Annotated in this window: 105 protein-coding genes and 1 pseudogene (1 of these 106 running past the window's edge); 54 read left to right on the plus strand and 52 right to left on the minus strand. The window is 70.1% G+C overall.

From position 1 onward, the window contains the following. Positions 1–158 precede the first annotated feature (158 nt). The gene (locus V5E28_RS31050) at positions 159–395 is read right to left on the minus strand and encodes a DUF1049 domain-containing protein (protein ID WP_336212177.1); all 237 of its coding nucleotides are present in this window, start codon (positions 393–395) and stop codon (positions 159–161) included. A gap of 807 nt (positions 396–1,202) precedes the next feature. Continuing rightward, positions 1,203–1,688, minus strand: a complete 486-nt coding sequence (locus V5E28_RS31055; protein WP_336212178.1) for a hypothetical protein — start codon at positions 1,686–1,688, stop codon at positions 1,203–1,205. A 540-nt stretch (positions 1,689–2,228) separates the two neighbouring features. Here V5E28_RS31055 and V5E28_RS31060 point away from each other — a divergent pair. After that, positions 2,229–5,105, plus strand: coding sequence for a serine/threonine-protein kinase (locus V5E28_RS31060; RefSeq protein WP_336212179.1), 2,877 nt, complete (start codon positions 2,229–2,231; stop codon positions 5,103–5,105). 170 nt (positions 5,106–5,275) lie between these two features. Here V5E28_RS31060 and V5E28_RS31065 read toward each other — a convergent pair whose 3' ends face one another. Further along, positions 5,276–5,659, minus strand: coding sequence for a GNAT family N-acetyltransferase (locus tag V5E28_RS31065; protein WP_336212181.1), 384 nt, complete (start codon positions 5,657–5,659; stop codon positions 5,276–5,278). Positions 5,660–5,904: 245 nt separating this feature from the next. On the opposite strand from V5E28_RS31065, the gene V5E28_RS31070 reads away from it, so the two are divergent. Both V5E28_RS31070 and V5E28_RS31075 read left to right on the plus strand, forming a co-directional pair. Then, on the plus strand, positions 5,905–6,240 hold the full coding sequence (locus tag V5E28_RS31070; protein ID WP_336212182.1) for an ArsR/SmtB family transcription factor: 336 nt from the start codon (positions 5,905–5,907) through the stop codon (positions 6,238–6,240). A gap of 10 nt (positions 6,241–6,250) precedes the next feature. After that, positions 6,251–7,480: a GNAT family N-acetyltransferase gene (locus tag V5E28_RS31075; RefSeq protein ID WP_336212183.1), complete on the plus strand. Its 1,230-nt coding sequence runs from the start codon at positions 6,251–6,253 to the stop codon at positions 7,478–7,480. 195 nt (positions 7,481–7,675) lie between these two features. Here V5E28_RS31075 and V5E28_RS31080 read toward each other — a convergent pair whose 3' ends face one another. Beyond that, positions 7,676–9,082: an FAD-dependent oxidoreductase gene (locus V5E28_RS31080; RefSeq protein WP_336212185.1), complete on the minus strand. Its 1,407-nt coding sequence runs from the start codon at positions 9,080–9,082 to the stop codon at positions 7,676–7,678. Positions 9,083–9,520: 438 nt separating this feature from the next. On the opposite strand from V5E28_RS31080, the gene V5E28_RS31085 reads away from it, so the two are divergent. The 4 genes from V5E28_RS31085 to V5E28_RS31100 all read left to right on the plus strand — a co-directional run bounded on the left by V5E28_RS31085 (position 9,521) and on the right by V5E28_RS31100 (position 12,798). Further along, entirely contained in the window at positions 9,521–10,408 is an 888-nt protein-coding gene (locus tag V5E28_RS31085) for a LysR family transcriptional regulator (protein WP_336212187.1), read from the plus strand. Positions 10,409–10,607: 199 nt separating this feature from the next. Next, positions 10,608–10,994, plus strand: a complete 387-nt coding sequence (locus V5E28_RS31090; RefSeq protein WP_336212189.1) for a VOC family protein — start codon at positions 10,608–10,610, stop codon at positions 10,992–10,994. 124 nt (positions 10,995–11,118) lie between these two features. Further along, complete coding sequence (locus V5E28_RS31095) at positions 11,119–11,520, plus strand: hypothetical protein (protein WP_336212190.1); 402 nt, start codon at positions 11,119–11,121, stop codon at positions 11,518–11,520. Positions 11,521–11,661: 141 nt separating this feature from the next. After that, on the plus strand, positions 11,662–12,798 hold the full coding sequence (locus tag V5E28_RS31100) for a serine hydrolase domain-containing protein (RefSeq protein ID WP_336212192.1): 1,137 nt from the start codon (positions 11,662–11,664) through the stop codon (positions 12,796–12,798). A 109-nt stretch (positions 12,799–12,907) separates the two neighbouring features. Here V5E28_RS31100 and V5E28_RS31105 read toward each other — a convergent pair whose 3' ends face one another. Next, positions 12,908–13,837: a zinc-binding dehydrogenase gene (locus V5E28_RS31105; RefSeq protein ID WP_336212193.1), complete on the minus strand. Its 930-nt coding sequence runs from the start codon at positions 13,835–13,837 to the stop codon at positions 12,908–12,910. 84 nt (positions 13,838–13,921) lie between these two features. Between V5E28_RS31105 and V5E28_RS31110 the strand changes: the two genes are divergently transcribed. Beyond that, entirely contained in the window at positions 13,922–14,572 is a 651-nt protein-coding gene (locus V5E28_RS31110) for a TetR family transcriptional regulator (protein WP_336212194.1), read from the plus strand. A 168-nt stretch (positions 14,573–14,740) separates the two neighbouring features. Beyond that, positions 14,741–16,000: a hypothetical protein gene (locus V5E28_RS31115; RefSeq protein ID WP_336212195.1), complete on the plus strand. Its 1,260-nt coding sequence runs from the start codon at positions 14,741–14,743 to the stop codon at positions 15,998–16,000. 42 nt (positions 16,001–16,042) lie between these two features. On the opposite strand, the gene V5E28_RS31120 is transcribed toward V5E28_RS31115, so the two are convergent. Then, positions 16,043–16,891, minus strand: a complete 849-nt coding sequence (locus tag V5E28_RS31120) for a carotenoid biosynthesis protein (RefSeq protein ID WP_336212197.1) — start codon at positions 16,889–16,891, stop codon at positions 16,043–16,045. A gap of 433 nt (positions 16,892–17,324) precedes the next feature. Between V5E28_RS31120 and V5E28_RS31125 the strand changes: the two genes are divergently transcribed. Further along, positions 17,325–18,452, plus strand: a complete 1,128-nt coding sequence (locus tag V5E28_RS31125; RefSeq protein WP_336212199.1) for a sensor histidine kinase — start codon at positions 17,325–17,327, stop codon at positions 18,450–18,452. After that, entirely contained in the window at positions 18,449–19,111 is a 663-nt protein-coding gene (locus V5E28_RS31130) for a response regulator transcription factor (protein WP_336212201.1), read from the plus strand. The genes V5E28_RS31125 and V5E28_RS31130 overlap by 4 nt, the downstream gene beginning before the upstream one ends. A gap of 59 nt (positions 19,112–19,170) precedes the next feature. Here the strand turns inward: V5E28_RS31130 and chrA are convergent, their stop codons facing one another. After that, positions 19,171–20,388 carry a chromate efflux transporter gene (gene chrA, locus V5E28_RS31135; protein WP_336212202.1) on the minus strand — a complete coding sequence of 406 codons (1,218 nt, stop codon included), beginning with the start codon at positions 20,386–20,388 and terminating at the stop codon, positions 19,171–19,173. An 85-nt stretch (positions 20,389–20,473) separates the two neighbouring features. Here chrA and V5E28_RS31140 point away from each other — a divergent pair, with 85 nt between their 5' ends. The 3 genes from V5E28_RS31140 (at position 20,474) to V5E28_RS31150 (ending at position 22,883) form a co-directional block, all read left to right on the plus strand. Next, positions 20,474–21,250 carry an arsenate reductase/protein-tyrosine-phosphatase family protein gene (locus tag V5E28_RS31140; protein ID WP_336212203.1) on the plus strand — a complete coding sequence of 259 codons (777 nt, stop codon included), beginning with the start codon at positions 20,474–20,476 and terminating at the stop codon, positions 21,248–21,250. Further along, positions 21,247–21,627, plus strand: a complete 381-nt coding sequence (locus V5E28_RS31145) for a VOC family protein (protein WP_336212206.1) — start codon at positions 21,247–21,249, stop codon at positions 21,625–21,627. Before V5E28_RS31140 ends, V5E28_RS31145 begins: the two co-directional genes overlap by 4 nt. 134 nt (positions 21,628–21,761) lie before the next feature. Next, positions 21,762–22,883 carry an epoxide hydrolase family protein gene (locus V5E28_RS31150; protein ID WP_336212208.1) on the plus strand — a complete coding sequence of 374 codons (1,122 nt, stop codon included), beginning with the start codon at positions 21,762–21,764 and terminating at the stop codon, positions 22,881–22,883. Between the two features lie 59 nt (positions 22,884–22,942). On the opposite strand, the gene V5E28_RS31155 is transcribed toward V5E28_RS31150, so the two are convergent. Further along, complete coding sequence (locus tag V5E28_RS31155; protein ID WP_336212210.1) at positions 22,943–23,875, minus strand: AraC family transcriptional regulator; 933 nt, start codon at positions 23,873–23,875, stop codon at positions 22,943–22,945. Between the two features lie 113 nt (positions 23,876–23,988). On the opposite strand from V5E28_RS31155, the gene V5E28_RS31160 reads away from it, so the two are divergent. Both V5E28_RS31160 and V5E28_RS31165 read left to right on the plus strand, forming a co-directional pair. After that, positions 23,989–24,855, plus strand: a complete 867-nt coding sequence (locus V5E28_RS31160; RefSeq protein WP_336212212.1) for an NAD(P)H-binding protein — start codon at positions 23,989–23,991, stop codon at positions 24,853–24,855. A 100-nt stretch (positions 24,856–24,955) separates the two neighbouring features. Further along, positions 24,956–25,846 (plus strand): SDR family NAD(P)-dependent oxidoreductase, encoded by an 891-nt coding sequence (locus V5E28_RS31165; protein WP_336212406.1) that lies wholly within the window; start codon positions 24,956–24,958, stop codon positions 25,844–25,846. A 61-nt stretch (positions 25,847–25,907) separates the two neighbouring features. Here the strand turns inward: V5E28_RS31165 and V5E28_RS31170 are convergent, their stop codons facing one another. Continuing rightward, positions 25,908–26,576, minus strand: a complete 669-nt coding sequence (locus tag V5E28_RS31170; RefSeq protein WP_336212213.1) for a TetR/AcrR family transcriptional regulator — start codon at positions 26,574–26,576, stop codon at positions 25,908–25,910. Positions 26,577–26,658: 82 nt separating this feature from the next. On the opposite strand from V5E28_RS31170, the gene V5E28_RS31175 reads away from it, so the two are divergent. Both V5E28_RS31175 and V5E28_RS31180 read left to right on the plus strand, forming a co-directional pair. Next, positions 26,659–27,339, plus strand: coding sequence for a GAP family protein (locus V5E28_RS31175; protein ID WP_336212214.1), 681 nt, complete (start codon positions 26,659–26,661; stop codon positions 27,337–27,339). A 62-nt stretch (positions 27,340–27,401) separates the two neighbouring features. Next, positions 27,402–28,064: an alpha/beta fold hydrolase gene (locus tag V5E28_RS31180; RefSeq protein WP_336212216.1), complete on the plus strand. Its 663-nt coding sequence runs from the start codon at positions 27,402–27,404 to the stop codon at positions 28,062–28,064. Between the two features lie 50 nt (positions 28,065–28,114). Here V5E28_RS31180 and V5E28_RS31185 read toward each other — a convergent pair whose 3' ends face one another. Beyond that, positions 28,115–28,828 carry a MerR family transcriptional regulator gene (locus tag V5E28_RS31185; RefSeq protein WP_336212218.1) on the minus strand — a complete coding sequence of 238 codons (714 nt, stop codon included), beginning with the start codon at positions 28,826–28,828 and terminating at the stop codon, positions 28,115–28,117. Positions 28,829–28,891: 63 nt separating this feature from the next. Between V5E28_RS31185 and V5E28_RS31190 the strand changes: the two genes are divergently transcribed. The 3 genes from V5E28_RS31190 (at position 28,892) to V5E28_RS31200 (ending at position 31,497) form a co-directional block, all read left to right on the plus strand. Continuing rightward, positions 28,892–29,554, plus strand: coding sequence for a hypothetical protein (locus tag V5E28_RS31190; RefSeq protein ID WP_336212219.1), 663 nt, complete (start codon positions 28,892–28,894; stop codon positions 29,552–29,554). 130 nt (positions 29,555–29,684) lie between these two features. Then, positions 29,685–30,434: a carbonic anhydrase gene (locus V5E28_RS31195; protein WP_336212221.1), complete on the plus strand. Its 750-nt coding sequence runs from the start codon at positions 29,685–29,687 to the stop codon at positions 30,432–30,434. A 364-nt stretch (positions 30,435–30,798) separates the two neighbouring features. After that, positions 30,799–31,497, plus strand: coding sequence for an aminoglycoside phosphotransferase family protein (locus tag V5E28_RS31200; RefSeq protein ID WP_336212222.1), 699 nt, complete (start codon positions 30,799–30,801; stop codon positions 31,495–31,497). Between the two features lie 88 nt (positions 31,498–31,585). Here the strand turns inward: V5E28_RS31200 and V5E28_RS31205 are convergent, their stop codons facing one another. Further along, entirely contained in the window at positions 31,586–32,383 is a 798-nt protein-coding gene (locus tag V5E28_RS31205) for a class I SAM-dependent methyltransferase (protein ID WP_336212224.1), read from the minus strand. A gap of 323 nt (positions 32,384–32,706) precedes the next feature. Between V5E28_RS31205 and V5E28_RS31210 the strand changes: the two genes are divergently transcribed. Continuing rightward, positions 32,707–32,955, plus strand: coding sequence for a hypothetical protein (locus tag V5E28_RS31210; protein WP_336212225.1), 249 nt, complete (start codon positions 32,707–32,709; stop codon positions 32,953–32,955). 183 nt (positions 32,956–33,138) lie between these two features. On the opposite strand, the gene V5E28_RS31215 is transcribed toward V5E28_RS31210, so the two are convergent. Continuing rightward, positions 33,139–34,029 (minus strand): haloalkane dehalogenase, encoded by an 891-nt coding sequence (locus V5E28_RS31215; RefSeq protein ID WP_336212227.1) that lies wholly within the window; start codon positions 34,027–34,029, stop codon positions 33,139–33,141. A gap of 276 nt (positions 34,030–34,305) precedes the next feature. Here V5E28_RS31215 and V5E28_RS31220 point away from each other — a divergent pair, with 276 nt between their 5' ends. The 5 genes from V5E28_RS31220 (at position 34,306) to V5E28_RS31240 (ending at position 38,772) form a co-directional block, all read left to right on the plus strand. Then, on the plus strand, positions 34,306–35,565 hold the full coding sequence (locus tag V5E28_RS31220; RefSeq protein WP_336212228.1) for a carotenoid oxygenase family protein: 1,260 nt from the start codon (positions 34,306–34,308) through the stop codon (positions 35,563–35,565). 19 nt (positions 35,566–35,584) lie between these two features. Next, positions 35,585–36,466, plus strand: coding sequence for a GntR family transcriptional regulator (locus V5E28_RS31225; protein ID WP_336212229.1), 882 nt, complete (start codon positions 35,585–35,587; stop codon positions 36,464–36,466). Between the two features lie 255 nt (positions 36,467–36,721). Further along, complete coding sequence (locus tag V5E28_RS31230; protein ID WP_336212231.1) at positions 36,722–36,865, plus strand: hypothetical protein; 144 nt, start codon at positions 36,722–36,724, stop codon at positions 36,863–36,865. Between the two features lie 336 nt (positions 36,866–37,201). After that, positions 37,202–38,107: an NmrA family NAD(P)-binding protein gene (locus V5E28_RS31235; RefSeq protein WP_336212232.1), complete on the plus strand. Its 906-nt coding sequence runs from the start codon at positions 37,202–37,204 to the stop codon at positions 38,105–38,107. Positions 38,108–38,325: 218 nt separating this feature from the next. After that, entirely contained in the window at positions 38,326–38,772 is a 447-nt protein-coding gene (locus V5E28_RS31240; protein WP_336212234.1) for a VOC family protein, read from the plus strand. Positions 38,773–38,781: 9 nt separating this feature from the next. Here V5E28_RS31240 and V5E28_RS31245 read toward each other — a convergent pair whose 3' ends face one another. The 4 genes from V5E28_RS31245 to V5E28_RS31260 are packed head-to-tail and all read right to left on the minus strand — an operon-like array spanning position 38,782 to position 41,166. Further along, positions 38,782–39,750: an NAD(P)-dependent alcohol dehydrogenase gene (locus V5E28_RS31245; RefSeq protein ID WP_336212236.1), complete on the minus strand. Its 969-nt coding sequence runs from the start codon at positions 39,748–39,750 to the stop codon at positions 38,782–38,784. Between the two features lie 30 nt (positions 39,751–39,780). Then, the gene (locus tag V5E28_RS31250) at positions 39,781–40,065 is read right to left on the minus strand and encodes a hypothetical protein (protein WP_336212238.1); all 285 of its coding nucleotides are present in this window, start codon (positions 40,063–40,065) and stop codon (positions 39,781–39,783) included. After that, positions 40,065–40,415 (minus strand): ArsR/SmtB family transcription factor, encoded by a 351-nt coding sequence (locus V5E28_RS31255; protein ID WP_336212239.1) that lies wholly within the window; start codon positions 40,413–40,415, stop codon positions 40,065–40,067. The genes V5E28_RS31250 and V5E28_RS31255 overlap by 1 nt, the downstream gene beginning before the upstream one ends. After that, positions 40,387–41,166 (minus strand): alpha/beta fold hydrolase, encoded by a 780-nt coding sequence (locus V5E28_RS31260; protein ID WP_336212240.1) that lies wholly within the window; start codon positions 41,164–41,166, stop codon positions 40,387–40,389. The genes V5E28_RS31255 and V5E28_RS31260 overlap by 29 nt, the downstream gene beginning before the upstream one ends. A gap of 57 nt (positions 41,167–41,223) precedes the next feature. On the opposite strand from V5E28_RS31260, the gene V5E28_RS31265 reads away from it, so the two are divergent. Then, positions 41,224–41,958, plus strand: coding sequence for a LysR family transcriptional regulator (locus tag V5E28_RS31265; protein ID WP_336212241.1), 735 nt, complete (start codon positions 41,224–41,226; stop codon positions 41,956–41,958). Here the strand turns inward: V5E28_RS31265 and V5E28_RS49690 are convergent. Next, positions 41,902–42,072 carry a transposase gene (locus V5E28_RS49690; protein ID WP_442945895.1) on the minus strand — a complete coding sequence of 57 codons (171 nt, stop codon included), beginning with the start codon at positions 42,070–42,072 and terminating at the stop codon, positions 41,902–41,904. The genes V5E28_RS31265 and V5E28_RS49690 overlap by 57 nt on opposite strands. Here V5E28_RS49690 and V5E28_RS31270 point away from each other — a divergent pair. Beyond that, positions 42,059–42,247 (plus strand): hypothetical protein, encoded by a 189-nt coding sequence (locus V5E28_RS31270; RefSeq protein ID WP_336212243.1) that lies wholly within the window; start codon positions 42,059–42,061, stop codon positions 42,245–42,247. The two genes, V5E28_RS49690 and V5E28_RS31270, sit on opposite strands and share 14 nt — an antisense overlap. A gap of 29 nt (positions 42,248–42,276) precedes the next feature. Here V5E28_RS31270 and V5E28_RS31275 read toward each other — a convergent pair whose 3' ends face one another. Beyond that, positions 42,277–42,738: a VOC family protein gene (locus V5E28_RS31275; RefSeq protein WP_336212245.1), complete on the minus strand. Its 462-nt coding sequence runs from the start codon at positions 42,736–42,738 to the stop codon at positions 42,277–42,279. After that, positions 42,735–43,322, minus strand: coding sequence for a DinB family protein (locus V5E28_RS31280; RefSeq protein WP_336212247.1), 588 nt, complete (start codon positions 43,320–43,322; stop codon positions 42,735–42,737). Before V5E28_RS31280 ends, V5E28_RS31275 begins: the two co-directional genes overlap by 4 nt. A 62-nt stretch (positions 43,323–43,384) precedes the next feature. Between V5E28_RS31280 and V5E28_RS31285 the strand changes: the two genes are divergently transcribed. Further along, on the plus strand, positions 43,385–44,380 hold the full coding sequence (locus tag V5E28_RS31285; RefSeq protein WP_336212248.1) for a helix-turn-helix transcriptional regulator: 996 nt from the start codon (positions 43,385–43,387) through the stop codon (positions 44,378–44,380). A 48-nt stretch (positions 44,381–44,428) separates the two neighbouring features. Here V5E28_RS31285 and V5E28_RS31290 read toward each other — a convergent pair whose 3' ends face one another. From V5E28_RS31290 to V5E28_RS31305, 4 genes are all read right to left on the minus strand, one after another. Further along, on the minus strand, positions 44,429–45,226 hold the full coding sequence (locus tag V5E28_RS31290) for an ABC transporter permease (RefSeq protein ID WP_336212249.1): 798 nt from the start codon (positions 45,224–45,226) through the stop codon (positions 44,429–44,431). After that, positions 45,219–45,974, minus strand: a complete 756-nt coding sequence (locus tag V5E28_RS31295) for an ABC transporter permease (RefSeq protein ID WP_336212250.1) — start codon at positions 45,972–45,974, stop codon at positions 45,219–45,221. Before V5E28_RS31295 ends, V5E28_RS31290 begins: the two co-directional genes overlap by 8 nt. Continuing rightward, positions 45,971–46,909, minus strand: a complete 939-nt coding sequence (locus tag V5E28_RS31300; RefSeq protein ID WP_336212251.1) for an ABC transporter ATP-binding protein — start codon at positions 46,907–46,909, stop codon at positions 45,971–45,973. Before V5E28_RS31300 ends, V5E28_RS31295 begins: the two co-directional genes overlap by 4 nt. Before the next feature lie 149 nt (positions 46,910–47,058). Further along, positions 47,059–47,667, minus strand: coding sequence for a dihydrofolate reductase family protein (locus tag V5E28_RS31305; protein ID WP_336212253.1), 609 nt, complete (start codon positions 47,665–47,667; stop codon positions 47,059–47,061). Between the two features lie 222 nt (positions 47,668–47,889). Between V5E28_RS31305 and V5E28_RS31310 the strand changes: the two genes are divergently transcribed. After that, the gene (locus V5E28_RS31310) at positions 47,890–50,601 is read left to right on the plus strand and encodes a hypothetical protein (RefSeq protein ID WP_336212255.1); all 2,712 of its coding nucleotides are present in this window, start codon (positions 47,890–47,892) and stop codon (positions 50,599–50,601) included. 13 nt (positions 50,602–50,614) lie between these two features. After that, on the plus strand, positions 50,615–51,844 hold the full coding sequence (locus tag V5E28_RS31315) for a hypothetical protein (RefSeq protein WP_336212257.1): 1,230 nt from the start codon (positions 50,615–50,617) through the stop codon (positions 51,842–51,844). Positions 51,845–51,852: 8 nt separating this feature from the next. Here V5E28_RS31315 and V5E28_RS31320 read toward each other — a convergent pair whose 3' ends face one another. Together V5E28_RS31320 and V5E28_RS31325 are read right to left on the minus strand one after the other, a co-directional pair. Beyond that, on the minus strand, positions 51,853–52,503 hold the full coding sequence (locus V5E28_RS31320; RefSeq protein ID WP_336212258.1) for a TetR/AcrR family transcriptional regulator: 651 nt from the start codon (positions 52,501–52,503) through the stop codon (positions 51,853–51,855). A gap of 139 nt (positions 52,504–52,642) precedes the next feature. After that, positions 52,643–53,728, minus strand: a complete 1,086-nt coding sequence (locus V5E28_RS31325; RefSeq protein WP_336212259.1) for a helix-turn-helix domain-containing protein — start codon at positions 53,726–53,728, stop codon at positions 52,643–52,645. Positions 53,729–53,827: 99 nt separating this feature from the next. Between V5E28_RS31325 and V5E28_RS31330 the strand changes: the two genes are divergently transcribed. Beyond that, on the plus strand, positions 53,828–55,069 hold the full coding sequence (locus V5E28_RS31330; RefSeq protein ID WP_336212260.1) for an MFS transporter: 1,242 nt from the start codon (positions 53,828–53,830) through the stop codon (positions 55,067–55,069). 504 nt (positions 55,070–55,573) lie between these two features. Beyond that, positions 55,574–55,792 (plus strand): annotated as a pseudogene (locus V5E28_RS49695) (hypothetical protein); the annotation flags it as partial. 117 nt (positions 55,793–55,909) lie between these two features. Here the strand turns inward: V5E28_RS49695 and V5E28_RS31340 are convergent. The 3 genes from V5E28_RS31340 to V5E28_RS31350 form a co-directional block, all read right to left on the minus strand. Then, on the minus strand, positions 55,910–56,275 hold the full coding sequence (locus tag V5E28_RS31340; RefSeq protein WP_336212264.1) for a hypothetical protein: 366 nt from the start codon (positions 56,273–56,275) through the stop codon (positions 55,910–55,912). A 358-nt stretch (positions 56,276–56,633) separates the two neighbouring features. Further along, a complete protein-coding gene (locus V5E28_RS31345; RefSeq protein ID WP_336212265.1) occupies positions 56,634–57,005 on the minus strand; it encodes a hypothetical protein in 372 nt (123 codons plus the stop codon). A 145-nt stretch (positions 57,006–57,150) separates the two neighbouring features. Then, positions 57,151–57,813, minus strand: a complete 663-nt coding sequence (locus V5E28_RS31350; protein WP_336212266.1) for a class I SAM-dependent methyltransferase — start codon at positions 57,811–57,813, stop codon at positions 57,151–57,153. A gap of 245 nt (positions 57,814–58,058) precedes the next feature. Here V5E28_RS31350 and V5E28_RS31355 point away from each other — a divergent pair, with 245 nt between their 5' ends. Next, positions 58,059–59,324, plus strand: coding sequence for a serine hydrolase domain-containing protein (locus tag V5E28_RS31355; protein WP_336212268.1), 1,266 nt, complete (start codon positions 58,059–58,061; stop codon positions 59,322–59,324). Here the strand turns inward: V5E28_RS31355 and V5E28_RS31360 are convergent. After that, positions 59,314–60,027 (minus strand): SIR2 family NAD-dependent protein deacylase, encoded by a 714-nt coding sequence (locus V5E28_RS31360; protein ID WP_336212269.1) that lies wholly within the window; start codon positions 60,025–60,027, stop codon positions 59,314–59,316. The two genes, V5E28_RS31355 and V5E28_RS31360, sit on opposite strands and share 11 nt — an antisense overlap. A gap of 164 nt (positions 60,028–60,191) precedes the next feature. Here V5E28_RS31360 and V5E28_RS31365 point away from each other — a divergent pair, with 164 nt between their 5' ends. Genes V5E28_RS31365 through V5E28_RS31375 form a run of 3 tightly spaced genes read left to right on the plus strand, consistent with a single transcriptional unit; the run spans position 60,192 to position 62,356 of the window. Continuing rightward, positions 60,192–60,956 (plus strand): class I SAM-dependent methyltransferase, encoded by a 765-nt coding sequence (locus tag V5E28_RS31365; RefSeq protein ID WP_336212270.1) that lies wholly within the window; start codon positions 60,192–60,194, stop codon positions 60,954–60,956. Positions 60,957–60,989: 33 nt separating this feature from the next. Beyond that, the gene (locus V5E28_RS31370) at positions 60,990–61,739 is read left to right on the plus strand and encodes a MerR family transcriptional regulator (RefSeq protein ID WP_336212272.1); all 750 of its coding nucleotides are present in this window, start codon (positions 60,990–60,992) and stop codon (positions 61,737–61,739) included. Further along, positions 61,739–62,356, plus strand: coding sequence for a hypothetical protein (locus V5E28_RS31375; protein WP_336212274.1), 618 nt, complete (start codon positions 61,739–61,741; stop codon positions 62,354–62,356). The genes V5E28_RS31370 and V5E28_RS31375 overlap by 1 nt, the downstream gene beginning before the upstream one ends. On the opposite strand, the gene V5E28_RS31380 is transcribed toward V5E28_RS31375, so the two are convergent. From V5E28_RS31380 to V5E28_RS31390, 3 genes are all read right to left on the minus strand, one after another. Further along, positions 62,353–64,572 (minus strand): glycoside hydrolase family 9 protein, encoded by a 2,220-nt coding sequence (locus V5E28_RS31380; protein ID WP_336212276.1) that lies wholly within the window; start codon positions 64,570–64,572, stop codon positions 62,353–62,355. The genes V5E28_RS31375 and V5E28_RS31380 overlap by 4 nt on opposite strands. 131 nt (positions 64,573–64,703) lie before the next feature. Further along, the gene (locus V5E28_RS31385; protein ID WP_336212408.1) at positions 64,704–65,849 is read right to left on the minus strand and encodes a macrolide family glycosyltransferase; all 1,146 of its coding nucleotides are present in this window, start codon (positions 65,847–65,849) and stop codon (positions 64,704–64,706) included. A gap of 53 nt (positions 65,850–65,902) precedes the next feature. After that, positions 65,903–66,502 carry a hypothetical protein gene (locus tag V5E28_RS31390; RefSeq protein ID WP_336212277.1) on the minus strand — a complete coding sequence of 200 codons (600 nt, stop codon included), beginning with the start codon at positions 66,500–66,502 and terminating at the stop codon, positions 65,903–65,905. 110 nt (positions 66,503–66,612) lie between these two features. Between V5E28_RS31390 and V5E28_RS31395 the strand changes: the two genes are divergently transcribed. After that, entirely contained in the window at positions 66,613–68,337 is a 1,725-nt protein-coding gene (locus V5E28_RS31395) for a hypothetical protein (RefSeq protein WP_336212279.1), read from the plus strand. Between the two features lie 82 nt (positions 68,338–68,419). Here V5E28_RS31395 and V5E28_RS31400 read toward each other — a convergent pair whose 3' ends face one another. Genes V5E28_RS31400 through V5E28_RS31420 form a run of 5 tightly spaced genes read right to left on the minus strand, consistent with a single transcriptional unit; the run spans position 68,420 to position 75,089 of the window. Beyond that, positions 68,420–69,643 carry an acyl-CoA dehydrogenase family protein gene (locus V5E28_RS31400; protein WP_336212280.1) on the minus strand — a complete coding sequence of 408 codons (1,224 nt, stop codon included), beginning with the start codon at positions 69,641–69,643 and terminating at the stop codon, positions 68,420–68,422. 9 nt (positions 69,644–69,652) lie between these two features. Continuing rightward, positions 69,653–70,636 (minus strand): ABC transporter ATP-binding protein, encoded by a 984-nt coding sequence (locus tag V5E28_RS31405; protein WP_336212281.1) that lies wholly within the window; start codon positions 70,634–70,636, stop codon positions 69,653–69,655. Beyond that, positions 70,626–72,533: a dipeptide/oligopeptide/nickel ABC transporter permease/ATP-binding protein gene (locus tag V5E28_RS31410; RefSeq protein WP_336212283.1), complete on the minus strand. Its 1,908-nt coding sequence runs from the start codon at positions 72,531–72,533 to the stop codon at positions 70,626–70,628. The genes V5E28_RS31405 and V5E28_RS31410 overlap by 11 nt, the downstream gene beginning before the upstream one ends. Then, a complete protein-coding gene (locus V5E28_RS31415) occupies positions 72,526–73,464 on the minus strand; it encodes an ABC transporter permease (protein WP_336212285.1) in 939 nt (312 codons plus the stop codon). Before V5E28_RS31415 ends, V5E28_RS31410 begins: the two co-directional genes overlap by 8 nt. Next, a complete protein-coding gene (locus V5E28_RS31420; RefSeq protein ID WP_336212286.1) occupies positions 73,461–75,089 on the minus strand; it encodes an ABC transporter substrate-binding protein in 1,629 nt (542 codons plus the stop codon). The genes V5E28_RS31415 and V5E28_RS31420 overlap by 4 nt, the downstream gene beginning before the upstream one ends. A 138-nt stretch (positions 75,090–75,227) precedes the next feature. Between V5E28_RS31420 and V5E28_RS31425 the strand changes: the two genes are divergently transcribed. Further along, entirely contained in the window at positions 75,228–75,878 is a 651-nt protein-coding gene (locus tag V5E28_RS31425; protein ID WP_336212287.1) for a TetR family transcriptional regulator, read from the plus strand. On the opposite strand, the gene V5E28_RS31430 is transcribed toward V5E28_RS31425, so the two are convergent. Genes V5E28_RS31430 through V5E28_RS31440 form a run of 3 tightly spaced genes read right to left on the minus strand, consistent with a single transcriptional unit; the run spans position 75,879 to position 79,677 of the window. Continuing rightward, complete coding sequence (locus V5E28_RS31430) at positions 75,879–76,787, minus strand: rhamnogalacturonan acetylesterase (RefSeq protein ID WP_336212289.1); 909 nt, start codon at positions 76,785–76,787, stop codon at positions 75,879–75,881. Positions 76,788–76,804: 17 nt separating this feature from the next. Next, a complete protein-coding gene (locus V5E28_RS31435; protein ID WP_336212291.1) occupies positions 76,805–78,325 on the minus strand; it encodes a long-chain-fatty-acid--CoA ligase in 1,521 nt (506 codons plus the stop codon). After that, positions 78,322–79,677 (minus strand): PucR family transcriptional regulator, encoded by a 1,356-nt coding sequence (locus V5E28_RS31440; protein WP_336212293.1) that lies wholly within the window; start codon positions 79,675–79,677, stop codon positions 78,322–78,324. The genes V5E28_RS31435 and V5E28_RS31440 overlap by 4 nt, the downstream gene beginning before the upstream one ends. A gap of 209 nt (positions 79,678–79,886) precedes the next feature. Here V5E28_RS31440 and V5E28_RS31445 point away from each other — a divergent pair, with 209 nt between their 5' ends. Genes V5E28_RS31445 through V5E28_RS31465 form a run of 5 tightly spaced genes read left to right on the plus strand, consistent with a single transcriptional unit; the run spans position 79,887 to position 84,544 of the window. Then, positions 79,887–80,645: an ABC transporter ATP-binding protein gene (locus V5E28_RS31445; RefSeq protein WP_336212295.1), complete on the plus strand. Its 759-nt coding sequence runs from the start codon at positions 79,887–79,889 to the stop codon at positions 80,643–80,645. After that, complete coding sequence (locus tag V5E28_RS31450) at positions 80,642–81,352, plus strand: ABC transporter ATP-binding protein (protein ID WP_336212296.1); 711 nt, start codon at positions 80,642–80,644, stop codon at positions 81,350–81,352. Before V5E28_RS31445 ends, V5E28_RS31450 begins: the two co-directional genes overlap by 4 nt. A 2-nt stretch (positions 81,353–81,354) precedes the next feature. After that, complete coding sequence (locus V5E28_RS31455) at positions 81,355–82,236, plus strand: branched-chain amino acid ABC transporter permease (RefSeq protein WP_336212298.1); 882 nt, start codon at positions 81,355–81,357, stop codon at positions 82,234–82,236. Continuing rightward, positions 82,233–83,258: a branched-chain amino acid ABC transporter permease gene (locus V5E28_RS31460; RefSeq protein ID WP_336212300.1), complete on the plus strand. Its 1,026-nt coding sequence runs from the start codon at positions 82,233–82,235 to the stop codon at positions 83,256–83,258. Before V5E28_RS31455 ends, V5E28_RS31460 begins: the two co-directional genes overlap by 4 nt. Before the next feature lie 5 nt (positions 83,259–83,263). Next, positions 83,264–84,544: an ABC transporter substrate-binding protein gene (locus tag V5E28_RS31465; protein ID WP_336212302.1), complete on the plus strand. Its 1,281-nt coding sequence runs from the start codon at positions 83,264–83,266 to the stop codon at positions 84,542–84,544. Between the two features lie 6 nt (positions 84,545–84,550). On the opposite strand, the gene V5E28_RS31470 is transcribed toward V5E28_RS31465, so the two are convergent. Continuing rightward, positions 84,551–85,351: a class I SAM-dependent methyltransferase gene (locus V5E28_RS31470; protein WP_336212304.1), complete on the minus strand. Its 801-nt coding sequence runs from the start codon at positions 85,349–85,351 to the stop codon at positions 84,551–84,553. A gap of 105 nt (positions 85,352–85,456) precedes the next feature. On the opposite strand from V5E28_RS31470, the gene V5E28_RS31475 reads away from it, so the two are divergent. Next, the gene (locus tag V5E28_RS31475; protein ID WP_336212305.1) at positions 85,457–86,113 is read left to right on the plus strand and encodes a helix-turn-helix domain-containing protein; all 657 of its coding nucleotides are present in this window, start codon (positions 85,457–85,459) and stop codon (positions 86,111–86,113) included. Here the strand turns inward: V5E28_RS31475 and V5E28_RS31480 are convergent. From V5E28_RS31480 to V5E28_RS31490, 3 genes are read right to left on the minus strand one after another with little or no spacing between them, the layout of a single operon-like run. Beyond that, the gene (locus tag V5E28_RS31480) at positions 86,106–86,672 is read right to left on the minus strand and encodes a dihydrofolate reductase family protein (RefSeq protein ID WP_336212307.1); all 567 of its coding nucleotides are present in this window, start codon (positions 86,670–86,672) and stop codon (positions 86,106–86,108) included. The two genes, V5E28_RS31475 and V5E28_RS31480, sit on opposite strands and share 8 nt — an antisense overlap. A gap of 58 nt (positions 86,673–86,730) precedes the next feature. After that, positions 86,731–87,663, minus strand: coding sequence for an NAD-dependent epimerase/dehydratase family protein (locus V5E28_RS31485; RefSeq protein ID WP_336212309.1), 933 nt, complete (start codon positions 87,661–87,663; stop codon positions 86,731–86,733). Positions 87,664–87,668: 5 nt separating this feature from the next. Next, complete coding sequence (locus V5E28_RS31490) at positions 87,669–88,238, minus strand: ArsR/SmtB family transcription factor (RefSeq protein WP_336212311.1); 570 nt, start codon at positions 88,236–88,238, stop codon at positions 87,669–87,671. A 123-nt stretch (positions 88,239–88,361) separates the two neighbouring features. Between V5E28_RS31490 and V5E28_RS31495 the strand changes: the two genes are divergently transcribed. Continuing rightward, positions 88,362–90,749 (plus strand): M28 family peptidase, encoded by a 2,388-nt coding sequence (locus tag V5E28_RS31495; protein ID WP_336212313.1) that lies wholly within the window; start codon positions 88,362–88,364, stop codon positions 90,747–90,749. A 55-nt stretch (positions 90,750–90,804) separates the two neighbouring features. Here the strand turns inward: V5E28_RS31495 and V5E28_RS31500 are convergent, their stop codons facing one another. Together V5E28_RS31500 and V5E28_RS31505 are read right to left on the minus strand one after the other, a co-directional pair. After that, positions 90,805–92,325, minus strand: coding sequence for a M20/M25/M40 family metallo-hydrolase (locus tag V5E28_RS31500; RefSeq protein WP_336212315.1), 1,521 nt, complete (start codon positions 92,323–92,325; stop codon positions 90,805–90,807). Positions 92,326–92,545: 220 nt separating this feature from the next. Then, the gene (locus tag V5E28_RS31505; RefSeq protein WP_336212317.1) at positions 92,546–94,021 is read right to left on the minus strand and encodes an alkaline phosphatase PhoX; all 1,476 of its coding nucleotides are present in this window, start codon (positions 94,019–94,021) and stop codon (positions 92,546–92,548) included. Positions 94,022–94,152: 131 nt separating this feature from the next. Here V5E28_RS31505 and V5E28_RS31510 point away from each other — a divergent pair, with 131 nt between their 5' ends. The 4 genes from V5E28_RS31510 to V5E28_RS31525 all read left to right on the plus strand — a co-directional run bounded on the left by V5E28_RS31510 (position 94,153) and on the right by V5E28_RS31525 (position 103,153). Further along, positions 94,153–95,829 (plus strand): hypothetical protein, encoded by a 1,677-nt coding sequence (locus V5E28_RS31510; protein ID WP_336212319.1) that lies wholly within the window; start codon positions 94,153–94,155, stop codon positions 95,827–95,829. Positions 95,830–95,980: 151 nt separating this feature from the next. Further along, positions 95,981–98,893 carry a helix-turn-helix transcriptional regulator gene (locus V5E28_RS31515; RefSeq protein WP_336212321.1) on the plus strand — a complete coding sequence of 971 codons (2,913 nt, stop codon included), beginning with the start codon at positions 95,981–95,983 and terminating at the stop codon, positions 98,891–98,893. 63 nt (positions 98,894–98,956) lie between these two features. Further along, a complete protein-coding gene (locus V5E28_RS31520) occupies positions 98,957–99,085 on the plus strand; it encodes a hypothetical protein (protein ID WP_336212323.1) in 129 nt (42 codons plus the stop codon). Between the two features lie 75 nt (positions 99,086–99,160). Then, positions 99,161–103,153: a S8 family peptidase gene (locus tag V5E28_RS31525; RefSeq protein ID WP_336212326.1), complete on the plus strand. Its 3,993-nt coding sequence runs from the start codon at positions 99,161–99,163 to the stop codon at positions 103,151–103,153. A gap of 282 nt (positions 103,154–103,435) precedes the next feature. Here V5E28_RS31525 and V5E28_RS31530 read toward each other — a convergent pair whose 3' ends face one another. Next, a complete protein-coding gene (locus V5E28_RS31530; protein WP_336212327.1) occupies positions 103,436–104,230 on the minus strand; it encodes an SDR family NAD(P)-dependent oxidoreductase in 795 nt (264 codons plus the stop codon). A 72-nt stretch (positions 104,231–104,302) separates the two neighbouring features. Continuing rightward, positions 104,303–104,797 (minus strand): GNAT family N-acetyltransferase, encoded by a 495-nt coding sequence (locus V5E28_RS31535; RefSeq protein ID WP_336212329.1) that lies wholly within the window; start codon positions 104,795–104,797, stop codon positions 104,303–104,305. A 166-nt stretch (positions 104,798–104,963) separates the two neighbouring features. On the opposite strand from V5E28_RS31535, the gene V5E28_RS31540 reads away from it, so the two are divergent. The 3 genes from V5E28_RS31540 (at position 104,964) to V5E28_RS31550 (ending at position 109,075) form a co-directional block, all read left to right on the plus strand. Beyond that, positions 104,964–106,286, plus strand: coding sequence for a trypsin-like serine peptidase (locus V5E28_RS31540; RefSeq protein WP_336212331.1), 1,323 nt, complete (start codon positions 104,964–104,966; stop codon positions 106,284–106,286). Positions 106,287–106,403: 117 nt separating this feature from the next. Further along, positions 106,404–108,029, plus strand: coding sequence for a hypothetical protein (locus tag V5E28_RS31545; RefSeq protein ID WP_336212332.1), 1,626 nt, complete (start codon positions 106,404–106,406; stop codon positions 108,027–108,029). After that, the gene (locus tag V5E28_RS31550) at positions 108,026–109,075 is read left to right on the plus strand and encodes a hypothetical protein (protein ID WP_336212334.1); all 1,050 of its coding nucleotides are present in this window, start codon (positions 108,026–108,028) and stop codon (positions 109,073–109,075) included. Before V5E28_RS31545 ends, V5E28_RS31550 begins: the two co-directional genes overlap by 4 nt. Here V5E28_RS31550 and V5E28_RS31555 read toward each other — a convergent pair. The 4 genes from V5E28_RS31555 to V5E28_RS31570 all read right to left on the minus strand — a co-directional run. Continuing rightward, entirely contained in the window at positions 109,055–110,443 is a 1,389-nt protein-coding gene (locus V5E28_RS31555) for a glycoside hydrolase family 5 protein (protein ID WP_336212410.1), read from the minus strand. The genes V5E28_RS31550 and V5E28_RS31555 overlap by 21 nt on opposite strands. Positions 110,444–110,445: 2 nt before the next feature. Further along, positions 110,446–111,264: a carbohydrate ABC transporter permease gene (locus V5E28_RS31560; protein ID WP_336212335.1), complete on the minus strand. Its 819-nt coding sequence runs from the start codon at positions 111,262–111,264 to the stop codon at positions 110,446–110,448. Next, the gene (locus V5E28_RS31565) at positions 111,261–112,142 is read right to left on the minus strand and encodes a carbohydrate ABC transporter permease (protein WP_336212337.1); all 882 of its coding nucleotides are present in this window, start codon (positions 112,140–112,142) and stop codon (positions 111,261–111,263) included. The genes V5E28_RS31560 and V5E28_RS31565 overlap by 4 nt, the downstream gene beginning before the upstream one ends. Positions 112,143–112,219: 77 nt before the next feature. Then, positions 112,220–112,523: the 3' portion of an extracellular solute-binding protein gene (locus V5E28_RS31570; protein WP_336212339.1), read on the minus strand. 977 nt of this gene lie beyond the right edge of the window; only the last 304 of its 1,281 coding nucleotides appear in the window; its start codon lies off the right edge, out of view; the stop codon is at positions 112,220–112,222.

Below are 112,523 nucleotides of genomic sequence, written 5' to 3' on the forward strand. Positions count from 1 at the left end.
GGCCCCGAGGAGAGACCCGGACTCTCGACCGGGTCCTCCAGCGGGCGGCGCTGTGTTTCGGGCAGTATGCGCTTGAAGTTCGCTCAGCCTGCCAGGCGAGTATCCGAGCAGGTCACACCGGGCGAAAGCTACGACACAGACGCTCTGTGCATCCGGCGTCATCGTCCACGCCTGCCCCTGCGGCTCATCAGCGCGCCGATCAGCATCCCGATGGCGACACACACCACCAGCGTGATCCACAACGGGGCGGTCACCACGATCATGAACAACTGGATCGCCGCATACTGCCGATTCTGCAAGATGAACACGAGCGCCAGCACCAGAAGAACGAGCGCCAGCCACACACGCGGCGGCAGCGCCCCAAGCGGGCTCGTCGGCTTCTGTTCTGTCACCATGCCCCCCGGATGCGTGCAGCGCCTTCAATCCAGCCATACCCGCAAAGCCGCTGGTGATGTGGGACAACGCCGCCGCCCAGTCCCGCGCGGCGGGTGACACCGTCGCAGCATTGAGGTCATCGCCACGGTCCCGGCGGGTACCGGCTGGACCTGCCGCCGGAGAGCGTGGACGCGCACCGGTTCTTCCAGCTGGTCCGGCGGGAGCTGTGTCACATGGGATGGCAACCGGACGAATATGGTGCGCCCGTGGTGACAGGCGTCGACCCGACTACTCGCCGCCCTCGACGCAGAACTCGTTGCCCTCAAGGTCGGCCATCACGACCCATCCAGAAAAGCGCCATGGATTCGGCGTCCGAGCAGTCGAACGTCACATTCAAGATCGAGGACCTGCCCACTCGCGCCTCCTACGCTGGGCTCAACCCACAGCGGAGCCTTGCACGGGCGGCGGAACGCAGCAAGCAGTTTCGGTCGGCGGGTACGACGCGTCAAATCCGTGTACGGGGTCGAGGCGCGGGGACAGTCATGAGCGGTGAGACGGATCACGGGACAGACGGTCGCCGCGGCCTGCGGCACGACAAAGATTAAAAAGCCCCATTGCACACTCCCATGGCGGCGGCCACCGCCGGCGTCAGGCTTTGTCGTCGTCCCACAAGTCCAGTCGTAGGGCTCGCCGCGGGCCGGCCGCTCGCCCAGGGCCCTTCTCCTGCGCGCGCCGCTGCTGGTTCACGGCATGAACGACACGACAACTGCGATAGCAAGAGAACAGGACCTGGGCGGAAGCCCATGCTGCTGGCCACTCAACGATGCTTACTCTCCCGCGGCCGGGGTGGGGCCCATCCTGTCGTCCAGCACGATGTCCGGAACGGGCTCTCCGTCCTTGGCCGCTGGATCGACACCGTCGACGATCTCGGCGACAGCCCTGTAGATCCTGGTGGCGATCGCCCGGTCCGTGTCGACAAGCGAGTCAGTCGAGATCGCCTCCATGCGTGTCAGGATCGCCACCAAGTTGGGACCGGAGAGGGTCACCGTGTTCACGCCGGGCGGCAGCGTGTCGTACCTGTTGAAACCTCCTAGGCTGCCCGTCCTGTCGAGGATGAATGACCAGGTGTCGCGGTGGCAGACCAGCGTGGCGCTGGAGATCTCCGCCGCGGTAGCCAGCCGATCTTGGTGAAGGCGCTCGGCAGCCCATTCGGCTTCCTGTTGGTGTTGCCGAGTCTCCTGCTGCGACTGTTTCTCTGCCCCGCGTGCGGTCCTGGCTGCTTTCCGCTCAGGGTTGCGCCTGAACAGCGCCATGGTCTGGTCCCTTCCGTCGGGAGCCGGTTGCACTCTCTGGGTCGGCCACTTGAGATGGTCTCCCGCCCGATCGCGACAGGAAAGGAATAGTTCGTTGTCGTCCTGGTCCAGGTCGCCTGATGGAGGCGAGGCGCTCATGTCGAGCGACGAGTTCGACGACCGCGGCGATCCCCTTGGAGTCGCGGGTACGCGCCGCGCGCTTGGCACCGTTCTCCACCGTGCCGGCCGCCTGGATGGTTCTGCGCGCGAGTTTTGGTCCCAGTGCCGGTGTTGTGGTGAGACGCTCGTTGCGCTCTGGGGCGGGAGGGGGCGCAGGCGGTGCGGATGACCAAGGTGGAGTGCTCAACGCTCAGACCCTCGTCACCCTCGCCGAGGTCAATCTCGCGGACGGCACCACGGACCGCAGTGCCCGCCTTCTCTCGGCGCTTGCTCTCCGCTGGTACCGGCGCGCAGTGCCTACTGAAAGATGAACCCTGGCCCCATTGGGGCGATGTGCGGAAAGATGCCTCCGATGGCGCTGGTTCAGTGCAGGAGCGCCGGGTGACTGCCGAGGACGCTGATCGTGGCCAGGCGATGAAGCCGAGCATACGCAGTCAGCAGGGGAGAGTCAGCGTGGCCAGTGAGGGCACGATTCGGGCGGAGCCGTTGCGGCCGGGGGATCCGTCGCGGGTGGGCTCGTACCGATTGCTCGGGCGGCTCGGCGAAGGTGGCATGGGTAGCGTCTATCTCGCTTACGCGTCAGACAATCGTCCGGTCGCTGTCAAAATGATTCACGCGTCCCTCGCGAGCAACGCCGAGTTTCGGCGGAGGTTTCGCCGTGAGGTGGAGAGTGTCCGGCGGGTGCCGCCGTTCTGCACGGCCGAGGTGCTCGATGCCGACCCCGATCACGATCCGCCCTACCTGGTTGTGGAATATGTCGATGGCCCGAGTCTTGCTGACGTGGTGCGGAGCCGGGGACCGTTCACTCCGGCGAATCTGCACGGTCTGGCGATCGGGGTGGCCGCCGCGCTGACTGCCATTCATAACGCCGGCGTGATTCATCGGGATCTCAAGCCGAGCAATGTGATGTTGGCGCTGGGTGGTCCCAAGGTCATCGACTTCGGCATCGCCCGAGAGGTCGACTCGGCCACGGTGCTGAGTTCCTCGCAGCCCGGCCAGTTGATCGGCACGGTGCTGTACATGGCACCTGAACGGTTCAGCTCGGGCGACGGCTACGTGCTGACCCCTGCCGTGGACGTCTTCGCCTGGGGCGTCGTGATGGCCTACGCGGGGACCGGCAGGACGCCGTTCGCCGCTGACTCGTTGCCTGGCGTCGCGGCCCGCATCATGGCCGGCCCACCCGTTCTGGACGGCCTGGACCCTTCGCTGCGTCCCCTGGTCGAGCAGGCACTGGCCAAGGACCCCGCCGAGCGGCCCACCGCCCACCAGTTGCTCCAGCGGCTCCTCGGCCAGAACATCGGCGCCCGGGGAACCGAGCTGAGGAAGAACCCCCATAAGACGGTCACCGACCAGCTGAACGAGTATTACACCCCTCCCGGCTCCGACCCCGACAGCATGCCGACGGACACCGTCGCCGGGATCACCCTGTCCGTCGAGGGCACGCGAGCCGAGGTGGCGCGTACGGCGCACATCACGGTGACGGCTCGCAACAACACAGGTCACCCCGTCGACCTGGACCTTGAAGCCATGGTCGGGGCGGACGTCACCGCCGCCGTCACGCCGTCGCGGCTCTCTCTCCGGGAGGGCGAGACGGGGTATGCCACCGTGACCGCGACCAGTCGGCGGTTCCCCCCGTTACGGGCCCACACCCATCGGCTCACCATGCGCGCCGCCGACGGCAACGGGAGGCAGTGGCCCGTCGACATCGAATTCCGCCAGCGCATTCACCCGATCGCGGTCATCGGCCCGGCCGCTGCCCTGGTTTTCCTGGTCCTCTTCCTGGTCAACGCGCTGACGGTCGCTCGCTTAATCGACGGCAAGCCGTCAACGAGCCCTTCCCGACCCACGCAGAATCCCTCGGGGCCGTTTCGCGTGGCGATCGGGGACATCATCGAGCCTGGAAAACCAGGCGCGGGTGCCGGTGTCATCGAGAGTGTCGGCGCTCGTGACGTCTACATCTTCTCGGGGGGTAAGGGGCAGCGAGTCTTTTTCGATGTGTTGGAGGCCGCTGAGCATGTGAATTGGAGGTTGAGCGGCCCGGACGGCAAGGCTGTTTTCGATGGGGTCGGGATGTATGACTCGACCTTCGATCGGCCTGTCGATCAGGGGACGCTTGTCTTGTCGCAGGCGGGTGAGTATCAGCTGGTTGTTCATGGTGACGGTGATGCGACCGGTGCTTATCGGGTGAGGGTGTGGTCTGCGCGGGATTCCGGGGCGGTTGCGTTGCGGTTGGGGGACGAGGTTTCCGATGGCCGGCCGGTCGGGGGTGCGGGGAATATCGAGTCGCCGGGTGTGCGGGACGTTTACGAGTTCTCGGCCAAGAGGGATCAGCGGGTCTATTTCGATGCTGTGGAGGCTTCCGAGGGTTTGCGGTGGGCGCTTCGGGGGCCGGACGGCAAGGTTGTGTTCGATGGGGTCGAGATGTATGACTCGACCTTCGATCGACCTGTCGATCAGGGGACGCTTGTCTTGTCGCAGGCGGGTGAGTATCAGCTGATCGTTTATGGTAATGGTGATGCGACCGGTGCTTATCGGGTGAGGGTGTGGTCTGCGCGGGATTCCGGGGCGGTTGCGTTGCGGTTGGGTGATGAGGTTTCCGATGGCCGGCCGGTCGGGGGTGCGGGGAATATCGAGTCGCCGGGTGTGCGGGACGTTTACGAGTTCTCGGCCAAGAGGGATCAGCGGGTCTATTTCGATGCTGTGGAGGCTTCCGAGGGTTTGCGGTGGGCGCTTCGGGGGCCGGACGGCAAGGTTCTGTTCGATGGGGTCGAGATGTATGACTCGACCTTCGATCGACCTGTCGATCAGGGGACGCTTGTCTTGTCGCAGGCGGGTGAGTATCAGCTGATTGTTTATGGTAATGGTGATGCGACCGGTACTTATCGGGTGAGGGTGTGGTCTGCGCAGGATTCCGGGGCGGTTGCGTTGCGGTTGGGTGATGAGGTTTCCGATGGCCGGCCGGTCGGGGGTGCGGGGAATATCGAGTCGCCGGGTGTGCGGGACGTTTACGAGTTCTCGGCCAAGAAAGATCAGCGGATTTATCTTGATGTCAAGGAGGCTTCCGAGGGTTTGCGGTGGGCGCTTCGGGGACCGGACAGCAAGGTTGTGTTCGACGGGGTCGAGATGTATGACTCGACCTTCGATCGACCTGTCGATCAGGGGACGCTTACCTTGTCGCAGGCGGGTGGATATCAGCTGATCGTTTATGGGAATGCCGATGCGACCGGCACCTACCGGATGAAGATCGAACGTCGCTGAGTCTCAAGTTGCGGCAGCCGCAGATCGGCTTCGCCAGGAAGGTCTCGGGCGGTGCTCCAGTGTGGCAGGACCGGTACGAGATCCGCGTAGCCGGCAAGGTCATGGCAACTGCTGCCCCGGCTTTCCTCGCCCCGGAACTCACAACCCCTGCGGGCGGGTGCCAGGCGGGTTCACGTGGGCTTGGGGAGGGCGAGCCACTCCTCCCAGGACAGGTCGCGTCCGATGAAGCGCGGGCGCTCGAACGGCCAGGACTCCGCGATCCACTGCGGGACCAGCGCGTCCATCGTGCGCTCCAGGTCGGTGCCGGCGCGGTCGTCCACCACCCACCAGGAGACCTCGGCGTCGGCGCCCTGGCGCTCTGGCGGGTCGATGTAGACGCAGCCGAGGAGTGCGGTCTCCGCGTCGTCGAACAGCGCGTAGTTGAAGGACTCGTGCGCCTCGATCTCTCTCGCGTGCCGCTCCAGGTCCTTCAGGTCGTGCTCGTAGGTCATGTCCGCCGTGGGCCAGCCATACGCCTCGCCGTAGATGGACCAAAGCCGTTCCTGAGAACCCATCACCGCCGGGTAGTCCAGGTCAGTATCCGCCCCCGCCCTCAGTGCTTGAACAGCGAGAGGTCACCGTGCCGGTCGGTATTGCCGGCTTGATGTGCGAAGCAGGCTGCTGATCCGTCATGGCGATGTGGACAGCAACCGGCGGGGGAGTGGTGCGGCTCTGCCGTGCGGTTCTTCGTCTGACCGGGTCGACGAGCACAAGGGGAGGGGTTTCATTTCCCCCTTTCATCGTTTATCGTCGATGGACGATGAAAGATGACAAGGGACCCCTGCCGCGCGCCGAGGCCGAGGAGTACGCGAGCTGGTTCAGGGCACTGGCGGACGCGACGCGGATCCAGATCGTGTCGCTGCTGGCCCGGCGGCGCGAGCCGATGACCGTGGGGGAGATCGTGGCCGCCTCCGGTGTGGGTCAGTCCACGGTCTCGCACCACCTGAAGATCCTGGCCGAGGTGCGCTTCGTGCTGATGGACAAGCAAGGGACCGCCAGCCTCTACCGGATCAACGACAACTGCGTGAGCTGCTTCCCCACCGCCGCCGACGTGGTGATGGGCAACCCTGTGCCGGCCGCGCCGGCCTGCGACTGAGGAGGCCGTCATGGCGCACGACGAGATCGTCGGCCGTTACTCCGCCCTGGCCCGCGCCGCGCTGGCCGGGCAGGGTGTCACCGACTGCGAGCCGGACGCTTTCGCCGAGGGCGGTTTCGGCAGGGCCGGTTACGACGACACCTCGGCGCTGCCCGAAGGGGCGTTGCTGGCCAGCCTGGGCTGCGGCAACCCGGTCGCCGTCGCGGAGCTTCGCGCCGGGGAGACGGTGCTGGACCTCGGGTCGGGCGGCGGGATCGACGTACTGCTGTCGGCCCGCCGCGTCGGCCCGCACGGCAAGGTGTACGGGCTGGACGCCAGCACCGACATGCTGGCCCTGGCCCGGCGCAACGCCGAGCAGGCGGAGGCGGCCAACGTCACGTTCCTGCACGGCGGCATCGAGGCGATCCCGCTGCCCGGCCAGGCGGTGGACGTGGTGATCTCCAACTGCGTGATCAACCTGTCGGACGACAAGGCCGCAGTGCTGGCGGAGGCGTTTCGGGTGTTGCGGCCGGGTGGTCGGTTCGGTGTCAGCGACGTCGTGACCGACGGCGTTCTGGACGAGGGGCGGCGGGCGGCGGCCGAGCAGCGCGTCGGCTGCGCCGCCGGGGCGCTGCCGGTGGACCGCTACCGCGAGCTGCTGCTGGCGGCCGGGTTCACCGGTGTCCAGATCACGCTGACCGCCGATCACGGCGACGGCGTGCACTCGGCGATCGTCCGGGCCGGCAAGCCCGCGATCGGCCCCGGCCTGGAGATCCGCCCGATGCGCGAGGACGACGCCGCCGAGGTGCTGGCCATCTACCAGGCCGGTCTGGACACCGGCCAGGCCAGCTTCGAAACCGTCGCGCCGAGCTGGGAGGGTTTCACCGCGTACCGGCCGGCGTCCCTGCGTTACGTCGCCGTCGACACCGAGACGGGCCAGGTCGTCGGCTGGGTCGCCGCGTCCCCGGTCTCCTCCCGGCCCGTCTACGCCGGTGTCGTGGAGCACAGCGTGTACGTTCACCCCGGCTGTCAGGCGCACGGCATCGGCCGCTCGCTGCTGTCGGCGTTCATCGCCGCCGCCGAGGATCGCGGCGTCTGGACGATCCAGTCCGGCATCTTCCCGGAGAACGCCACCAGCCTGTCGCTGCACCAGGCACTCGGCTTCCGCGTTGTCGGCACCCGCGAACGCATCGGCCGCCACCAAGGCGTCTGGCGTGACGTCCTGCTGGTCGAACGACGCAGCGAACTCGACCCAGCGTGAGCGGCCAGGCGCGTGGCCGGCTCTGTCTCTACGGCTGCAGTGCAGTCAACCGATCAGCTCGCCGATGAGTTCGTCGATGCGGGTACCTCGATCCGACCTCGGGACAGGTGGGCCGGCCAGGCTCACGTACACCGGCGTGACCAGGACCTGGAGGCCTTCCCGTGGGGTATCCGTTGCACACGTCGATCCCGTCTTTCAGCCGCAGCAGCTGCCGCCACCATCGGAGGCGCCGACGGTGACCAGGGACAGGGAAGTCGACAGCAGGCCGCCGCTGATGCCGGTGGCCAGGCCGACGCGCTGTTCCTGGGCCTCGGCGAGGCTGGAGGAGCAGACGCCGGTTTCGGGCAGTTCGAGTTGTACGTCCCGGGCCGCGTCCCAGTCGCCGGCCAGGGCGGCGACGACGGAGCGGACCTGCTCGTAGCCGGTGGCCATCAGGAACGTCGGGGCACGGCCGTAGCTCTTGACGCCGACGGCGTAGTAGCCAGGTTCGGGGTGGGACAGCTCGTCGACGCCGTGCGCGGGCACGGTGCCGCAGGAGTGCTGGTTGGGGTCGATCAAGGGGGCCAGTCGCCGGGTGGAGCCGAGGATCGGGTCCAGGTCCAGGCGCAGCTCGGAGGCGATGGAGTGGTTGGGGCGGTAGCCGGTCGCGGCCACGATGCGGTCCACCGCGACGGACTGCTCGGCACCGGCCGGGTCACGGCTGACCACGCTCACCTGGTCGCCGTCCGTGGTGACGGAGTGGGCGAAGAAGCCGGTGAGCAGGTGGATGCGGCCGGAGTCGACGTGCGCGCGCAGGCGGGTGCCGAGTGCGCCGCGGGCGGGGAGGACGTCGGCTGCCCCGCCTCCGTAGGTGCGGGTGGCGTTGCCGGCGCGGATCGCCCAGGTGATCGGGGTGCCGGGCAGCTCGGCCAAGGCCAGGAGGGTGGTGGCGGCCGAGTGGCCCGCGCCGATGACGAGGGTGTGCTTGCCCTCGTAGGTCTCGCGGTCGGCGCCGAGGACGTCGGGCAGGGCGTGGTCGATCAGCTCTCCTGCCTCGGCCTCGCCGTAGGCCGGCAGGCCGCTGGCGCCCAGAACGTTCGGGGTGGCATAGGTGCCGGAGGCGTCGATGATCGCGCGAGCCTGCAGCTCCTCGCCTCCGTCGAGGCGGATCAGGAACGGGACGTCTTCGCGGCCGTCGGTGCGGACCCGGTCGTAGCCGAGGCGGCTGATCGCATTCACGCGGGCGGCGAGTCGTACCTTGTCGCCGAACAGCTTGGCGAGCGGAGCCAGGTAGTCACTGATCAGCTCTGCGCCGGTGGGCAGCCACTCGGCGTCGGGCTCGGTCCAGCCGTCGGCGGTCAGCAGGCGGCGGGCGGCGGCGTCGATGTTGTACTTCCACGGGCTGAACACCCGGACGTGACCCCACTGGCCGATCGAGGAGGCCACCTGTTCGCCGGCCTCCAGAACCAGGAAATCCTGCCCGCGCTCCGTCAGGTGCGCGGCGGCGGCCAGACCGATCGGACCTGCGCCGATCACGACGACGGGCAGCGCGCCGGCGTCGTCTGCGGTCCGGATCTGCTCGATCTCAAGGGAGGCGGTGGTGCCGCAGCAGCTGTCACTCATGGTTGTTTCTCCTGGGCTTCGGGTCTTGGCGGAACATCGGGCCGGTGGCGTGGACACGGGCGCGGTCAAGAACAGCGTCCGATCGGCGAGCGACGTCGCACACCTCGCTGGTGACCTCGTTGAACGAGACGTGCTGGAGCCGGCGGGATCAGAGCGCACCGCGAACCTTCCTGCTTAGAAGTTGGTCGAAGTAGCTGTCGGCAGCATGCCCCTTTGATTAGAGGAGTGTCAAATTAGGCAACGGTCGAATCGGTGACCATCTCCTGTGGCTGCAGGTCGGTCAGCGCCTTGCTGATCCGTGTTGGTCCGTTCGGCCGGCCCGTTGACGGTCTGCGCAGATCAGGGGCGACCCCAAGCGAGGTCCGGGTACTCGCCTGTCTCTTGGCCTGATATGCCAAACTTCCCCCATATACGGCACAGATAGGCGAAACGGGGCTTGTGGAGCTACGGGACATCGAGATCTTCCTGACCTTGGCCGAGGAGCTGCACTTCGGCCGGGCCGCCGAGCGGCTGCACGTCTCTGTGGCCCGGGTCAGCCAGGCGATCAAGAAGCAGGAACGAGCCATCGGTGCCGAGCTTTTCGCGAGGAACAGCCACAGCGTCCGGCTCACGCCGCTCGGCGAGCAGTTGCGGGACGATCTGCGCCAGCTGCACGAGGGCCTGGCGCAGACCTTGGAGCGGGCACGACTGGCCGCACGCGGCAAGACCGGCACGCTCCGGGTGAGCCTGTTCCCGGCCAACATCCAGGAGCTGCGCCGCTACTGGGAGACCTTCCGCGCCCGGCACCCGCAGTGGGAGCTGCGCCTGCGGATGGCGGCCTATCCGGATCCGTTCGCCCACCTGCGCAACGGGGAGATCGACGTCCTGGTCACCTGGCTGCCCGTCGAGGAGCCCGACCTCACCGTGGGCCCGCTGCTTTTCGCCGAGCCGAGGGTGCTGGCCGTGGCCGGCGACCATGCGCTCACCAGATGGTCCTCGGTCTCCCTGGAGGCGGTCAGCGATTTCCAGCACGTGGCCATCGAGTCCGTGCCCGGCTACTGGTTCGACAGGTACGTCCCGGAGCTCACCCCCAGGGGCCGGTCGATCGACCGCACCGCCAACGTGGACAACCTCGAGGACATCTTCATGACCACGGTCCTGGGCGAGGCCGTCACCCTCTTCCCGGTCCACGTGAGCCGGTACTATCCCCGACCCGACATCGCCTACCTGCCCGTCAAGGACATGGATGCGCTGCCGTTCGGCGTGGTGTGGCGCAGCGACGCGGAGAACGACATGATCCGCGGCTTCGCCCGTGTCGTCCGCGACCTGGGACCACTGCCCGGCTGAGACCGTCAACCGTGGCTGCTCGCCGACCGGCGTCAGGAAGATCTCCACGTCGCGTGTCCTCCCTGACGTTAAGTCTGTGGTTAACGCAGCGTTGCAAGATCCGGCGTTGCCCCGGCCAGGCCGCACTGGCAACCTTGATCTAGGACGAAACACCACATAGGAGGGAAACGGTGGTGAACAACCACATACGAGCAGAATCGTGAACATTGTCGCCTCAACGGTCGTCTTCGCCGTCGACGATCTGGCAGGCTCCCGCCGCTTCTTCACCACCTGCCTGGGTTTCCGCGAGGTGCTCGACACACCGGATTTCACCTGGCTGAGCCGCGACGATGCGGCCGCCGACATCCTGCTGCGCCAGCGCGACCTCGAACGGCCGCGAGAGCGGATCGCGCAGCCGGTGGTGGCGTTCGCGGTCACCGATCTGGCCAAGGAATACGCCCGCCTGAGCGCCGAGGGCGCGCCCATCACCAGGCAGTTGCGGCGCAACCCGTGGGGTGAGTGGCTGATGCGTCTCACCGACCCCAACGGCATCGTCGTCGAGCTGACCGAATGGATCGCGCCCGGGGGCCATCCCGGCATTGGCTGATCTTGGGTGTGCCATGCCTGCGCACGCTGGTGCTGATGATCGACAACTCCGGGCACCACCAGGACCGGATTCCGCCATCCGTCCGTTCACTTGAATTTCGTAACCGATTCGAAGGAGCACAACCATGTCCATCACCCTTGCCGACCAGGACGCGCTCACCCTCCGGACCGCCGCGTGGGGCGCCGTCTCGCTGATGTCCGCCGCTGGTGCCGCAGGCTCGCCCCACAAGGCCGCAACCGAAGGCTCCATCGCCCTGACCTCCGCGACCGGTCTGGTCGGGCACGTGCTCACCAAGGCGCCCAAGGGCCTGAACGGCAAGTCCGTAGCCGAACTCGCCGACCAGGTGCTGCCTGCCCTGACGGCGGCCGTGAGCCTGCTCAAGAAGCAGGCTCCGCCAGAGGCTGACAACTTCCGCCGCACCGTCATCGTCGCCATCGAAGCGGCCGCCCGCACCCACCAGGGCGAGCCCAGCCCCACCATGGCCGAGATGATCCGCAAGATCACCGGAGCCCTCGACGCCGCTTGATGACATGCCGACCTGCGCAGCCACCGCTTGTCACGGAGTCCTCTCCGGAGCTCGTGACACGGCGGCGTGCCCCCAGGACCCCATTCCACCAGCGGTCCGTTCACATTGAATTTCGTGACAGATATGAAGGAGCACACCACCATGTCCACCACCTTTACCGACCAGGACGAGCTCACCCCGCAGAGCGGGCAGGATCGCCCGGAGTTGCAGAAGGCGATCGAGGAGATCGTCGAGTCCGGTTTCGTCGGGGTGTCGCTGCGCGTACACGATGAGCGGGGCGAGTGGGTCGGCAGCGCCGGGGTGGCCGAGCTGGGCGGGAGCGCCAAGCCGCCGACGAACGGGCACGTCCGGATCGGTAGCGTCACCAAGACCTTCACCGCGACCGTGGTACTGCAACTGGTGGCCGAGGGCAAGATCGAGCTGGACACCCCGGCGGACGACTACCTGCCCGAGTTCGGGCTGGACCGGCGGATCACGGTGCGGATGCTGCTGCAGCACACCAGCGGGGTGTTCAACTTCACCGGCGAGTTGTACGAGGACGGGACGTTCGCGCCGGGGATCGCCTGGTCGGGCCAGGAGTGGGTGGACAACCGCTTCCACGCCTACCGGCCGCAGGAACTGGTGGAGCTGGCGTTGTCCAAGCCGGCGCGGTTCGAGCCGGGGACGGACTGGAGCTATTCCAACACCAACTACGTGCTGGCCAGGCTGCTGATCGAGAAGGTCACCGGCCGCACCTACGCCGAGGAGATGCAGCGGCTGATCCTGGGGCCGCTCGGGCTGTCGGGCACCGTGGCGCCGACCACCCAGACGGAGATCCCCGAGCCGCACGCCCACGCCTACTACCGCTACGAGGAGGACGGCCAGCAGAAGAAGGCCGACGTCACCCGCCAGAACCCCTCCTGGATCTCCAGCGGCGGCGACATGATCTCGACCACCCAGGACCTGCACACGTTCATCTCCGCGCTGGTGGGCGGCAAGCTGCTGCCGGCCCGGCTGCTGGCCGAGATGTGCACGCCGGAGCCGAAGGTCGGCTACGGCCTGGGGGTGTTCGTGCAGGACACCGACTGCGGCGGCACCGTCATCACCCACAACGGCGGCCACGGGGGCCACGCGGGGCTGATGTACAGCACGCCCGACGGCAGCAAGACCCTGACCGCCGCGGTGAACTACGTGGACGACGCCGCACTGTCCATGGGTGAGGTGTTCCAGAAGGCGACGCAGAGGCTCGTCAAGGAGGTGTTCTGCGGCGGGGCCGACGCGGCCGAACCGGCTCATTAGACAGGGCGGACCGAGCCCGCGGGCTCCGGCGGTGTGGTGTCGGAGGCCGCGGTGGTGACGGTCATCGCGCGCTCGACCCGAGTACGGGCCTCGCCTGATGGCGGGGCCGTCAGGCGAGGTCGAGCACCGCCTTGCCGTGCAGACGGCGTTCGACGAGGGCGCTCACCGCCTCGGACACGTCGTTCCAGCCGCCGCGCCAAGTGATCTCAGGGCTCAGCACGCCGTCCGCGACCTGCCGGGCCAGCCAGGCCAGGTCCCGGTCCAGCCCGTCGCAGAACAGCAGCATGAACGTGACGATCGAGCGATCGTCACGTCCTGGTCCGCTGAACAGGGCGCCGAACGGGAAGCTCTCGCCATCACCCGTGGAGTGCCCGACGGCCACCAGCGTGCCGCCCTCGCCGAGCTGATCGAATGCCTCCACGAGGTGCGGGCCGCCCACCATGTCGAGCACGCCGTCGAGCCCGCCGCCGGCCTGCGCAGGACCGGTCACCACCTCATGGGCGCCCAGAGCGCGCAACGCCTCGCCGTGCTTGGCGGGGTCGCCGGTAGAGGCGATCACATGTGCGCCGCCGAGCCGGGCGAGCTGGACGGCGTAGCGGCCGACGCCTCCGGTGGCGCCGGTCACGAGGATCCTGCGCCCCAGGATGGGCCCGATCCGGTGGAGCGTGCGCAGCGCGGTGCCGGCCGCGACCGGGATGGTGCTGATCGCGCCCGGCTCCGCGCGCTCGGGCGCGACGCCGATCCAGTCGGTACGCACGGCGCGGACCTCGGCCCAGCCGCCGCTCTCCTCGAGGGTCACGACAGGAGTGCCCACGGCCGGCCCGGACCCGTCCGCCGCCGCCTGGATGACGACTCCGGCGGCGTCCCAGCCGAGCACGGCCCCGTCCGCGGCTGTCTCGATGCCGTGCTTGACCTCGCCGTAGTTGAGCGAGGTGGCCGTGACCCGTACCAGCGCCTGGTTGGCGGCGGGGGCGGGCTCGGGCACTTCTCCGACCCGCAGGCCACCGGGGACGGAACGATCAACGATCAGGGCGCGCATGCGCGATCCTCTCTTCAGAGTCAAAGTGCCACTCAGGAGCATAAGCCTATTAAAGGCATCTGCGTTCCGGTTACACTGGCGTCGATGACTGCTGACATCTCCTCCACCTCCGCGCCGGGAGCGCTCTCGCTGCGGGAGCGCAAGAAGCTCAAAACCAGGGCCGCGCTGGTCGATACGGCCCTCGCGCTCTTCACCGAGCGCGGCTTCGACGGGGTGACCCTCGACGAGTTGTGCGAAGCCGTCGAGGTCTCCAAGCGCACCTTCTTCCGGAATTTCGCCAGCAAGGAGCAGGTCGCCTCCGCTCCGCTGGAGGCGCTGTGGAACGGCCTGCGGGACGACGTCGAGCATCTGCCATTCGGCCGCGTGCCCGTCCTGGAGGTGCTGCAGGAGGCGTTGCTCGTGGCGCTCGCGCGCATGGACGACGGCGGAGCCTGGGTGACCCGCGTACGGCGGAGCCGGGAACTGGCCGAGCGCACGCCGTCGATCGCCGCGTACGGGCTTCAGTACTGCGACGGCACCAGCGCGGCCATCGAGGCGACCTTGCAGCGCAGGCTGGGCCTGGATCCTGCTGACCCGCGGCCGAGGCTGGCGCTGGACCTGGTGGTCGCGTCGTTCCATGCCGCGCTGCGGGCCTGGACGGCCAGACCCGGCGCGCTTACCCACGCGGGCCTCGCGGCCGAGCTGCGGTCGGTCTTCGCGGCCCTCCCCGGTGCGCTCGCCTTCAGCGTCGCCTGACGAGCGGGTGGGCCGGCCCCCCTCGTTCACGTGGTGGTGGCGCAGCTGCGGGGCTGGATCCTGCTCGTTCAGCCTGGTGTCTCGGTCGCGAAGTGTCCCGGTTTGTCGGTTCCGTAGGACATACTCCGCGCCAGCGGTCAAGATCCAGGAACCTATCGGAGGCGTGAGATGGCACAACTGCTCCGGAAGATCGACGACGAGGTCTACGTCGAGTACGGGAGGTTCGGGCTGGCGGACACGGATCTCGACCCGTGGCAGACCCCCGATCCCGAGAACTACCACTTCACGGCGGCCGTTCGCCTAGAAGCCTGGGACGGAGAGCCCGCGCCGGCGGACACGTCGTGGACGCCGGTCCAGACGGCGTCTTTCGTGGCCACGAGCGGTGTCGTCCACATCCAGACGATGATGGAGAGCCGGGGCCACGACTTCCTGATCGGCCCGCCTCTTTTCGAGTACGGCGTGGCCATGTACTTCCGGGTGCTCGAATTCGACGACGAGGACGCGAACCACTGCGCGGAGGCGTGGCTGCTGCGCCTGTGGCCGATCCGCGACGCCTTCGACCCGCTCAAGCACGCGGTGCCGTTCCAGTACATCGTTCGCGACGTCCTGGGGCACCCGATCGGGCTCACGCGCGAGCAGCTCACGCCGCTGCCGGCGGCTCGTGAGGTTCCGGTGCCGGTCTCCGCCGTCGAGGACTGGGTGTCGACCCGGATCGACCCGGACGGCGACACCTTCGAGAGCTGGCTGCTCAGCTTGCAGAGGCGGCTGAGCAAGAAGAACATCACCGTCCACGCATGGCTGCGGGCACGCGGGGTCGACATCGAGGACGGCGCGGAGCTCACCCCCGAGTCCTGCGCCTCGCAGTCCCGCCCGGGGGTGTTCCGCGATGCGCTGATCGACCGCTACTACGCCGAGCAGATGGGGCGGGCGGCGGTGCCACGGCGCATTCTCGACGAGGAGCAGCCCGTGCGGGGTGAATGGCTACGCGAACGGGCCGACGGCGAGCGCATCGCGAAAGAGCTGAGCCGGGCCGGATCGCGGCCGTTCTCCATACCCGTCGAGGGCCGCGGCGCGGAACACGTGCCGCCCGGCATCAGCCTCCGCCTGTGGCGGTGGGAGGACGACTACCTCGGCGGCGAACCGCTGGACGGAGGTCTGACGGTTGACCGGCGCATTCTCGCGAAGAACCCGGTGACCAGGCAGGTCTTCGTCTCCGGCATCGTGACGACCCTCCGCCGCAACTTCGAGCGCAGCGGCGGCGGACTGGCCTGGTACGTCGTGCGGGACGCCGAGCCCCACGAGGCGGCCCGCGTCCTGTGCGCGGAGGCCACCTGGGAGGAGGACCCGGAGCGGCGCCGGGCTCTCGACGAGGTGGCCCGGGAGAAGCTGGAGGAGATGTACGCCGTGCATGGACGCCCCGGAAACTGAAGAACCCTCACCGCAAGCGCACGGTGGAGGTGCCTCATCGCCTCAGGTCGCGGAGCCGGCTGGGGCGACGGCGCTTCGCCGAGCGAGGCTGAGCGCGGCGAGAACGGTGATGAAGATCATGCCGTAGATCGTGGTCAGCACCGACGTCTCATAGATGTCACCGGTTCGCCACGTCTGTCCCAGGGCGTCGGTCACGGTGGTGCGCTCGCCGGTGAGGAAGTCGATGACGAACGTCCCCGCGATCGCGGCGTACAGCAACAGGGGCTGCACGTGGGAGGCGATGGTGGGCGCGGGCGGTGCCGCCGGCTCTGGACCGCAGCGGCGCAGGTACAGCGCGAAGACCTGCAGGAACAAGTAGGTCGTCAACGACCACCCGAGGAAGTTGACCAGGGGCACGCCGAAGAATCCACCGCTGTTCTCCCAGATCCAGAACTTCTGAATGGTGGCACGCGTGGGATCCATCGCCAGATCCCAGGCGACCATGGCGAACGACGCGACCACGGGTGTCCCGATGGCGGTCAGCCGGCCGGAACCACGGCGGACCTCTCCGACCAGCAGCGTGGCGATCGTCCACGCCAGGTAACCGATGGCCGCGTAGAAGGGCCCGATCGCCAGCGGGACAAGGAAGAGCTTGGGGCCCGTGGTGTAGTGGTAGTTCCCGAACGGGAAGCCGGTGAGGATGCTGAGGTTCTCCAGGATGTTGCTGACCAGCAGCGTGACCGCGTAATACACGAGAATCGCCCGCCAGCCGTACCGGCGGGAGCCGTGCAGCAGCGTGAACACCGTTACGCACACCGTCTGGGCGAACAGGACTACAGAGCCGCCGATGCCGGCGGAAAGGAGATTTCTCGTCAGCAGCAGGATCAGAACGAGGCTGGTGGCGATCCACAAGATGGCTGACGCTGATCGGCGATGGGCGACCATGATTGCCTCCGTGTTCATGTCTGACTGCGAGCGCAGGTCGTGAATTGCCGCATCGGGACAACGAGGTCAGCCGACGCGGCGGGATCCGGCTGGATCGAGGCGTGCGCGGCCGCCGGTGCGGCAAGCGCGAAACCTGCGATCAGGGCGGCTGCGGCTACGGCAAGCACGAATCGGACTGACATGAGGTGCTCCTTCTCCTCTTACGACTGGACGTCGCCTGATGATGTCCGCCGGACCCACAGCCGGTCGTCCATCGGACGCGGGCAATCCGCGCTGCCGCCGATGCCGCAGCCGGCTACCGCGGACGCCGTAGGAGCCGGGAAGGTACCGCGTGTGCGGTAGCCGGCCGATCATCCATGCGCAGGAGCCGGCCGCGCAGACATCCGGTTAGGGTGCGCGCATGAGCACAGGACGGTCCGGTGTCCCGGCCGGTGTCATGGACTGGGTGATCGCCATCGGCGTGGCCGCGGCGCTGCTGGTCACCGGGCTGTCCGAGCGGCTTTCCGCCACATATCTCGACCTGCTCGGCTATGCGCTGCTGACGGCTGGCGGCCTGGTGCTGGCCGCGCGCCGCCGGGCTCCGGTCGCCGTCCTGGCCGTGACGGGGCTGTGCGCGGCGGGTTACCAGGCGGCCGGTTTCGACGTGCCTGCCGTCGCGTACCTGTTCGCGGTGTACGCCGCTGTGCGGGCGGGACACCGGACCATCACGGTGGCGGCGAGTGTGACCTTGCTGGCCGTTCTCCCCCTCGCGGCCCTGGCCTCGGGCCTGCACGACACCGGCGAGGCGTTCGCGCAGGCCCGAGGCGCCCTCGAGCTGGCCTGGCTGATCGCGGCCGGCGCCGCGGGTGAAGCCCTGCGGCAGGCCGAGCGGCGGGCGGAGGAAGCCGAGCGCACCCGGGAGGAGACCGCGCGGCGCCGCGCCGACGAGGAACGGCTGCACATCGCGCGGGAGCTGCACGATTCGCTCACCCACCAGATCTCGATCATCAAGGTGCAGGCCGAAGTCGCCGTCCACGTGGCCCGCAAACGTGGTGAACAGGTGCCGTCGGCCCTGCTCGCGATCCAGGAGGCCGGACGTGAGGCGACCCGGGAGCTGCGCGCGACGCTGGAGGCGCTGCGCGACGACGACACGACCCCGCCGCGTGGGCTTGACCACGTCGCGGAACTGGTGGAACGGGCTCGGACGACCGGCCTGGACGCGACGCTGACGATCGAGGGACAACGGCATGAAGTGCCGGCCGCGGTGAGCCGGACCGTCTACCGGATCGTTCAGGAGTCCCTCACCAACATCGCCCGTCACGCCGCCGCCGCGACGGCGTCGGTCCGGATCGACTACGGTCCCGACGCCCTCGCGATACGCATCGATGACGACGGTGAGGCCACCCCGGACACCGCCCCGGTGCCCGGCGTCGGGCTGCTGGGGATGCGCGAACGAGTCACCGCCCTCGGCGGTCGCCTGCGGGCGGCACCGCGCGACGAGGGCGGCTTCACCGTCCAAGCCGAACTTCCCGTGGACCGAACGCCATGATCCGTGTCCTGCTGGTCGACGACCAGCCGCTCCTTCGCAGCGGATTCCGCGCGCTCCTCGACCTCGAAGACGACATCGAGGTGGTGGCCGAGGCCGGCGACGGGAATGAGGGCCTGGCTCTGGCCAGGGAACACCTGCCCGACGTCGCGCTCATCGACATCCAGATGCCGGTCGTCGACGGCATCGAGACGACCCGGCGCATCGCCGCGGACCCGGCCCTCGCCGGGGTGCACGTCGTCATCCTCACCAACTACGGCTTTGACGAGTACGTCTTCGACGCGCTGCGCGCCGGCGCGGCCGGGTTCCTCGTCAAGGACATCGTGCCGGACGACTTCCTGCACGCCGTACGCGTCGCCGCGCGCGGCGACGCGCTGCTCGCCCCGTCGATCACCCGCAAGCTGATCAACCGGTACGTCACCCAGCCGCTCAACACCGGCGCCGGCACGGCACTGAAAGAGCTGACCAACCGCGAACGCGAGGCCGTAGCCCTGGTCGCGCAGGGCCTGTCCAACGACCAGATCGCGGACCGCATGGTGATCAGCTCACTGACCGCGAAAACCCATGTCAACCGGGCCATGGCCAAGCTCCACGCCCGCGACCGCGCCCAGCTCGTGATCCTCGCCTACGAATCCGGCCTGGTGACCCCGCGCAGTTCCTGACACACCCCACGCACGAAAGCACCCTGTATCGCGTAGGAGCCGGACGGCGGCCTCCGGCGTCAGGTCAGAAGGGTGTGGGCCAGGCCGATGGCGGCGCCGCCGGCGATGTACCAGGCGTTGTTGAGCTTGGTCTTCCACAGCAGCGACAGGGTGACCAGCGCGATCGCGGCGGTGAGGGGATCGATGACGGCGCTCTGCCCGAGCTGGAAAGACACCCCGGCCATGAGAGCCAGCGCGGCGACGTTGAGGCCGTCCAGCAGAGCGGAGGTCCACGCGCTGGAGCGGAGACGGTCGGTGAGCTTGGTGAGCAGTCCGACGAAGACGAAGGACGGCAGGAAGATGGCGACGGTGGCCAGGAACGCCCCGAGAGGGCCGGCGACGAGGTAGCCGATGAAGGTGGCCGTGGTGAACACCGGGCCCGGGGTGACCTGGCCGATGGACACGGCGTCGATGAGCTGCTGGTTGGTGATCCAGCCGAGCCGGTCGACGAAGTCGCCGCGCAGGAAGGCCAGCAGCACATAGCCGCTGCCGTACAGCACGGACCCGATCTTCAGCATGGTGAGGAACAGCTGCGCCAGCTGACCGCCGGTTGGATCGGGGAAGACCGGCAGAGCAGGCCCACCCAGGCCGAACAGCGGCAGCGCCACCAGACCAGGTGCGCCGCCCGGGCGACGCTGCCGCACCAGATGGGCTCCCATCGCCAGCAGCGCGCCCACGGCCAGCACGAGCAGCTCGTTGATGCCGAGCAGGTAGGCGGCGAGGGCGGCGACGGCCAGCACGGCGAGCCACACGTTCTTGATCACCGTGCGAAGCAGACTGACGAGCGCGTGCGCGATGATCGCGATCACCGCCGGGACGATCCCGTACAGGATGCCCGCGACGGCGGGCGTCGTCCCGTAGCTGACGTAGGCCCAGGCCAGCGCGGTGACGATCAGTGCTGCAGGGAGGATGAAGCAGACGCCGGCGACCATCAGGCCGCGCCGGCCGGCGCGGTCATGGCCCAGGTGGATGGCCAGCTCGGTGGAGTTGGGGCCGGGAATGAGGTTGGTCGCGCCCATCAGGTCGACGAAACGCTCGTCGCTGACCCAGCCTCGGCGGCGTACCAGTTCGTCGCGCATCATCGCGGTGTGCGCGGCCGGGCCGCCGAAGGCGATGGTGCCGAGCTTGAGGAACAGCAGCGCCACCTCCCGTGACGCACGCCAGGACGTTCCCGTCCTGCCCGACCGATCGTTGTCGGGATCTCCAGCCTGATCGCCGGCGAGATGCTCGTCTGACACTGTCGCCCTTCCGTTGCCTGGTGCGCGGGCTGCCAGGAGGTCGCAAGCGCATATACATCAAATCCATTTGATGTATTATCCCGTTATGGCGCCCTCGGCTCAAGCCGCCCCGGCCTTCCTGCGATTGGCCGCCCATCCGCTGCGGTGGCGGCTGCTGAGCGAGCTGGCGGCAAGCGACTACCGGGTACGCGAACTGGTAGAACTCATCGGCCAGCCGCAGAACCTCCTCTCCTACCACCTGCGGCTGCTGCGCGGCGGTGGGCTGGTCGCCGCGCGGCGCAGCGCCTTCGACGCCCGCGACAGCTACTACCACCTGGACCTGGAACGCTGCGCTCACGCCCTGGCCGCCACCGGCGCCGCTCTGCACCCAGCGCTCCGACTCGGCCCGGCCCCACCGTCACCGCCCGCGTCCGTGTCCGCGCACCGGCCCGCGGTGCTGTTCGCCTGTACCGGCAACAGCGCTCGCTCACCGATCGCCGAAGCCCTGCTCCGCCATCGCGCCGGCAACCACGTGGAGGTGACCAGCGCGGGCAGCCATCCCCGGCCGCGGCTCCATCCGAATGCCGTACGGGCCCTGCGTGAGGGCTACGGCATCGATCCGAAAGATCAGCGCCCGCGGCATCTGGAGGCCATGACGGGCCGCCGGTTCGACTACGTGATCAGCCTGTGCGACAAAGTCCGCGAGGTCTGTCCTGATTTCGGCGGTCATTCCCGGCGCATCCACTGGAGCATGCCCGACCCCGCCACAGCCGGCGCCGCCGAGCAGGCCGGCTACCCCGCCTTCGCCCGCACCGCGGCGGAGATCGACACCCGCATCCGGTACCTGCTGCCCGTCCTCACACCATCGGAGGCCCCGCCATGACCACACCCGACCAGCTCGCGGGTGTCCGCTACCTCGTCGACGACGTGCACGCCGCCATCGACTTCTACACCACCCACCTCGGCTTCACCCTGCACACCAACGCCGCGCCCGCCTTCGCCGACGTGGTACGCGGACCGCTGCGGCTCCTGCTGTCCGGGCCGGCCAGCTCCGGAGCCCGCGCCACCCCCCGGGAGACGCCCGCCGGCCGCAACCGCATCCACCTCATCGTCAACGACCTCGACGCCGAGATAGGCCGGCTCCGCGGCGCCGGGCTCTCCTTCCACAGCGACGTGGTCGCAGGCCCCGGCGGACGCCAGATCCTGCTCACCGACCCCGCCGGCAACCTCATCGAACTCTTCCAGCCCGCCCACGCTTAGCCGTCATCACCTGACGAGGCATGCAAAATGCACTAAAGGGCATGCGATCGTCATATCCATGCACTTCATCAGGCATATCTAGAAGTGCGGTAGACACTGGCAGGAGGAGGATGCCGGGAAGCAGGATCAGTGTCATGAACGCTGACATCACCCCGTTCCGCATCGATATTTCGCAAGCCGACCTTGACGATCTGCGTGAGCGGCTGCGCCGAACCCGCTGGAGTGGAGAGATCGGCGGGCAGGGCTGGAGCCGCGGGGTGCCCGCTGACTACCTCAAGCAGCTCGCCACCTACTGGGCCGACGGCTACGACTGGCGCAAGCAGGAGGCCAAGCTGAACGAGCTGCCCCAGTTCACCACCGAGATCGACGGGCAGCGCCTGCACTTCGCGCACGTCCGCTCGGCCAACCCCGACGCCGTCCCGCTGCTGCTCACCCATGACTGGCCGGCCTCGTTCGTGCTGTTCCTCCAGGCCGTCGAGCCGCTCGCGCAGGACTTTCACCTGGTCCTGACCACCCTGCCCGGCATCGCCTTCTCCGGGCCGCTGGCCGGGCCTGGCTGGAACACCGGGAAGATCGCGGGCGCGTTCGTCGAGTTGATGAGGCGTCTCGGCTACGACCGCTATGGCGTGCAGGGGTCGGGTGGCGGCGCCGCGGTCGCCATCGAGATGGGCCGCCAGGCGCCGGAGCAGGTGATCGGCATCCACGGCAACGGTCACATCACCTTCCCCTCAGACGACCCGGCCGACTTCGCCGCCCTGACCGAGGCCGAGCAGGAGCGTCTGGCGAGGCTGCAGAACTTCCGCGACGACAAGATGGGCTTCAACATCATCTCCGCGACCCGGCCGCAGACCCTGGCCTACGGCCTGCACGACTCCCCGGTCGGCCAGCTGGCCTGGATCGTGGAGAAGTTCAAGGAGTGGACCGACGCCTCGGCCGGCCTGCCAGAGGACGCGGTCGACCGGGACATCTTGCTGACCAATGTCAGCCTGTACTGGTTCACCGGCACCGCGGGTTCGGCCGCCAACCTGTACTACGAGGCATCCCACGACCCCGGCGCCTGGGCGCCCAAGCCACGCAGCGGCGTACCGACCGGCTTCGCGGTGGCCATGAGCACCGACGTGACCATCCGCCGCTTCGCCGAACGAGACAGCGACGTGGTCCACTGGAGCGAACTCGAACGCGGCGGCAACTTCCTCGCCCTCGAACAACCGGCCGCCTACGCCGAGGACGTCAGAAAGTTCTTCAACAGCCTCTGACCCCGGCAGGGCACGCACGAACCCCCGCATGGCAGAGGGGTTCGTCGGCTGGGAGGGGCTCAAACGCCTGCGCGATGGCGGCTTGGGGACATACCGCGGACTCGTTTGAAGGCCACACTCAGAGCGAACGCGTTGGCGTATCCGACGTGCCGGGCGACCGAGTCGATCGTGGTCTCGGAGGAACGGAGGAGATCGGCGGCGAGCGCCATCCGCCAGCCGGCGAGATACGTCATGGGCGGCTCCCCCACGAGGACGGCGAACCGGCGTGCGAACGCCGCGCGCGAGGCGCCCACCTTCTCGGCCAGTAAGGCCACCGTCCATGGATGGGCCGGATCGCCATGGATCAGCCGCAGGGCCGGACCGATCAACGGATCGCTCTGCGCCTGGTACCAGCCGGGCGCCTCGGCCTCGGGGCGGGCGAACCAGGCGCGCAGCGCCACGATCAGCGCCAGATCCAGGAGCCGGTCGAGCACGACTTGCTGGCCAGGTCCTTCGCCGTTGACCTCTTGAGCCAGCAGTTCGATGATCGGGATGGTCGTGCTCGACCGCGGCACGAGCACGACCTCCGGCAGGGCGTTCAGGAGCCGCTCGCTCACATCCCCGCTGACCTGGTAGGTCCCGCTGGCCACGATCGCCGACCCGTCGGGGGTGTGTCCGCTCGTGCGCGGCCCGAGCCGCAGGCTGTCGGTGACGTCGATGTTGTCCATGGTGGTCAGGCGGTTGCCCTCGTGGACGATGATCTCCGGCGGGGTGGCCGGGTCGTCGCCGACTGTGTACGGCCGCGGCCCTTTGATGATGGCCACGTCCCCGGTGCGCATCAGCACCGGCTCACCCTCGTCGGGCACGATCCAGGCGTGCCCGCACAGCGCGGTGGCCAGGGCGAGCCGGGCGCCGTCGGCGATGCGCAGGGACCACGGTGGTTCGAGGATCGCCTGGCAGAACGCCGCACTGCGCGCACGAACGCCGTCAAGGAGGTCAGCGAGCGCGTCCACCACCCCAGTGTAGACGGACAGAAATGGAAAGGAGCGTCCGGAATATGGATCGTCTCCCAGGAGGAGCGTTCACTAGGGCATGACGCAGAACGACGACTCGCAGGAGGTATCCCATGTACGCGATCACCGGAGTGACAGGCCACGTCGGCGGCGCGGCAGCCCACGAGCTCCTGGCCAAAGGCGAACCGGTGCGAGCCGTGGTCCGGGACGCAGCCAGGGGCGAAGCTTGGATCCGGGCCGGGGCGGAGATCTCCGTCGCCGACTTCGACGACAGGGCGAAGCTGGCGGAGGCCTTCCGTGGTTGCCGCGCGGCGTTCGTCCTGCTGCCGACCGATCCGGCGGCGGCCGAGCCCGATGCCGACCATCGCCGGATGGCTGACTCGATCGCCGGGGCGGTCCTGGACAGCGGTGTCCCGCGCGTGGTGATGCTGTCCTCGATCGGGGCCGAGCTCGCTGAGGGCCACGGCCCCATCCGCTGGCTTCACCATATGGAGAATCGGCTGCGCGAGACGGGTGTGCTCCTGACCGCGGTTCGCTCATGCCACTTCCAGGAGAAGGTCGAAACGGTGCTCGGCGCCGCTCTCGGGGCCGGCGTCTACCCGGTCTTCGGTGACTCGGCCGACGTGCCCACCCCGATGATCGCGACGCGCGACATCGGCAGGGTGGTCGCCGAAGCCCTCGTGGCGGCCGGCCCCGCCGGCGAGGTCATCGATCTGGACGGTCATCGATACACCGAGCGGCAGGTGGCCGAAGAGCTGGCGGCCGTGCTCGGCAGGCCACTCGCGGTGGTTACCGTCCCGCGGCCGGACTGGGCCCGGACCATGGCGGAGGCCGGCGTTCCGCCGCAGCTCGCCGAGGAACTCGCCGGCCTGTACGACGCGGAGCAGCGCGGCATCCTCCAGCCCAGAGGCGACAGGCTGGTCACGGGCACGACCGAGATAGGCGAGACGCTGCGCCATGTGGTGAAGACCGCTCCTTGATGTCCAGCGTCTGAATCCCGTTGCATGGATCCGGTGCCCAGAGGGCGGCCAGGACAGCCAGCGGGCAGTCATCGAAGATCGAGGAGGCAGCGTGTCAACGATGGTGATGACCGGCGGCACTTCAGGATTCGGAGCGATCGCGGCTGAGCGGCTGACTCTGGCGAGAGACGCTCGGCTGATCCTGGGCGCGCGCCGACCGGCACCTGCCGGTGAGTCGATCCCGCTCGACCTCACGGAGCTGGACTCGGTACGCGCCTTCGCGACGTCGGTCCGCGAACGGCTGGGCGACACCCCCGTAGACACATTGGTGCTCAACGCCGGCGTGATCCTTCCCGAGGCCACCGGTCGAACCGTCGACGGCTTCGAGACGACGTTCGCCGTCAATCACCTCGCGCACTACCTGTTGCTGCGCCTGCTGCTGCCCGTCCTGGCAGACAGCGCGGTCGTCGTGCTGACCACGAGCGGCACACACGATCCCGCCATCAACGCCGGGCTGGCGCCGCCGCGTCACGCCGACGCAGAGCTGCTGGCGCACCCCGATCGCGACCGCGGCCGGGACCCCCGGCCGAGCAAGGCGGGCCAGCACGCGTACACCGCGTCCAAGCTGTGCGCCGTACTCACCGCCCGATCGTTGTCCGAGCGCCGCGACGACCGGACCACTGTGGTCGCCTACGATCCGGGGCAGGTGTTCGGGACAGGATTGGCCAAGGACCTGCCGTTCCCCATGCGAACGGCCTGGTCGCTGCTGGGCATATCGCTGCTGAGGCGGCCGCTGAGCAGGCTCAACCCCCATCTCAACAGCCGCACTGCCGCGGGAAACACCCTGGCGGACCTGGCTCTCGGCCTCGCGACGCCCCCGAACGGACACACATACGCCTCCCTGCGACGAGCACGGCTCACCTGGCCGGACCCGTCGGAACTGGCGCGCAGCGACGAACTTGCGCAGGCGCTCTGGAACGACAGCGCCAGGCTCGTCGGTCTATCGGACTGAGTTCGTTCCGAAACGGCAGGTCCGAAGGAGCGGCTGGAGGTCCTCGTCGAACGTCAGCTCATCAGCGTGACAGCGGTCGCGGTTGGTGCGGACCCTGATCCGGCCGTGCACGAGGTACGGCTTGCAGCAGTGAACACAGCAGTTGTGCGGCGGTGTCGGCGGACATTTCGCCGGGTGTGTTCATGATCTGGGTGGCGAGTCCGTCGACGAACGTGTGCAGGAGCGCCGCCCAGAGCTCGACCTGGGCATCAGGGTGCGGAAGCGTGGCCTGGCTCGGTTCGCGGACCGGCTCGTACCCGTGTAGGGCGGCGATGCATTGACGGTAAACCGCACGTTGGTCGTTCCACGTCACAGAGCCTCCTTCTGGAGGGTGTTGACGTTCCCATGCCACGATGGCTGACCACAGCGCGTATTCCTCGCGCCGCTCGGCATCCAACGGCAGCATTTCCTCCACGATGTCGACGATCTGCTCGACCATCGAACCTCGGGTGCGGGGCCGCTGGAGGCGTGGGAGGACCCGTCTCCGGAGGGTGTCGGTGGTGGCCTGTACGACGTAGGCCTGCAATTCGTACTGATTGCTGAAGTAATGCCGCAGGGACCCGGTGGACCAGCCGGCTTCGGCGGCGACTCCGCGGACGGTCACGCCGGCAAGGCCTTCGCGCAGGATCACCTGGATGGCGGCCTCGCCGAGCTCGGCCCGTCGCCGGTCATGATCAACGAGTCGTGGCACCTCCACATGCTAACACGCGTGTGCTATTTTAACTGACACGGACGTGTTATTACGGCTCGTCGGCTCCCGGAGGGAGACAGGTTTGTCGATCGAGACGATTGGCGCGGTGCTCGGACTGGCCCTGCTCGACACGCTGAGTCCCACCGTGATCGGGATAACGCTCTATCTGCTGCTGACCAGGCCGCGCCACCTGGGCGCGTTACTCGGCGTGTACCTCGGATCGGTCGCGATCGCGTACTTCGCCTTGGGCGTGCTGCTCATGCTCGGCCTGGGCGCTGTCGTACCGCTTGTCGACGAGACCGTGTGGGCCTGGGGACAGGCCGTCCTCGGCGCAGCGCTCATCGTGGGGAGCTACTTCATCCCCGACAAGAACCCCGAACGTGCACCCATCCAGGCTCGGTCCTTCAGCATGCGCTCGATGCTGCTGTTAGGGCTGGGGACCTGGCTGTTCGAGTTCGCCACCGCCGTACCGTACTTCGGCGCGATCGGCATCATGACCTCGGCCAACCTGCCCGCCGTCCAATGGTCGTCGCTCCTGGGCGTGTACGTGACCATCATGGTGATCCCGGGCATCCTGCTCTTCGTCGCATGGGCCGCCCTGGGCGAACGGCTGCGTGAACGGTTCGAACGGTGGCAGGACAAGCTCTCCACTGGATCCCGCACCGTACTGAGCTGGATCGTCTGGATTGCAGGATGCCTGATCCTCCTGGAGGCAGTAGACGCGCTGTTCACGGAAGTATCCGTCTTCACTCCATGGGGATAGCCAAGTGATCGGAACTCGCGCACCGCCGATGAGCTTCCGTGCCGGAGCCGGTCTTAACTGTCATGACAACCTTCGCGCTTATCCACGGTGGCGGCGGGAGTGCCTTCGACTGGCACCTGCTCGAAGCCGAACTCCGCGGTCGCGGGCACGACACGGTTGCGGTGGACCTGCCGATGTCCGACCCGCGGGCGACACTCTGGGATTACGCCGACGCCGTCGTTCGGGCGGCCGGCGACCGGCGGCCTCTCGTGGTGGTGGCCCACTCATGGGGCGGTTTCGTCGGCCCCCTTGTCTGCGCGCGGGCCAGGGTCGCCGCGCTTGTCCTGGTGTCCGCCATGATCCCGAGGCCGGGTGAGGCGCCGGACGACTGGTGGGAACGCAGCGGGCGGCCCTCGTCCAGCATCGACGACGACTTCGAGCTCTACCTGCACGACGTCCCACGCGAGCTGGCCGAGCGGGTGCTGGCCCACGACGGTGCGCTCGCCGAGAGGATGAGCGTGGAGGTGGCGAGCCGTGAGCCCTGGCCGTTGCCTGCCTGGCCGGACGTTCCGACCAGCTACCTGCTCTGCCGCGACGACCGCTTCTTCACCCCCGGCTTCGCGCGCCGCCATGTGAAGGAGCGGCTCGGCCTCGTCCCGGACGAGATGCCCGGCAGCCACATGGTGATGCTGTCGCGGCCGGGCGAGCTGGCCGATTATCTGGTCCGGGTTCTTCCCGCCGGGTGAGATGAACGTCAGAGAGCCCGCGTCCGATTCGATGCGTGCGTGCGACCTGGTCAGATTGCGTGGGTTCGTACGGATACTTCAAGGACGACGGCGTGGGCGCCGTCGGCGTCGACCAGGTGTTCTTCCATGGTGGGGCCGGTGATGGCCAGGTGGTGGCGGTCCAACCAGCCGAACAGGTCCTGCCCGGCGCGGACCACATCTGTGGAGGGCGGAACGACGGCTCGCACGACGGCGCGAGCGGGCAAGGTGAGGTGCTCGCCGACACGATCGGTGGTCACCGCCGCGGTGAACCCGCCGGTCGGCTGCCCTCGCAGCCAGGTCAGCAGGGTCGCCGGCGGTGCCGGGCATACGGTGGCCAGCTCGGACGGGTGATCGAGGCGCACATGGCGGACGCGTAGGCGGCGCGGGCCCAGCGTGGCCTGCTGAGGCAGGATCGACATCGGCGTGGCGAGGTGGTCCTCGGCCTGAGCCGCGGTGTCGGCCAGAGCGGCGATGTCACGCTTGATGCCCGTCACGATCTCGGCCAGGGCCTGCCGCAGCTGTGCCTCGGGAGCGTCCAGCAGATCGGCGATCTGGCGTAGCGGCAGGCCGAGGCGCTGCAGGCCGCGGATGCGTTCCAACCGCGACAGCTCGGCCACGCCGTACCAGCGATAGCCGGTGGAGTGGTCCACCGCGGCGGGAGCCAGCAGCCCGATCTTGTCGTAGTGGCGCAGGGTGCGTCCGGATACGCCGACCATGCGCGCCAGTTGCCCGATCCGCCACACGGTGGCTTCCTTTCCCCGGCATGTTGACTTTGTCGCTACGGCAAGGTCCTACCGTCACCGTCCATGACCGATCCGTACCCTCGGACCCGACTCACCGGTGTCCTGCTGTTGACCTCGTTGGTGGCCATGATGGCCGGTGCGGCCATCGTGGTGCCATCAGGGTTGACCCTGAATTCAGCCGACCCCGAGGCCACGTTGGCCGCGGTAACCGAGCAGTTCGAGCTGCACCTGATCGAGTTGGCCTTCGACGTGCTGGGCTGGCTGGCACTGACCGCGGCCGGGCTCGTGATGTCCGCCCGCTCTGCCGAGGCCCCCAGGCCGCACCTGGTGACGCTGGCCGGCGGACTGCTGGCCGCCGCGGGGCTGGCGGGCCTGCTTCATGACGCCGGGAACCTGGCGCTGACCCAGTTGGCCGCTGACCCCGCCGCCCCGGCGGTCGTCACCGTGGCCTGGGCGGTGCTGCTCACCGCCAAGTGGGCGGTCAACCTGGCCGGGCTGCTGTGGGTCGCCGCCACCGCCGCCGCAGCAGTCGGCATCCCGATGCCCGCAGGGCTCCGCATCGCCGGTGCGGTCGCCGCGATCTCCGGCCTGGCCGCGGTCGCGCTTCCGTGGACGACCGGGACCGATGGGCCGACGGCGGCGCTGGAACAGCTCGGGTACGCCCTCCACCTGCCGATCATGATCTGGTACGGCGTGCTGGGCTGGCGGTGTCTGCGTGGCCGGTGAGTTGCCGGCGCAGAACTGCTGAACCCCATGATCGCGCTGCTGTACATCCCCTACGATCACCAGCTTAGGCAGAGCAAGCCGGCGCAGGTCACGAGCATTGGCCTCGCGCGTGGGGGGAAAGGTGCAGGTAATGAGCGTTCAAGCTGATATTTCGGGACGGCGAACCCTGCTGGCAGGAGCCGCGTCCCTCGCAGCCGCCTGCCTTGCCGGCTGCTCATCGGCCGAGGTGATGAACAGGACGCACAAGGCGGTGTCCGCGCCTCTCACCGGACCGTCTCCTGGAACGCCGAAGGCCGCCTACGAACGGCTGGTGGAGGGCAACAGACGCTGGGTCACCAACGCACTCCAGCATCCGGATCGCGATCCCACCCGCCGGGAGTTGCTGGCCGCGAGCCAGCAGCCCTATGGAGCGGTGCTGTCCTGCATCGATTCCCGGGTGCCGCCCGAGCTCGTCTTCGACACCGGCCTGGGTGATCTGTTCGTCATGCGCAGCGGCGGGGTGGCTGTGGGGCCCGTCATCACCGGCTCCGTCGAGTACGGGCCGATGACCAGCGGAACTCCGCTGATCGTCGTGCTCGGTCACCAGCGGTGCGGCGCGGTCTCCGCCGCGTACAAAGCCCTGCGGGAAGGCAAGCCGCTGCCGGGCAACCTCCAGGTGATCGCGCAGGCTCTGCGTCCGGCATACGAACAGACCGTACGGCAGAGCAGCGCCGACCCCGCCGATGCGATGGCCAGAGCCCAGGTGAAGCTGACCGCGAACGCCCTGCGCGGCAATCGAGACCTCGCGCCGCTGGTGAGCAAGGGAGTCCTGGCCGTGGTCAGCGCGTATTACTCCCTGGACACGGGCCAGGTCGAGATCCTGAACGGCGCACCCGCCTGAGCGCTGGCGAGCCGAACTCGTGACCGGTATCGGAGCAGGGGACCGTTCCCCCACCAGCAGGGAAGCCCTCACGATCTTCGGCGACAGGCGTGGGAGTCGGCATCGAACTCCCCGCTTGCGTCCGAGGCCGGCCACCGGTTGGCCAAGGCAGGGATGAATGTCACCATTCCCAGACGGCTGATCGACGAGGCAAAGCTTGCCTGCTGGCTTCAGGCCTACGTCGACAACGCCCGCGGGAGACCTTTTGTCGGTCATGCGGCCGCGTCCTGGAGGACAAGCAGCACACGACCGCCCGTCTCGACCTGGTGCACATCCAGCCCGACGTCCCACCAGAGGTACGAGATGCCGGGCGGGCGTGCCGTGCGTGCTGAAGCTGAGTCGGTCGGAGGAGACCACCGCCGACGAGACGGTGGCGCTGACCACATGGGACGGTCGTGGAGCCGTACGCCTGTTTGAGTCGGAGCCGCAGGTCGGGGCGCTGTTGATGGAGCGGCTGGACCCGACCAGGTCTCTGCGCGGCCTGGACCTGTGGCCTGCCGCCCAGGTGGCAGGCGAGCTCGTCCGCCGGCTCGCCGTGCCCGCTCCGCCGGGACTGCGCTCCCTGTCCGAGCTCGCCGATGTCATGGCCGAGCACCTCCAGCGGCGCCAGCGTGCGCTGGGCGATCCGGTGCCGCGGGCGTGGCTGGACGCCGCACGGAGCCTCGCGGCCGATCTCGGCGGGCGCGACCACCACGTCCTGATCCACGCGGACCTGCACTACGGCAACGTCCTTGCCGGGGAACGTGAACCGTGGCTCGCGGTCGACCCGCGGGCGGTCCGGGGCCACCCGGAGTTCTCGGTGCCCGAACTGATGTGGACCCGGGCCGACGACCAGGCGCTGGACTCCGATAACGCGGTGCATCGACTGCTGCGCACGCTCGTGGAGGCCGGCGACCTCGAAGCCGACGCCGCTCACGGGTGGATCGTGGCGCGGTGTGTCGACTACTGGCTCTGGGGCCTGGAGAAGGGCCTCACCATCGACCCGGTCCGCTGCGAACGCGTGCTGACCGCCCTGCTGTCCTGAACCGGCTGCCGCCGAAGGACCGCGGCCTGATGGGTTTCTGCCCGTCCGTGCCTGGTTTCTGACCCTTCCGGGTCTCGTTGCCTCCACGTCACAGGCGTCGGCCGATGGTGAGGACGACCGACCAGTGGCGGGTGAGTCGTCCGTCCGGGCGGGCGGCGAGGCGGCGGCGTATCTCCTGGTAGAGGTGTTCCCGCTTGGCCGGCTCCATGGCGATGTGGCCGGAGAACGTGTCGAGCAGGGCGATGTATTCGTCAGCCGTGTAGCGCAGCGCCCAGACGTAGAGTCTCGTCCCGACCACCGTGAAATGCCCGGAGGCGTCGAACTCCGTGGCGATGGGGTCGGGCAGGTCCTCGGGCGGTAGCGGTGGCCACGGGCCGCCATCGCCTTCGCCGATCTCCTCGTAGACCTTCTGGATCTCCGTGAAGAACGGGTCGAAGCCTGCCGGCATCGCGTGGTCGGCGTTCCACACGGCCAGGTGGCCGCCCTGGGTGAGCAGCTCGGCTGCCTTGGCGTACTTGACCTCCGGGTCCACCCACTTCCACGCCGTGGCCGCATAGGCGAGGTCGAAGCGAGCCCCTGTCGGCGGCTCCCAGTCTTCGAATGACGACGTGACCACGGAAACGCCGGAGAATTCGGCGAGGCGGTGCCGTGCCTCCGCCGCCAGAGCATCGCCGAGCTCGACCGCGGTGATCCGGAAGCCCATCCGCGCCAATGGCAGCGTGGCTTTCCCCGGCCCGCATCCCACTTCGAGCAGGTGCGCGGGTGGCGTGATCGCCGTGATCGCAAGCAGGTCCGCATACAGCTCGGCCGGGTAGTCGGGGCGTGCGTCTTGATAGAGGTGGGCCGCGCTGTCGAAGGTGGCTCGAAGCCGAAGATCGCGGGACATCCTCCAATCCTGGCCTGATCGTCGCCGAACGCGAAGTCAGACAACGAAAAACTGAGTCGTTTGTCGCGATATGTCATGGCATCGTGTTTGGCATGAGTGCAGGCTCCACCCGGTTCTCCGATCGCGACGAGCCGCAGCAGTATCTGCGCCAGGGCAGGGTCTTGGTGCGCTGCCCGCGCTGTGCGGACTGCGCTGTGGCGAGCAGCGGTCGTGTGACCTGCCTGTCCTGTGGATACGCCAAGGAGTACGCGCCCGAGACTAGGCCGGGCGCTCCCTGCTATGCCGGACTCGAGTTGTGGCTGCAGACGCCCTGCAGAGGCCGTGTGCTGTGGGCCTACAACGCCGAGCATCTGGATTTTCTGGAGCGATATGTCCGCGCATTCATCCGTGAACGGGAACCCAACCGCAACGGAAGCCTGGCCAGCCGGCTCCCGGCATGGTTGAAGGACGCCAAGAACCGTGACGCGGTTCTCGGCTGCTGCGCCACTCTCCGCGTCCGTCTGCGCAAGGTAGCCTGCTACGAGATTGACGCCGGTCAACGTAGGGTCGCCGACAGCGACCATGTGCATTGAAACGTCGCCCTTTACGACTGCGCAGTACTCCAGTCGCAAGGGTGGTCATTCCTGACATCGACGAAACTCAACTGGCGCGCAGATCGCCGGCAGAGGTGACAGGAGCGTGCACCCGAGCGCCGTAGGTAGGGGGACCGTACGGTCATCGGCTCTCGTGTCGATGAGGTACGTGCGGGCCGGGGGTCAGGTCCGGGAGGACGCCGTCGGCGAGAGGAGGTGGTGCCGGTTCAGCCAGCCGGCGACAGCCCGGCCGATGGCCTCCGGCTGGTCCTCGGGCGCCTGGTGGCCGGCGGGTCCGATCCCTTCGATCTCCAGGGCGGCGATGTTCTGGCGGGCCCAGTCCACGATCTCGGGGGAGGCGATGCCGACACCGTCCTCGACCGTGAGGAGCAGTTTGGGCACCTCGGGGCTGGTGGCGAGCCAGATGCCGTAGGCGTCCATGCGCTCGGCCACATCGGCCGGTTCGCGGTCGTAGGGAATCTCGCGCGGCCACTGGAGGAGAGGACGGCGCGAGGCCGGGTCGAGGTAGGGCGCGCGGTAGACGTCGTGATCCTCCGGGCTGAGGCCTGACTTGATGGCGAACGGGTGGGGCAGGGCGTACTCGATGGCGGCGTTCTCCTCCAGTAGCAGTCGCTCGCCGAGCCCGGGGGCGCGCAGCGCCTGGGAGTGGTCGACCACGTCCGGCGGCAGCTCCGCCCACATCTGCGGCCGCAGGAACGTCTCCAGGAGGGCGACGCCGCGCACCTGGCCGGGGTGGCGGGCGGCACGGTCCATGGCCAGTGCGCCGCCCCAGTCGTGGCCGACCAGGACGGCCTCCTCCAGTCCCATGGCTTCGAACCACGCATCCAGGTAGCGGGCGTGGTCGGCGAAGCGGTAGCCGATGTCGGGCTTTCCGGAGGCGCCCATCCCGATCAGGTCCGGGGCCAGGACCCTGGCGCGATCGGCGACGTGCGGGATGACGTCGCGCCAGATGTAGGACGAGGTGGGGCTGCCGTGCAGGAACACCACGGGCGACTCCCCCTGCCCGGTCTCTGTGTAGGCGAGATGGGAGTCGATGACGGCGACAGTAAGCATGATCTTCAGATCCTTCGACGAGGTTGGCCTGGACTCTAGATCCGCACTCTGCCAACTGTCAACTTGCCAACTAATTTCTATGCAACCATCATCAGCAGAACTATCAAGCTCAAGAAGTGAGGCTCGTGCCCGCCCGGGCGAGGAACGTCGTCGACGACGAGGCCGGGCCGCTGCCGGACGGCGCCCTAAAACGGCCGCGACGTCTGCACTAGTGCACAGAAGGGCGGTTCCGGTCGTGGCCAGGGCTTAAGGCATGCTCGTGCGTACGGTGTCCACATGAGATATCTGGAAGGGCCGTTCGCGCCCGTCACTGAAGAGGTCACCGCCTACGATCTCCCTGTCACCGGGCGGATCCCGGCCGAGCTCAACGGCCGCTACCTGCGCAACGGGCCCAACGCGCTGGGCGTGGAGGACCCCGTGGTGCACATCTGGGGCATGGGCCAGGGCATGGTGCACGGGGTGCGGCTGCGTGACGGCCAGGCCGAGTGGTACCGCAACCGCTTCGTGCGCACACCGGGCTTCGCGCCCATGGTGCACGTGATCGAGCACGCCCAGCGCACCTTCGCCCTGGCGGAAGGCGGCCTGCCGCCCGCCGAGCTGGACGAGGAGCTCAACACCGTGGGCGGGTGCGAGCTGGGAGGGACCGCGGAGGGCTTCACGGCGGGGGCGCACTCCAAGCACGACCCGCTCACCGGCGAGCTGCACTCGCTGTCGTACATGGTGGGCCACGACCTCGTCCAGTACATCGTCACCGATGCCGGAGGCAGCGTCGTCCAGACCACCGCCATCCCCCTGACGCGGACGCCGTTCATGCACGACTTCGCGCTCACCGAGAACCACGTGGTGTTGTGGGACACGCCGCTGGGCTTCGACGGGTTCGACTGCCGGTGGCTGCCGGAGCACCCGACGCGGGTGGGCGTCATGCCGCGGACCGGCGGTGACGTGCGCTGGCTGGAAATCGACCCGATCCATGTCAGCCACACGCTCAACGCCTACGACGACGGCGATTCGGTCGTGGTCGACCTGGTCACGGCCGAGGGGCCGTTCGATCCCGCCGACCCCGGGGCGATCCGGCCCATGCTGGACCGCTGGACGATCGCGCCGGACAAGATCCACCAGCGGCGCGTCGACGACCGGCCGCAGGACTTCCCGCGCGTGAACGAGGCGCGTGCCACCCGTCCGCACCGATATGGCTACTCGGCCGCCACCGCCCTGTACGGGATCCCGTTCGTGCCCGAGGGCATGCCGCCGGACGACGCCTTCACCAACGCCCTGGTCAAGCATGACCTGGAACGGGGGACGGCCGAGGTGCACGGGTTCGGCAGGGACGAGGCGGTCGGGGAGGCCGTGTTCGCCGCGGCGGGGGAGGGGGAGGACGAGGGGTACTTGCTCACGTATGTGCATGATCCCCTCCGGAACGCCAGCGACCTGGTGATCCTCTCGGCCCAGGACTTCACCGGCGAGCCCGTCGCGCGCGTCCACCTCCCTGTCAGAGTGCCGCTCGGCCTGCACGGCAACTGGCTGCCCGACCACTGATGCGTGGCAGCATGGCGTGGTGAACGATCCGCAACCGCCGTACCTCCGGATCGTCGCCGACATCGAGCGGCGCATCGCCGAAGGAGAGCTGCGGCCCGGCGACCCTATCCCCACCACCAGGGCGATCATGCGCGAGTGGGGCGTCGCGATGGCGACGGCCACCAAGGCGCTGGCCGCGCTCAAGCAGGCGGGCGCCATCGAGTCCGCGTCTCGGGTCGGCGCCGTGGTCGCTCCCCGGAGACTGCCCTCGCGTTCGGCCGGAGGGCTCGAACGCGACCGGGTCGTCCGGGTGGCCATGGAGATCGCCGACGCCGACGGCTTGGCCGCGCTGTCCATGCGGGCGGTGGCGGCCAAGCTCGGGGTCGCCACCATGACCCTCTACCGCCACCTCGAGGCCAAGGCCGAGCTCACCCAGCTGATCGCCGACGCCGCGTTCGCCGAGATCGACTATCCGGAGCCGCCGCCAGGATGGCGTTCCCACCTGCGGGTGGCCGCCCAGCTGCAGTGGGCGGCCTACCAGCGCCATCCCTGGTTGCCGCGGCTCGTGTCCATCACCCGGCCGGTCACGCTGCCGGGGCTGCTGGCGTACGCGCTGTGGACCCTGCGCGCGCTCGACGGCCTCGGCCTCGACCCGAACACCCGGCTGCACGTCTACGCCACGATGGTCAACTTCGTGCGGGGGACGGCGGTGAACATCGAGAGCGAGGTGGGTGCCGAGCTGGACACGGGGATGACCAGCAAGCAGTGGCTCAGCGCTCGGCTCCCCATCGACGGACCGCTGATCGCCCAGGTCACGGAGCCGGGCGCGGAGGTCGATCTGGAGTCGCTGTTCGCCTTCGGCCTCGAACGCCTGCTGGACGGCCTGACCATCCTGATCACACCCCGTGACGTCCGCCGGTGACCGTGCCTTGCTGCACTGCACGCGGATCGTGAAAGGGCAGCGCCGCCGCGCTGTCGTGGGGCACGCGAGCCCTTGATCTCTACCGTGGTTGAGGTATCAGGATGATCTGCGAGGCCCTGTCCCGCACCTGACCATGAGGAGCGCGTACGTGAGCACGGATACCGGCTTCTACTCGATCATCGACTACACCGTTGACGGCTCCGGCACCCAACGGGAGCTGGTGGCGGCCTTCGCGGAGACGCGCGCTCCTCGCCGGTGACGACCACGCCGAGGAGGTTCGAGCCGACCGGCGCCGGCTGGATCGCCGGAGACGCGACCGTTCAGGACGTACAGGACTTCGCACCCCACATCCGGCAGGCGTGGGCCGACGCCGGCGCAGATCACCGCCGCGATCGCTGATTTCGACCGGATCGGCTGCGATGAGCTGATCTTCATGGGGAACGATCCCGATCCTGGGCAGGTGGACCCCCTGGCGGACGCGATCGGTCTGTAGGAACGCGAGGACCGACACCGGTCGTGGGCCCACGCCGTACCGGTTGAGGTGCCGGGAGTCGGGAGCGTGCCGCCGTGACGGTCGAAGGGGCGTGTTTGCCCAGGTCGCGGTGGTCGATCGCGGGTACACCTGCTGGAGAGCGGATCCTGCCGGGCGCCGTGCCGGTTCGCGGACCGCGTGTCCGGCCCCGCAGCTCGGCCGCACGTCCCGCGACACGCAGCGACTCAGAAGGGGATCGACCGATGGTTGCCAGTGACCTTGTTCTCATCGCCGGGGCCGGTGGCGTGGGCCGCGCAGTGCTCGATCAACTGCGCGAGCAGGACGTGCCGGTGCGCGCGATGGTCCGCCGCGACGACGCTCGCGCGGCTGAGCTTCGTGCGCTCGGCGCGGAGGTGGTCCTCGGCGATCTGACCCGACCCGAGACCGTGGCGGCCGCGCTGGAGGGGGTCGGGCGGATGTACTTCGCGATGCCCGTGTCGCCGGACCACCTGCTGGCGGCGACCGTGGTGGCCACCGTGGCTCGGGAGTACGGGGAACTGGCCGGCCTGGTCGGCATGTCACAGATGACGGTGTCGCAGATGACCGCCACCAGCACCGCGGAGTCGCACCAGCAGCGGCTCCACTGGCTGGCGGAGCAGGTGTTCAACTGGTCGGGCCTGCCGGTGGTGCACATCCGGCCGACGTCGTTCCTGGACAATCCGCTGTTCACCACGCTGGCGGCGCAGTCGATCCGGGAGAACGGCACGATCGCGCTGCCGTTCGGTACGGGGCGCACCTCGCCGGTCGCCGCGGACGACGTCGCCCGGGTGGTCGCCACCGTGCTGCACGATCCGGCACCGCACATCGGGCACGTCTACGAGCTGACCGGGCCACGCGCGGTCGACATGACGGAGATGGCCGAGGAGTTCTCGCGGGCGTTGGGGCGTCCGGTGTCCTATGTGGACGTGCCGCTCGACAGGTGGCGAGCGGAGGTGCTCGCGAAGGCGGGCCTGCCGCCGCACACCGAAGAGCACATCGCCACCATGGCCCGGCTGCACCGCGAGAACCGCTACGACCGCACGTCCGACGACGTCGAACGCGTGACAGGGGTGCCTGCCCTGACGATCGAGGCGTTCGTGGCCGCCCGCAGGGACTTCTACCTGGGGTGAGCCCCCGACATCTCGTTCGGTCGGTGGGGCGTGGCTTGCTCAACCCGAGCCATTCCCTGACCTAAGCCGCGCAAGCTGGACGACTACCTGCCGACAGTTGAGCTGCCGGTCCTGGACTTCGACGGCGGCGGGCGTGAACGTGGAAGGGACGCCCCCCATGCCGCAACAGCAGTCCGGTGGCACACAGGCCACCGGCAGCGAACGGGGGAGTCGACGCCGTGGACGTGAAGCTCGAGGTCGTGATGGTGCCGGTCGCCGACGTGGATCGGTCCAAGACCTTCTACAAGGCGCTCGGGTGGCGGGAGGACGCCGACGTCGCCGCCGGTGACGACTTCCGGGCGGTTCAGCTGACTCCGCCCGGCTCGGGGTGCTCGGTCATCTTCGGCCACGGGGTCACCTCGGCCGCGCCGGGCTCGTCGCAGGGCCTGTACCTGATAGTGAACGACATCGACGCGGCACGGTCCGAGCTCATCGACCGCGGGGTCGACGTGAGTGAGGTGTTCCACGACGCGGGCGGGGGACTACCCGAGGCCGGGACCGAGGAACGACGGGTTTCCGGCCCGGCTCCGGACCGTCGGAGCTACTTCTCCTTCGCCTCGTTCAGTGACCCCGATGGCAACGGCTGGATACTCCAGGAGGTCACCACCCGCCTTCCGGGCCGGTGAGCCGGCCTCTCAGACTGTGATGACGATCTTCGCCCGTGCGTGGTCCTCGCTGAAATACCGCATCGCCTCGGGAACCTCACTCAGCGAGTAGGTCCGGTCGATGGCAGGTGTGACCTGCCCGGACTCGATGAGCTCCTTGATGTCGGCGAGATTCTTCCCGCTGGTTTTCGCCACGAACGATCGCAGACTGTGCCGTACGAACGGTCCCAGCATCAGCGCCCTGACGAGGCGGCCCATCGGCCCGAACCACGGCCCGCCCTTCGAGCTGGACAACACGAGGGTCCCGTCGGGGGTCAACACGCGCCTGCAGTCGGACAACGAGCGATTGCCCGCCAGATCGAAGAAGAGGTCGTAGCGCCGGTCGCTTGCGGCGAAATCCTCCCGGGTGTAGTCGACGACATGGTCGGCCCCGATCGAACGGACCAGCTCCACGTTTCTCGTGCTGCACACGCCGGTCACCTGCGCGCCGAACGCTTTGGCGATCTGCACGGCGAAGGTGCCCACTCCTCCCGAGGCCCCGTTGATCAGGACCTTCTGCCCCCGCTTCATCCCGCCGCGGTCGCGAAGCCCCTGCAGGGCGGTGTTGGCCGCCCAGGGTACGGCTGCCGCCTGCTCGAAGGTCAGGTTGGCCGGTTTGGGGCTGAGCGACTCTTCGGGTACGCGGGCGTATTCGGCGAAGCCTCCGGCGGCGACCTCGGCATACACCTCGTCGCCCGGCTGCAGGCGCGTCACGCTCTTGCCGACTGCCTCGACCTCTCCGGCGATGTCCCTGCCCGGGACCTTCTGTCTCGGCCTCCGCAGCCCGAATGCCAGGCGGCCCAGATACGGCAGACCCGTCATGGTCACCAGGTCGCCGTGAGTCACCGAGGCCGCGCGAACGCGTACCAGCACCTCGCCATCACCGAGCACCGGCTTGTCGACTTCGCCGAGCCTCAGGACATCGGCCGAGCCGTACTTGTCTTGGACGATCGCCTTCATCGTGGTCTCCTGGTTCGTTGGGGGTGTTGGTCATTCGACCGTCCGGAGGATGTGCTCGATCGAGGCCGTTCGCGACCGCAGCTCGGAGATGTCGGTCGCCATCCGCTGCTGCGCGTCCAGGGTGTTCTCGGCGAGTTGCTCGTAGCGGCGCACGAGCTGGCGCAGGTCCTCCTGCACGGCGGCGGACATCTTCAGCTTGCGGAACTCCAGGACGCTCGCCGCGATGCCGATGAGCAGGATCAGGGCCAGGAATGACAGGCCGAGGACGAGCACCGTGCTCGGCCAGGTGGTCGCCTGGACCACGTAGAGGTCCATCAGGGCTGCTCCTTGGGTGCGGGACCTTTCTCCGGGTCCGATCGGGTCAGGGTCTGGACCGCCTCGGCCAGCGCCGGAGCGGTCAGGTGCAGGTCGAAGGCCGTGACCTCGTAGTACTTCATGGCCTTGCCGTCCTCGGACAGCTCCAGGCTGCCGACGACCAGACCCGCCGCCTCCAGGCGTTGCAGGTGCATGTGCAGGAGAGGGCGGCTGATCCCGATCTCGCGGGCCAGGTGACTCACGTAGTCACGACCGCCCGCGAGCTGCGCGACGATGCGCAGTCGCAGCGGATTGGCCAGCGCGGCCAGCATCGCGACCAGCTCATCGCCGGTGGGCCCGGCCCCTGTCATAGCACTCCTTCACCTGTAAGAAACTTCTTACACATGTAAGTGTATGCCATGAGTAGGCGCGAAGCCATGGCCGTGCGGCGGCGACCGTGGCGGGGGCGTTCTCCATCGGGATGTGGCCCGCGCCGGGTACGCGGACCAGGGTGGTGTTCGGCATCTCGGCGGCGAAGCGCTCGGCGTACCGGACCTCCTGGAAGGTGTCGTCCTCGCCCCACACCAGCAGTTTCGGCGTCCCGTCGGCCCGGAGTGCGGGCACCAGGTCGAGGGTGTGGCGGCTGTCGTCCGCGCCCGCCAGCGCCATCCACGACCGGCGCACCCGCGAGTCGTTCCACGGATCCAGGTAGTCGGCCAGCTCGGCCTCCGTCGCGGGGCGCGCCAGCGCGGTCGTGACCGCCGTACGGCGTGCGGCGAGGAGCTCCTGCGCCGTCACGGCGGCCACCACGGCCGGGTCGCGGAAGCGGGCCACGCCCGGGACCGGCCACGAGTCGTAGGTGACCGAGTTCACCAGCGCCAGCGGCCGCACCTTCACCATGCCGCCGACGAGCAGGTGCTGCGCCACCGCGCCGCCGATGTCGTGCCCGGCCACCGCCAGCGGCTCGTCCGCGCCCACCGCCGCGGCGAGTTCGTCCAGCACCGGCTGCCACACCCGGCTCCACCACGTGCCGTGCAGCAGCAACACGACCGGACCGCCGGTGCCCGCCGTCAGATAGCTCGCCCGCAGCCCGTCCACGTCGACCGTCATTCGCTCAGACACGGCATAACCATCTTGGTCTGGAGAGCCCAGGGTCAATATCAATTAGGGTATGTCGCCATGACGTTGGCGCAGCTCCGGGCCCTCATCGCGGTCGCCGAGCAGGGCGGCTTCACCGCAGTCTCCGACCACACCGGCATGTCCCAGCCCGCCGTCAGCCGCGCCGTCGCCGCCCTGGAGCGCGAGCTCGGCGCCGCGCTGTTCGTGCGCCACCGCGACGGCATCGCCCTGCCCGCGTCCGGCCTGCACACCGTTCACCTCGGCACCCACGACCTGCTGGCGGCGGTGCCCACCACCCACCCGCTGGCCGGACAGGCGGCCGTGCGTCTCGCCGACCTGGCCGGGCGGCCGTTCATCCTGACCACCGCCGGCCGCCGACCGTTGATCATGGCGGCTGCCCGGAAGTCCCGGGTACGGCTCGACGTCGCCTTCGAGGCGAGCGGCCCGGCCGCGGTCCTGGAGATGGTCGCCGCAGGGCTCGGGGTGAGCATCGTGCCCGCGCTCGGCCTGCCCGCCGACCTCGGCGCCGTCGTCACCCGGCCGCTGGAGCCGAGGACGACCCGGTCCCTCGCCCTCGCCGTCCCGTCCCTGGCCGAGTGCACCCCGGCCGCGCGCGCGAGCCCTCGAACAGGTCCAGCCGCTGCGTCCCCAAGGTCGCGCCGATCACGCGTCCCAGGAGGTAGTGCTCGTACCGCCGCTAGAAGACCCATTTCGCTACCGCATAGGGGCTCATCGAAGTTAAGCGGGGTTGAGCTGTCCGCGGTCTCGTCGGGTGGTGGCGCAGCGGGTGCGTAGTCGCTGGAGTTCGGGGTTGTGGAAGCCGTAGGCGTCGCGAGCGACGGTTTTGATGACGCGGTTGGTGCCTTCGGAGCCGGCGTTGGTGATGCCGGTGTGGATGAAGGCGAGTATTTCGGGCTACCAGGTCTCGATCGTGGTCGCGGGCCGTCCTGGCTTCACACTGCGCGTCTACAGCCACCTCATGTCGAACGCGGCCGATCGGGCACGCAGAGCCATGAACGCCTTCTTCGAGGGCGCCGCCGATGTGTCACGTGCCCTGGACGTGCCCTCAGAGCATTTGATCTGAGGGTCTGCCCTGGTCAGCGCAATGTCGTCCTAATCCAGGCAGAACTCGTTGCCCTCGGGGTCGGCCATCACGATGAAGCCGGCGCTCAGCGGGGGAGCGGGCTCGTCGCGACGTACCCGCGTCGCTCCCAGCGCGACGAGCCGGTCGCACTCGGCCTCCAGCGCCGCCATCCGCTCCTCTCCCTCCAGCCCGGGAGCCGCACGGACGTCGAGGTGGACGCGGTTCTTGGCGACCTTGTCCTCCGGCACCTGCTGGAAGAACAGCCGTGGGCCGTTCCCGTCCGGGTCCTCGATGGCCGATCTCGTGCCGCGCTCCTCCTCCGGGACGCCGACCCGCGTGAGGAAGTCGTCCCACGCGGCCAGTGGGTCGGCGTCCTCGGGCAGGTCGACTCCGGGCGGGCCGGGGTGGACATAGCCCAGTACGTCGCGCCAGAAGGTGGACAGCGCGCGCGGGTCGTGGGCGTCGAAGGTGACCTGGATGTGGCGGCTCATCGGGTTGCGCCCTTCGTAGCGGGATTCGTGTGCAGGTAGAGGTCGCGCAGCAGGCAGACCTCGGACAGGTGGTGGATCAGCTCACGGTGGATGTGCAGCACCAGATCGGCCATGGGCGCCTCGGGGTAGGGCTCCTTCTCGCCGACCGGGACCCGGAGCCCGGCCTCGCCGAGGCCGCGCAGCCCGGCCAGCCAGACGTCGAGCTGGGCGTCGAGCTGGTCGAGCGCGCCGGCCGCGCTGCCGGCGTACTCCCAGGTCTCGTACGACGCGGCCGGCGCGCCGAAGTGCGCCGCGTTGCGCGCGGCGAGCACGCCGACGATGACGTGACCGAGTCGCCAGGCGATCGTGGTGAAGGCCGCGGGGACCGGCTGGGGAAAGGCGAAGTCCACCGTGAAGTTCCCGGCACCGGCCTGCACGGGCGCCGTCGAGCTGCCGCGCGGCCGCACGCTCCAGGCGTCCGGCACCGGCGACCAGAAGTACTCGTCGTCGGTGAGGCCCTCGAGCCGGGCTCGGAGCTGATGGTTCCAGTGGAACTCCCACTGCTCGCGCAGCGTCCGGTTCCAGTCGAGTTCGTCTGTGTCCATGGAGTCACTCTGACACTCCTGGCGGACAGGATCGGTCCGCTATCTCTGGCAGGCTGGATGTCGTGGACGCGGCGAGCGGTGACGAGCGGGGCACGACGGAGCGGGTGCTCACCCTGCTCGGGCTGCTGCAGCAGCGCCAGGTCTGGACCGGCCCCGAGCTCGCCGACCGGCTCGGGGTCACGCCGCGCACCATTCGGCGTGACGTCGAGCGGCTGCGCGCGCTCGGCTATCCGGTGCATGCCGGCCAGGGGGTCGGCGGCGGCTACCGGCTCGGTCCGGGGCAGGATCTGCCGCCGCTGCTCCTCGACGACGAGGAGACGATCGCCACCGTCGTCTCGCTGCTCGCCGGCGCGGGTGGCGCGGTCGTCGGCGCAGGAGACGCCGCGCTCCGGGCGCTGACCAAGCTGGACCGGGTGCTGCCCACGCGGTTGCGGGACGAGGTGCGTGCGCTCTCCGGCTCGGTGGAGTCCTTCGGCGGAGGCCGCACGCCGGTCGACCCCGGGGTGCTCATGACGTTGGCCAGAGCCTGCCGCGACGAGGTCGAGGCCGGCTTCGCCTACCCGTCCGGGAGCGAGGTGCGGCGGCGGGTCGAGCCCTACCGCCTGGTCGCCTCCGACCGGCGCTGGTACCTCCTCGCCTACGACCTCGATCGCGACGACTGGCGCAACTTCCGCGTGGACCGGATGACCGATGTGTCCGCACGAACCTGGCGCTTCCGCCCGCGCGCGGCCCACGACGCGGCGGCGTACGTGCAGGAGGGGGTGGCGAGCCGGGCCTACCCGCACCAGGCGCGCTTCCTCGTGCACGCGCCGGCCGGCACGGTGCGCGCGCAGATTCCGGCGTCGGCGGCCGTCGTACGACCGCGGGGGAGCGCGCTCTGCGAGGTGCTCAGTGGCGCCGGCAGCCTCGACTTCGTGCTCATGCACGTGCTCCTGCTGGGACACGACTTCGAGGTGGTCGACCCTCCGGAGCTCCGGGAGCGCTGCCGCGTGCTGGCGGAGAGACTGCTGTCGGCCGGTGCGACGGTCTCACCGGTGCCGGACACGGACGGGTCATGAGCACGCCGGAGCCGAGGAGTGCTTTCGCTGACTCGTCCCCGTGACGGCTCAGTGACCGACGCTCTGGTAGTGGTCGAGCTGACGTCGCCAGATGAGGTAGGCCAGCGAGACCAGGACCACTCCCAGCAGCGGCGCGGCCAACGCCCAGGGGTTGTCGAGCTTGCCCAGGACGACGCTGGAAGGCAGGTAGGCCACGAAGGCGACCGGCAGCACGAAGGTGAGCAGCCACTCGGTCACGCCGCCGAAGATCTTCATCGGGTAGGAGCCGAACTTGCTGAAGACGTCGTCGACGAAGAGCCGCAGGGCGAAGGTGTCGACCATGCGCAGCGACAGCGAGCAGAGCCCGAGGAAGAAGGCGGCCTCGATGAGGGCTCCGCCGACGATGGCCACGAAGCAGAAGGCGAACAGCCAGGCGTTCCACTGGATGTGCGCGTTCTGCCCGGCGAAAACGAGCAGTGCCACACCCACGAGCAGGTCGCCGAACTGGCCGATGCCCACCCTGTTGCCCATGAGCTGGACGAGAGGGTTGAGCGGGCGCAGCAGGAAGCGGTCGAACTCGCCGTTGCGCACCACCCATTGGATGTCGTTCACGCTCATCAGGGGGATCATCGCCAGGGCGTGGGCCGTCAGCCGCATGCCGTACAGGAAGGCGATCTCCGCCAGTCCCCAGCCCGCCAGCGAGGGGAAGGTGTGCATCACCACCCAGATGAAGGCGAACCCGGTGCCCTGCCAGAGCGCGCCGCTGAGGATGCCGATCACGGTGTTCATGCGGTACTGCATGGCGCCGCGGGCGGAGGCGCGCTGGAGCAGGAAGTACAGGCGCAGCGAACGGAGGATCTCATCCACCCTGGATCACCACCCTTCGACGGGCCCGGGACCAGGTGAGCGCGAGCAAGCCGGACAGCCCCGCGATCCAGGCGATCTCGACCAGGACAGGACCTGAAAGATCGGAGATGTGGCCGACGTAGATGGCCGCGGGAACGTAACCCATGTACTTGAAGGGGAGGATCTCGGCCACCACGCCCAGTAAGCCGGGGAAGAAGGCGAGCGGCACCATCGTCCCGGCGAAGAACTGGCTGACCAGCCGGTAGAGCAGCGAGATGGCCCCGGTCTCCATCGTCCAGAAGCCGACCAGGCTGATCAGCAACGCCAGTTGCAGGGCGATCACGTACCCGAGCAGCAGGGTGATCACATAGCCGGCCGCGTTGACCGGCTCGGTGATCGAGCCGACCAGCAGGACCACGGGGATGACCGGGGCGATCAGCAGCAGCCCGCCCCCGGTGTTGCCGACCTGGAAGGCGGCCATCTGCCTGAGATAGCCGACCGGCCGGGCCAGGTCGAAGAAAACCGTGCCGGTGCGGATGCGGTCGTGGATGGTGCGGGCGACGACGGTGTGGGTGGCGAAGGCCTGCAGGTTGGCCAGGGTGAGGTAGGCCAGCAGCGCGTCCAGCGTGAGCCCGGCGGCCGTGGGGCGCGAGCCGTACACCGAGGTCCAGATCATGCGCAGCAGGAAGACCTGGGCGACCAGCGTGACGCAGGTCATGATGATGTTGCTGCGGTAGGCCAGGGCGAGGCGGAAGCCGATCCGCGTCATCGAGCGTAGATCCTCTTGATCACGCTCTCCAGGTCCGGTTCCTCGATCGACAGATCGCGGATGGTGTGTTCGGCGGCGATCGAGGCGATCATGCCCGGCAGATCCTCGCGGATGTCGAAGACGTGGCGTCCTTCGGCGTCCCGCGTGACGCCGCGCACCTCCTCCGGTGCGGACTCCAGCAGGACCACCAGCCGCCTGGGCTGGTCGACCAGCGCGTCGATGGCGCCGTCGAAGAGCACCTTGCCGTGGTCGATGAGGATGATCCGCTTGCACAGCGCCTCGACGTCGGCCAGATCGTGCGTAGTCAGGATGACGGTGGTGCGCCCGGCGCTGTTGGTCTCCATGATGAACTCGCGCACCGCCTCCTTGGCCAGCACGTCCAGCCCGACGGTCGGCTCGTCGAGGTAGAGGAGAGGCGGTTCGTACAGCACGGCCGCGGCCAGGTCGCCGCGCATCCGCTGGCCCAGGCTGAGCTGGCGCACCGGGGTGTCGAGGAACTCGCCGAGCCCGAGCAGGTCGCGCAGCTTCTTCAGCGACGTCTCGAAGCGCGCGGCGGGAACGTCGTACAGCGAGCCCACCAGCCGTAAGGACTCGATCAGCGGCAGGTCCCACCACAGCTGGCTGCGCTGGCCGAACACCACGCCGACGTTGCGCGCGTTGGCCGAGCGCTCGCGCCAGGGCACCAGCCCGTTGACCTCCACGGTGCCGCTCGTCGGCGTGAGGATGCCGGTGAGGATCTTGATGGTGGTGGACTTGCCGGCGCCGTTAGGCCCGAGGTAGCCGATGACCTCGCCCTCGTCGACCTCGAAGCTGACGTCGTCGACGGCGGTCTTCTCCTCGTGCCGGCGGGTGACCAGCGTGCGTAACGCCCCGAAGGGACCGGAGAAGGTGCGCGGCCGGCGGAAGACCTTGGTTAAGCCCTCGACCCGGATCATGCAGAAATCTTTTCCGCGAGGCACATGCCATGCAAGTTCTTTTCGTGACCGTCAGGCCGAGCGCTGCGCGCCGGGTCGCCTCGGAGTCACTCGGCATCGGCCGGGACGGCAGCGACTTCGCCGCGATCCACGAGGCCAGGAGAGGGGCGTCAAACCACCGAACCGAGAACGGGCTTGCCCGCCCACTCGTAGGTGACGTACACGACGCCGGCGTCGGTGGAGGACGACCCCGTGAACTTCAGCCCGGCCGGCATGGTCCCCTCCGCGAACAGCCGCTTGCCCTCGCCGAGGACCACGGGGAAGATCAGCAGGCGGTACTCGTCGACCAGCTCGGCCTGCTGCAGCGTACGGATGAGGTCGCTGCTGCCCTGGACGAGGATCTCGCCGTCGGTGCTGCGCTTGAGGTCGGCGATCGTCTGAGCGGCATCGCCCACCAGGACCTGGGTGTTGCGCCACTCGGCGTTCATCGGAGTGCGCGTCGTGACGTACTTCGGCATGCTGTTGATCTTGGCGCCGCCCTCCTCGTCGGGCACGCTGGGCCAGTGCGACGAGAGGATGTCGTACGACCTGCGGCCCAGGAGGAGGCCGTCCGCGCGGTCGAACACGTCGCCCATGATCGCGCCGAACCCCTCGTCCACGTGCGGGGCCAGCCATCCGCCGTGCTGGAAGTCGTTGGTGTCGTCCTCGCCGGGCCCGCCGGGAGCCTGCATGATGCCGTCGAGCGACAGGAAGGTCGAGATGACCAGCTTGCTTGCCATGAGGCACTCCTCGTGATGTGGGATGACCGGTTGCGTCCGGTCCCGCTGTTCTTCGTGTGCCTTCAGACTGTCGAACCCCGGTTACGGAATCCTTAAGGCCATCCTTACGTGGGCACGCCGGCGTCCCGCTCGGCAAATTCTTTGCCAACTACGCACAGGTAGAGATTAATTACTCAGTGTATGGTTGGATCCTGTGCTGGCGCGTGTCCAGGGAGGCCCCCCATGGCGATCGTCGTAACATTCACCGGCAAGACGGCGCTTCCCACGGGGGACACAGGGTTCCAGCTCTGGTCTTACCGGATCACCCCGAGCCCGCCCGGCGAGATCCCCGCGGGCCAGCGGATCGCCCTCGGCCTGCCCCGCGACGTGGACGTGCGGGATCCGGCCCTCTTCCCCTCCGTTCCGGAGCTCGCCGGCACCTTCCTGCTGCGCGACCCCGCCTCGACCCGCCAGTACGTCGGCCGCGTCACCGGTCCGGCGGGCGCCTTCACCATCTCGTTCGTCGCTCCCGCCGCCGAGTCCACCGCCGAGATCCTGCTGGTCAGGGCGCAGTCCGGCCAGCCGGTGCTGTCCCTGCCCTTCGCCACCGCCACTGGCGGCCCGCAGGCCCCCGGGCAGACCCTGCCGGCGCCGATCACCGGGCGGCCGGTGTTCAACGGCCGCCCGGTGACCGACTTCGTGGGCGCGCTGCCCTACGCGAGCGAGCTGTTCGGCGTCTACCAGCCGCTGGCCAACTGGCTGGGCGCACAGAACACGTTGTGGGCACTCGGCGGCGCCGAAGGGCTCACCCGTGAGGCGTTCTTCGGGCCCGCCGCCCGCACGCTGGACGACAGGGCGCTCGCGGCGCTGGCCGAGCGGCTGGCGGATGTCGCGCAAGGGGTGCTGTCGCCGGTGGGGCTGGTCAATCTCTTCCGGCAGTACTTCTTCGAGTTCGACACATTCCTGGGCGCCCCGGCGGGTCACCTGTGGATCAGCCCCGGCGGCACGGTCGAGGTGGTGGAGAGCAGCACGCGCCGCACCCTGGTGGAGCGGACCGCCGAGGTGGCGGAGGAGACCTCCCGCAAGATCGAGGAGAGCCTGACCCGGCAGGAGGACGTCGCCGACGCCGTCAAGGAGGAGAACGCCAACGACACCAAGCTCGGGATCAGCGCGACCGGCGGCGTCAACGCCCCCATCTACCACGCCGACGCCAGCGCCAGCTTCAGCGTCCAGAGCACGGTGAAGCGCTCATCGGAGGAGACTCACAAGCACACCCGCGCCCAGAGCTCCAAGGTCACCAGCGAGATCAAACGCAACTTCAAGACGACGTTCAAGACGGTGACCGAGACCACCGACACGTCCAGCCGCCGCTACGTCGTGCAGAACACCACCAGCGAGCTCGTCAACTATGAGCTGCGGCGCAAGATGCGCAAGGTCGGCGTGCAGCTCCAGCACATCGGCGCGCGGCTGGCCTGGCAGATCTACATCGACAAGCCGGGCCGCCACCTCGGCCTGGGCGACATGGTCGACGTCGTCGCCGCCCCCGACCTGACCGGGGTTCCCAAGCCCGAGATCCAGCCTGTTCCGCAGGACCAGAAGGTGACCTATCCGCTTTCGCTGCCGTTCGTCCTGCACCAGGGGGCCGACGACGAGGCCGAGAACACTTACAAGCTCTCCGACGAGAACCGCGACCACGGCATCCACAAGCCCGACGTCGGCACGAACAACATCATCCAGTTCAGGTTCGACCTCCCGCTGCCGCCCCCGCCGGCCGGCTTCGAGGTCAGCAGGATCGCCTCCATCGACTTCCGAGGGGCCCAGGTCCAGTTCACCACCGACCCCACCGACCTCGGGATGGTCGCCAACCCCGACCCGACGAGGAACACCCTCGGCCTGCGGCTGACCCACGCCAACTTCCAGGGCAAGAAGGCCCTGCTCTTCGACGCCTCGATCGTCTACACGCCCACGGCCGGCGCCAAGGACGCGATCAACGCCGCCAACGCCGAGGCGCGGGCCGCCTACGCCAAACAGGTCGCCAGGCTGCAGTACGAGGCCTACGCCAACGCGGTGCGGCTGCGCCTGGAGAAGGTCAGCAGGATGCAGGCTCGCCCACCTGAGGACCTGCGGAGCGAGGAGCGCCAGACCGTCTTCAGAAACCTGCTCTACAGGATCGACCTCGGAAACGATCCGCACCTCGGCGCGGAGCTCATCCAGCAGATGTTCGACGTGGACGAGATGCTGTACTTCGTCGCCCCCGACTTCTGGCGGCCGAGCACACCTCCCACCACCCCGCCCCCGCCGCCTCCAGCCCCGCCGGAGCCCACCCAGTCCAGCGTCGGCCGCTATCCGGTGCCGGCGCTCGAAGGCGGCCAGGCGGGGCTGGGGTCGGGCGACACGGTGGCGAGCTGGTACTCCCACACCGACAGGAACAACGCGATCGATCCGCAAGGGCAGGTCACCCCCGAATGGCGGATCAACTACCTGATCACCGAGAACACCCAGCCGGCGCCCCTGGGCAGCTCACTCAGCTGGCTGATCCAGATCGACGGTGACGAGCGGCGCAACGAGTTCCTCAACGCCGCCTGGGCCAAGGCCGTGCTGCCGATCCGGCCCGGCCACGAGCTGCGCGCCCTCAAGTTGCTCAGGACGATCGAGGGTGAGGCGGTCTTCGAACAGCCCTACCCGTTCCAGGAGGGTGACCCGCCCGACTACCAGGGCCTCAACGTTGGCCAGGTGCTGGAGAAACTCGCCGCCCAGGTCCAGCAGGGCAACACGGACGTGGCCAACGTCCTGGCGGCGGAGGAGGTGTTCGAGACCGGCTTCGACCCGCTCGAAGGCGGCTTCCGCCCGGCCGAGCCCTATCAGGTCTTCGACCAGTGGATCGAGGTCCTGCCGACGGACCAGGTGGTGGCCGTGGCGGTCCGGTACGACCCGAAGACCGGTCAGCAGCTGTGAGGGGCGCCCGGTCGTGAGCCGCAAGACGCTGACGCTGATCGACCGGACGGACGAGTCGTGGCGGCGCCTCAAGGCCGTCCCGGACGGGTCGGCCGTGCCCCCGGAGCCCAGCGCCCTGTGCCTCAGTGACACCAAGGCGTGCATGGCCGGGACCAGGCGCACCGCGACCGTGCCGTCCTACTTCCCGAGGCTGACCGGGTGGGATCCGATTCACTTCGAGGACTGGATCTTCGCGCAGTCACCGCTGCTCATCGGTGCGGCCGGCAAACGGGAGCTCAACATCACGATCGGCAAGCCCGCGCCCTCGGGCTACACAGTGAAGATCTTCAGCACCGACTTCGGCTCCGACCTGTGGCCGATGGCGACCGCGGTCGCCATCCCCAAGGACATCCCGACCGACCGGCCGCCGTCGTTTCTCGTGCTGTTCCAGAACACGCCGATGCAGAATCCCACCGACTCCTCCTACCGCCACTTCCGGCCGCCGTGGGGGTGGGACTGGCTCTACCTGCAGTTCTGGCGGTGGTTCGGGCTGCACACCGTGCCCATCTGCACGTCGTGGACCGCATGGGGACTGCCCTACCAGCTCACCCGCGCGAACAAGAAGTTCGTCCTGGTGATCCCCCAGATGCCCGTCGACACGCTGGCGCGCGATCCCGGCCGCTACGCGCTGCTGTCGGGAGAGGCCATGTCCAGGCTGCTGTCGTCCCTCCAGGCGGCCATCACGCCGGAGGCCGCCGGGGAGCCCGCGCACGTGGCCCTGGCGGGCTTCAGCAACGGCAACCTGATCCTCGCCGACTTCTTCAAACACAACCTGGCGAAGGGTGCGGCCGCCGCCGACCGGGCGATGGCGGAGAAGGTCAAGGAGACGTACGTGCTCGCCCCGCCGGAGCAGGAGTGGGCCGGCACCGCCATCCTGGACCAGTGCCGGGCGTGGAAGGCGGCGGTGCCGGCCGGTGTCATCCGCGCCTACACGCACGCCGTCTACGGCACGGCGTACGAGCGGTTGCTGGGCAGGCGTGTCGTCACCAAGGACGTGCCGTTCGACGGTGACAACGCGGCGGGCGACATCTCGCTGTCCTACCTGCCCTACACGCCCGCGGACAACGTCTGGAGCCGCACCTGCAAGACCCTCGGGACCAAGGTGCCCAACTGCCCCTGCGCCCGGGTCGGATTCGACAACGTGCACCATTGGATACCGGCCCTCTGCCTCACCCACGCCGCCGCCCGCAGCCCCTTCCTCTGACCGCTTCCTCAGGGGGAGTATTCGCCGGGGAGCATGAGGGTGCGGTGGACCATCTGGTGCAGCCGCAGCCGGAAGCGTCGCCACTCCCGCTCATCGGTGAAATTGCGGAGGTTGCCGTGCTCGTCCGGCACGCCGCCCAGCGCGAAGCCGTGGATGCACCAGGTGGACATGTAGAGGATGTACTCCAGGTCCGCGTCCGGGCTCAGATGTCCGGCGTCTATCGCGGACTGGAACACGTCCAGGATCATGTGCAGGAGGGGCAGGGAGTAGCGCTTCTCGATCTCGGCCACGTCCATGGCGTCCGACAGCCACCGGTGTGTCCACAGCGCGTGGATGTAGGAGTTGGCCGCGACGAAGTCGAGATGGCCGTCCATCAGGAGGTGGATCGCCCGCGCGCAGTCCTCGGCGTCGACGCAGCGCAGATCCCCGAGCAGCGACTCCAGGGCGAGGCGTTCCTGCTCGAAGGCGCGCTCCATGACGACGACGTAGAGCTCCTGCCTGCCGCCGAAGAGCTCGTCGATGACGGAGGGCTCCACTCCGGCCGCTTCGGCGATCTGCTTGGTCGAGGTGGCGTCGTAGCCGAGCGCGGCAAGCAGCCGGGCCGCGACCTCGATGATGTGCTCAGGCCTGCTGATCGTCCGGGGAAGCCATAAAAGCAACGTACGTTCGCGTCGCCGTTCCTTTTGCCGCGTACCTGCGAGAAACGGTCAAGGTCGCGCCGGTACTGCTCGGCGGCCTGCCGAGTCGGACGATGTTGCGAAGGCGGCGGTCGCCCGCGTTCTGGCAGACCGAAGCTACTCAGCGCAGTACGGCCGTCAGCAGGTCGGCGCCCAGCGCCGTCAGATCGGGGAGATTGAGGGTGTAACGGACGTAACGACCGTGCCGCCTGGCCGTGAGCAGGCCCGCGCGGCGCAGGACAGCGAGGTGGCGGGAAACCTCCGGGGCTGAAAGTTCCCAGGCGTGGGCCAGCTCACCGGTGGTGTGCGGACCGCGGGCGAGGGTGCGCAGCAGCCGCAGTCGTACCGGATGCGCGAGTGCCTCCAGCCGTAGCGTGACCGTTTCCAGCGATACCGGCTTCGATGGAGTTGCCTCGGCCACGGGGTACTGCACCACCGGCTGCCACCCGGGCGCGTGGATCACCACCAGGTGCGGGCGGCCGAAGACGCTGGGGAGGAAGGTGACCCCGGTACCGTGGGCGGCGGTCGCATTGTCCTGCAGCTTGTCCACGATGATGCAGTTGCCGTCCGGCGCCAGGGTGACGGCGCCGGAGACCGACGCGAGTGCCGCCCCGATGCCCTGGCGCTTCAGCAGGTCGTTCTTCAGGCGCAGGTCGGTGGCGAGTTGCACGGCGACGCCCGTCCAGGCGGTGTCGAAGAAGGCCTCGGCGCACTGTTCGAGGGTGTGACGCACCCGTGCCCGCACGGCGGCCGGGTCCGCGAGCAGCCGTTCCGCGAAGGCCTCCTGAAGCGCGCCGCGGGCCTGGGCCAGGTCCAGGGCCCGCTCGCGCGCCGTCGCGTCGGTGAGCGGTGACGGCGCGGCGAAGTGGACCCGGTTGCTGCCGCACGTGGTGACGAGCGCGGCGGTCACATAGGTTTCGTCGTCGATCCGGTCTACATCGTCCAGCTCCTCGGCGAGGGTCGGCCGAGGACGAGCGGGGACCAGAAAGTCGGCTCGTGAGGAACGCCAGAGGAACTCCGCCTCCCGCAACCGCTCGGCCAGCTCCGGCCGCAGCCCAGCCCAGACGTTCCCGGCCCAGCCGGCGAGCTGCGGGTGATGCCCGGGTTCGGCCAGCACGTGCAGCATCGCGGTCAGCTCGGCCAGCGGGGAGGCAGCGAACCGCAGTCGCCCGGACGGCAGGCCGCCGATGTCGATCCTCAACGTCATCCCCTCATCATCGCTGGTCGGATGGCCGACGACCGCGTCGGTTGACGGTGTCCGTCAATCGACACAGTCGGCCCGGCGGTCGAACGCATCGTTGACGCCATGGCAACCACCACCAAGATCCGGCCGCGCTCCCTCGTCCGTGCCTCCGGAGGCCCCCGCTATGCCGTCGCCCTGGCCGTGGACGCGCTCGGCACCGGCCTGCTGCGGCCCTTTCTGCTGCTGTACGGGGTGATGGTGCTGAGGCTGTCCGCGCCGGCCACCGGCATCGCCATGACGGTCGGCGCCGTCGTGGGTCTGGTGTGCATGCCCGCGGTCGGCCGATGGCTGGACCGGGGCGCACGCAGCACGGTCGTGGCAGCGTCGATGCTGGTACGGGTGCTGGGCGTGGCGCTGCTGCTGGCCACCCCGACGGGGAACGTCTGGCTGTTCACGACGGCGGCACTCTTCCTCGGCATCGGCAACCAGGCATGGCCGGCCGCCCACGCCGCCCTCGTGGCCACGGTCGCCCACGGCCGCGAACGCGACGCCGCCCTCGCGGCAGGCCGCGCCCTGCGCAACGCCGGCCTGGGCACGGGCGCCCTCCTCGCCACCGCATGCCTGGCCGGCGGCACCACCGCACTGCAGGCGCTGGCAGCCGTCACCGGGCTCGCCTACCTCGCCGCGGCGGCCTTGGCATGGTCGGTCCACGTGCACGCTCATCCGGCCGCTGCCGCGGCCAAGGACAGGGACGACGAGCCCGCACCCCGGATGCGCGCGCTGCTGGCCGCCAACGTGATCTACGTTTTCTGCCTCAACGTCCCCGAAATCGCGCTCCCTCTGGTCCTGGTGACACAGATGCACGCCTCCCCGGTGTGGGTGGCAGCCATCTTCGTGGCCAACACGGTGCTGGTGGTCACTCTGCAGGTTCCGGTCACCGTCCTGCTGTCCCGCTTTCCCCGCCGGTCTGTGCTGGCTCTCTCCGGCGTGGTGCTCGCCTCGTCCTACCTCGGCTTCCTCGCGGTCACCTCCGTGGGACACGGCTGGGGGGCCCCGGCCGTCGCCATGGTGTCCGTGGTCTGCACCCTCGGCGAGATCATCTATGCCGGCAGCGCCACCGCGCTCGTCACCGCGCTCGCCCCGGCGCATGTCCTGGGACGCGCCCTCGCCCGCTTCCAGCTCTCCACGGGCTTCGGTCTCGCCGTCTCCCCGGCGGTCATCACCGCTCTCGCACCCCACGGTTCGGCCGCCCTGTGGGGCAGCCTCGCTGGTGCGACGCTCCTCTCCGCCTCCGCCGTCGCCACCGAGAAGGATCAAGGAACGCGGCTCAGCGGTTGCCGCCGCCGGGCGCGAGCAGGCTCGTGAGTTCGGCGATCGCCTCCGGGGGACGGCTTGAAGTAGCGGCGGACGTTCTCCGGCTTCTTGTGCCGGGACTTCGCCATCAGCATCAACAGCGAGGCGCTCTGTTCGCCGAGATGGGTCAAGGCGGAGTGGCGGTACTCGTGCAGGTCCCAGCCCGTGCCCGGTCCGCTCAGGGCGGTGTGCTCGTCGGGCAGGGCGCGGGCCTGCCCGTAGGAGAGACGAGCCAGGCCGGTGTCCGGGCACGCGTCGCGGGGCTGGCGACCTTGCCCGGCCCTGGGCGGCGGTGGGTGACGAACGCGTTGCGCCGCGCTTTCCGGCGATGAGGTCGCGTTCCTCGTCCAGGATCGTCCAGTGCTCGACGAGTTCGTCGATGTGAAGCGGGGGGCGTGTCATGCCCGTTCAGCATCACCTACGCAGGTCCCAACAAGATCAACGTCATTTGGGGCTCATAACAGCGCGCGGTGCGTCGAGCCGTCGCGGCTGTCGCTGCTCGGGCTGGTCCGACACATGGCCGAAGTGGAGCGCGACTGGTTCCGCACCAGGTTCGGCGGGCAGCGGGTCGGCTACTGCACCGACGACGACCTGCAGGCCGAGTTCGGCGTGGACGCCGCCGACGCCGAATCGGACCTGGCCGTCTATCGAGACGAGATCGAGCTCGTCCGCCAGACGACCGCCGGGCGCCACCTGGACGAGACCTACCTCGATCCGCGGCGCGACACCGAGATGAGCCTGCGCTGGGTCTACTCCGCCATGATCCAGGAGTACTCCCGGCACAACGGCCACGCCCGACCTCCTGCGCGAGCGGATCGACGGCGCCACCGGCCACTGACCCCGCCACCGGCGTCAGGAGTGGACGGCGCGGACCTCCGTCACGGTGAAATCGTCGACGATGTGCCGGTTCTGCAGCAGGAACCCGACCACGCCCGCCACCGCTTCGGCTCCGGAGGTGGCTCTGACATGGCCGCTCAGCACGTAGACCAGCGGCGTCGACGGCTGGTCGAGCGCGAAGCGGCGGCCATGGCGGTGCACGTCCTGCAGGGCCCTGATCGGGATCGGGCGCGTGGTGGTGAACCACGCCGCGACCTCCCACAGGGGCAGCTCCGCGTCGGCCTCGGCCGTGGCGTCATAGCAGCTGACACAGCCGAGGCCCGCGTGCTGGCCGTGCGGGCAGGTCCACTGGACGACGTCGGCCGAGCTCTGCGAGCTCATGATCGTCGCCTCGGTGACGCGCCGGCGCACCGGTCGTGGCTGATCATCGAACGGAGGATATGAGTCGTTGACGATGATGGATCCCTTCGCACCCATGTTCCGACGTTGTCCGAGCCTAACCCCGCGCGACGTCAGGGGGAATCGCCCCCCTTGCCCGCCCGCGGTGGCCCGCCCCACCGCCGAGGGAACGGAGGAGATCATTGTACGTGCATCACACCGTTCCCACTGGTCAGGGTGGACGCTGGCGCGTCAGGACTCTTCCGGTTGGCGTCGGTGCTGGCTCGGAAGGCGAACCAGGCGGCTCCCAACGGCACCGCCCCGATGGACGCCTGGACGATGATGGTGGCCAGGTCGGGCATCACTTCTCCTGGTGCGGCTCGGGCGGCAGCGCGGCGGCCTCCGGCCAGGTCGAGATCAGGGTAAGCCAGCCGCCGAAGCCGAGCCACACGGCCCCGCTCACCCACCCGCGCGGGTTGACGCCGGTCAGCGATCCCGCGAAGTGGATGAGGCCCCACGAGTACATGAGGGCGGTCGTGACGGCGAAGGCCACCCGGTCGGAGCGGAAGAAGGCCTGCACCAGGCAGAGGCCGCCGGTGAAGCCCCACAGAACCGCCCAGACCTCGAGCGGCGCGATGGAGATCAGCTGTAGATAGCCCGGGTTGGCGCGGATCTCCGGAGGCGGATGGATCAGCGACAGGGTGATGACGGCGGCGACCAGGCCGACGAACAACGGGCGTGTTCTCGCTGCCGGGCACCTTCGCGCGGACCACCGGTGATCGGCGTCATCGGCCTGTCAGCCGGATGGATCACCATCTGACCTCCGCCGGCAGGACGGCGCCTTCCCAGCCGCGAACCGACCGGCTTCGGGTTGCCGGCTAGGCGTGGCCGGCTTCGGGCCGTACGGCGCGGACATAGTAGAGCAGTGACGGCAGGTCGCCCTCGGACTGGACCTGGAAGCCGGCGTCGGGGATCAACGTGCCGAGCACCTCGCGGGGGTCGTGCCGCATGACGTGCGCCGACAGCAGCCCGACCAGGCGCCTGGCGAGGGGATGCGCCGGCGGCCGGAACTCGGCGATGACCAGCCGCCCGCCCGGCCGCAGCACCCGGAACATCTCGCGCAGCGCCTCCTGCCGGGCGTCGGCGGGGATGTGGTGGAGCGCCAGGCTACTGACGACGGCGTCGTAGGAGCCGTCGGGGAACGGCAGGTTCTGGCCCTCGCCGACCTCGTAGCCGCAGTTGCCGGGAGCGCGGCCTCGCGCGTACTCGATCATGGCGGAGGAGGGGTCCAGTCCCGTCACGTGCCCGGCGGGCGTCACGACGGGAGCGAGCACGCGCGTCAGATATCCGGTGCCGCAGCCGACATCCAGGATCCGATCGCCGGCCCGCGGCTTGGCCAGGGCCGCCAGGCGGGTGAAGGTGGCGCGGCGGCTCCCCGCGAAGCCGATGGCCGAGATGAGCTCGTAGGCGCGCGGATGATCCATCCTGCCGCCGGACTCGGCGTGCTCGGCGTGGTCGTGCAGCAACTTGCCCAGGCTCATGAGTCGATCCCCTTCTCACATGGCTCGTTCAGGTGTGCAGAGAAATGATGTGGTCGCAGGCGGTGCCGGTCAACGACCGGATCCGCCGGACCGCGCCGTACGGGACCACGATCCCCGCCGGCAGGGGCCGGTGTCATCGGATTCTCATGACAGGCATCATGCCTGACCGATGACTCCGCCGACTGGTCGCCTCGCGACCGATCCACCAGGCTGACCATGACCTTTTGACTACCTTGGAGGTAGAAATGGCCGTGGTGAAGCGGTTGATGGCGGGAGCCGGGTTAAGCGCGCTGCTCGTGGCGGGCAGCGCGACGCCGGCCGGGGCCGCGCCGGCCGAGCGCGATCCGGGGCTCGATCGGCGGGGACTTCAGGAGACCCTCGACGCGACCCACCAGGCCGGGATGTACGGCGTCTACTCCGCGGTGCGCGACGGGCGCCGCGACTGGCAGGGAGCCGCCGGGGTGGCCGACGTCGCTACCCGCCGGCCGGTGCGCGCGGAGATGCGCCACCGGGTCGGCAGCATCACCAAGACCTTCGTCTCGGTCGCCATCCTCCAGCAGGTTGAGCGGGGAGCCGTCGAGCTGGACGCGCCGGTGGCGCGCTACCTGCCCGGCCTGATCCCGGGCGAGCGCGGGCGGAAGATCACCGTGCGGATGCTGCTCAACCACACCAGCCACATCGGCGACTACATCGCGGGCGCGTTCCCGTCGCTGCTGGAAGGCTCGCCCGCCAGCCTCGACGACAACCGGTTCCGCACGTTCGAGCCCGGTGAGCTCGTGGAGCTCGGCCTGGCCGCGGCGCCCACCGGGGAGCCCGGCACGGCGCCGGGCTCGTACTCCAACACCAACTACGTCATCGCCGGACTGCTCCTGGAGAAGGTGACGGGCGTCGACGCCGAGAAGTACGTCACCCGCGAGGTGATCCGCAGGGCGGGCCTGCGCCACACCTCGTTCCCGCGCACGCCGCACATCCCGGGACCGCACTCCAAGGCGTACGAGTCCCTGTTCGGCTGGATCGACCCGCCGCGCGACTACAGCGTGTACGACATGTCATGGGCGGGCACGGCGGGGGCCGTGGTGTCGACCATGGACGACCTCAACCGGTTCTACCGGGCACTGCTGCGCGGCGAGCTGATCGGCTCCGAGCAGCTCGCCCAGATGCAGACGACCGTGACCGTGCTGGCCGGCGGCGGAGCCATCGACTACGGCCTCGGGCTCTACTTCGTCGATCTGCCCTGCGGCAGGTTCTGGGGACACGACGGCGGCGTCTTCGGCATGGGCACGCAGTCGCTGTCGAGCCCGGACGGCTCCCGCCAGCTCTCCTTCGGCCTGAACCGGACCAAGTATCAGCGCATCGACGAGAACGGCAACATCGAGATCAGCCCCGTCGACGTGGCGCTCGGGTCCCATTTCCTCCTCGCGCTCTGCGGTCCGGACACGGCCAGGACGGCGACCGGGCCGTCGATGTCCTTCAAGCCGTTCGCCACGGACCGGGTGCTCGTCAAGCGATGAGGCGTGCCACGAGGCGGGGCACCGCTTCGCCGATCGGGTCGCGGATCACCTCTTCGGCGAAGTCGTCGTAGGGCGTCGGCTCGGCGTTCACGATGACGAGATGGGCCCCGGACCTGACCGCGAGGCCCACCAGGGAGGCGGCGGGCTGCACCTGCAGGGAGGTGCCGATGGCGAGGAACGTCCGGCACCTCCGTGCGGCCTGGACCGCCTCGGCGACGGCCTCTTCGGGCAGCGTCTCGCCGAACATGACCGTGGTCGTCTTGAGGATCCCGCCGCACTCGTGGCAGGCGGGATCCGCCTCGCCCGCGTCGATCCGATCGAGCGCCTCGGCGAGGGTGGAGCGGGAGCCGCAGCTCACGCAGAGGACGCCGGACATGTTGCCGTGCAGCTCCAGCACCAGGTCGGGGCTGGAGCCCGCCTTCTGGTGCAGGCCGTCGATGTTCTGGGTGACCAGGCGGTCCAGCAGGCCGGCCCGCTCCAGCTCCACCAGAGCCAGGTGGGCGGCGTTGGGCGCGGCGGTCCTGGCGGGGCTTTCGCGCCGGAACCGCCACGAGCGGCGGCGGATCTCGGGGTCGGCCAGGTAGTAGTCGAGGGTGACGAGCTTCTCGTGGTCCGGGTCGTTCCGCCACAGGCCGGTGGGGCCGCGGAAGTCGGGGATCCCGGAATCGGTGGAGATGCCCGCTCCGGTCATGACGGTAATCATCGTTGCCATTGTCCAGCAGGGAGCATCACCGGCGAACCCTGCGGGCTTGCGCGTTTCTCCTGTGGCGCCGCCCTTTTGGGTAGGTTCGGGCACATGGTGGGCGCGGATCTGGAAGGGCACGGGTCGCTCTTGGGGGCTGCGGGCCGCGGACGGGGGTGCTGAGCGTGCTCGACTACGACCGCGAGGCCGCCTGCTACGACGAGACGCGAGGAGGGGGCGCTCGCGCCGACGCGGCCGTGGAGGCGATCGAGCGGCTGCTGCCGCCTGGTGGGCGAGTCGTCGTGGACGTGGCATGCGGGACGGGGATCGTCACCGGGCGGCTACGGCGCCCGGGGCGGCACGTGGCCGGGGTCGATCGCGCGGCCGGGATGGCCGGGGTCGCGGCGGCCCGGCTGCCGGGCGGGGTGGTGCTGGGCGACGCGGCCCGGCTGCCCGTCCAGGACGGATCGGTGGACGCGGTCACCATGATCTGGCTGCTTCACCTGCTGGACCCGGCCGCCTGCGCCGCCGTGCTCGCGGAGGCCGCCCGGGTGCTGCGGCCGGGCGGGGTGCTCATCACCACCGTCGACAAGAACGACGCCGCCTATCACACCGGCGGCGACACCTCGGACCTGCTGAGGCCGGTGCGTGACCGCCATGCCCCCGCTCAGAGCGACGCGCTCGGGCGGGTGCTGGAGGTGTGCTCGGGGTTGGGCGTCGCGATGGCGGGGCGCACCACGTTCGCGGGGCTCGGGCAGGGCCGGAGCCCTCGGATGTGGTGCGAGCTGATCCATGAGAGCTGGTGGGCGCCGCGGGTGGATCCCGCGACTCTCGCTGAGCTGGGCAGGCGGCTGGGGGAGCTGCCCGATCAGGACCGGCCGCGCGCCGACCCGGTCTACACCCTGGTCGCGCTGGTGAAGCAGGGGACCTCAGGCCATGGTACGGGTTGACCTTGACGTGGCGTCAACGTCTCTAATGGAGGCATGCTGATCGGCGAGCTCGCCGCGATGGCCGGGGTGTCGACCCGGACCGTGCGGCACTACCACCACCTCGGCCTGCTGCCCGAGCCCGTTCGGCTGCCCAACGGCTACCGGGAGTACCGGCTGCGCGATGCCGTGCTGCTCGCCCGGGTGCGGCGGCTGGCCGAGCTGGGGCTGTCGCTGGACGAGATCCGCGACGTGCTGGCCGACGACCAGGGCAAGGAGCTGCGCGAGGTGCTCCTGGAGCTGGACGAGGACCTGGCGCGGCAGCAGGAGGAGATCGGCGCCCGCCGGGCCCGGCTGGCGGAGCTGCTGGTCGAGCCGGAGCTGCGGCCCGACGCGGCGGTGTCGCCGGACATGGCGGCGGTGCTGCGCGGCCTGACCGCCGGCGGGTCGAGGTTCGCCGAGATGGACCGGGAGATGCTGGCCCTGATGGAAACCGTCGCCGGGCCGGACGAGCGGGAGGCGGTGCTCACGCTGATGCGGCCGCTCACCGAGCCGAGCGCGCTCGCGCGGGGGCACGCCCTTTACACGCGGCTCGACGAGCTCGCCGACGCCGGCCTGGGAGACCCCCGGATCGCCGGGCTCGCCACGGACCTGGCCGCCCACCTGCCGGAGGAGATGGTCCAGGCGATGGTCGCCGAGCTGCCCGAGGACGGCGGGCCGTGGATGGCGGCGATGTACGAGGAGCTGTCGCCCGCCCAGGGCGAGGTGTTCAGGCTGATGATGACCATGCTGAAGGAGAAGTTCTGATGCCCGAGCTGTTGCGCAGGATCGCCGGCTTCGACGCCAAGGGCATGGCGAGCCTGGCCCTGTGGGCGCGGTGCCGTCGCGACGGCGTGCCGCCCGGCGCCGTCGAGGTGACCTACTCGCGCGAGCAGACCACGACGATGCTGATCCTCCTGATCATGATGGCCGTGGAGTTGGTGGCGGTGGAGGTGCTGCTGCGGGCCATGGACGTGGCGGGCTGGGTGCGCCTGCTGGTGTTCCTGCTGGACGCTTACGGGCTGCTCGCCGGCCTCATGGTCGCCGCCGCCTGCGTCACCCGCCCGCACGTGGTCACCGGCGAGGAGCTGCGCGTCCGCTACGGCGCGTTCCTCGACGTACGCATCCCGCGCGAGCTGATCACCTCCGTACGGGTGGCGCGCGGGTACAACGAGTCGGGCCTGGTGCGCGTCGACGCGGGCACGCTGACCGTGGTGGTGTCGTCGCAGGTGAACGTGGTCGTGGAGCTGTCGGAGCCGGTCACCGTGGTCCGCCCGCTGGGCGGGCGTGCCGAGGTGACCGCGGTCCGCTTCTTCGCCGACGACCCGGCTGCGGTGCGGGCCGCCCTGCGACCCGCACCGCAGCCCGATCAGGCCGGCTCCTAGCCGTGGCGCGGGCGCTTGCCGTCGTCGGCCAGGAAGGCGGAGATCCAGGCCAGGGGTGAGTTCCAGTTGATGGTCAGCTCGTTGGTGGCCCAGGACTCGATGTGGTCGATGTAGCAGAACTGCGGCTTGCAGCCCCGCAGCAGCCGCTGTGCGAGCGGGTCCTGGATGGCGGAGTTGGGGCCGCCGGCCAGCGTGCCGCGCGGCGGGTTGGGCAGCGCGGGGTCGAGCTGGCGGGCGTACCACCGGCTGTGCTGGTTGCGGCTGGCCACCTCGCCGTAGCCGGTGACGTAGGACTGGTTGAGCGCGTTGCGGCCGAGGATGTAGTCCATCCCCTCCCGCACGGCGGCCCGATACCGTTCCTTGCCGGTCAGGTCGTACGCGGTGGCCATGACGACCATGTTGTTGAGGATCAGGTTGTTGGAGCCCCAGTCGTAGTCCGGCGGGTCGTACGGCATGCCGTACGGGTGCGCCCGCTGGATGGCGAGATACTTGTCGGCCCCCTCGACGACCGACCTGCGCACCTGTGACCTGCCGGGCAGGGAGTTCGGCACGGTCGCCAGGTCGAGGCGGCCGAGCTGGGCGGTGTTGCCCCAGTCGAAGCCGCGATCGCGCCAGATGTCGCCGGTGTGGTGCGGCGAGGCCAGCACGAACTGGGCGAACTCCTTCTCGCCCGTCGTGATGAACAGCTCCGCCGCGGCCCAGTAGAACTCGTCGCTGACGTCGCCGTCGGAGTAGGCGCCGCCGCCCACGCCGTCGTTCGGATCGGCGTACAGGGCGGGGTTCGCCTTGGCGGCTGCCCATGCCCGGCGGGCGGCCTGGAGGTTGCGGGCGGCGAAGGCGGCGTCGTAGCGCGCGTACAGCCTGGCCGCCTGGGCGGCGGTGGCGGCCAGGTTCAGCGTGGCGGCGGTGGAGGGCGGGTGCAGCTCGCGGGGCTGCGGGTCCAGGTGCGGCAGCAGCGGCAGCCCGGTCCACGCGGCGTCGTGGATCTTGTGGTGCGCCATGCCGGCGAGCGGCCGGCCCTGCGGGACCTGCATGCTCAGCAGGAACTCCTGCTCCCAGCGGGCCTCGTCCAGCACGTCGGGCACGCCGTTCCCGCTCTCCGGGATGCGGAGCATGCCGTCGCCGAAGGCCCCTCTGTCACGCTCGTAGGCCGACATGAGCTGGTGGACCGAGATGCCGCCGTTGACCACGTACTTGCCGTGGTCGCCCGCGTCGTACCAGCCGCCCTTGACGTCCAGCGTGTAGTCGCAGCCGCCCGGCTGGCAGGGGACGCTCGTGTCGCCCTGGTTGGGCGCCACGCCCAGGTGGCCGGCGGGCCTGCCGTAGCCGGGCCTGAGCTCGTCGCGGATCTCGATGCCGCTGCGCTGGGTGTAGTAGAACTTCAGCGCGTCCACCCGCAGCTCGTCGTACAGGCCGGCGGCGATGTCGAACGGGCGGCTCGTCTCGCCGTCGGCGACGAGGGTGTAGCCCCGGCCCGGTTTGGGGTAGGAGCCGAAGTCGATCGTCTGGACGTTCTGCCCCGAACTGGCGTCCACGCCTCTCGGCTCGGTGACGCCTCCGGCGACCGTCCGGCCGCCCGCGTTCTTGAGCTGCCACTTCAGCGCGGTGGTCTCGGCGGTGACCAGCGTCGCCTTCTTCGGGCCTGAGGGGAGGTAGCCGACCATGTTGACGCGCACGCGCGGGCCGGTGTCGGGCTCGTAGACCTCCGGTTCCGCGCCGCCCTTCAGCGACACGTCGTCCATGCAGAACCTCCAGGGGTCGGCGCTGCCGCCCAGTTGGAAGGCGACCTGGGCGTTCGGCAGCGTGACGGGGGCGGTGAAGGTGTAGGAGTAGACGTTGCCCGACACGCTCAGCTCGGGGGCGGCCGACAGATACTGCGTCCAGGGGTCCACCGGGAGCTGGATCAGCGCCCTGCCGACCTTGGCGGGGGTCGCCGACGCCGCGAAGGTATAGGCGTAGGTCTCGCCCTCGACCAGCGGCAGGTTGTCCTGGCCGATGATGGCGTCCCACGGATTGGCGGTGCCGCCCGGGATGTCGGCGCACAGGCGGCCGTCGTCCACTTCGAGTGTCAGGTTGCCGGTGCCCCACCACGGGGCGGTCCCGGTGTCGAAGGTGCCGTTCACGATCTGCTCGGGGCCCTCGGCGGCTTGCGCCGGGGCGGGGGTCAGGGCGATCGTGAGGAAAAGGGCCGCTGCCGCGGCCCGGCGTCCGGTCATGGAGGTCCTTGAGGGGTTTGGGAGCGCTCCCACGATCCTCGGGCCGCCGATGGCGCGCCGTCAACGCCCGCGCACCATCGGTCCTGGTCGGTCGTGAAACTTTCATGGTGCGCGGGCATCTGGGGTGCTGATCAGCCCAGCATGGCCTCGATGAGGTCGGCGGCGCGGGCGGTGCCGCCCTCGGCGCGCGTCTCGGTACGCAGCCGCGCCGACCTGCCGGCCACCTCGGGGTCGGTGGTGAGCTCGACCAGAGCCGCTCGCAGCGCTTCCGGGGTGGCGTCATCGGTGTCGATGCGGCGGGCCACACCGAGCTCGACGAGCCGGTCGGCGTTCATGAACTGGTCCACGCCCTGGGGCACGGCGATCATCGGGACGCCGGCGAACAGGCCCTCGCTGCTGCCGCCCATGCCCGCGTGCGTGACGAACGCGTCCGCCTGCTCCAGGATCGCGAGCTGGGGCACCCAGGGGTGCACCTCGACGTTGGCCGGGATCGCGCCGAGCTCCGCCGGGTCGGTGTGCCTGCCGATCTGGAGCACGACGTGCCAGCCGGGCAGGTCACCGAAGGCGGCCAGGCACCGGCGGTAGAACTCCGGCTGCCGGGTGTAGGCGGAGCCGAGCGAGATCAGCAGCACCTTCGCGGCGCCGGCGGGCCGGGTCCAGCCGCCCTGGTCCGCCCGGCTGCCGAGGCAGGGGCCGACGAACGTCACCGCGTCGGAGACCTCGTCCGCGTGCGGCTGCATGGCGCGGGGGATCGTGGCCAGGCAGCGCGGGGGACGGCCGGAGAAGGCGTCCATGTCCGTGGTCGTCACCCCCGCCTCGGCGAGCCATCCGGTGAACTTCGCCCGGTAGGCCGCGGCGCCCGGCAGCTCCCAGAGCGGCGCGGCCACCTCCTCCTCGTAACCCTCCCAGGCCACCATCGACGGCGAGAGCTGCACGATGGGCCTGCCCTGCGCCTCGGCGAGCGCGCGGCCCGCGTAGCCGGCGATGTCGTACAGGTAGAGGTCGGCCGGATCGGCGTCATAGGCCTCGCGCAGCCGCGGCAGCAGCCGGATGGCGTCGTCGAGGAAGATGCTCATCGCGGCGATGGGGTCGTCCGGCCAGTCGTGGTCGGTGACCGGCAGCGTCGACTCGTACGGGACCAGCTCGGCGCCGGCGGCCGTGATCACGTCGGCCACCATCGGGTCGTTGGCGTACGTCACCCGGTGGCCGCGTGCCACGAGCTCCCGGATGACCTCGAGGCTCGGCAGGATGTGGCTGATGGCGGGGATGCCCACCATCGCGATATGGGACACGGAAGATCTCTCGTTTCGGGCTGCGGCTTTCTGCGATGTTAGCCCGCCTTCCTGGATCTCCTGAGCGCCCACGCGACGGCCACCATCAGAGCCACCCCCGCCAGCGCCAGGACGGCGGGGACGATCGGCCCGCCGCCGCTCGGCCCCGGCTCGGCGGCGGCGGGCCGCGGTGCCCTGGGGGTGCCCAGAGCGGTGATCAGCTCAGCGGTGAGCTCTCCCATGCCGTAGGTCTCGTCGGACAGGCTCAGCGGACTGTCGCCGGGCGGCAGGCGCCTGTTGCCCGAGCAGAGCGAGGTGGTCAGCCCGGAGTCGGCGGCCCTGGCGAACAGCAGATAGCGCTCGCCCTCGGCGAACTCGTAGCCGCAGGCGGCGCCCTGGGCCCTGGTGACCACCTCGAACTCGGCGCCCGGGTCGCCCTTGTAGACGTGGTCGGCGCGGAGCGTCGCGGTGACCTTGCCGCCGCCCAGCATCTCCTCGTCCACCCGGACGGCCGTGGCGGTCGCGGTGAAGACCGCCGCCGAGTCCCGTACCCGCTCCTTCGGCGGGAGGTCCCTGCACGAGCAGGCGTGGGCCGCACCGGCGACGGTCACGAGGAAGGCCGCCATCAGGGCGAACACGGCGATGATCCGAGGCATCATGCCCTTCACGACGTGCGGGCCTGGGTGATCGGTTCAACGGCGACGCACGGCTTCGGATGATCTTCGCTAGGGTGAGGCGCCCCCCGTCCAGAGCCGCGAGGAAGTGACCGATGCGCCGCTACAGGTTCGGCCGGGTCGCCGCCGTGGTGGCCGTGGGATTCGTGGCCGCGGTCGTGGTGTCGGGCGCCGTCGCCCTGGTGACCGATGACGCCGGCCACCTCTGGCTGCCCACCCGCGTCCCCCGCATCGGACCCGGCGGGTGGGCGACGGTGCTGCCGATGGTGGCGCTGGGGGTGTTGCAGGGCTGGGGGCTGTGGCAGATCCTGCGCGGGCGGTCCACGGGGGAGCAGGCCGAGCCGGCCAGGGACGCTCGTCTGCTGCGGGCCGCCCTGTACGCGTCGCTGGTCATCGAGGTCGTCCCCTCACCGTGGCGGGTCGACATCCTGGAGGACGCCCTGCGGGTGGCCCTGGTGGTGCTGCTCCACCGGGTGCTGGACCGGGCCTCCAAGGGGGTGCGTACGGTCGCGCTGGTGGCCGGGCTGTACGTTCCGGTGGCCGGGCTCGCCGACATGGCGCTCGACGTCGGCTTCCTCCATCTGTTGTGGGTGCCGTGGCTCGCCTGGATGGCGCTGACGCTGGTCGCCCAGGCGAGGGACGGCCGGTGGAGCCGGGCCACGGTGTGGTCGGGAGCGCTGTCGGTCGCGGGCTCCTTCTTCCCGGCGTCGGTTTCCGTCCTCGTCCCGGACGGCTACGTCGCCTTCATCTGGCTCTCCATCGGCGACCAGGCGTTCGAGGTGTTCGCGCTGGTATGGCTGGCCCGTACCGCGCACGAGCTCGGGAGCCGGCGGGAGGAGCCGCCCGGGCGCGGGCACGGCCGAAGGGGGCCGTTGCGGGCGGCGCTCGCGAGCACGGCCGCGATCGCCGTGCTCGCCCTCGTCCCGGTGTCGGACCACGCTCCCGGTCCCGTCACCACGGCGAGAGCCTGCGAGCGGGCGGAAGGCGACCTGCGGTGGGACGTCTCGGCTCCGCCGATCACCGGCGAGCGGAAGTTCGTGTGCGAGGTACGCACATCAGACAAGCCGGCGTTCGCGCGGGGCATGCCGGACGGCCTGCTGACGGTCTACGGGCACCGCCTGTGCGGCGTCTACACCCGCTCCGACCCGCGCGAGCTGGCCAGGCTCCACGAGACCGACGGTCTCGACCCGGCGGACCTGGCGACTCTCCTGGCCGGCATCTGCCCTCGCGCCGCCGCCACGCTGAAGGCGGCGGCCGAGGCCGAGAAGCGTGAGCTGCTGGCCTGGGAGGCGGCGCAGCAGCGCGAGTGCGCCAAGGCGCCCCGCCACCGCCCGCTGATCAAGCCCGTGAAGGCGACAGTGGTGAAGAGTCCCATCTGGCCGGAACTGCCCCTCCAGTCGTACGAAGAGGGAGCCGAGACCGACCCCTTCGAGGACGACCTGATGGACCGCGCGCACGAGGGCGACCTGGTGGCCTCGGCCCCCGGCCACCTCATCGTCTTCGCCGACACCACCCTCCGCTCCTGCGTCACCGTCGAGACGTACGCCCGCCGCCCGCCGATGGAGACCAAGGGCTGGGCGCACGTCGTCGAGGTCGGCTACCACAGCCCGGACGGCGGCATCGTCCTGCACGACGGGCTGGGCAGCGCCCTGCTCCCCGACCTCGCCGCCCACGGCAAGGGCCACTACCGGATCCGCGTCCACCTGGGCCGGATCCCCTGGAAGGGAGCGGAACAGGGCGCCCAGCGGCTGCTCATCATGTCCTACCCGGGACACGGCGACGATGAGGTGATCGTCCACCGGCAGGGGGTCCGGCCCTGATCGGCGATGTCCGCCCACCGGGGAGATGCGCGAACGATGGCCGCCGCCCCGTGGCAGATGGGTGGGGCGGCGGCCATCGGCTTCAGAGGGGCAGACCTCCGGTGGCGGAGCTGGTCGTGCCCGTCGCCTGGTAGGCGGCGATGGTGCGTTCGGCGATGCGCATCTGGTGGATCTCGTCGGCGCCGTCGGCGAAGCGGGCCCAGCGGGCGTGCTGGAACATGTTGGCCAGCGGCGTGTCGGTGGAGTAGCCGAGGGCGCCGTGCACCTGGATGGCCCGGTCGACGATGCGGTTGAGGCTGTTGGCCACGAAGTGCTTGGCCATGGAGACCTCGGTGCGGAAGTCCTCACCCTTGTCGATCTTGGACGCGGCGTGCAGGACCATGAGCTTGCACTGGTAGAGCTCCATGGCCGAGTCGGCGATCAGCCACTGGATGCCCTGCTTCTCGGCCAGCAGCGAGCCGTGGCTGTAGCGGTTGAGCGCGCGCTCGACCATCATGTCGAGGGCCGTCTCCGCCTGGGAGATCCAGCGCATGCAGTGGGCCAGGCGCGCCGGGCCGAGGCGGTACTGGCCGAGGCGGTGGCCGTTGCCCCTGCCGCCGAGGATCTGGCTGTCGGAAACCCGCAGGTCCTTGATGACGATCTCGCTGTGGCCGGTCGACCCGTGCATGGTCTCGACCTCGCGGACGTCGTTCCACCCTTCCTGCGGCAGGTCGATGAGGAAGGCGGTGTTGGCGCCCCGCGCCCCTTCGGGGACGTCGAGCTCGGTCTTGGCGATGAGGATGGCGAAGCTGGCGCGGCGGGCGTTGGAGATGAACCACTTGTGGCCGTTGATGACCCATTCGTCGCCGTCCTTGACGGCCTGGGTGCGGATGAGGGTGGGGTCGGAGCCCGCGACCTCGGGCTCGGTCATGGCGAAGCAGGACATCTTCCTGCCGTCCAGCAACGGGCGCAGATACTTCTCCTTCTGCTCGTCGTCCGCCCAGTGCAGGAGGGTGTGCATGTTGCCCTCGTCGGGGGCGCTGCAGTTGAGCACCCAGGGGCCGAGGCGGGTCTTGGCCGCCTCGGACTGCACCATGGCCAGCTCCACGTGGCCGAGGCCCATGCCGCCCCACTCCTTGGGCATGTGGGGGAGCCAGAGACCTTCGGCCTTCGCCTTCTCGCGCAGTTCGAAGATGCCGTGGAGGTAGGCGTCGCGGTCGCTCTCGCGTAGCTCCTCGCCGGCGGGGATGACGGTGTCCTGGATGAAGGCCCGTACCCGCTTGCGGATCTCCTCGTGCTCGGGCGCAAGGGTGAAATCAATGGCCATGATGCTCCTTTAGTCGGACATTTCTGGGAAGTGGCAGGCGACGAAGTGGTCACCACCGTTCAGGGGGCGGATCTCGGGCTCCTCCTGCGCGCACTTGCCCGCTGCCCGGGGGCAGCGGGTGCGGAACCGGCAGCCCGTGGGCGGGCTGACGGGGGAGGGCGGTTCGCCGCTGATGAGCTGGTCCGCCGGAGGCAGGCCGAGGCCGCTGCCGGGGATGGAGGCGAGCAGCGCCCTGGTGTAGGGGTGGGCAGGACGCGCGATCAGCTCCTCGCTGGGGGCGAGTTCGCAGATCTTGCCCAGGTACATCACCAGGATCCGGTCGCTGACGTTCTTGACCACGGCCAGGTCGTGGGCGATGAACACCAGCGTGAGCCGGTAGCGCTCCTTGAGGTCCTCCAGCAGCCCGAGGATCTGCGCCTGCACGGAGACGTCCAGCGCCGACACCGGCTCGTCGCAGATAACCACCTCCGGATCGAGGATCAGCGCCCGCGCGATGGAGATGCGCTGGCACTGCCCGCCGGAGAACTCGTGCGGGCGCCGCACGGCCGCGGTCGCCGGGTCGAGGCCGACCGCCTCCAGCACCTCGTCCACCTTGCCGGTGCCGGTGCCCCACACCCGCGGCCCCTCCTCGACGATGTCGCGGACGCGGCGGCGCGGGTTCAGCGACGAGATCGGATCCTGGAAGATCATCTGCAGTCGTCGCCGGGTACGCCGCAACGCCTCGCCGCGCAGTCCGGTCAGCTCGACGCCGTCCAGTCGCACCGATCCGGAGCGTGGCGGCGGGAGCTGGATGAGCGCCCGCGCGGTGCTGGACTTGCCGCACCCCGACTCGCCGACGATGCCCAGGGTCTCGCCCTTGGCCAGGTCGAAGCTCACCCCGGAGACCGCCCTGACGGTGCGGCCGCGGCCGGCGGGAAACTCCACGACCAGATTCTCGACCCTGAGCAGCACCTCGTCACGGGGACGCAGGTGCGCGGTTCCGCTACCGGCCATGGCTGTCCGCTCCTTCGCTGCCGCTTCCGGCCACGGTCTCGGGTTCGGTGGCGCTCGTGCCGGTCGGGTACCAGCAGGCGTAGAGGTGGTCGCGGGTGTCCGCGAGCAGCGGCGGCGCCTCGGTGAGGCACCTGTCCTGGGAGTACGCGCAGCGCGGGTGGAAGGAGCAGCCGTCGGGGGTGGCGGCCAGGTCCGGCGGCCGTCCCGGGATGACGCGCAGCCGGTGGTGCGCGGGATCGGTCAGGCGGGGAGCCGCCTGCAGCATGGCCTCGGTGTACGGCATCCGGGTCCGGCTGAAGATCTGGTCCGCGGGTCCCTGCTCGACGACCTTGCCGGCGTACATCACGATGACGTCGTCGGCCCACTGCTTCACCACCGACAGGTCGTGGCTGACCAGCACAACGGCCATGTCGCGCTCCTCGCGCAGCCGGTGGATCAGGCGCAGCACCTGGTCCTGGATGGTGACGTCGAGCGCGGTCGTGGGCTCGTCGGCGAACAGCACGTCGGGGCCGCACGACAGGGCCATGGCGATGGTCACGCGCTGGCGCATGCCACCGGAGAGCTGGTGCGGGTAGCGGTCGAGCAGGCGGTTCGGGTCGGGGATGCCGACCGAGGCGAGCAGCCTCGCGGCCTCCTCGCGGGCCTTGGCCCGGCTCATCCCGAGGTGCACCCGCAGCGGCTCGGCCACCTGCGTGCCGATCGTGCGGACCGGGTTGAGCGCCGTCATCGGGTCCTGGAAGACGGTGCCGAGCCTGCGCCCGAGTACCTGCCGCATCTCCTCGGGGGAGTACGCCGCGAGGTCGTCGCCCTCCAGGTAGACGTGGCCGCCCCGGGCGACGTCGGTGCCGGGCAGCAGGCCCAGGATGGAGCGGATCAGCATGGACTTGCCGGAGCCGGACTCGCCCACGATGGCCAGGGTGCGGCCGCGCCGTAGCGTGAAGGACACCCCGTCGACGGCCTTGACGGTGCCGCGCGGGGTGACGAAGTGCGTGCGCAGGTTCTCGACCTGGAGCAGATCGCCGTTGACGGTGTGCGGGGTGGTGCTGGCCGGCAGCACCGCCGCGGCCTGGCGCACCGGCTCCAGGCCGCTCTGCCGTATGTCGCTGAGCGCCCTGAGCCGGTCGCCCACCACGTTGAAGGACAGGACGGTCAGGAACATGACCACCGAGGGCGCGAGCACGACGTGCGGCGCGTTCTCCATCAGGGTGCGGCCCTCGTTGATGAGGCCGCCCCAGGTGGGAGTGGGCGCCTGGACCGACAGGCCGAGGAAGGCGAGGCTGCCCTCCGCGACCACGACCACGGCCATCCCGATGAACGCGTACGACGCGGCGGGCACCGCGACGTTGGGCATGATCTCCCGCCACAGGATCCGGCGGTCGCGCACGCCCAGCACGCGGGCGGCCGTCACGAACTCGCGCTCGGCGAAGGTGAGCGTCGCGCCGCGGATCAGCCGGACCCACGAGGGCACGCCCAGCACGCCGAGCACGATGAGCACGTTGCGCAGGTTCGCCCCCGCGAAGGCCACCACGGCCAGGGCGAAGACCAGAGCGGGGAAGGCCAGGGCCACGTCGTTGACGGCCATGATGACGGCGTCGGTGGCCCGCTTGCGGTATCCGGCCAGGATGCCGAGCGGGGCGCCGACGGCCAGGCCGAGCACCACCGCGCCGATGCCCACGCCGAGCGAGACGCGCGCGCCGTACACGACCCTGCTGAGCACGTCGCGGCCGAGGCCGTCGGTGCCGAAGGGGTGCGCGAGGCTTGGGCCGTCCTGGGGCGGGCCGGCCAGCGTCTCGTCGTAGCGGGCGAAGGGCAGCACGTCGGCCAGGACGGCGGCGGCCAGGATCAGGCCGATCCAGGCCGTCGCGATCCAGAACCCGGGACCGAAGCGCCTACGCACGCCGGATCCTGGGGTCGACGGCGGCGTACACCACGTCCACCGCGAAGTTGACCAGCACGTAGCCGACCGAGATCAGCACCACGCCTCCCTGCACCGTCAGGTAGTCACGGGAAAAGATGGAGTCGACGATGAGCCGCCCGATGCCGGGCAGGCCGAAGAGCGTCTCGATGATCACGGTGCCGCCGATGAGCGCGCCGAGGTTGAGCCCGACGGCGGTGACCAGCGAGATCGCCGACGGGCGCAGGGCGTGCCGCCACAGGATGCGGCGCGGCGACAGGCCGCGGGCCCTGGCCAGCGTGATGTAGTCCTCCTGCAGCGTCGCGATCAGGTCGGTGCGCAGCAGCCGCGCGTACACGGCGAGCTGCCCGCAGCCGAGCGTGACGGCGGGGAGCAGCACCGAGGTGATGTTCCACCCCAGGTCCACCGAGATCGGCGTCCAGCCGGTGGCGGGCACCACCTGCCAGGTGACGGCGAACAGCAGGATGAGCAGCACACCGAGCACGAACACCGGGGTGGACAGCAGCGCGAAGCTGATCGCGGTGAGCACCTGGTCCAGCGCGCGGCCGGCCCGGCGGGCGGCGGCGACGCCCACCGGGATGGCCAGGCCGAGCGCGACGACCTGCGCGGCGACGAGCAGCTCCAGCGTCACCGGCAGCCGCTCCATCAGCTCGTCGGCGACCGGCACCCGGCTGATGTAGGAGGTGCCGAAGTCGCCGGTGACCAGGCCGCCGAGCCAGGAGGCGTAGCGCACCAGCAGGGGCTGGTCCAGGCCGAGCTCCGCGCTGAGCTGCGCACGCGCCTCCTCGGTGGCCGACAGGCCCAGGATCTGCGTGAGGGGGTCGCCCGGCAGCAGTGCGAGCAGCGCGTAGGACAGGAACGTCACCACGAGCAGCACGACCACCAGCCGGACGAGCCGGTGTACGAGGATCACTGCTTGCTGACCCAGAGCTGGGAGAACGGGTGGTACGGGATGGGCGACCCGGTCAGCGGCAGGCCCTTCTCCCCGTCGGGCAGCAACTGCTCGCCGATTCCGTGCAGTTTCGTCTTGGCGATGATCGCTCCGGTGTTGAGGTGGTCGATGAACACGAACGGCACCTGGTCACGCAGCCGCTCCTGGACGGTGGTGTAGGCCTGCTTGCGGGCGCTCTCGTCGGGGTTGGTCCGGCCGATGTCGAAGGCCTTGCTGAGCTGCTCGTCCTTGAAGCGGGTGAAGTTCAGCGAGATCTGGCCGACCGGCTTGGCGTAGGCCTGGTGCATCCAGATGTACTCGCCGTCGGGGTCGGGCGAGGAGAACTGCGTCCACACCGTCGCGCCGAAGTTGCCGGTGACGGCTCGGTTGATCAGGTCGGGCTGGTCGGCCTGCTTGATCGAGACCTCGATGCCGGCCTTGCGCCACATGTCCTGGGCCAGCTCCACGCCCTGCATGGTGTTCGGGTCGGGAGTGGAGATCACCTCGAACTTGATCGGCCCCTTCTCCGCCTCCACCTCCTTCACCAGGGCGGTGGCCTTGGCGAGGTCGTAGGCGGGGTAGGAGCCCGCGTCGGAGAACCACTTGGAGTCCTTGGACCAGGGGGAGTCGGCCTCTTCGGTCAGGCCGCCGCGCAGGGTCGAGATGACGGCCTTGCGGTCGGTGGCGTGGGCGAGCGCCTTGCGCACCCTGAGGTCGTCGAGCGGGGCGACGGCGGTGTTGAGCAGGAACATGTACTCGGGTACGGCCATGCCCTGCGCCCGGTGCACGGTGTAGGTGTCCTTGAGCCCGCCGTACTTGGTGACGTCCTCGTCGCGGGAGGTGCCCATGGCGTCGATGCCGCCGGCTTCGAGCGTCTGGGCGCGCGTCTGGCTGTCGGGCAGGATGCGGAACTCGATCTCGTCGAGGTACGGCAGGCCCTTGCGCCAGTAGTTCGGGTTCTTGGTCACGACCATCCGGCTGTCAGGGACGTACTCCTTGAAGACGAACGGGCCGGTGCCCACGGGCTTGAGGCTGGCCGTCTTGGCGTCGCGGAGCGAGTTCGGCGGCAGCACCATGCCGATCTGCGCGGCCAGGTAGTAGGGGAAGGCCACCCAGGGCTGGTTGAGCTTGACCGTGACCGTCATGGGGTCGGTGAGCTCGAAGGACTTGACGGGCACCAGCACCGCGTTGTTGAGCGGCGAGGCCTTCTGGGCCTCCAGGTTCGCCTTGACGATGTCCCCGGTCAGGGAGACGCCGTCATGGAAGTTGATGCCCTGCCTGACCTTGATCGCCCACTCGTCGTAGGTCTTGTTGGGGGTGAGCGACTGGGCCAGGTTCGGCTTCCAGTCGCCGTTGGCGTCGACGCTCACCAACGTTTCGACGATCGTGCCGACCATGCTGTAACTCTGGGACGCGAACTGGTCGGTGACCGGGTTCAGTCCGTTGGCGTCGGCGCTCAGTCCGTAGACCAGCCGTCCGCCCGGCGCGGGTGACGACGGGTCCGCGGGGGACCCACTTTCCTGCACGGCAGCAGGCCGCTGCCCGCTGCACGCAACGAGCAACATCGATGCGAGCGACAGTGTCGCCAGCCTTTTCCAGCGTTTCATCTACGCCTCCTCCCGGTCATCCCCCGAGAGCAATTTCACCGATAGTACTATCGGTGAAAAATCGCACAAGAGCCGAATGACGATCGTTATCGGGGAGTTGGCTAGCTACAGTTATCGGTGGACGAGAGAAGGTGGCCTGTGACCAACACACCGCTCACCAGGAGCGAGGCCAAGGATCTCACCAGACGCAGGCTCATCCGAGCGGCGCTGGCGATCCTCGACAAGGAGGGCGAGGCCGGCCTGACCACCGTCAAGGTCGCCAAGGCCGCGGGCATCGCGCAGTCCAGTTTCTACGTCCACTTCAGGGACAAGCAGGACCTGCTGCGCGCACTCGGCGACGAGGGAGGCGAGCAGCTGCGCCGGGCCATGCGCGAGGCCCGCCGCCAGGCGCGGGAGTCCCCCAGCGACACCGAACGGCACCGCGACACCTTCCGCATCCCGATCGACGCCATCTCCCGCCACCCCGAGCTGCTGCGCATCCTGCTGCGCGCGCGGCACGACCCGTCGTCCTCGCTGCGCGACTTCGCCGTCGAGACCGCGACGGTCTACCGCGACCACCACGCGGCCGACCTGGCCGCGCTCGGCTACACCGCCGACAACGAGCGCGACCGCCGCCGACTGGAGATGATCGCCGAAGGGATCAACGCGGCCACCAACGCGCTGGCTCTCGGCCATATGGAGGGGCGTTATCCCGAGATCGAGGAGGCGGTCGACGTCCTGGTCGCCCTGTCCAGGGGAGCCCTGCGCTGGCTGAGATCCTCGCAGGCGAGCCCGGAGCGGCCGGCCTGATCACATCATGTGGCTGGTGACCAGCCCGAGCCTGCGCAGGCCGGTCGCGACCAGGTCGGCGAAGACCGTGGCGCCGTGCTCGGAGGTGTGCGTGTCGTCCTGCTCCTCCCTGGTGAGATAGAGGCTTTTCGACCCCTCGGGGCCGAGATCCTCGACGACCTTCCGGCTCTCCACGGTGAGATCGATGAGCGCCACGCCCTGCGACGTGGCGACGGCGCGCATCTCGGCGGGCAGGTCCACGCCGAGCCCGTTGACGATCAGCCCGTCGGAGTCCAGGCCCGCGTCGCCGAACCGGCGCCGCACCACGGGCGTGACCAGGACCGGCACCGCGCCCTTGGCCTCGACCCCGTGCACGATCCTGGTGAGGTTGGAGCGGAACTCCACGGCGCTGGTCTGCTTGTCGTTGTGGCCGAACTGGATCAGCGCCACGTCGCCAGGGCTCAACTGCTCGCGCATGTCGGCCCACATCTGCGGCTTGGCCAGGAACGAGGCCGAGCTCTCGCCCGAGCCCGAGTGGTTGACCACGGAGAGCCCGCGCCGGAAGTGGCGCGGCAGCCGCTGCCCCCAGCCCGTGAAGGGCGCTCTCGCCTGGTCGGTGACGGTGGAGTCGCCGGCCAGGAACAGCGCGCGGCCACGGGTCCTGATCAGATCGATGGCGCTCACCTCGGGCGCCGGCCCGGTGAACGTCAGCGTGAGGCCGGGGCAGCCGTCGCCTTCCCAGCCGTTCTGCTGGCTCTCCGGCGTGCGGACGTTGACGGTGAAGGCCCGGCGGGCCGGCCGGTCACCCGGCGGCGCGGTCGCCATCAACCGTCTGGCCTCGGCCAGCACCTGCGTCGTGGCGCCCCCGATGACGACGCAGACGTCGTAGTGCCCCGGGGCGACGTCGAAGGTGTGGATGATCGGCTTCACGGGTCCTCCTGCGCACCTCAGCCGCGGCCGGCACGCCCGCTGGCACGCGCCGGCGGGGTGAGCGTGCTCAGCGGCAGCGCGATGGCGCGCTTGAGGATCTTACCGGTCGGGCTGACCGGCAGCTCGTCGGCGAAGGAGATATGGCGCGGATACTTGTAGGCGGCCACCCGTTCCTTGACGAACTCGCGCAGCACGTCGGCGTCGACCGGTGCCCGCAACGCCACCACGGCGGCGATCTCCTCCCCGAGCTCGGCGTGGGGCACCCCGATGACCGCGGCCTGCCGCACCGCGGGATGCTCGTAGAGCACCTCCTCCACCTCACGCGGATAGACCGTGTAGCCGCCCCGGATGATCACGTCGCGGCGGCGGTCGACCAGGAAGAAGAAGCCGTCGCCGTCGACCCTGCCGAGGTCGCCGGTGCGGAACCAGCCGTCGCGGATGGCCTCGGCGGTGGCGGCGGGGTTGTTCCAGTAGCCCTTCATCACGTTGGGCCCCCGGATGACGATCTCGCCGATCTCGCCGCACGGAACCTCGTCGCCGTCCTCGCCCACCACGCGCATCTCGATGCCCCTGACCGGCCAGCCGATCGAGCCGGGCCGGCGGCCCTGGCCGCTGCGGTTGGTGGCGGCGACCGCGGAGGTCTCGCTCAGCCCGTAGCCCTCCACGATCCGGCAGCCGAAGCGCGTCTCGAAGGCCCGCAGCACGTCCAGCGGCAGCGGCGCGCCGCCCGAGACGCACACGCGCAGCAGCGACATGTCGGAGGCGCCCGGGTGGTCGAGCAGCGCGATGTACATCGTGGGCACGCCCTGGAACACGGTGACCCCGTCGCGCCGGATGACCTCCAGCGCCCGGCCGGCCTCGAACCGGCGCATCAGCGTGAGCCGCGCGCCTGCGTGCACGGTGGCGTTGAGCGAGCACGTCTGGCCGAAGGAGTGATAGAGCGGCAGCGCGCCGAGCACCACGTCGTCCACCCCCAGCGCGTGCATGCGGGCGACGGTCTCGGCGTTGCCTCCGAGGTTGCCGTGGGTCAGCTCGATGCCCTTGGCCCGGCCGGTGGTGCCGGCGGTGTAGTGGATGACGGCGGTGTCGCCGGCCGCCCTCGGGGTGATCTCCGTCTCGGCGGGCAGGCCGCGCAGCAGGCGCCGGAACTCGTCGGGGACCACGAAGAAGCAGTCGGTGCGGGTGCCGGCCGTCCCGGCCTCGGCGACCTCCGCGAACGCGTGCCAGGCGACCAGCAGCCTGGCCCCGCAGTCCCCGACGTACGAGGCGATCTCGCGCTTCCGCAGCAGCGGATCGATCGGGACCACCACGGCCCCGATCCGCAGCACCCCGTAGTAGACGGCGGCGAACTCGGGGACGTTCGGCAGCATGATCGCCACCCGGTCGCCGACGCCGATGCCGCGCCGCCGCAGCAGCGTCGCGACGCGCGCGGTCATCAGCTCGAGAGCGCTGTAAGTGAGCACCGCTTCGTCCAGCGTGAGGACCGCCCTTTCGCCGAGTCGCTCGGCGGAGGAGTGGAGCCGGTCGGCGAGGTTCATGACAACGACCGTACGTCCGCGATCCCTCGGTCCTCATTGGTCGCGGTAGCCAGTCTTTTCCGCTCGGGATTGGTGCCAGGAGGCAGAGAGTCCTGCAGTGCGATCGCCACGAGCAGCTCGACGAGATCGTTGATCCGGCGCAGGCTCAGGCCGGTGCGCTCCTGGATCCGGCGCAGCCGGTACTGGGCCGTGTTGGGGTGGATCTGCAGCCGCTCGGCGGCGGTGCGCAGGTTCAGGTCGGCGCCGGCGAAGGCGCGGATGGTGGCGGTGAGCACGCCGCCGCGCGCCCGGTCCTCGTCCAGCAGCGTGGTGATCCTCGGGTCGACCAGATGCCGGGCGGTGTCGTCGGCGCGCAGCGCCAGATACTGGAACGGGGTGATCCTCGGCAGCGCGGCCACCCCGCCGTCCTCCGGCAGGAAGTCCAGCACCGCGCGGGCCTCCTGATAGGCCTGCGGGATCTGGGCGATGCCCGCGCCCACGGTGCTGATGCCCATCGCCAGCACGATCCCCTCGGCCAGGAGCGTCTCGCGCAGCGCCTGCAGCCGGTCGCACAGCTCCTCCGGGTCGCCGCCCGGGCCGAGCACGGGAATGGCCACGATCTCCGACTGGCGTACCACCGACAGGGTGCGCGCGCCGTGGCCGCCGGTCCTGGCGATCGCCGCGCAGGCGGCGTGCCGGGCGTCGGCGCCCCGGTCGGGGCCTCTGGGCACGGCGGTGCGCAGCCCGAGCACGACCGCCACGACCACGAGCACCGGCGTGCGGCAGTCCGGCGCCAGCCCGTGCGCCTGCGCGGCGGCGAGCTGCGGGCCGCGCGTCGGAACCGTCCCGGCCAGCAGCGTCTCCAGCAGGTCCCGGCTCTCGCGTACCGCCTCGGCCGCCGCGTACTGCTGGAACTCCATGTAGGCGTTGGCCGCGTGCGTGCTGGCGAAGTCGCAGTAGCGCATCAGCGGAGCCGCCAGTGAGAGCGCGGCCTCGTGCCCGGCGAACGAGTGGCCGGCCCGGGAGAGCACGGACTCCCAGAAGACCTGCTGCCCGACGCGGAAGGCGTTGATGTAGTCGGCCAGGGCCAGCCCCGCCCGCGCCCGGCGCGTCGCCGCCTGCCGGGTGAAGGCGATGTCGTCCAGGGTCACCGTCCTGTCTTCGAGCAGCACGGCGAGCTTGCTGCGGTAGTGGCGTGCCACCTGGTCGCGGACGTCGGCCAGGAACGGCTCGTCCTGGGCCGCGTAGGCGGGAATCTCGGCGCGCATCGTCGCGACCGCCATGGCGGCCAGCTCGTCGAGGTCGGCGAGCAGCTCGGAGAGGATCCGCGCGCGCTCGGCGCGCACCGGCTCCACACCAGTGAACGTTTCCATGCTGAAACCACTGGACATGCCCGGGATGATCCATGCTGGTTGCGGACAGGTCAACGGGTCGTAACCGGTCCGAGACAGTCGCTGTGCTCGGCGGACAACCTTCCTGTCACATGTTGGGTGACCGTACCCAATGCGGTCTGTTACGGCCGGATCCTACGCTGACCCCAACTTCAGAACATTCTTCCGCTCGCAGCGCCTCAGGAGGCCGGATGCTGGAAGTACACGATCTTACCGTCCGTTTCGGAGGCATCACCGCGCTGGACGGCGTCGGCTTCTCCGTGGCACGCGGTGAGATGGTGGGGCTCATCGGACCGAACGGCGCCGGCAAGACCACCCTGTTCAACTGCCTGACCCGGCGCTACGACGCCGACGCGGGAACGGTCCTGTACGAGGGCGCGAACCTGCTGGCCATGGCCCCGCACGCCATCGCCGCGCTCGGCATCGCCAGGACCTTCCAGAATCTCGGCCTGTTCCCGCGCATCTCGGTGCGCGACAACGTGCTCGTCGGCGCGCACCATCGCGGGCGGTCCGGATTCCTCAGTGCGGGGTTGCGCCTGCCGGGCGTCGGCCGCGAGGAGCGCAGGCTGCGCGCCGACGCGGACGCCATGCTCGACCGCCTGTCGCTGAGCGAGGTGGCCGACCATCCGGCGGCCGGGCTGCCGTTCGGCACGCTCAAGCGGGTGGAGCTGGCCAGGGCGCTGATCGGGCGGCCACAGTTGCTGCTGCTCGACGAGCCGGTCAACGGGCTCAACTCCGGTGAGGTGGAGGAGTTCGCCGGCACCCTGCGTGCCCTCCGCGACGAGCTCGACCTGACCGTGGTCGTGGTCGAGCACCACATGGGCTTCGTCATGAGCACCTGCGAGCGGATCGTCTGCCTGGACTTCGGCAAGAAGATCGCCGAAGGGCCACCGGCGGAGGTGCAGCGCGATCCCGGCGTCATCGAGGCCTACCTGGGGACGGCGGTATGAGCGAGCTGGTGGTGTCGGACCTGTACGCCGGCTACGGCGGCGCGCAGGTGCTGCACGGCGTGAGCCTCTCCGTGGGCGAGGGCGAGATCTGCGCCATCCTCGGCCCCAACGGCGCGGGGAAGACGACCCTGCTGCGGGCGCTGTCCGGCGTGGTCAAGGGCCGCGGTAGCGTCCGGCTCGACGGGACCGAGCTGCTCGGCAGGTCACCGGACACGCTGGCCAGGCAGGGCGTCGCGCACGTCCCCGAGGGGCGGGGCACCTTCATGCCGCTGACCGTCGAGGAGAACCTGCGCCTGGGCGCGTACGTACGGCGCGACGGCGTGGAAGCCGACCTGGAGCGCATCTACGGCTACTTCCCGGCGCTGAAACCCCGGCTCAAGCAGGCGGCGGGCAGCCTCAGCGGCGGCGAGCAGCAGATGCTCGCCCTCGGCAGGGCGCTCATGCTGCGCCCCCGGCTGCTCCTGCTGGACGAGCCGTCACTCGGCCTCGCCCCGCTGGTCACCCGCGAGCTGTTCCGCATCGTGCGGGCCATCAACGAAGAGGAGCGCACCACCGTGGTCGTCGTCGAGCAGAACGCCCATCTCGCCCTCGGCATCGCCCAGCAGGCGCATGTCCTGGAGACCGGCAGGATCGTCCTGTCGGGCACGGCGGCGCAGATCCAGGCGGACGAGCAGGTCGCCCAGTCCTACCTCGGATACCGGGTTTAGGCATGGCCGGATTCCTGCAACAGATCATCGAAGGGCTCGGCGCGGGCGCCATCTACGCCAGCCTGGCACTGGCGCTGGTGCTGATCTACCAGTTCACCGGGATCGTCAACTTCGCGCAGGGCGAGCTGGCGATGTTCTCCGCCTACATCGCCTGGCAGTTCCTGGCCGTGGGCGTGCCGTTCTGGCTGGCCCTCGCGCTCGCGCTCGCGGTGTCGTTCGTCGGCGGCATGCTCATCGAACGCGTGATCATCCGGCCGGTGGAGGGCGCTCCCGAGCTGACCGTGGTGATCGTCACCGTGGGGCTGTTCATCTTCGTCAACGCCGCCGCGGGCTGGATCTGGTCGTTCCTCATCAAGGACTTCCCCAACCCGTTCCCCAGCGGCGCGATCGAGGCGGGCGGGCTCAGCGTGGGCTTCTCCACCCTCGGCATCTTCGTGGTCGTCGGGCTGGTCATGGGGCTGCTGTACCTGCTCTTCCAGCACACCAAGATCGGCCTGGGGATGCGGGCGGTGGCGACCAACCCCGACTCGGCCCGGCTCGTCGGCATCCGGGTCGGCTGGACGCTGGCGCTCGGCTGGGGGCTCGCCGCCACCGTCGGCGCGGTTTCCGGAGTGCTGGTGGCCCCGCTGCTGTTCCTGGAGCCGAACATGATGGGCGGCGTGCTGATCTACGCCTTCGCCGCGGCCACCCTCGGCGGCTTCGACAGCCCGATCGGGGCGGTCGTCGGCGGCCTGATCGTGGGCGTCGCGGAGACCCTGGCCGGCGCGTACGTCGGCGCCATCGGGTCCGACCTCAAGGTGGGCGTGCCGCTGCTCATCATCCTCGGCGTCCTGCTGCTGCGGCCCCAGGGCCTGTTCGGGCGAGCGGTGGTGGAGCGGGCATGAGCGAGTCGACGAAAGTGACGGGCCGGGCCGATGTGCCTACACAGGGGCAGGCGCCGGTTCGGGCGGCCACGGCACGCTGGCGGTGGGCCGTGGCGGGGCTGCTGCTGGCGGCGGCGGTCTTCGCGCCCTTCCAGCTCGTGCCGTTCCACGTCTTCCAGCTCACCATGGTCCTGGTCTACGCGGTGGCGCTGCTGGGGCTGAACCTGCTGGTCGGGCACGCCGGCCAGATCTCGCTCGGGCACGGCGCCTTCTTCGCCGTCGGCGCCTACGGCGCGGCCATCCTGCTCGACCGGTGGGACGTGCCCTACCTGGTGACGCTGCCGATCGCGGCCGGGGTGGCGTTCCTGCTCGGCCTCGCGCTCGGCCTGCCGGCGATGCGGCTGCGCGGGCTCTACCTGGCCCTCGTCACCCTGGCCATCGCGATCTTCCTGGTGCCGCTGCTCAAGCGGTTCGAGGAGGTGACCGGCGGCTCCATGGGGCTGACGCTGCCCAAACCGGTGCCCCCGGCGTGGACCGGGCTGGCCGAGGACCAGTGGCTGTACTTCCTGGCGCTGGCCGTGGCCCTCATCTCGTTCGTGCTGGCGGCCGGCCTGCTGCGGTCGCGGGTGGGCCGCGCCCTGCACGCCATCCGCGACAACGAGGCCGCGGCCGAGGTCATGGGCGTGCGGCTGTCGTTCTACAAGACGCTCGCCTTCGCCTGGAGCGCGATGTTCGCCGGGGCGGCGGGGTGCGTCTACACGTGGGTGATCGGCTTCGTCTCCCCGGACTCGTTCGTGGTCACGCTCTCGATCACCCTGCTGGCCGGCATCGTCGTCGGCGGTCTCGGGTCGCTGTCCGGCCCGCTGCTCGGCGCGCTGTTCGTGATGTACGTGCCGAGCATTTCGCAGGACATCAACAAGGCCGCGCCCGGCGTCATCTTCGGCCTGCTGATCATCGCGGTGATGTACGTCGCTCCGACCGGTCTCGCCGGGCTGGCAGGGCGCGCGGCTCATTCGATCAAGAAGACCCTCCGGAAGGGGTAAAAGGGATGCGTTTATCTGCGATCGGCCGTACGGCCGTGACGGCCACCCTGCTGATCGCCGCGGCGGCCTGCGGGGGGCGGGAGAGCGGTGGCGGCACACAGGCCACCGCGGCCGCGGGCCAGTGCCAGGGACAGCAGACGACCGGCATCACGGACACGAGCATCAAGCTCGGCGGCATCTACCCGCTGTCGGGGCCCGCGTCCGCGTACGGCGACATACCCAAGGGCATCAAGGCCTACTTCGACTACGTCAACGCCGAGAAGAACGGCATCGGCGGGCGCAAGGTCGAGTTGGTCGTGCGTGACGACGGCTACCAGCCGCCGAAGGCGGTCGAGGAGGCACGCCGGCTGGTCGAGCAGGAGCAGGTGTTCGCGCTCTTCCAGACGCTCGGCACGCCTTCGACGACGGCGACCTGGGACTACACCAACCAGCGGAAGGTGCCGCAGATCTTCGTCGCGACCGGCGCCTCCAAGTGGGGCCTGGACGGCGCCCACCCGTGGACCATCGGCTGGCAGCCCAACTACGTCTCCGAGGCCCGCGTCTACGCCCAGTACCTCAAGACGGAGAAGCCCGAGGCCAAGGTCGCCGTCCTCTACCAGAACGACGACTTCGGCAAGGACCTGCTCAGCGGCTTCAAGAACGCCATCTCGGGCACCAAGGTCACCATCGCCGCCGAGCAGAGCTACGAGGTCTCCGACCCGAGCGTCGACCCGCAGATGCGCAACCTCTCCGAGTCCAAGGCGGACGTGTTCCTCAACATCACCACGCCCAAGTTCGGCTCGCAGGCGCTGGCCGCGGACGCCAAGAACACCTCGTGGAACCCGCTGCACATCGTCAACAACGTGGCCGCCTCCATCACCGTGCTCAAGCCCGTCGGCTTCGAGAACGTGCAGGGCGTCGTGTCGTCCTCCTACTACAAGGACCCGAACGACCCCACGTGGGAGAACGACGCCGAGATGAAGCTCTACAGGCAGAAGATGGAGCAGTACGCCCCCGGCGCCGATCCCAACATCCCGTACCACACCTTCGGCTGGGCCGTGGCCAGCAGCTTCCACAAGGCGATGGAGGCGGCCAAGTGTCCCACCCGGGAAGGGCTGCGCGACTCCGTGCGCAGCCTCCAGGGCGTCCAGGTCGACATGCTGCTGCCGGGCGTGAAGCTGGACACCGCGCAGGGTGACGGCTTCCCGATCGAGTCGATGCAGCTGATGAAGTTCAAGGGCGAGCGGTGGGAGCTCTTCGGCGAGGTCATCGACACGCGCAAGGAGTTCGGCCCGCTGACCGGCTGATCCCCTCTAGTCGTCGGGGCCGTCCGCCTTCGTCGCGAGCACGAGCAGATACTCGTACTCGTAGTGGACCGGCTCGCCCGGCGCCGCCCGGTTCTCCGTGGTGGTGAAGGCGAGCAGGTCCCGGTCGAAGGCGACGGCCCCTTCGGCGTCCAGCCCCTCGCGTACGGCCAGCACCGGGGCGAAGTTGTCCCGGTAGACCTCGAACAGCTCCCTCGGCGTGCCGTCGAAGGTCAGGCGCACGTTCCTGACGGCGGTTTCCAGCCGCACCCCCGGCCGCCCGAGCAGCAGGCGGACGTGCTCCGGCTCGCCCCAGGCGGTGGGCCGCGAGGCGCCCGGCGGCGGCGCGGGGGAGTGGCGTCCGAGCATGTCGAAGAACGCGCCGGCCGAGCCGCCGGGCGTCCAGTTGGCCATGGCCACCGTGCCCCGGCACACCCGCAGCAGCTCGTCCGCCGTCGCCTCGTGGTCGGGCGCGAACATGGCCCCCACGCAGGACAGCACGACGTCGAACTCCCCGTCGGCGAACGGCATCCGCTGCGCGTCCGCCTCTCTCCACTCCAGCTCCAGGCCCTTCTTCGCGGCCAGGCGCTGCCCGATGGCGAGCAGCTCGGGCGTCACGTCGGCCGCCACCACCTCGGCGCCCCGCTCGGCCGCCACGATGGCCGCGTTGCCGGTGCCCGCGCCGACGTCCAGGACCCTCTGGCCCGGCGTGATCGGGCAGGCCGCGACGAGATCCCGGCCCAGCTCCGAGATCAGCTCACCGATCGGCGTGTAGTCGCCCATCGCCCAGAACTCGCGTGCGCTCCTCATGATGTCCTCCTCCTTCCGGGGCCTTCAGGCTCCGCCCCGCGCGCGGACGGCGGAAGTACGAAATCCGTACTTACCCGCCGGGAGGCCGCCTGCGATGGTGGAAAGGTGAAGGGATACGGCCAGTACTGCCCGATCGCGCTGGGCGCCGAGGTCTTCGCCGAGCGCTGGACGCCCATCATCCTGCGCAACCTCATGGTGGGCTGCCACCGCTTCTGCGAGATCCTCGACGGCGCACCCGGCCTGCCGCGCAGCGTCCTGGTCCAGCGGCTGCGCCGGCTCGAACGCCACGGCGTCGTCGAGCGCAGCGGGTCCGAATACCACCTGACGCGGGCCGGAGCCGAGCTCGCGGAGGTGTGCCTGGCACTCGGCGTCTGGGGGGCGCGCTGGCGGGAGGTGCTGCCCGAGCACCTGGACCCGTACCTGATGCTGTGGGCGCTGTCGCGGCTGATCGAGCCGGCCACCCTGCCCAGGCCCAGGATCGTGGTGCGCTTCGAGCTCACCGGTGGCCACCGCCCCGACCGCTACTGGCTGGTGGCGACGGACAAGGGGAACGAGGTGTGCGTCAAGCCACCCGGTTTCGAGGAGGACGGCGTCGTCACCGCCGACGCCGAGTGGCTGATGCGCTGGCACACCGGGGCCGTCTCGCTGGCGAGCGCGCAGCTCGCCGGCGGCATGACCGTCACCGGCCCGCCCTGGCTCGACAGGACGCTGGGCGTATGGGGGAGGCTGAGCCCCTTCGCCCGGGTGCGCCCCGTCAGCTGACCGCGGGCTCGTAGCGGAGCAACACGGCCTGGGAGTCGAGGACGCGCGTCTCGGCGAGCCGCAGGCCGAGGCGGTCCTGCGGCTGCGGGAACAGCTGCTGGCCGCCGCCCAGGACGATCGGGTGCACCACGATGTGCCACTCGTCGACCAGGCCGAGCCCGGTGAGCGAGGACATCAGCTTCGAGCCACCGGTGAGCAGGATGTCCTTGCCCGGCCGCGCCTTGAGCGCGGTGATCTCCTCGGCCACGTTCTCGCGGATCAGCTGGGCGTCCCACTCGACCTTCTCCAGGGTGGAGGAGACGACCACCTTCGGCCGCGCCCGCCAGATGGGCGCGAACTTCAGGTCGTGCGGGTGGTCCGAAATCGACTCCGCGTTCGGCCAGTAGGAGGACATCACCCCCCACACCGTCCGGCCATAGAGGAAGGTGTCGGTCCGCTCGCAGAGCTCGTCGGAGTAGTCCGACAGCTCGGGGCCCATGGCCGCCCAGTCGAACTCGCCGTTCGGGCCCTCGATGTGGCCGTCGACCGAGACGTGGACGTAGTAGACGATCTTTCGCATGGCGTGCTCCTCATCGCTGGTCCCTTTCGCGAGTGGGTCGGAGCCGCCGGAGCGTTCTCTACACGTCCTCGGAAGTTTTTCCGGAAAGTGCGCGGCCGTTGTCGTCGAGGTAGTCGCGCCACGACCGCTCGGGGTGCCAGCCGAGCAGCCGCATGGCCTTCGCGCAGGAGATGCCGGAGGCGTCGGGCCTGCTCAGCGGCCGGATCGGGATGGCCTCGCCGTGGTGTTGCCTGACGAGCTCGGCGAGGTCGCGGCCGCCCGCGTTGTCGGGCGAGGCGATGTAGAACACTTCGTGCCCCGGCAACTCGGACTCGGTGGCCAGCACGATCGCGTCGGCCAGGTCGTACACGTCGATGTAGCTCCACAGGCCCGCGCTCGGCTCGGAGGCGTCGCGGACGTACGGGCCGAGGTTGCGCTCGTAGTTGCCCTCGTGCTGCACCCAGCTCGGGCGCAGCGAGACGCACCGGATGTCCGACCGCCGCACGGCCGCGTCCATGAGCTGCTCGCCGAAGTGCTTGGAGATCGCGTACGGGTCCTGCGGCCGGATGGGGTGCTCCTCGTCCACCGGCGCGTAGTCGGGCAGGAAGGGGCGATCGGCGAAGAAGAAGCCGGGCACGGTCTCGCTGGAGATGTTCACGAACCGGGTCGCGCCGAAGGCGATCGCGGCCTCGATCATGTTGAACGTGGCCATCAGGTTGTTCTGGAACACCACGTGCGGCGGGTTGGCGGTGGGGTCGGGGATCGCGGCGGCGTGCACGACCGCGTCCGCGCCGCGCACCACGGCGAACGCCTGCCCGGCGTCCGTCAGATCCGCCTGCTTGTAGGCGGGTGCGCCGGGCTCGGGCCGCTCCCAGACCGGCCGGGTGACGTCGACCGCGGTCACCTCGTGTCCGGCCGCGACCAGCGCCCGCGTGGCCGCGCGGCCCACCTTGCCATGTGCACCTGTGACGACGACGCGCATGAGCATCTCCTCGTGCTGATTGCGGCACATGCCGGTCAGGGTTTGTCCGGCGGGTCCGGGTAGGCGAAGAAGCGGGTGTGGACGCGGCGGGCGTCGTCGCCGGCCTCCTCGGCGGGCTTGGCGTATCTCATGATGAGCGCCACGTACTCCTCGAAGAACTGCCTCAGCTCCTCCAGCGACACCCGGATCGTGCCCCGTGAGTAGGGGAAGGCGTCGCCCCACTCGCCCGGATCGACGGCCGTCTGGGCCCTGCGGAAGCTCTGCATGTCGTCGGCGATCGCGCGCGAGTTCATCTCGTCGAGGATGGCCCTGGTCTCTTCGTCCTGCTCGCTGCGCAGCGGGAAGCGCAGGTCGGCGGGGACGAAACGCCACCAGCGCTCGCGGCCGTGCGCCCTGTCCGGCAGCTCCTCGACGAAGCCGTGCTTGGCCAGCTCGCGCAGGTGATAGCTGGTGGCGCCGGTGTTGAGTTCGAGGGCGCGGGCCAGGTCGGCGGAGGTCGCGGGACCGTGGGAGCTGAGCTGGTCGAGGATGCGCTGGCGCCTGGGGTGGGCGAGCGTGCGGAGCGCCTCCAGGTCGTTGATCTTGCGCGCGACGTGCTCGGCCATGGGCCTCAACCTAGCCTTCCGGACATAGATTGTGCAATTTCCCCCGCTCCCACCTGGGATACGGCCATCCAGTGTGCACAGCGCACCTTGCAGAATCCACTGTGCACAATTCATTATGCACTCATGTATGCCCATCACACGCAAGCCGGGACCGCGGTCCCCGCCCCGGCGCGCCGCGCCCCCCGGATTCCCGCCGCCATCGCGCTGGTCGCCGTCGTCGCGATGGCCGTCGCCGCCTGGCTCGCCGAGCTGCCACCGGCGCCGGCCGGGGCCGGTGCGCCCCCGTCCGAGTTCAGCGCCCAGCGCGCCTGGCCACACCTGGAACGCATCGCGAGCGGTGGCCCCACGCCCATCGGCTCGGCCGGCGGCGATGCCGTCCGCGACCACCTCGTGGCCGAACTCACCAGGCTCGGCCTGCGCCCGGAGGTCCAGACGGGCGCGGGTGCGCACGCCTTCGGCGGCGGCGTCGTCGCCGGGCTCGCCGAGAACGTCGTCGCCACCATCCCGGGCACCGCCTCCACCGGACGCGTCGTGCTCGCCGCCCACTACGACTCCACCCCCACCACCCCGGGCACCAGCGACGACAAGGCGTCCGTCGCCGCCATCCTGGAGATCGCCCGCGCCCTGCTCACCGACCGGCCGCCACGCAACGACGTCGTCCTCCTGCTCAGCGACGGCGAGGAGCCGGGGATGATCGGCGCCGAGGCCTTCAGCGCGCACCCGCTGGGCCGCGGCGGCGGCGTGATGATCAATCTTGAGGGGCCGGGCAACGCCGCCCCGTCCGCCGTCTACAACGTGACCCCCGGCGGCGCCGGCCTCGTCGGCGCGTTCGCCCGCGCCATGCCGTACCCCGTGGGGGAGTCGGCGCTGGTCGACGCCTATCGCACCACCAGCTTCCACTCCGACCTGACCGTCCTGGAGGAGGACGGGTGGATCGGCGTGGACCTGGGCTTCGCCGGGGGGCGGGCCTACTACCACCATCCGCGTGACACCCCGGCGGCCTTCGACCCCGCCGCGCTCCAGATGCAGGGCGACAACGCTCTTGCCATGGTGCGCGAGGTGGCCGCCGCCGACCTCCGCGAGCTACGGGAGCCTCGCGACGAGGCGTTCTTCGCCGCCTTCGGGCTGGTGTTCCGCTACACGGCTTCGCTGGTGACGCCGCTCGCGGTGCTGGCCGCCGCCGCCGTCCTCGCGTACGCGGTGCTCGCCAGGCTCCGGGGCGGCCCCGCGTCCGGGCTCGCGGTCACGGTGCCCAGGCTGCTCCTCGCGCCGGTCCTCGCCGCCGTCCCCATCCTGGCCGGCGTGGCTCTGGCCACGGGGCTGTGGCCGTTGCTGGTGGCCATGGAGCCCGGTTACGGGGATCTGGTGAGCGATCCGTACGTGCCCGGCCCGTACCGGCTGGCCCTGATCGCCATGGCGGTCGCGGTCGTGTGGGGCTGGTACGTGCTGCTGCGCCGCTGGTCCGGCTCGGTGACGCTCACGGTGGGGGCGCTGTTCTGGCAGGCCGTGATCGGGGTGGCGGCGGCCGGCCTGATGCCGGGCGCCTCGCACTACGGCTCGCTCACCGCGCTGGCCGGGGCCGCCGGCGGGTGCGCGGCTCTCCTGCTGCGCGAGCGGCGGCCCGGGCTCGCCCTGGTCGTGCAGGCCGTGGGCGCCGTGCCGGGGATGGTGCTGTTCACCATCGGCGCGCGGTCGCTCGGCACTCCCACCGGGCTGGCGATGGCGGCACCGGCCGCCGCCTTCTACGTCTTCGCAGCCCTGTCGGCGCTGCCGCTCCTGGCCGCCGTCACCGGGACCGGGAGCCGCCCGGTGCGCGGCCGGTGGTGGCGCGTCGCCGCCGGTCCGCTGGTGGCGGGGGTGCTGGCCGTGGCGCTGGTGGGCGTCGGGGTGAAGGCGAACGGGTTCGGCCAGGATCGCCCCCGCCTGGCGCACCTGGCGTACGTGCTGGACGCCGCCACGGGCACCGGCCAGTGGCTGAGCATGAACGAGCGGCCGCATCCCTGGGCGGCCGAGAAGGCGCCCAACGTGCCCGCCGCCTGGGACCTGCCGCTGCCCTACCAGCAGGTGCCCCCGCGCACCGGCCCGGCGCCGGCGCTGGACCTGGCCGCTCCCGAGCTGACCGTCCTACAGGAGCGACGGGAGGGGGACACCACCGTGCTGCGGGTGCGGGCGCGTTCGCACAGGAACGCCTACCAGCTCAACCTGCACGCCGACGCCCGGATCACCGGGGGGACGATCGAGGTGCCCGGACAGTCGCCGGTGCCGCTGCCCGTCAGTGGCCAGGACCGCGAGGCGTGGCCGTTCGAGGTGCAGTTCTTCGCGCCTCCGGCGGGCGGGGTGGAGTTCGTGCTGCGGGTCGAGGGGCACGGCCGCCCCCGGATGGCGGTCGCGGACGTCACGCTCGGCCTCGACGGCGTCCCCGGCCACCGGCCGCGCCCGCCGGGTGTGGACATGACGCCGTCGGGCGGCGGGCTGCCCACGGACTCCGTCACGGTGGTCCGCGTCGTCTGACCCCCGGTTTCCGAAGGGTGGGCGGTCCCCCGCCGGGGGACCGCCCACCGTGCCGTCAGCTTCGGGCGTCCGCGGCGGCGACCCCCTTGCGGGCGATGCTCGCGTCGTCCCTGCCGGGGATGGACTTGAGGTTGAAGGCGTACCTGGCGGTCGAGTCGGCGATCGCGTCGGAGTTCACGTCCAGCGCGGTCGCGTTGACGTTCGTGATCGTGTCGCAGGCCTGGTGGTAGCAGACGTCGAAGGCCACGCCCGCGGTACCGCCGAACAGCGCGGCCTCCTCCGCCGTCTTGATGTCCTCGGCGCCGGTGAAGATGCCGCCCGACGGGATGCCGACCGCGATGAACGGCCCGTAGTCGGAGCGGCCGTCGAAGTCGGTGCCGATGGTGGGCAGGTTCCGCTTGCCGAAGAAGTTCTCGAGCTGGTCCTCGATCTGCGCCGATCCGGGCGGGCCGGCGGGTGCGCCGGTGGCGTCGGAGTCGTCGCCGTCGTAGAGCATGTAGGCGTAGTTGGGCGAGGCGACCATGTCGAAGTTCAGATAGACCCTGATGCGGTCACGCTGCGCCTGGCTGAGGCTCTCCACATACTGGTCGGAGCCCAGCAGGCCGATCTCCTCGGCGGCCCAGAAGGCGAAGCGGACCTTGTTCTTCACCGGGAAGTGCTGCAGCTGCAGGGCGGTCTCGAGGATGGCGGCGCTGCCCGAGCCGTTGTCGTTGATGCCGGGGCCCTCGGGGACGCTGTCGAGGTGGGCGCCGACCATGACGACGTTGCGCGGGTCGCCGAAGCGGCTCTCCGCGATCACGTTGTCGTCGGTGCCGAGCACCAGGGTGGAGTCGACCTTGAGGCGGATCGTGGCGCCCGGCGTCGCGGCCAGCTCGTTGCCGACGAAGAAGTCGGCGTAGACCATCGGGATGGCGGCGCGCCATTCGCCGATGTCCAGCGGGTTGGCATCGGTCCGGCCCGGCTGACCCTCGTTGAAGACGATGATCCCGGAGGCGCCGGCGAACCCGGCGTTGCGCACCTTGGTGGCGAAGGGGCAGGTGCCACGCTGGATCAGCGCGATGTTGCCGGCCTGGAAGCCGGTGAAGTCCGACTGCTCGCACCCGCTGGTGGAGGTCGGGGTGGGAGTGGGCGGCAGAGTCAGGTCGACGCCCTGGACCGGCGCGGTCACGTCGCCCGCCGGGGAGGGCTGGAAGGTGAAGAAGTCCTCGTTCGGGACGTAGGTCTTGGCGCCCGCGGTCAGGACGGGCGGGGAGTTCTCGGTCCAGCTCTCCACGAAGTTGATCGGCTGCAGGGTGACCTTGTAACCGGCCTTGCGGAGCTTGTTCGCCACGTAGTCGCGGGAGGCGTCGTAGCCGGACGTGCCCGCCGCGCGGTTGCCGCCGTTGGCGGTGGCGATCGCCTGGAAGGCTTGCAGGTGCTTGTTGACGTTGGTGCCCGTGACCTTCTTCACGAGCAGCTTCGCGGCGGCCTCGTCGACGATTCCGGCGTTGGCGGGAGGCGCGAGGGCGAAGGGAAGGGATAGTGCCGTGACCAACGTGAGGGCACGGATGGCGCTTTTCCGAAAACGAGCGATCATGTCGGACTTCCCCTGGGACAACTTGATGCAGTCATGCGCGGAGTGAGCGCGGGACCATCTCGGTGGATGGCTAGAGAAAGTTATGCACGGCACCTTCAATCCCCCGATTGCGTGCCTAAGGGAAGTTAATACCGCGACCTATCCATGAAAAGACCCACTCAGCCCATGCTGTGTGCCAGATTTGGGACAATCTCGCAGTTGACGGTCGTAGCTCCGATGTCTATAGCGGACCGCGCCGCCACGGCCCCCGGATGGCGTACGTGCGCCCCGGCGGATCCAAGGCGGCGGTGCTGCCGAGCTGGTTGACGAACAGGACGGAGCCGTCGGGGCTGAAGCAGGCCCCCGCGAACTCGCTGTCGTCGGCGATGTTCACCGCGAACTCGAACGGCTGGCCGCCGCGCGGGTCCAGCCCGATCAGCCGGTTGACGTTGAGCAGGCCGGGGGCGAGCGGGTGCGGGTCGGCGTCGGCCGAGGAGGCGTCGTCCTCGCACAGGACGATGCCGCCGCGCGGGGTGAAGGTGAGGTTGTCGGGCGAGTCGAGCTCCTTGCGCCCCGGAGACTCGTACACCAGCACCAGCGTGCCCCCGCCGCGCCGGCCGGGCAGATACTGCCAGACCTGGCCGTATCCCTCCAGATAGCCGTCGGCGCCCGGAGCGTCACCGCTCTTGACGTCGCCGCCGCTGGTGGAGTTGAAGAACACCGCGCCGTCGCCCCACCAGCAGCCCTCCAGGCGGTTGAACTTCGCGCCGCCCTTGGCCAGCCCCTGCTGGGTGCAGGTCGGAGCGCCGCCCTCGAGATCCGGGTCCGGGGCGTCGATCCGCACCCACTCGACCGGCAGCCGGGCCCCCATCCGCTGGCCCTCTCGGCAGTCGTAGCCGTCCACGCCCCTGACCTTGAGCATCTCCAGCACGCCTCCGGCGGCCAGATCGCGCGGGTCACGTGGGCGGAACCGGTAGAACCCGTCGGGCTTGCCCGAGTCGTCCTCCGTCTCGTACACGTATCCGGTGCGCGGGTCGACGGCGACCGCCTCGTGCGAGAAACGGCCCATCGCGGTGAGCGGCATCGAGGCGGCGGGCCTGCCGGGCTCGGGGCCGCGCAGTGGCACCTCGAAGATGTAGCCGTGCTTGCGCTGCCACCCGTTCGCCGGTCCCGCGGTCGTCTCCTCGCAGGTCAGCCAGCCGCGGTCGTGCAGCATCCGGCCGCCGGCGCAGTTGATGATCGTGCCGTTGAGGCTGACGAAGTGGCGCAGCACCTCACCGCTGCGCAGATCCACCTCCAGCGTGGTGGTACCGCCGACGCCCAGCTCGTCGTACCTCTCCGAGCCCGGCACGTGGACGCGGCCTTCCGCCGTCCCCGGAGGCGTGCGCACCTCGTGGTTGCGGATGAGGCGGACGGTGCCGCGGCGGGTGCCGGGGAAGGCGGCCATGCCGTCGTGCGCGATCGGCGTCGGCACGCCGTCGGACATGGGCGTGCCGGTCCTGCCCAGCACGACGTAGGAGAAGCCGGCGGGCAGGGCGAGCAGCTCCTCGCCGGTGTTCCCGGCCGGGGCGCGGCGGAGCGGGCCGTACCCGGAGCTGCCCGAGGGCACCCGGCCCGCGTCGGCCCAGGCCGCGTGGGCGCCCAGGGTTTCGATGGCGACGCCGCTGGCCAGCACGCCGCCGGCGGTCAGGAAGGATCGGCGATCGAGCGCACTCATGGGGTTCCCCTCGGGATGGGATGAATGCTGCTTGGTTTCCACAGCGTAAACGCGCATTGCACCACCAAATAGGCCCAATAGATCGCGGCGCACCGCATAGCCTGAAGGTGATCGAACGCGAAGGGGCACGGGTGTTACAGCGGGTCATGCGGATGGTGGTCGCCGTCACGGTGGTGGTCTGCGCCCTCATTCCGGACAGCATGGTCACCGCCGTCACCGGAGCCCTGGGTCCCGCCGAGGAGTGCCCGCCGAGGGACACCCGGGTCACGACCCCCTACCCGATCACCGGCTACTGGGTCATCCCGCGCGCGGACCGGTGCGTGACGCAGCGGCTGGTGGAGGCGGTCCACGGGGTGGGCGGCGACACGCTCATCACGTTCGGCGCGCGGATCCTGCCCGCCGAGGTGGACCGCGCGGGCCGGATCACCGGCGAGCTCGCCGCCGCCTTCGCCGGCTGCGTCGAGGACGGCAAGCCGTGCTATCAGACCGCGCGTGAGGCGGCCTCCGTCCGCCAGGTCTACACGTACGTGACCAGCGAGCGGTTCGGGGACGCGGTGCTGCGCTGCCCCGGGCTGGACCGGCGAATCGAGAGCGGCGGGCGCATCTACTACCGCCTGATGCTGGGCGGCACCTGCTCCTCGGGCGGCCACGACCTCCTGCTGATCGCGACCGACGGTGACGGGGTGGGCAACCTGCTCGGCGAGGCCGCGGCGTACGGGATGCGGGTCTTCCCCGGCCTGCCCGTGCCGCCCAAGGACGCCGTCAAGCCGTGGCTGCCCGATCTGGCGCACCTGCCGGCGCTGAACGAGCTCACCGCGCGGGTGCTGGCCGACTACAGGCAGCGGTACGGGGCCTCACCGGCGCTCGGCGGCGTGTACCAGTCGTTCGAGCTCGCCATGCGGGACCGGGCGGACGACGACCCGATCATCGCGCTGTACGCCGCGCAGCACGGGGTGGTCGCCGCCGGGCTGCCCGGCGCGAAGATCATGGTCAGCCCGTTCTGGGACGCGCGCCGGGGCCGCGGGTTCCCGCCCGAGCAGGTGGGGGAGGGGTTCGCCGACATCGCCGCCACCCGGGCCGGCGCGCCGATGGCCATCGCCATCCAGGACGGCCGCGGCGTGGGCAAGGTGCCCGTGTACGGAGCGGACGAGACCGACGCCCCCGTCGGGCCCCGGCTGGCGCCGGTCGTCGGCCAGGTCACCAATGGCGCGGCCTACTACGGCTCCACCCGCGACTACGTGGCGGTGGCCGCCCGCGAGGTCGTGCCCGGGGTGGAGCTGTGGGTGAACGTGGAGGTCTTCGAGCCCACCCAGGTGGCGGGCGAGTGCGGCAGGGCCAACCCGTTCCCGCTGCGCGGCCGCGCCACCAAGAGCCGGGTGGACGAGCAGGTGGCGGCCGTGGGGCGGAACGCCACCAAGATCATCTCGTACGGCTGGGATCCGTTCCTGACCTGCCGGCTCGACCTCACCACCCCCTCGCTCGGCGACGACCTCGCGGCGGGCTGGCAGCAGCCCATCGTCGTCGACGCCCGCCGGGCGGACGGCGGGATCGCGATCGAGGGCTATCGGCTGGGCGGGGGCGAGCTGCGGTTCACCTACCAGCAGCGCGGGGGCGGCGCCACGACCGTGACCGCCGTCCCGGAGCGGCACGGCGCCGTGGCCGGTGCGGTGCCCGCCGGTCTCGAGACGGTCTGGGCCCCCTTCGAGGCAACCGACCTCGATCCGGGGCGGCCGTGGATCTCGATCACCGCCAGGAACGGCGCCGGGCACACGAGCACCGGAGGCCACGCCTTCCACGGCGGGTCGTAGGGGGCCCGGGGGCAGGGAATGCCAGACGCCGGCCCGCAAGTCGTAGCCGCGGCGGGGAGCCGACATGGCGGAAGTAGTTGCCCGTCCGGTAATAGTGATATTTGAGACAGAACACATCTCCTGAGCACGATGGTGGCTGGATGCGGAGCGGATGAGCACGGACGGGCGTGGGATCGCGGGCCGGGTGGTTTCTCCGGTTCTGGTCGGGCGCGACGGGGAGCTGGGCCGCATGATCGGCGCCCTGGCCGTGCCGCCGTCGGTGGTCGTCATCGAGGGCGAAGGGGGCATCGGCAAGTCCCGCCTGGTGACCGAGTTGCTGGCCCGGCCGGAGGTCGCGGGGCGGCGGATCCTGAGCGGCGGCTGCAGCCAGATCAGGGAGCCGTTCCCGCTGGGGCCGGTCGTCGAGGCGCTGCGATCCGTGGGCGGTGACCTGGAGGGAGCGGTGCTGTCGCCGGTCGCGGGCGCGCTGCGGGCCCTCTTTCCCGAGCTGGCGCCCGTGCTGCCACAGCCTCCCGATCCGCTCGACGATCGGGCGGCCGAGCGGCATCGGCTGTTTCGCGGCCTGAGCGAGGTGCTGGCGGCGCTGGGCACGGCGGTGCTCGTCGTGGAGGATCTGCACTGGGCCGACGAGCAGACGGTCGAGTTCCTGTCGTACCTGCTGGGCAATCAGCCCCGCACGCTGTCGGTCGTGCTGACCTACCGTGGCGAAGAGGTGCCCGCCGGGGTGCGTGCGCTGACCGCGCGTCCCGCCGACGCGCTCACCCGCGAGCACGTCGTGCTCGTGCCGCTGGACGAGGGCCAGACCCGCGAGCTCGCGGCCGCGATCCTCGGCAGCGACCAGGTCTCCGAGGAGTTCGCGGCACACCTGTGCGGGCGCGCCTCCGGACTGCCGCTGGCGATCCAGGAGCTGCTGGCGCTGTTGCGGACACGCGGGGCATTGATCCCGTGGGCCGGTGGGTGGGCACGCAAGGAGCTGGACGAGCTGGACGTGCCGAGCGGCGTGCGCTCCTCGGTGCAGGAACGGGTGGGGCGGCTCTCTCCGGCTGCCAGGGCAGTCGCGGAGGCGGCCGCGGTGCTCCAGCTGACCTCGCCCGTCCCGGTGCTGACCGGCGTGACCGGCCTGCCCCCGTCGGCCGCGGCCGACGGGGTGGACGAGGTGCTGGACGCCGGCCTGTTCGCCGAGCGGGAGGGGACCGTGGGATTCCGGCACGTGCTGGCATCCCAGGCGGTGTACGAGGGCATCCCCCTCGGACGCAGGCAGGCTCTGCACTCCGCGGCCGCGGACGCCGTCCAGAGCCTGGTGCCCGTGCCGCTCGGGCAGGTGGCACACCATCTGCGGCAGGCGGGCCGGGACGACGAATGGGTGGCGGCCGCCAAGCGGGCCGCGGACCAGGCGGTGGAGCTCGGCGACGACGGCGAGGCCGCACGTCTCATGGAGGAGGTGCTGCGTCGCGCACGGCTGCCGGCGCCGGACCGGGCCGAGCTGACGGTGCGGCTCGGGTGGGTGGCCACCGAGGTGCTGCACGTTCCCGACGTCTGCGATCTGTTCGTCACGGCGCTGAACGATGACCTGCCCCGGGCCGTCCGCGGAGAGCTGCGGCTTCTGCTGGCCCTGCACCTGAACCTCGCCCGGTCTGACCCCGCACGAGAGCGGCGGGAGATGGCCGCGGCCGTCGGCGACCTGAGTGATCGGCCGGAGCTGGCGGCCTGGGCGATGATGGCGCTGGGATTGCCGACGGCACCGGGAACCCGGCCGGACGAGCGCGTCGAGTGGCTGGATCGGGCGCTGGAGACGGTGCCCGAGATCGGCGATCCGACCATGCGCCTCTACCTCCTTGGCAAGATCGTGATGGCCCTGGTGCTGATCGGCGATCCGCGCTGGCGCGAGCTGGCCGATCGGATGGAGAAGGACGTCGACGAGCTGCCCACGCACCGCCGTACCGTCAACGTGCACTTCTCGATCGGGGCCGGCGCGGTCCTGACCGGTGATCACCACCTGGCCCGGCGGCTGCTGGCGACGGCACTGGAGCGCAGCGCGGAGATCGACGCCACCGGAACCATCGCCGTGCGTTGCAAGTCCTGTCTCCTCCAGGTCGCCTACCTCAGCGGGGCCTGGGAAGGGCTGGCCGAGGAGGTCAGGAAACTCCGCGTGGAACTCAGCGAGCGGCCCGAGCGCGATTCCGTGGCGTTGGTGGCCGCCGGGTTGCTGCTGGCGGAGGGCGAGCTCGACCTGGCGCGGAGCCGGTTCCTGGACGGGATGCGGATCGGCCTGACGACGGACGTGGCGGACCTGCCCTTCGCCGTGACCGCCCTGCTTCGACTCGGAATCGCGCGCGGCACCGCGGTGGCCGCGCTCGCCGAGACCGCCGAGGCCGTCGCCGCCTGGGAGAAGCACGGGTTGTGGCCGCTGGGTGTGCGTGCCCTTCCGGCGCTGACCGAGGCGCTGCGTGCCGCAGGCCGGCAGGAGGAAGCCGCTGGAGTCGTGGCGCGGTACGAGTCGCGGCTGCGCGGGCTGGTCGCGCCGCTGGCCGCACCCGCTCTGGAGCATGCCCGCGGGCACCTGGCCGCGAGCGCCGGGCGGTGGCGGGAGGCCGTGGGTCACTTCACCGGCGCCGCGGCTGGATACGAGAGGCTACCCGCCGCCTACGAGGCCGCCCAGGCGAGCGAGCAGGCGGCGGCGTGCCTGTTCGAAGCCGGTGACGACACGGCGGAGCAGGCGCTCAAGGACGTCCTCGCGGCGTACGAGCGGCTGGGAGCGCGCTGGGACCTGGACCGGGCCATCTGGCTGGGGCGCAGGCACGGGCTGCGTGCCGGCAGCGCGCGACGCCGGGGCGCGGACGGCGGCGGCGACGGCGGCGACGGCGGGGCCGGCCGGGGGCTGACGGCCCGGCAGCGCGAGGTGGCGCGGCTGGCCGCGACGGGCCTGACCAACCAGCAGATCGCCAGGGAGTTGTTCCTGTCGACCAAGACGGTGGACAAGCATCTCAGCGCCGCCATGCAGAAGTTCGGCGCGCGCTCGCGCACCGAACTGGCCCGGCAGCTGGAACGCCCCCCGGAGGACTGATTGGGGAATTTTCCCCATATGGCTCCCATACCCCCCAGGTGACGTGGCGACGATGCTTGCCGCATGTCTGACGAGCCCGCGACCGATTCCGATCTGGACGAGGTCCCCGATCAGGGACCGGAGGCGTCCGAGGGCGAGGCCGAGCAGAGCACCCAGGAAGGCCCGCCGCCCGACGGATTCGTCCCCCTCTGAGCCACCCCCATTCACGATCTTGCAGAAAGGCAGCCCCTTCATGCCTACCAACGGATTACTCCCGGGGAGGACCGCGTGAAACGCGCCGTCCTGCTGTCCTCGCTCCTCGCGCTGGCCGCGACCACGCTGTCGCCGACCTCCGCGGCGATGGCCGCCGAGCCGCCGGCGGCGGCCCCCGTCACGCTCACGGGCGTCGGGCCGGGCCCGCACGTCATCACCCTGGTCACCGGGGACAAGGTCACGCTCACCGAGGCCGCCGCCGGCCGCTTCGACGTGAAGACCGAGCCCGCCACCCGCCCGGACGGCCACCGGCCGCGACTGGTCACCCAGACCACTCCCGCGAGCGTCTACGTCCTCCCCGCCGACGCGATGCCCGCCATCCAGGCGGGGCGGGTGGACCGGCGGCTGTTCGACGTCAGGTATCTGGCGGAGAACGGCTACGCCGACGACCGGACCAAGCAGGTCCCGGTGATCGTCCAGTACCCGAAGGACCGCGAGGTCAACACCCTCAAGCGAGCGGCCGACGCGATCCCGGCCAGCGCCCCCACCCAGACCCTGGACAGCATCCACGCCTCGGCCGTGAGCGTCACCAAGGCGGAGGCGGGGGCGTTCTGGAACGCCGTGCGAACCGTACCCTCGCCCGGACTGAAGGCGTCCGACACGCTGAGCGGCGGGATCGCCAAGCTGTGGCTGGACGGCAAGGTCAAGGCCGTCCTGGACGAGAGCGTGGCGATGATCGGCGCGCCCGCGGCCTGGGCCGGGGGCCACGACGGCACCGGGGTGACGGTCGCGGTGCTGGACACCGGCGTCGACGCCACCCACCCCGACCTCGCCGGGAAGATCGCCGACTCCAAGTCCTTCGTCCCCGACGAGGCGGTCACGGACGGCCACGGCCATGGCACCCACGTGGCCTCCACCATCGCCGGCTCCGGAGCGGCCTCCGGCGGCACGCGCAAGGGCGTGGCTCCGGGCGCTCAGCTGGTCATCGGCAAGGTGCTGAACGACAACGGTTCTGGCACTGACTCCGGGGTCATCGAAGGCATGGAGTGGGCCGCCGCCAGCGGCGCCAAGGTCGTCAGCATGAGCCTGGGCGACGGGCCCACCGACGGCACCGATCCGCTCAGCCAGTCGGTCAACAGCCTGAGCGCCTCCACCGGGGTCCTGTTCGTCATCGCCGCGGGCAACGCCGGTGGCGCTGCCGGGACCGTGGCCAACCCCGGGACGGCCGACGCCGCGCTCACCGTCGCCGCGGTCGACAAGCAGGACGGGCTGGCCGACTTCTCCAGCCGCGGTCCGCGGTTCGGCGACTCGGGGCTCAAGCCCGACATCGCCGCGCCCGGCGTGGACATCGCCGCCGCCCGTGCGGCGGGCACCGCGATGGGCTCCCCCGTCGACGACCACTACACCGCGGCTTCCGGCACCTCGATGGCCACCCCGCACGTCGCGGGCGCTGTGGCGATCATGGCCCAGCTGCACCCCGACTGGAAGGGGCCGCTGCTCAAGGCCGCGCTGATGTCCACCGCCAAGGACGACGGATTCACCGTGTACGAGCAGGGCGCCGGGCGGACCGACCTCGCCAAGGCGTACACCCAGCGGGTCTTCGCCACCACCGGTGGCGTCGACTTCGGCTCGGTGACCGAGGAGGGCGAGCCCCTGCGGCGGGAGCTCTCCTACAGCAACCTCACCGACCAGCCGGTCACCCTCACCCTCACCGCCGCCCTGCGCACCACCAGAGGCTCCGAGGCCGGCGGCAAGCTGGCCACGGACCCCACGCTCACCGTCCCCGCGGGCGGTACCGCCACGACGACCGTCACCCTCGAGACGGCCGGTCTCGCTCTCGGGAGCTACACCGGCGTGGTGACGGCCGTGGCCGGCGACGTCCGGCTGACCACCCCGGTCGGCCTGGTGCGGGAGGCTCCGACGGTTCAGTTGACCGTCCACACCATCGGCTGGGACGGCAAGCCGTTGTCGCCGTGGTATCAGCAGACTCTCGACATCGACGGCGAGAAGGGATACATCGACGGCACCGTGCTGTCGACGGAGGGGACCACGGTCACCCGGGTCCCGGTCGGCACGCACCATGTGATGCTCATGGCGGGCGCGGTGGACTCCGACGACCGCTACAACACGGTGTCGCTGATCGCCCCGGAGGTCACCGTCACCGGTGACACCGAGATCACGCTCGACGCCCGGCAGGCCTCCCAGATGCGCTTCAGCACCCCGAAGCCCGCCGAGCCGCTGAACACCTTCTGGGTCGCCGCCACCCAGCGGACCATCGCCAACGGCCTGACGTACGCCACCAGGATGGAACCGGACTCGCAATTCAGCACGTGGGAGAAGTTCTGGGTCACCCCCACCAAGCCCGTCACCAAGGGCAAGTTCCGCTTCTCCGGCCAATGGACCCTGGGGCAGGCCCAGGTCACCATGAGCGCGGGCAAGCACAAGCCGATCACCCTGAATCCGGTCGCCCCCCAGCACCAGGGCTTCTCGGACGGCGAGCGCCAGAACGAACTGCCCGGCTGGAAGCCGTTCACCGGGACGCAGAACCTGCCGCTCGTCGACATCGGCGAGGGCCGGCCCGAGGACATCGCCGGGAAGGACCTGCGCGGCAAGCTCGCCCTCGTTGAGACGGGGTTGACGCCCGAAGGCGAGCTGGCGTGCCACATCATGATCACGAAGGTCACCTCGATCCGCGAGGCAGGTGCGGCCGGATTCGTCATGTTCCCGTCGAAGGGCGGCGCCTGCGGCCTGCCGATGAACATCTACCAGGCGATCAACACCGGCGATCCCCAGCGCGTCGACATCTCCAACGTCTCCCTGTCGAACAAGGAGGGACTGAAGCTGCGTGCCCGGCTCGCGAGCGAACCGGTCAGCGTCCGGGTGACCGGCACGCCGCAGACGCCCTACTCCTACTTCCTCAAGCCGTACGCCGAGGGCAGCGTGCCGAAGTCGCTGCACTACACCTTCACCGACAAGCAGCTCGCCCAGATCGACATGGACATCCATGCCAGTAAGCCGACCGGCCACAACAACTGGCGCATGATCTACAAGCAGGACGACGTGGTGACCACGGTGACGGCCACCTCGATGTGGTCGCGGGTGGCCTTCACCGCTCCGAGCACCAGGACCGATTACGTCGGGCCGATCGATCCTCAGGTCATCCACTCGCACGGCATGAGCTCCACCAGCGTCGACGGGACGGCGTCCGGCGAGACCCGCTTCCGCCTCGAGAAGTTCGACCGTCCCGGCCGTACCCGGCAGCAGTGGTTCACCGCCGGCCTGACGCCGGGTGCCTTCACCGCGTCGGACAAGGTCTATGCGACGGCCGACAAGGACGCGGCGCCGGCCACCACGCTGGGCCTCGACATGCTGTGCGTCGTCTGCGTGCACGGTGACACCCTGTGGGCGGAGGTCGGCATGGCCGGCACGCCCGACAAGCAGCCGATCAGCACCGCGTTCTGGTCGTTGGACCTTCCCGCGACCCCGGACTTCGACGTCCATCTCTATCGGGACGGAACGGAGATCCCCAACCTCAAGCGGCCCTATCTGGACAAGCTCCCCATGTTCCCGCTGCCCAAGGGCTCCGGCACCTACCGGCTGACCGCGAAGAACGCCGCGCACGACGCCGAGTGGACGTTCCAGGCTCCGCCGGCCGAGAAAACCGCCCTGCCGGGAGCCGCCTGCGGGATCTGGCACTACACGGAGACCTACCTGCCATGCCGGCCGACCCCGGTCGTCTTCGCCGGATACGACCTGGACGACTCCCTGTCGATGGACAACACCGTCCGCGCCGGTCGATCCCACAGGTTCACCGTCGAGGCCTACCACTCGCCGTCCCCGGCGAAGATGCCGAAGATCGCCGGGCTCAAGCTGTGGATGAGCACCGACGACGGCGCCAGGTGGACGCCCGTCTCGGTCAAGCGCGACCGTGACGGCACCTACACCGCCACCACCCGCTACCCGTCCCTGCGCGACACCAAGGGCGCGGTCAGCCTGAAGGTCGAAGCCTGGGACGCCGAGGGCAACCGCCTCAAGCAGACCAGCACCCGCCTGTTCAACCTGCGCTGAACCGTCCGCTGATCGAAGAGTCTGCCGGGCGGCGGGGATCTCCCCGCCGCCCGGCAGTTCCGTGTCCGCGGCCCCTCAGCGTCAAGGGCGGGACCGCGCGGGGCGGCGTGGCGGCAGCAGATCAGAGCGTGGGTGGCCGGTTTTCGCCCAGTATGCGAGCCGGGAACCTTGCGCAGGGAATTCCGGTGGTCGTCGTGACCGCCGCCGCCGTGCAGACACACGCGCTGCCCGGCGTCGTCTGGGACTGCCTGCTGCCCGGCCTGGATGACGCCAGGCCGGCTTTCAGGGGACGATCGAGTCCACGTAGCCGCCGTCGACCCGGACCGCCGCGCCCGTCGTGGCGGAGGCGAGGGGAGAGCTCAGGTAGACCACCAGGTTCGCGATCTCCTCCGGCTCGATCAGCCGCTGGAGCAGCGACTGGGGGCGGTGCTCGCGCATGAACGCCCGCTGCGCCTCCTCCCACGGCAGGTCGCGGTCGACGAGCTGGTAGACGAAGTCCTCCACGCCGCCCGTGTGGGTGGGCCCGGCGATCACCGAGTTGACCGTGACCCCGCTGCCCGCCGCCTCCTTGGCGAAGCCCCGGGAGACGGCCAGCAACGCGGTCTTCGACATGCCGTAGTGGATCATCTCGGCCGGGATGACGATGGCGGAGTCGCTGGCGATGTACTGGACGCGGCCCCAGGACCGGTCGCGCATGCCGGGCAGGTAGGCGCGGGTCAGCCGGATGGCGGTCAGGACGTTGACCTCGAAGTAGCGCCGCCACTCGGCGTCGGTGATCTCCAGGGCCGGGGTCGCGCCGAAGATGCCGAGGTTGTTGACCAGGATGTCGACCTGCGGAAGCTCCCGCAGCACCTGGGCGGTGCCCTCGTCGGTGGCGAGGTCGCCGGGCGCCGCGACCAGGTCGGCGTCCGGTGCCTGGCCCAGGATCCGCTCGATGGCCGCGCCGACGGAGGCCTCACCGCGCCCGTTGACGGCCACCCGTGCCCCGGACCGGGCAAGGCCGGTGGCGATGGCGGCTCCGATGCCCTGGGTCGAGCCCGTGACCAGCGCGGTCTTTCCGGTGAGATCGATGTGCACGCCTGCGACTCCTCCACTGGATCTTGCTGTGCGGTCATTGTCCGCGATGCCGCCCGGGGGAGTGCGGCACGGTCACGGTGTGTCGCCCGGCCGCCGCCAGAGCCGCTCGCCGTCGTCGAACCGCTCGGTGGGCAGGAGCCCGACCCTGCGGGCGACGGCGGCCGAGGCCGCGTGGCGGGGGTGGATGTGCGCCTCGATCGTGGCGACGCCGCGCCCGTCCAGCCAGGTGACCAGAGCCTGGGCGGCTTCGGAGGCGTACCCCTGGCCCTGCTGGCGCGAGCCCACCACCCAGGCGATCTCCGCCCGCCGGCCGCCGTCCGTGATCGTCGCCTGCACGTAGCCGACCGCCTCGCCGCCGGCCGTGCGGATGATCCAGTTGTGCCATTCCTGGCCGCTGTCCGGGGAGCCCGCGGCCTGCCTGGTGTAGCGGACGCGCAGTTCCTCCAGCGAGGGCGCCGAGCCACCGATGAACGTGTAGAGGTCCGCCCCGCTCAGCACCTCCACCATCTCTTCGGCGTCGCTCACCGCCAGGGGGACGAGACGGATCCGCTCAGGTGTGCCGGCCATGCCACCTCCGTACGTTCGCGAGGCCGCGAGCCTACAGCGGTCCGGTCCCCGGCTGGCGGCGCCGCGTCAGCCGGCGGGAGCGGCTGACGGATCGTGCCTGTCCAGTGACTTAGTGTGCTGACCAGAGTGGATCAGCTGACGCCTCGGGGGATCGATGTCACGCCGAATGACCCTACTGGCGCTCGCCGTCGCGAGCGTCACCCTGACAGTGCCCGGCCCGGCGGCGGCCCGGAGCGTGCCGCCGCCGCCGGACGCATCTCCGGTGATGGACCCGAAGCGGACGGTGGACTACTGGACGAAGAGCAAGCAGTCCGAGGCGGACGCGCCCGAGCACACCTCGGGCGGGGCCGAGCGGCGGCTGACCGTGCCGGAGGGCAGCCGGCTCACGCCGGACGGCGACGCCAACGGCTACGGCCGGATGCCCAGGCCGTACAGCGCGGCGGCGGCCAGCCGGATCACCGGCCGGTTGTTCTTCGTCGACGCCGACGGCGGGCGCAGGTCGTGCAGCGGGTCGGTGGTGCGCTCGGCCGGCGGGCTGCTGGTGGCGACGGCCGCGCACTGCGTCTACGGCGTCTCCCGGCAGACCGGCCAGGGCACCTGGTCGTCGAACATCGCCTTCGTGCCCGCGTACGACGGCCACGGCCAGAGCGCGAACGAGACCGCGCCGTACGGCGTGTGGGGGGCGCGGCGTGCCTGGAAGCCCCAGCCCTTCACCGGCGCACAGCCGTGGAACTGGGACTCCGTGTACGATCTCGCGCTGGTCGAAGTCGGCAGGAGCGGCGGCGCCACGTTGCAGGACACCGTCGGCGCCTTCACTCCGATGCGCAACCAGGGCGGCGACTACACGATCACCAGCCTGGGCTATCCCAGCGACCTCCCGTACGACGGGACGCGCCAGCTCTGGTGCCTCGGCCGCACGACCGTCGCGCCCGGTTACGCCCAGCCGGCCGGGCAGACGGCCGGGCGGCTGCACACCGTCAACTGTCACCTGTTCGGCGGCAACAGCGGCGGGCCGTGGCTGGACAGGAGCAGCGGCATGCTGGTCGGGGTGCTGTCGTCCGGGGCGGAAAACGCGTCGCCCGACGGCTACACGGTGGCCAACCCGCTGGGCCCCGGCAGTTACGGGGCGCTGGTGCGGCAGGCGGACCCCGGCGGGGTGTACGACTCGCTCTCGGTCAAGGGGGCCGGCTCGGCCAGGCGCCTCACCGCCACCGTGCGGATGCGCGGGCTGATGGCGGCCGCGCGGGTGCCCGTCACGTTCGGCCTGCCTCGTGGGGTCCGCCCGGCGCCCGGGACGCCGTGCGCGGTCGTGAGGCGGAAGGTGACGTGCACGATCGCCGTCGTCGCGCCGGGCCGCCCGGAGCGGGTGAGCATCCCGATCCGGGGCGCCGCCGCGCGGGCCAGGTTCACCGTGTCGGTGGCGGCCACCTTCCTGGACCCGGATCCGCGCGACAACACCCACGCCTTCTCGACGGCTCCCGGCAGGTGAGGTCTGCTCCACGCCATGGCAGGGCGCGGCTACGGCAAAGGATCGCGTGTTGGCCGGACCGGTCCGCCGCCCGTTCTGGCAGCGTCTACGCGGCTGCGAACATCGATGGAGGGGCTTATGCGTGCTGTCGGGGACGAAGAGCAGTTCGAACGCCTGCTCTCCGCTGCGAGCTCCTACTGGGGCAAGCGCCCCTCCCGGCCGGGGACCTGCGTGGTGGCCGAGGCACTGCACCAGGACATCCGGGTGATCGTGCGCAACCTCCTGCTCGCGAACGCGATCTGCGAACTGACCTCGTCGAGGCTCGTCGTGCTCACCGGCACCGACCGGGAGTGGAGCAGGCTGCTGTGGGACGACTTCGACACGGGGCGGGTGCGGCGGCTGGCCGAGGCGTTCGGCGCGGCGGAGGTCGTCGACGTGCACGACCTCGTGGACCGCAGGCTCGCCGACGAGGGCGACAGCCCCGCCGAGGGGATCAGCCCGGCGGCGCTGGACGCTCTGGAGAAGGCGACGCTGCTGCGGCTGAACCGGGTGCCCAGGCTCCCCGCCACGCAGGACGAGCGGTGGCGCGCCCGGCGCGGGCGGGCCAGGGCGCTGTCCGCCGTCTACGACCGGCTGTTCGCCGAGTTGTCGCCTGCCGCCCTCGTCACCAGTGAGGTCGACTACGACCAGTGGGGTCTGGCGGTCGAGACGGCCGTGCGCAGGCAGGTCCCGGTCGTGCACGTGCGGGGCACGGGCTCGCTGCGCGCGCAGGCGCTCTTCCCGGGGCAGGGCACGGGCGCCTTCCGCGAGGAGCTGACCGGCCGGCTCGCCCGCTTCTTCGACGAGAGCGTGTGGCCGCACCGGGACCTCGTCCAGCCGGGTGCGGAGCTCGTGGCCTGGCGGGCCAAGGGGGAGCGGGGCAGCTGGTGGCGGGGCGGCAGCGTGAACTCGTTCGAGCTGCGGACGGAGACGGAACGCCGCCAGCTTCGCGGGCACGGCTGCGACCGGTTCGGCATCGACCCGGACCGCCCCACTTTCACCGTGTTCCAGCACGCCGTCTCCGATGCGGTCGGAGCGAACCGCGAAATATTCGATGATTTCGCGGAATGGCTTGAGGAGACCGCTGATTTCGCCGCAGCTGAGGAGTCGGTGAACTGGCTCTTCCTCGACCATCCGGCCCAGGCCGGCCACGACACGACCGGCCACTTCGAATCCGTCGCCGCGCGCCACGCCCACCGCTCGCACCTGGCCTTCATGCCCAGGGCGGCGCTGTCGAGGAACATGCTGTGGAGCATGAGCGACGTGGGCGTCACGGTCCGCGGCGCGGTGTCGTGCGAGCTGCCCGCCTTCGGCATCCCCGTCATCCAGGCGGGCTGGTCGGAGTGGAGCGGCTGCGGGGTGTCGCACGTGGCCGAGACGCGCGCCGACTACTGGCGGCTGCTCGCCGACTCGGTCGCCAAGCACGTCAAGGGCGAGTCCTCGCTGGAGCCGGAGCAGCGGGAGCGGGCGCGGCTGTGGCTGTGGCTGGAGCGCAGCGGGGCGGACGTGGCCTCGCCGCTCCTGCCGCACTGGGAGCTGGGCGACGGCGAGGACTACCTGCGGACGCTCTCGGTCAGCATGCGGCACGTGGAGCGTGACGGCGATCCGCTGCGCCACGCGGTGCGCCGCATGTGGGAGCGGCGGGAGCCGCTGCTCAGCCGGTTCGACTTCGGCGATCCGGCCCGGCTCGCCGATGCCCTCACCACATCGAGGAGCGCATCATGACCGCGACATTCCTGACAGGCCCAGCCACCGAGCTCGACGAGGTCATCGTGCCGCTGTCGCCGCCGATCGAGGTCTTCGGCGGGCAGGCGGCGGCGCTGCAGGTGACCGACCAGTTCCACCGGGGCAAGCAGATCCTGGGCCGGTTCGAGCGCTCGGGGCTGATCGGGTTCAAGGTGGCCGCCAAGGGCAGGCGGCTGCGGGTCAAGGTGTCGCTGGCCGTGGACTCCATCTCCGTGCCCGGATGGCACCTGGACAGCCAGGTGCAGGCGGCTCAGTTCCTGCCGCGCCTCATCCAGGTCCGCGCCCAGGGGCGCCTGCGGCAGTGCGTGCTGCTGAAGGGAGGCTCCGGCATCAAGAGCGCCCAGGCGGCTTTCGACCTGCTGCCGGAGGAGGTGCCCGACGACGGCCTGGTGTGCGTGGAGGCACTGGACATCGCCGAAGGCGGCGGCATCTCGGAGGAGGTCCGCGAGGCCGTGACGGGCTCGGTCATGCAGGGAGGCACCGCCGGTCTGCGGATCGACAGCGTGGCGTTCTCGCTGCCCCCCGAGCCGAAGCCGGCCCGGCACGGTGAGGACCTGGACGGCGCCCGCTGCGAGCTCCTCTCGCTGATCAGCTCCGGCGGGCTCGCCAACCTCAACAGGCGCGGCGCGCGCACCCTGCGCCACGGGCTCTTCGTCGTCAACCCGGTGCCCGCCGGCGTCTTCGGATCGGGCGGCCGGCTGACCATCCGGCTGGGCAGCAGGGCCGACACCAGCACCGGCAGGCCGGGGCCGGACCGTGCGCTGATGCGCAGGGCCTGGCGCCGGGCGGGCGGCGAGGCCCGGCGACTGCGGCACGTCGCCCGCGAGGCGTTCTGCACGGCGGCGCCCGCTGTGGCGCGGGTCATGAGCGTCCAGGACGGCGGCCTGGCCATGCCCACCAGGTCCACGGTCGGCAACGCGCTGGAGCTCGACCTGCCCGCGCCGGTGGGCTCGCCGGTGCTCGTCTTCGTCACCCCGAGGCAGGGCGCCGTGCCGACGCTGGTCTCAGCGGACTGGACCCCCTGACGTCCCGCCCAGGCTGGCGGCGAGCAGGTCGAGCAGCGGCCGGCGGCGCACGCACCCCTCCAGTGCGAACGAGTCCGCCAGCGCCGTCAGCTCGCCGTCGTCGAGGCCCCTGAAAAGCTCGGCGTACTCGGGCAGCAGCGCCTGGGCGAACAGGATGTGCCTGATCAGGTCGTCGGTCTGATAGCGGGCGCCCCACGGATAGGGGCTCCAGCCGGGGAACTCGGTCTCCACCAGCGTGTGCAGCGGGCCGATCACCTCGGCCGACTCCTCCATGGTGGAGCCCCACCGGTCCGCGCCCAGCCGCCGTTTCTTGGCGATGAAGCCGCCGAACCGCTCCATGTACGGCCCGCCCGCGTGCACCAGCCCCTGCAACCCCACATCCTTGTACGTCCACAGCGCCCAACCGGCGTCATGGGCGTCGTAGATGTCGAGCTGGTCGCGCAGGATCTGGTAGCGCTCCGCGTCGAGCTCGGGATCGCCGGTGTAGACGGGCCCGAACTCGCCCACCCACAGCGGCGTGCCCGTCTCCCGCTGGAATCGCGAGCGCCTGTCGAAGGTGCGCTCCAGCTCGCCCCGGTCGCACCACTCGCCGCGGGTGTAACCCGGATAGCCGCCGCCGTGGGCGAACCCGGCCAGCGCGTAGTCGTGGCAGACGAAGACGGTGTTCTCGTACATCTCCCGGAAGATGGAGAAGTCGGTGGAGTAGGTGTTGCCGTCGAGGAAGAGCACGTGCCGCGGGTCGGCCGCGCGCACCGCCTTCACCAGGCGGTCGTAGAACGGGCCGACGACCTTGCCGCTGGGGTCGCCCGGCTCGTTGACGGGGTTGTAGCCGGCCACCCAGGGGTTGTCGCGGTAGTGGTCGGCGATCGCCTCCCACAGGTGCACGACCCGGTCCTGGAAGTGGCGATGCCTCCAGAAGGCGGCGATGTGGGTGGGGTTGTCGGAGTGCCAGTGCTGGTTCTGCGAGCCGGGCAGCGCGTGCAGGTCGATGACGCTGTAGATGCCGTGCGCGCCGAGCAGGCCGATGACCCGGTCGAGGTGGTGGAAGCCCTGCTCGATGATCTCGAAGGGCCGCTCGTCGGACTCGAAGTGCCGGTAGCTGATCGGGATGCGCACGCAGTTCATCCCCAGTCCGGCCAGCAGCGCCGCGTCCCGCTCGGTGAAGAATGAGGTGAGCAGGCGGTCGAAGAAGAGCGTGGCCCGCTCCTCGCCCAGCACCCCCTGTACGGCGGCGCGCATGGAGGCTTCGTTGGCCGGGTAGCCGGTGATGAAGTTCTCCATGTTCATCCAGCCGCCCAGGCCGACGCCGCGTAGCCGTACGGGCTGGTTGCCGGCTGTGAGGAGCCGCGTTCCGGAGACGTGGAGCATGGTCACCCTTTCGTAGCTCCTGCGGTGAGTCCGCCGATGAGGTGGCGCTCGGCGATGGCGTAGAACCCCAGCGCGGGCACCATGGCCAGCACCAGGTAGGCGAGGATGCGAGCGGTGTCGGAGCTGTACTGGCCCTGGAACTGCTGGATGCCGAGCGGCAGTGTCCAGCTCGTCTCGTTGCTGAAGACCACCAGCGGCAGCATGAAGTTGTTCCAGCTGCCGACGATCGCCAGCACCGACACGGTGGCCAGGGCCGGCCGGGCCATCGGCAGCAGGATGCGCCAGAAGAAGGCGAACGAGCTGCAACCGTCGAGCGTGGCCGCCTCCTCGATCTCGCCTGGGATGCTCCGGAAGAACCCGCGCAGGATGATGATCGTCAACGGCAGCCCGAAGGCGGCCTGCACGAGGATCACGCCCCAGGCGTTGTCCAGCAGGTTGAGGGTGCGCAGCATGACGAAGATCGGCAGGATGGCCACCGCGAACGGGAACATGAGCCCCGCGGTGAAGACGGTGAACAGGAACTCCCTGCCGCGGAAGGCGAACCGGGCGAAGACGAACGCCGCCATCGCCGACAGCGCGACCGTGACGACGGTGGTGAGCACGGCGATGAACGTGCTGTTCCACAGCTGCTGCCAGAACGAGCCCTCGGAGAGCACGTCGGTGTAGTTGCCGGTGTTCCACGGGCTGGGCAGGCCGAACGGGTTGACCGAGAGCTGGCTGGTGCTCTTGAAGCCGCCGAGCAGCGCGTACACGATCGGGATGAGGATGAACGCGCCGACGATCCAGGCGATCACGTGCAGAGGGAGGGTGTTTCGTTTCATCGGTTGTCTCCCATGGCGGTCGTCGCACCCTCCATGTCGCGGCGCATCACGAACCGCTGGTACCCCAGGGCGAAGATGAGGCTGAGCACGAACATCACGACGCTGATCGCACTGGCGTAGCCCACCTGGGCGCGCCCGAAGCCGACGTCGAACATGGTGACCGCGAGCGTCTCGGAGGCGTGCGCCGGGCCGCCCTCGGTGAGGATCCAGACCAGGTCGAACAGCTGGATGGTGTAGATGACCGACAGGAACACGCTGATCCGGATCGTCGGGCCGAGCAGCGGCAGCGTGACGAACCTGAAGACCTTCCAGCCCGCGGCGCCGTCGATTTTGGCGGCCTCGAGCAGCTCGTTGGGGATGTTCTGGCGCCCGGCGAGATAGATCATCATGTGGAAGCCGAAGTACTTCCAGGTCATCACGAGGAAGAGCGACATGAGGACGGTGTCGGGCTCGGACAGCCACGCCGACTCCAGGCCGACGACGCTCAGCGCGCGGTTGGCCAGCCCCGACTCCGGCGACAGGATCAGCGAGAACAGCACGCCCGTGATGACCTCGGAGAGCACGTACGGCGCGAAGAACACCAGCCGGTAGATCGCCCGGCCCCGGATGCGCTGGTGGAGCAGCAAGGCGATGCCCAGCGCCAGCGGCAGCTGGATCACCACGCAGAGCACGACCAGGACGGCCAGGTGCCACAGGTCGGTGAGGAAGATCTCGGACTCGAACAGCCTGGTGAAGTTGTCGAAGCCGATGAACTGGGTGGGCATCCCGCCGAAGCCGTTCCACTTGAAGCCGCTGGCGTAGATGGCCACCAGGATCGGCGCCACCACCAGCAGCAGGAAGAGCACCAGGGCAGGCAGCACGAACAGGATGATCGTCACCCAGCCGCGCCGCCGTCCCCGGGTAGGGCGGGCGTGGGCCGGAAGCGTCGCCGCTTCCGGCCTACGGGTAAGGATCGTCATTCGCTCTTGGCCACTTCGGTGATGTCGGCCGCGACCTGCTCCGGCGTCTTGGTGCCCGCGATGAGCTCGGCCACGCTGTCGTTGACCTCGGCGCCGACGGCCGGCGGGTAGGCCTGGTCGAGGAAGAGCTGGAAGCCGGTGGCGTTGGCCAGGGAGTCGGCCACCACCTTGAGGTTGGCGTCCTTGACCGCGCTCTCCTCGCCCTTGAGCACCGGCAGGACCGCGTTCTCCGCGACGGCCTTGGTGTGGTTGCCGATCTCGGTGAGGAACTTCGCCAGCTCGATGGCCTCGGCGGGCGCG

This window comes from Nonomuraea sp. LPB2021202275-12-8, from assembly GCF_037044575.1.
Lineage (GTDB): Bacteria > Actinomycetota > Actinomycetes > Streptosporangiales > Streptosporangiaceae > Nonomuraea.

Excerpts from the sequence above, each read along its gene's own strand:
- V5E28_RS31065 (WP_336212181.1), bottom strand. The coding sequence starts at position 5,659 with ATGGGTTCTCAGGAACGGCTTTGGTCCATCTACGGCGAGGCGTATGGC.
- V5E28_RS31450 (WP_336212296.1), top strand. The coding sequence starts at position 80,642 with ATGAGCGAGCTGGTGGTGTCGGACCTGTACGCCGGCTACGGCGGCGCG.
- V5E28_RS31265 (WP_336212241.1), top strand. The coding sequence starts at position 41,224 with ATGACGTTGGCGCAGCTCCGGGCCCTCATCGCGGTCGCCGAGCAGGGC.
- V5E28_RS31245 (WP_336212236.1), bottom strand. The coding sequence starts at position 39,750 with ATGAAGGCGATCGTCCAAGACAAGTACGGCTCGGCCGATGTCCTGAGG.
- V5E28_RS31550 (WP_336212334.1), top strand. The coding sequence starts at position 108,026 with ATGACCGCGACATTCCTGACAGGCCCAGCCACCGAGCTCGACGAGGTC.
- V5E28_RS31295 (WP_336212250.1), bottom strand. The coding sequence starts at position 45,974 with ATGACGCGGATCGGCTTCCGCCTCGCCCTGGCCTACCGCAGCAACATC.
- V5E28_RS31220 (WP_336212228.1), top strand. The coding sequence starts at position 34,306 with ATGAGATATCTGGAAGGGCCGTTCGCGCCCGTCACTGAAGAGGTCACC.
- V5E28_RS31460 (WP_336212300.1), top strand. The coding sequence starts at position 82,233 with ATGAGCGAGTCGACGAAAGTGACGGGCCGGGCCGATGTGCCTACACAG.
- V5E28_RS31130 (WP_336212201.1), top strand. The coding sequence starts at position 18,449 with ATGATCCGTGTCCTGCTGGTCGACGACCAGCCGCTCCTTCGCAGCGGA.
- V5E28_RS31255 (WP_336212239.1), bottom strand. The coding sequence starts at position 40,415 with ATGACAGGGGCCGGGCCCACCGGCGATGAGCTGGTCGCGATGCTGGCC.
- V5E28_RS31165 (WP_336212406.1), top strand. The coding sequence starts at position 24,956 with ATGGTGATGACCGGCGGCACTTCAGGATTCGGAGCGATCGCGGCTGAG.
- V5E28_RS31070 (WP_336212182.1), top strand. The coding sequence starts at position 5,905 with ATGAAAGATGACAAGGGACCCCTGCCGCGCGCCGAGGCCGAGGAGTAC.
- V5E28_RS31145 (WP_336212206.1), top strand. The coding sequence starts at position 21,247 with ATGACCACACCCGACCAGCTCGCGGGTGTCCGCTACCTCGTCGACGAC.
- V5E28_RS31195 (WP_336212221.1), top strand. The coding sequence starts at position 29,685 with ATGAGCGTTCAAGCTGATATTTCGGGACGGCGAACCCTGCTGGCAGGA.
- V5E28_RS31480 (WP_336212307.1), bottom strand. The coding sequence starts at position 86,672 with ATGCGAAAGATCGTCTACTACGTCCACGTCTCGGTCGACGGCCACATC.
- V5E28_RS31350 (WP_336212266.1), bottom strand. The coding sequence starts at position 57,813 with ATGAGCCTGGGCAAGTTGCTGCACGACCACGCCGAGCACGCCGAGTCC.
- V5E28_RS31275 (WP_336212245.1), bottom strand. The coding sequence starts at position 42,738 with ATGAGCCGCCACATCCAGGTCACCTTCGACGCCCACGACCCGCGCGCG.
- V5E28_RS31555 (WP_336212410.1), bottom strand. The coding sequence starts at position 110,443 with ATGCTCCACGTCTCCGGAACGCGGCTCCTCACAGCCGGCAACCAGCCC.
- V5E28_RS31305 (WP_336212253.1), bottom strand. The coding sequence starts at position 47,667 with ATGGCAAGCAAGCTGGTCATCTCGACCTTCCTGTCGCTCGACGGCATC.
- V5E28_RS31395 (WP_336212279.1), top strand. The coding sequence starts at position 66,613 with ATGCGCCGCTACAGGTTCGGCCGGGTCGCCGCCGTGGTGGCCGTGGGA.
- V5E28_RS31400 (WP_336212280.1), bottom strand. The coding sequence starts at position 69,643 with ATGGCCATTGATTTCACCCTTGCGCCCGAGCACGAGGAGATCCGCAAG.
- V5E28_RS31180 (WP_336212216.1), top strand. The coding sequence starts at position 27,402 with ATGACAACCTTCGCGCTTATCCACGGTGGCGGCGGGAGTGCCTTCGAC.
- V5E28_RS31370 (WP_336212272.1), top strand. The coding sequence starts at position 60,990 with ATGCTGATCGGCGAGCTCGCCGCGATGGCCGGGGTGTCGACCCGGACC.
- V5E28_RS31300 (WP_336212251.1), bottom strand. The coding sequence starts at position 46,909 with ATGATCCGGGTCGAGGGCTTAACCAAGGTCTTCCGCCGGCCGCGCACC.
- V5E28_RS31505 (WP_336212317.1), bottom strand. The coding sequence starts at position 94,021 with ATGAGTGCGCTCGATCGCCGATCCTTCCTGACCGCCGGCGGCGTGCTG.
- V5E28_RS31455 (WP_336212298.1), top strand. The coding sequence starts at position 81,355 with ATGGCCGGATTCCTGCAACAGATCATCGAAGGGCTCGGCGCGGGCGCC.
- V5E28_RS31250 (WP_336212238.1), bottom strand. The coding sequence starts at position 40,065 with ATGGACCTCTACGTGGTCCAGGCGACCACCTGGCCGAGCACGGTGCTC.
- V5E28_RS31440 (WP_336212293.1), bottom strand. The coding sequence starts at position 79,677 with ATGGAAACGTTCACTGGTGTGGAGCCGGTGCGCGCCGAGCGCGCGCGG.
- V5E28_RS31330 (WP_336212260.1), top strand. The coding sequence starts at position 53,828 with ATGGCAACCACCACCAAGATCCGGCCGCGCTCCCTCGTCCGTGCCTCC.
- V5E28_RS31340 (WP_336212264.1), bottom strand. The coding sequence starts at position 56,275 with ATGAGCTCGCAGAGCTCGGCCGACGTCGTCCAGTGGACCTGCCCGCAC.
- V5E28_RS31390 (WP_336212277.1), bottom strand. The coding sequence starts at position 66,502 with ATGATGCCTCGGATCATCGCCGTGTTCGCCCTGATGGCGGCCTTCCTC.
- V5E28_RS31055 (WP_336212178.1), bottom strand. The coding sequence starts at position 1,688 with ATGGCGCTGTTCAGGCGCAACCCTGAGCGGAAAGCAGCCAGGACCGCA.
- V5E28_RS31110 (WP_336212194.1), top strand. The coding sequence starts at position 13,922 with ATGACTGCTGACATCTCCTCCACCTCCGCGCCGGGAGCGCTCTCGCTG.
- V5E28_RS31270 (WP_336212243.1), top strand. The coding sequence starts at position 42,059 with ATGAAGGCGAGTATTTCGGGCTACCAGGTCTCGATCGTGGTCGCGGGC.
- V5E28_RS31050 (WP_336212177.1), bottom strand. The coding sequence starts at position 395 with ATGGTGACAGAACAGAAGCCGACGAGCCCGCTTGGGGCGCTGCCGCCG.
- V5E28_RS31535 (WP_336212329.1), bottom strand. The coding sequence starts at position 104,797 with ATGGCCGGCACACCTGAGCGGATCCGTCTCGTCCCCCTGGCGGTGAGC.
- V5E28_RS31420 (WP_336212286.1), bottom strand. The coding sequence starts at position 75,089 with ATGAAACGCTGGAAAAGGCTGGCGACACTGTCGCTCGCATCGATGTTG.
- V5E28_RS31485 (WP_336212309.1), bottom strand. The coding sequence starts at position 87,663 with ATGTGCCGCAATCAGCACGAGGAGATGCTCATGCGCGTCGTCGTCACA.
- V5E28_RS31125 (WP_336212199.1), top strand. The coding sequence starts at position 17,325 with ATGAGCACAGGACGGTCCGGTGTCCCGGCCGGTGTCATGGACTGGGTG.
- V5E28_RS31515 (WP_336212321.1), top strand. The coding sequence starts at position 95,981 with ATGAGCACGGACGGGCGTGGGATCGCGGGCCGGGTGGTTTCTCCGGTT.
- V5E28_RS31545 (WP_336212332.1), top strand. The coding sequence starts at position 106,404 with ATGCGTGCTGTCGGGGACGAAGAGCAGTTCGAACGCCTGCTCTCCGCT.
- V5E28_RS31105 (WP_336212193.1), bottom strand. The coding sequence starts at position 13,837 with ATGCGCGCCCTGATCGTTGATCGTTCCGTCCCCGGTGGCCTGCGGGTC.
- V5E28_RS31500 (WP_336212315.1), bottom strand. The coding sequence starts at position 92,325 with ATGATCGCTCGTTTTCGGAAAAGCGCCATCCGTGCCCTCACGTTGGTC.
- V5E28_RS31190 (WP_336212219.1), top strand. The coding sequence starts at position 28,892 with ATGACCGATCCGTACCCTCGGACCCGACTCACCGGTGTCCTGCTGTTG.
- V5E28_RS31205 (WP_336212224.1), bottom strand. The coding sequence starts at position 32,383 with ATGTCCCGCGATCTTCGGCTTCGAGCCACCTTCGACAGCGCGGCCCAC.
- V5E28_RS31280 (WP_336212247.1), bottom strand. The coding sequence starts at position 43,322 with ATGGACACAGACGAACTCGACTGGAACCGGACGCTGCGCGAGCAGTGG.
- V5E28_RS31490 (WP_336212311.1), bottom strand. The coding sequence starts at position 88,238 with ATGGCCGAGCACGTCGCGCGCAAGATCAACGACCTGGAGGCGCTCCGC.
- V5E28_RS31435 (WP_336212291.1), bottom strand. The coding sequence starts at position 78,325 with ATGAACCTCGCCGACCGGCTCCACTCCTCCGCCGAGCGACTCGGCGAA.
- V5E28_RS31560 (WP_336212335.1), bottom strand. The coding sequence starts at position 111,264 with ATGAAACGAAACACCCTCCCTCTGCACGTGATCGCCTGGATCGTCGGC.
- V5E28_RS31380 (WP_336212276.1), bottom strand. The coding sequence starts at position 64,572 with ATGACCGGACGCCGGGCCGCGGCAGCGGCCCTTTTCCTCACGATCGCC.
- V5E28_RS31405 (WP_336212281.1), bottom strand. The coding sequence starts at position 70,636 with ATGGCCGGTAGCGGAACCGCGCACCTGCGTCCCCGTGACGAGGTGCTG.
- V5E28_RS31385 (WP_336212408.1), bottom strand. The coding sequence starts at position 65,849 with ATGGTGGGCATCCCCGCCATCAGCCACATCCTGCCGAGCCTCGAGGTC.
- V5E28_RS31140 (WP_336212203.1), top strand. The coding sequence starts at position 20,474 with ATGGCGCCCTCGGCTCAAGCCGCCCCGGCCTTCCTGCGATTGGCCGCC.
- V5E28_RS31325 (WP_336212259.1), bottom strand. The coding sequence starts at position 53,728 with ATGACGTTGAGGATCGACATCGGCGGCCTGCCGTCCGGGCGACTGCGG.
- V5E28_RS31355 (WP_336212268.1), top strand. The coding sequence starts at position 58,059 with ATGGCCGTGGTGAAGCGGTTGATGGCGGGAGCCGGGTTAAGCGCGCTG.
- V5E28_RS31375 (WP_336212274.1), top strand. The coding sequence starts at position 61,739 with ATGCCCGAGCTGTTGCGCAGGATCGCCGGCTTCGACGCCAAGGGCATG.
- V5E28_RS31160 (WP_336212212.1), top strand. The coding sequence starts at position 23,989 with ATGTACGCGATCACCGGAGTGACAGGCCACGTCGGCGGCGCGGCAGCC.
- V5E28_RS31100 (WP_336212192.1), top strand. The coding sequence starts at position 11,662 with ATGTCCACCACCTTTACCGACCAGGACGAGCTCACCCCGCAGAGCGGG.
- V5E28_RS31080 (WP_336212185.1), bottom strand. The coding sequence starts at position 9,082 with ATGAGTGACAGCTGCTGCGGCACCACCGCCTCCCTTGAGATCGAGCAG.
- V5E28_RS31215 (WP_336212227.1), bottom strand. The coding sequence starts at position 34,029 with ATGCTTACTGTCGCCGTCATCGACTCCCATCTCGCCTACACAGAGACC.
- V5E28_RS31310 (WP_336212255.1), top strand. The coding sequence starts at position 47,890 with ATGGCGATCGTCGTAACATTCACCGGCAAGACGGCGCTTCCCACGGGG.
- V5E28_RS31520 (WP_336212323.1), top strand. The coding sequence starts at position 98,957 with ATGTCTGACGAGCCCGCGACCGATTCCGATCTGGACGAGGTCCCCGAT.
- V5E28_RS31095 (WP_336212190.1), top strand. The coding sequence starts at position 11,119 with ATGTCCATCACCCTTGCCGACCAGGACGCGCTCACCCTCCGGACCGCC.
- V5E28_RS31360 (WP_336212269.1), bottom strand. The coding sequence starts at position 60,027 with ATGATTACCGTCATGACCGGAGCGGGCATCTCCACCGATTCCGGGATC.
- V5E28_RS31465 (WP_336212302.1), top strand. The coding sequence starts at position 83,264 with ATGCGTTTATCTGCGATCGGCCGTACGGCCGTGACGGCCACCCTGCTG.
- V5E28_RS31445 (WP_336212295.1), top strand. The coding sequence starts at position 79,887 with ATGCTGGAAGTACACGATCTTACCGTCCGTTTCGGAGGCATCACCGCG.
- V5E28_RS31470 (WP_336212304.1), bottom strand. The coding sequence starts at position 85,351 with ATGAGGAGCGCACGCGAGTTCTGGGCGATGGGCGACTACACGCCGATC.
- V5E28_RS31235 (WP_336212232.1), top strand. The coding sequence starts at position 37,202 with ATGGTTGCCAGTGACCTTGTTCTCATCGCCGGGGCCGGTGGCGTGGGC.
- V5E28_RS31075 (WP_336212183.1), top strand. The coding sequence starts at position 6,251 with ATGGCGCACGACGAGATCGTCGGCCGTTACTCCGCCCTGGCCCGCGCC.
- V5E28_RS31495 (WP_336212313.1), top strand. The coding sequence starts at position 88,362 with ATGTATGCCCATCACACGCAAGCCGGGACCGCGGTCCCCGCCCCGGCG.
- V5E28_RS31150 (WP_336212208.1), top strand. The coding sequence starts at position 21,762 with ATGAACGCTGACATCACCCCGTTCCGCATCGATATTTCGCAAGCCGAC.
- V5E28_RS31540 (WP_336212331.1), top strand. The coding sequence starts at position 104,964 with ATGACCCTACTGGCGCTCGCCGTCGCGAGCGTCACCCTGACAGTGCCC.
- V5E28_RS31115 (WP_336212195.1), top strand. The coding sequence starts at position 14,741 with ATGGCACAACTGCTCCGGAAGATCGACGACGAGGTCTACGTCGAGTAC.